The organism is Streptomyces sp. NBC_00510 (genome assembly GCA_036013505.1).
Classification (GTDB): Bacteria; Actinomycetota; Actinomycetes; order Streptomycetales; family Streptomycetaceae; genus Actinacidiphila.
Genome location: CP107851.1, coordinates 115,344 through 230,686, shown reverse-complemented (window position 1 = coordinate 230,686; position 115,343 = coordinate 115,344). Strand labels below are relative to the sequence as shown.

The window sequence follows — 115,343 nt, the reverse complement described above, 5'->3', positions numbered from 1 at the left end:
AGGTCGCCAGCACTTTTGGAACCTCACCGCTCCACTGGCTGTCCCTGACTCTGATTCTGACGCCATGACGGGTCGCGGTTGCTGCGTGCGAGGCTGCACGATGGCGGAGAGGAAGAGATTCCCGCGCCGAAAGGCGACGCGCGCCGTCCGGGGAGCAGGCAGGCTCAGGCTCTGACCCCCGTCGTCCGCCGACGGACCCCCCGATGCCCGGACTGGTGAGAGCGGGACGCTGCAGCCGGCGCCCCGTGTGCCGCTGCGCGCGGTCCCGGACGGTAGGCCTGTGCTGGAGGCCGGGCGGCAAGCGCGGTGCATGGGCATGCGCCCAGGTCTCGCGGACCCGGTCTTGGGTGGGGTCGCGGGACAGGGGCAGCGAGACGGGGGTATTCGCTGTGGTTACTGCGGTGGGGTGACGAAGGTGCCGCGTTGGGGCACGGTGAAGACCAGTCCGTCGGCTGCCAGGACGGCGATGGCGCGGCGCACGGTGGAGCGGGCGAGTCCGTACTCCTGTACCAGGCGTTGCTCGGAGGGGATGGCGCGGTTGGGTTCCCAGTCGCCGCGGGCGATGCGGGCCGTGAGGATCCCGGCCAGTTGCCGGTAGGGGGTTACCGGGCCGTCGGCGTCGATCTCATCGTCAGGACCAAACTCCATGGTCAAGACGGTAGAGATGTCCAGATGACGCGGCAGTTTGAGATATGTTGCGAGACGTATCGATACCAGAGTGCTACAGTTAATTGAACAAATGGTGGTGTCGCCGTGGCAGCCCGGCTGCGGGACCCGGAGAGGTGGAGGGGGCTGGTCATGGGGGAGTCCGGCTTCACCGAGCGCTGGCTGGACACCGGCTCGGGGCCCGGCGCTGTGGTCCGGGTCCGTGTGACCCGGGTGAACCAGGCGGTCCAGGCGGCATACCGGGCGTGGCTGGACCATGCCACCTCATGCCCCACCTGCCGGGATGGGGGCGCCCGCGGGTGCACGGTCGTGCGGCCGTTGTGGGACGCCTACCAAGCGGCTCGCCAGGCGGCCCCGTGAACCTCCTGCCCGGCTCAGCCGCCCGGGCTCCCTGCGCGCGGGCGGCTCGACCGCCGCCTTCGTGCTGGGCCACACTGAGGGCACGGCAAGCCGAGGAGGTGAAGGGGAGCGTGAGCGTTGCCGCCGCTGACCATTACGGGCCGTGGACCGTGGACGATGTCCTGGCCCTGCCCGAGGACCCGCGGAACCGGATCGAGCTGGTCGGGGGCGCGCTGATGATGAGCCCCGCGCCAGGCCTTGCGCATCAGTGGGCCTCCCACCGCCTTCACGTGCTGCTGGAACAGGCCGCTGAGACCGCGAAAGCGCCGGTGCTGGTCTTCGACGCCATCAACGTTCTCGTACCGGACGGCCTGATGATCCCGGACCTGGCCGTCGTGGACGAGGGCGTGGACCTGTCCGGTGTGACCGTGCATGCCCAGGACGTCATCGCCGTCGTGGAGATCGCCTCTCCCTCCACCCGCGTCGCGGACCGGAAGATGAAGCCCGCTCTGTATGCGGCAGCGGGTATCGAGCACTACTGGCGCCTGGAACTGGAGCCCGCTCCGCGGCTGTACCTCGGGCACCTTGAGCACGGCGCCTACGCCGACCGGCTGGTCCCAGCCGGCCAGACCACGGCGGTCACCGAGCCGTTCCCCCTGGACATCGACCCCGCCCACCTGGTGAAGCGGTAAGCAACCAGCACTGGCCGACCGTAGAGCAGCGCATGCCGCTATCGGCGCACGCGCACGCCAGGAACGCCCGAAACACGCCCGCGCGACAGCAGGGCCGGCACCCTCAAGGCCGGCCGGCGTTGCTGTGTCGCCGCCGTGTGGGCTTGCCGCGGTTGAGGGAGCCCGATCGGTGGGGCGGGTTCCCGGCGCGGCGGTTCAGCCGGTGGGGGTGTAGGGGTCGGTGAGGGTCATGGGGGTGGCGGAGATGTCCAGTGCCTGTTGCGGGAAGCGGTCGCCGGCGGTGTAGTAGCGGGCTCGGGTGCGGCCGACGGGGGTGAGGACCTGGGCGGTGACCAGGTCGCGCAGGTCGCGCTGGGCCTGTTGCAGGCTGAGGCCTTCGGCGCTTTCGTAGCGGGAGCGGCGTACTCGTCCCGCCATGGCGACGTGGTGGAGGGCGGTGATGGTGCGTTCGTCGAGGCCGGCGTGCTGGGCGAAGTCGGCGAGTTCCTCCCAGACCTTTCCGGCCCGGGTCAGCCGGCCCTGTACTGTCTGGGCCTGCTGGTGATAGGCGGTCAGGTTGAAGCGGATCCAGCCGGCGACGTCCTGGTCGGGCAGGTACTGGGGGCCGCGGCGGGCGAGTTCCCGGTAGTACTCCCAGGTATTGCCCGGCCGTCCGAGCCACGCCTCGATGGAGGAGAACTCCGGAGCCAAGACCCCTTCCCGCGCGATCAACAAGGTTTGCAGCGAGCGGGACATCCGGCCGTTGCCGTCGGCCCACGGGTGAATGGACACCAGATGCAGGTGCGCCATGGCGGCCCGGACCAGGGAGTGGGTGGCGTCATCGGTGCCCAGCCAGTCGACCAGTTCCTGCATGAGCGCGGGGACTGCTTCGGCGTCGGGGGCGGTGTAGGCGGCGATACTCGGGTCGCGGGCGTCGGTGACGTAGACGGGGCCGCGACGCCACTGTCCGGCAGGTTTGCGTGGGGTGTGGCGGTGCCCTTGGAGCATCCAGTGCAGGGCGTTGAGAAAGCTCTTGCTGTAGGTGAAGTCGGCCGAGTCGTGCAGCGTGTGGATGTAGGTCATCATCCGGTGCAGAGCGAGGGTCTCCTCCCGGTTCTCCTCGGAGACCTCCACGTCCCGCTCGCCCTCTATCAGGTCTTCCACGTCCACGGTGGCGACCTTGAAACCCTCGATGGAGTTGGACGCCGCCACAGCATCGGCGGTCAGAAACGTACGCAGGCGCTGGACCTGCCGGGACGGCATGGAACGCACCTGGTCACGCAGGGCCGAGCGCATCTCGTCGATGGAGGCGAGGACACGCTCGTCGTCACGGCTGAGGGAAGGCGTGGGGTACAGCATGAAAGGAAGATGCCGTGACGCAATTATCGCGTCAATGGATGGCTGCTCGGAGTGGTTGTGGGCGGCGTGGCGGGGTGTCTGTCGCCCCTGCAGTGCTCCCTACAGTTCCCCCTATGCGGTCCCCTACGGTGACCTCCCGTGCCCGGTGTTGCATTCGTGCAGGTCAGCGGGCCTGTGCGTGGGTGGCGGCGGTGCCGACAGCCCTTTACTCCCGCGCTTGTGTGTCAGTGGTGGGTGGTGGAGTGGTCGTGGTGGGGCTTGCGGTGGGGCCCGGGGTGCCCGCCCAGCCCCGGGGGGTGTGCGTGCGCGGCCCGCCGGCCGCGCCCCGCAGCCGGGGAGCCGGTGTGGCCCCCCAGGGGGGCCGGTTGGGATATGGAGCGGCGGCGGGGGAGGCGAGGTGTGGGGTGACGGGGAGCAGGCGGTGGCCGTATGGGTCGACGGCCCGGGTGCGGGGTCTGGTGCTGCTGGCGCTGGGGGTGGTGAAGGTCGCCACGGCCGGGCAGCTGCGGCAGCTGGTGCTGCCGGGGACGGCGGATGTGCAGACGGTCCGCAATGCATGCAAGGACCTGAAGGCGGCGGGGCTGGTGGAGTCGGTGGGCTCGGCCAACCGGCCCGGCCGGTCGGGCAGGCCGGTGGCGGAGCAGGTGTGGAACCTGACTACGGCGGGGCTGGCGGCGGCCGCCGGCGAACTCGGCCGCCCGCCGAAGGAGATGGGCGGCACGGCGCGGGAGGCGGCGAAGGCCGGTGCCGCGCACGCGCTGAAGGTGACCGACACCATCGACGCGTTCTGCCAGTCACCGCCGCAACCCACCCACCCCATCCCCCGCCGCAGCCCTCGCCGTGCTGACGAAGCCAGGCCCGTAAGCGCCGGGCCCGCCCCAACGGAAACCCCCGCCCAAAGCGCCGGGCCTGCCACCGGCACCCAGCCCGCCCCTGCAGTCCAGCCGGGGTCACGGCCGGTATCCGCCCGGCCTCGCGGCCTGGGCACCCTGCGCGGCTGGACGACGGAAGTGATCCTCCCGGTCACCGGAACCTTCACCACGCCCGGCAGGGGCAGCCTGCGGGCCGACGCGGTGCTGACGGCACCACAGGACCAGCTGCCGGTGCTGTTCGTGGAGGTCGACAACCACACCGAACCGGCAGCCGTGCTGGCGGACAAGATCGCCCGCTACCACCGCTTCTTCCAGCGCACCGTCAACGGCCACCGCGTAGGGGACGACGTCCCGCTGTGGTCGACACGATGGGACGACTCCGGCCGCGGCGGCTACCCGCCGCTGGCGATCGTCTTCACCAAACGCGTCAACCCCCAAGTCCTGCAGCGCCGCATCAGCGAAGTGGCCCGCCTCTCGGCCCCGTACTGGCAGGGCACCTGGCACACCGGCCCCTACACCGACGCTTCGGGCAAGCCAGACGGCTGGCGCACCTACGACTTCACGGTGCCCGTGGTCACCACCACCTTGGACCAGTTGGCCGCTGACGGCCCGCACGGCCCGGTGTGGTGGCGCTTCGGCCACAGCGTCCACGAGGCGCTGATCGCCGCCCTGGCCAACCCGGACGACCACCGCGCCTACAGCCGGCGCGACGAGCAGCGGCGCGCCGCCCGCCAGGCCGCCGAACAAGCCCGCCTCGCCGCCGAGGAGGCCCGCTGGAAACGAGAACAACGCCGCCGCCAGGCAGCAATGTGGCCCTGCCCGGCCTGCGGCACCGACGTCCATCCCGACGACTACAACGACGGGCAGAGCGACGGCCTGGCGCGCGGAGCCGAGTGCCCGTCCTGCCGCAGCCAGCGTGAGCGCCGTGACCGGGAGAGGGCCGAGGCGGAAGCGGAGTGGGAACGAGAGCGGCGTGGCAACGGACTGTTCGGTTGGCTTCGCGGTTGAACCCGCCGGACAGACCATGCGCTTTGCCCAACGCCAGGTTTCGGCCGCTTCCTTGCAGGCCTCCTGGCGGTGGAAGGCGCCCGGGTGATCCGCGAGCCCGGCCCGCCGCTCATCACAGGCGGGTTCCGGAGGCCTCCCGCCGCTGCGCTGAAGACGTAGGCGCTCATCGTGAAGCCGCACGGTCCACGAGCTCGGCCGCAAGCTCGTGGTCGGGCTTGGGGATGGTGCCGAAGTCCTCATCGGGCTGCGCCTCGAGGTGCTGGACGGGCTTGGTGAGCGAGTGCGACAGCGGCGGGGACGAGGCGGGCCGGCACGCCCGGTCATGACATCGACCGTGACGACCTGGGGCACTGTCGCCGTCCGGGACGGCCACGGGGCCCATAGTCATGCCTCAGGGTCCGATCGGCCGTCGCCTGCGACCGTGCGGCGTGCGCCGGGGGGTCCTGGCCCGGGTTTCGCAGCCGGCGTGGGCGATGTTCTTTGAGCTGCGGTCTTTCCGTATGCGGAGTGATGTGCACGTGATCCCTGGTGCGTGATCGTCCGGAATGCGCCGGTCACCCTTGTGTCAACGGCTTGACACAAGATCGGGCGGCGCTGCATCTTGTACTTACCGCTTGATACAAGCGGTGTTGGGCCAGGTTTCGCATGTCATTCAGGAGCTTGTTGTGCGTGTACTTGACGCGGTGCCGGCCGGTTCGGCAGCCGACCGCTACCTTCGCTGGGCAGGTCTGGTTGTTGGGGTAGTTGCCGCCCGGGTGGTCGGGCACGCAGTAGATGACGGGGAGGCCGGTGTCTTGTACGCGATCCCCGTTTTCGGGTTGTGTGCCGTTGCGGGAGTGCTGGTGGCGGACGTTCTCACTGCTCGTCCTCACGGCCCGGTCCGCACAGCGGGACTGGCACCTCGTCGGGTACGCGACTACGTGCCACCGTGGATGACTGTGCTGCTGGTCGCCGAGGCTGGCTTGCTTGTCGTCCTCCTGGTGGTGGCGGCCGTGCTCGCTTCACCGGCCGACGGGGGTCGCGCCGGCCGTTCCCTTGCCGTCACGTGTCCGGATGGGAGCACGGTGAGCACGGGTCCTTGGCCGGGTTTGTTCTACGGCTTGCCCATCCTTGCGTCGCTTGCCGTGTCGACGGCCGTTTGCCTGTGGTCGCTGACCAGGATCGCCCGCCGTCCCGGCGACGAGGCGACCCGTCGCAACCGCGCGTTGGCGATCGTCGCCGCGTGGGGTCTGCTGGTCTCGGTACCTCTGCTCGGCGCCGCGTCCACTGCCTCGGGCGCACTGCTTGGCATCACCTGTGACGGCACCGGCGGCCGGGTCGGGAACTGGGCGCTGTGGCCGACGGCCCTGATTGCCCTCGTCACCGTGCCGTGGTGCCTGTTCACGGTCATCTCACCCAAGGCCCGGGGGCACCGGTGAGCGGCCCCGTCATCCGGATCGACACCTCGAGCCATGTCCCGCCGTACGAGCAGATCCGCGCGCAACTCGCCGCCCTGATCACCTCGCTCCGTCTCCCGGAGGGTGAGCGTCTGCCGACGGTACGGCAGCTGGCGGCCGATCTGGGCCTGGCGCCTGGAACGGTGGCCAGGGCCTACCGTGAACTGGAAGCCGCGTCCCTGATCACCAGCCGCCGCGGGGCGGGGACACGGGTGGCATCGCTCCCCTTGTCCGCCACCGCTCCGGACCCGGCCGCACTGGCCGAACTGGCTCGGCGGTTCGTCACCGAGGCGGGGGAGCTCGGTGCAGACAAGGAGATCATGCTGGAGGCGGTACGTGAGGCACTGGAGCAGCGGCCGTAGTCGCTCAGCGCACGCGTCCGAGATGGATGACGCTGACGCGGATCTGCTGCTCGCTGATCTCGTACATCACGCGGTACGCGCCGATGTGGATGCGCAGCACGTCGGCTTGGCCGAACGCGCCGTCGGGGCGTGGGTCTACGGCGAGGTGGTCGACGGCGGCGAACACCTGGCGTACACCGTCGGGGTCGTCCTTGGCGAAGCGTTCTGCCTGGGCGAGGGCCTCGGGCTCCCAAATGACCTCGTAGCTCACGCCTTGCCCTCGCCGAAGATCCGCCGGTAGGCCTCCTCGTGCGAAACGCCGGCGTCCTCACCCCGGGCCTGGCGCGCCCGGTAAGAAGCCAGGGCCCGCAGTTCCTGCAGTTCCAGGGCGTCGGCAGGGCTGACGAGTATGGCGACGGTCTGGCCGTGGTCGGTGATGGCGACCGGTTCGCGGGTGGCGCTGACCTCGCGGGCGATGGCACCGAGGCGAGCCCGGGCTTCCACGATCGAGTACGTCGTCTCCGTCATGCACACCACCTTACATAAGTGTGCACGGGGCGGGAGGCCGTGCCGGGACGCAGGCGGGTGCTGCCCCGGGGTACCCGCGCAGGTGCAGGGGAATTGAGGGCCGGCGAAGTTCTCCCGCGTACGAGCGGAGGGGAGTATCCGCAAGCCCCGGGACCCCCGCGGTGCTGCGCTTGTCGGTGCTGCTTTCAGCCGCAGAAGGCACACGGGTACGTACCCGTACCCCTCATGCTGTGGTGCGCCACGACGAAAGGAGACCGCACGTGTCCGTTGTGAACGTCCGTATCCCTGCCGAAGCCCGGGACCGGCTGGCGCAGATCGCCGCCGCCGAGGGCCTGTCGCTGTGCGCCTACCTGACCCGCCTGGCCGAGACCCTCCTCACCCCCGCCGAGCGGGCCGAGCGCGCCGAAGCCGCCCGTGCCGACCTCAATGCCTGGAACGGCTACGCCCCCACCCCCACCGAGCAGGACGACCTGGACGCCGAACTCGACCGCCGCCTGACCCAGGCCACGACCACCCGGTGAACCAGACCGTGCACGTCATCCAGACGACACCGCCATGGTCGCCGCCGGCCACGGCAACCTCCTCGCCTCCCGCCTCATCCACCGCGCCCACGCCGAACCCGGCTGGCACCTGTACGCACCCGCCTGCGCCCTGGTCGAAGCCGACCGCGCCCGCCCGGGCACCGCCGAGCACATCGCAGCCCTGCCCGGCAGCACCGTCGTCGAGCTCGACCTGCCCACCGCCCTGGCCCTCGCCCAAGAGACCACCTGGGTCGCCGCCCACACCCGCCACGCCGCCCAGCCCACCCCGGAACGCCCCGACGGCGCGGTCATCGCCACCGCCGCGCCGGACCAGTGGGCCGATCAGCCCGTCAGGACCCTCGACCTCACCTGACCCCCAGGGTCCGAAACCGCACGCCTTGCAAACGTGCGGCGTGTCAAGCAGGACGGTCTCTGCGGCAGTCGATCCGTCGGCCGCGTACAGCTTCCACGAAGGCGTGGAGGAAGGAGGCCAACGTCGACCATGACCGTCGCCTGACTCCCGACGCCCATCCGTCGCAGCACCCGTTGGGACGCGGCAGACAGCAGGTCACACCGCATCCCAGTGCTAGAGATGCCAAGAGCACCGCAGGGACCGCGGCTGGCCATCGGCCGAGGTCGTGCTCTATTGGATGGTGCAGCGGTGTGGGTGTTCGGGGTTATCGGGGCAGGTGAAGATGTTGAGTTCGCCCCAACGGCCCACGGTGATCTGGGTGGGAGTGGCAGACCGGTGTACGGGTTGTACCTGGTCCTCTTCCAGGGGCCGCCAGTTGCGGCTGCCGCCGTCCCATTCGGAGCTGTCGATGGTCAGCAGCAGGTGCATCGGTGTCCTGCAGGTCAGGCAGTCCATGGGGTACGGGTCGGTCGCGTGCCATGAGGCGAAGCCCCCCACGCGCCAGCCGGGCGGGATGGACAGGTCGTACTGGTAGGCGAGCTGCTCTTGTGTGCCCTCGCCTGCCGATTGCTCGACCTCCTGTTCAAGGGCATCTTCCCAGGTGTCGATCCGGGCGAGCAGTTCCTCGGGCAGCAGGCCGGCATAGGGGTAGGTGTCCACCTGCTCCGGGTGGAGCACGCAGGGCTCGGGCACGAAGCCGTCGGCCCCGACAACCAGCGGCTGTGGCGGCGCGGTCAGTACCTTGCCGACCTCCCGTGACTGCCGCCAGCGCAGATGCACGTTGAGGTCGTACCGGCTTGGGCCGTGTGCGTTGAAGGGGCACCAGAACACCTGGAGTAGATCGCAGTTGCCCGGCCCCGCCGACAGGTCGGGGACATCCCGCCGGTACAGCTGCGCGAGGCCGATCATCGGCAGCGGGTCAGCCTCGGATGCCCCGGGGATCCGGTGTTCGCGGTGCAGTTCATGCAGGAGCTCCCGTTCTTCGTCTGTAGGGCCGGTGGCCTGTTCGCGGGTCCATGCAGAGGCCAGGATCTGCCGGTAGCGGTGGATGTCGGCTGGTCGTCGCCCCCGCCCGCGCCCGTGGGCCTCGTCGCACACCGGCCACGGCTCGTCCGCCGGCCACAGCATGGGACCGCCCACGGAACTGGCTGACAGACCGGGCGTGCCCGGCCGTGGATGAAGCCGGGTTGTCGTCCCCCGCAAAGCGCCCAGTTCCGGGAAGAGCGCCTCGACAACGACAGGGCGCGGCGGCGTGGTCCTCGTCATGGCCGCGACCTTAGACACCTGACAACCCCAGGCCTCGCGCACCCCTCGGCAGCGACCCCCTCGCACCAACGCTGGGAGCTGTCCTGCCGGCAGAAAACCGAACGGGCCTGGGCTGCGCCCCGGGCTCGGCCTCCCGTGGGCTGAGGCCGCAGGGCCAGGTGCACCTTCATGTATCCCCTGGGGATGCGCGTGGGTGTGCGGCCGGTGCTGGGCTGTCAGTGGTGGGGGCAAGGATGTTCGTGTCATGACAGACGATCAGGGAGGGGCAGGCGTGAAGAGCACGAGGAGGGCCACGGTGGCCGCGGTGCTGGCAGCCTTTGTGATGGCTGGGGCGGGCCCGGCGATGGCGGTGGCTGCTGGAGCGGCCGGCACGACCGGTGCCGGCGCTGTGGCGACGTCCGTGGCGGCTGGGGGTCTTCTTCCGCGTCCGGGTCCGGAGGGTCTGGTGTGGGTCGAGGAATGGCGGGGCGATGGGGGAGTGGTATCCGGGGGAGCGTGGGACACACTGCCGACGGTGCTCACGGTTGCTTGCGAGGGCGGGGGCAGTGTGGCGGTGACGATGAGCTGGCAGGGGGAGCAGGTAGCCGAGTTCTCGGTGGACTGTCCGGCAGGCGCCCCGGGGGTGGGTTCGGTGACGATGGATGCTGGTGTGGTGGGGTCGGGATCCTTCTCGGTGGGGGTTGACGCATCGGATGAGAACATTCGGTGGGCCCTGACGGTGACCCAGCCCGAATAGCCCGGCCGCCCTTTGTGTAGTGCTGCCCGGTGGCTGGTGAACGAGTAGGGGCGTGCAGGACCGGCTCGGCATACGCCGTTTCGATCTGCCGTTCGGACTGTTCGACCGCACAGGATTGCGTTCGGGCGTCTTGAGCCGTCCGGCGGGTGCATGCGCGGTGCCTGTCCTGGGCGACGTTGGTTCAGGCGGGATGCGGACCCGTGGTGATCTGCGCCAAGTCCGGCAGTTGTAGCCTGCGAGTCATGGCGCTTGGGACTGGGACGGTACACGGCTTCTACGCGCGTAAGTTGCTGGTAGAAGCCGGTGTGGATCCTGACGATCTGCGGCTGGACGCGTACGAGCAGGTGGACCGTGCAGTCGCGCTTGTGCTGAGCGGTTTCGACTCCGAGCGCTCCGAGCTGGTCGAGGGCGCGGTCACTCTCGCCTCGGACATTCTGCGGCGGTGGCGTGCGCCCCGGCCGGAGCTGGTGGCCGGCCTGGTGCGCTGCCTGGAATCCCGTCATTCTCATGCCAGAGGCGACGCGGCGATGGTGCTGGGGCGGCTGGTGTCGGCGGACTCCACGCAGGACATCACGTCGGCCGTTCCCGCCCTGATCGTAGCCGCCGATGATTCCTACGACCGGGTTGCCGGGCCGGCGGCATGGGCTCTTGCCCGTCTCGACCATCCGGCAGTTCTGGACTCGGTGCACCGGTGGCTGGCGTCAAGCAGCAGACTTCCGTTCTTCCAGGTGACGTCGCTCGGGCAGGTCCTGCAGCCGCTGGTCGGATGTGCCCCCGAGTTGCTCCCCGCAATCCGTCGCATGCTCGTCGACTCGGCCGACGAGGAGGGCTTGCGTCCGGTCCTCACGGCCCTGGCCGCTTGGGGCTCCGCCGCGAGCGAGGCGGTGCCAGAACTTGTGTCGACACTCGCCACCCGCAACGTCCGATGGGCCTGCGACGTGCTCGGCAGTATCGGCCCGGCGGCGGCGCCCGCGGCGAACACCCTCGAGGGCTTCGTCCGTGGCGTCACGCAACCACCGCGCCACGACGGCAGCACCCTGTTGCCGAACGGCATACGAAGATGGCACGGCGCACAGAACGCAGCGTGGGCTCATTGGCGGATCACCGGTGAATCAAAGGTCTTCCTGGCTTTCGCGCAGGACGCGGCATCCCAGGGCTTGGGGTATGCCGACCTTGGCCGCTTGGCGGAGTTGGGGCCCATAGCGGCGCGATGCATGACCGCGGTCCGGCCGTTGCTGGCGTCCCCCGGCCCGTGGACCCGTGTCCAGGCCGCCTACGCTTGGTGGCGGATCACCGGCGACACCGACGCCGCTGTCCCGGTACTGCTGGCGGCGCTGGAACCTCTCAGGTCGGGTGATGCCGACGAGCCCTGCCGCGCGGCGGTCCGATACATCGCCCACATCGGTGCCCCCGCCTCCGCCGCTGCACCTGTGCTGGAAGCCACGCTGTTGTCCGACCGGTGCTTCCCAGCCGACGTCTACCCTGCGGCACGTGCGGCGCTGGCGTCCTTCAGCGACGGCCTCCCCCTTCAATAGACCACCAATTCCCGAAAGCCACCGGCCGGACCCGACAGTAGGCCGTCGCGTGGGTCCCGGCAGTTGTCGCCGGCAGCGGTCGCTGAGTTCGTCTGTCTGCTCGCGCCCTGCGGCACCGGGCAGTCCGCTGCTGGTCGGTGATTGCCATGATGGGTGCCAGCAGGTTCTCAGGTGCCTCTGAAGGGGCGACTATGGCGTTCACCACCGAAGCCGATTTCGGAGCCGCCGAACGGGATGAGTGGTCCTATGCGCCGGCTGTCGGCGTCGGCCCGTTCCGGTTCGGGATGACCGTCGGCGAAGTGGTCGAGGCGGCTGAGGTCCTCGGCCAGACGAAGGTCAGCGATTGTGCACGGGACCACGCGGTCTTCTCGCCGACGTGGAAGGTCGAGGTCAACCGTCGGGGGGTGGCTCCGTCTCCACCTGCCGTCACCACTTAAGTGAGCCAAGCTGTGGGGCTGTTCTGCATCGGTGCCGACGCCGTGTACGGTCCCCAGGTCGCCTACGACGGTATCCCGCTGGTCGGGAGAGACCTGTCGGAGCTGGAGCGCGACGCAATCGCGTATGCCGAGGCAATGGACGCGCACGTTCGCTACACGCCGGAGGGCTACGCGGGACCGGATGTTCCCGGGGTCGTCTTGCGCGGTCAACTGGTCGGGCCGGTCCTGCGATCGCGTCCGTTGTTCATGGTGACGCGCGACGGCGCGAATACCGAATGGGATTCGATGCCCTCCGAGGAGTACCGCGTCGGTGGTCAGTCCACGGCCTGACGCGGTGTGACCCATGACGAGGGGCGGAGGGGATATGCGCGAGTACGCCGACCCACCAGTCGAGGCCGCGTTCGGGTCGCCCGTTACGTGACGCTCGTCGGCACCGCGAGGAGCGGGCCGGACCATTCGAAGACGGGCGGCTCCGACCCCTCGATGACGAGTCACCGACGCGGGGAATGAAGAGCGTCCCTGCGGAATTTTCACGAACCCTCATCAGCGGTGCCCCGCTGCGCACCGACATCGGCCGCTTCGGGCCCGGCGGGCGCAGCGTGTACGGCGCCCGCCCCGGGACCGCCGAGCACATCGCAGCCCTGCCCGGCATCACCGTCGTCGACCTCGACTTGCCCGCAGCCCCTGGCCCTCGCCCGCGAGCCGACCCGGGCCACCGCTCATCACCGCGACACGGCCTGGCCCACCCCGGAGCGCCGCGACCTCGCGGTCAGCGCCACGGCCGCCTCGGACCGGTGGAACGGCTGGCGCACGATCCCTTGCACTATTGCTTGCCCCCGGCCCCGGCCCCGGCAATGCCTGCGCCCAATCCGTCGCGCACGGCTGGTGGGGGGCCGTTTCCTGGTACGCCGGGCCCGCAGGGGCACCAGTGTGCGTGCTGTGCCGGGAAGGGGAAGCCGTCCACACCGCGCAGGAGTGGTTCGCCCGAACCGCCGTGCTCATCGAGGACCGCACCCGCAACGGGCGCCGCCGGATGTGGCGAGAAGACGCCGTGGCAGGCCTGCGGCCCCTCCTCGAGGAGTGAACCCACAAGGTTCGCCAAACCGGCCGCGGCTCAGTTGGCCCTGTTCTCGGGGCACTCATGGCCGCATACACGGAACACCGGCCGCATTGGCTCAAAAACGCCTTTCAGGCCCAACAGCACCCCACCCACACTTCGCTCATGTCCACGCCAAAGGCGTGGGCTCTTCGGGGAGGGGTGGACCGTGCGAGCAGCACACCGTGCGAAGTTGGCCGCGCTGACGGCAGGGGTACTGGCCGTGTCGGCAGGTCTGGCCGTGACCACCGCGGGACCGGCCTCAGCAAGCGCCCCCTGCGGCAAGGGGGGGCTGTACAAGGACGGCACCCGTGTGACGATGACGAGTGGCGTCAGCGCCAACATGCGCAGCGGCTCCAGCACGGGCTGCGCCGTCGCGGGATGGGCCGACAACCGTGACGGTCTCGAGTACTGGTGCTACACGAACAGCGAGAACGGGACCTGGACGTATCTGTCCAACATCCACGACAAGACGATCGGGTGGGTGAAGGACACCCTGCTGCCCAACGGCGGCTCGTACAAGTGGTGCGGTTTCTGACCCCCTAAGGGCCCCGGCACGTCCGGTGGAGCAGCCAACAGGTAACGCGTTCGGCAGCCTCATGACCGCCGCCCACTCCCAAGGGCCGGGGGTGGGCGGCGACGCTCTCAGGGTCGCACCCCGTTACCTTTCGCATGGCCCCGAAACGGGGCGCCTGGCCTCGGGGCACCGCTTGACCGCTGATGAGGGACGTCAAAGAGCAGCAGGCGGCCGAGAGGGCACTCTGCCCGCGGGACGCGAAAATGCATCGCATCGGCAGCCCGCGCACCACACTCGGCTGGCCCGACAGCCAGCTGCTGGGCTACCTCCACGATCGCCTCAAGGACCAGGAAGCCGACCCGTCGTTCGCTCCGCCGGCGTACGGCCGGCGAGAAGCCCTCAGCATCCCCCACCCCAGCCCCGCCGAGCCGCAGGCCGCGCAGGCGGAATGGGGCCAGCTCACCGTCATCATCAGGGCTGCCATCGCTGCATGCGAGGAACGCATCGCCAGGGGAGTACCGCGCTGACCATTGCCGCGCCGAGCAGCCTCGGGTCGTCCGCCGAAAGTCCGTGCCATGCACTGACGCATGGCACGGACCGTTCCTTCAGCACGGCGCCGAGGCGGCAGCGGGACTAGGCCGTGTCTGACAAAGATCATCTGGTGGGCTCGCTGAGCCAGAGGATGAGTGCGGCGAGCTGGAGGCCGCCGAATCAATGATCGACTATGGCTAGTCGCCCATGAACCACAGATAGCTGCCCGGCGTTGCCACACAGGCTTCGAGGAGCTTGGCGAGGTCGAGGAGAGCTGCCTTCTGCTGCTCGTCGCCGCAGTCCTTCGCCAGCTCGGCAACGTCTGCGCTGGCAACTTGAGCCTCTTGCTCGTTGAGCAGCGTGTCGCCGTACGGATCTACCCAGCCGAGCTTGCCCGAGCCATGACGATCAAGCCTGCCCAGCGCCCGCGCCAGCGCTTCACCATGGTGGTAAGACCCCCGCAGCAACGTGGCTCGGGAGGACCCTTTTCGGGCGGGCCGCCCCGAGTGAAGCTCAAGCTCGATCCCCATGACCTCTCCGTCAGCCTCGGACACCTCAGCTTTGTAGAGATCAATTTTTGTCAGATACGGCCGGGGTCGGAGCTGTCCATCTGCTGGCTGTAGAGGTGCTTCCTGCCCGTCAGAGCGGTCTGCAGTGGGGCCGCGCACTCGCCCCAGGCGGCTCTGCGTTCTCGATGTCGTCGTGGTCCGCTGGCGAGGCGTATGTGGCGGGCACCACCACTGGTCGGGACTCCGGCCCGCAGTGCGAGCGGGACCGGATTTGTCGTCGCCTGCACCCTGAGCTGCTCCAGGACCTTGTCGCCGTCCAGCGTGGACACTGCGACCACCGACCACCGACCGCCGTGCCTGACCCTGCGTCATGCCTGCGCGGTCTGCACCGGCAGATCCAAGGTAGGGGACCATGACCAGGATCCGGCCCTCCCGGAACAGATCCAGTGCCGCCTGCACAGCGGTGATCTTCTTCCCCGCCCCCCGTTCAGGACGCCAACGCGGCCCGCGCCCCTGCACAGCACGGCAGAGCGTGCAGGCAATCCCACCCACTGCCGGATACGCGCATTCGCCTCCACCTGGTGCTCCCGAAGCGCAAGCCCAGGCATTCTCGGGTTTCTCCTGCCGCGTTTCCTGCAGCCTGCCAGAGAGATCATGCCGCTGCGAGCGAGCAACCAGATCATCCCGCACCACGGCTACGCCCCGGGGTACCGGACTGACAAACCGGCACCACCCCAGAGCGGGGGCAGCCTGATGCCGGACGCCCCTCGTCATGTCCACGTATGCTCAGCCCGGCCTCGAATCATGAGGCAGGGGCAGGGGCAGGGGCAGGGGCAGGGGCAGGGAGAGAGCTCATGTGGGACGGGATCGAACTGTGGCTGCGCAAGGCCGGCGGCCCGCTACTCATGGGCCTGGTCATGGCAGGCTTCGCGCTGGCCCGTGAGCAGTGGTGGCTGCCATGGCGCGTGGCAGTTCTCCTCATGAGCCTCGGGTCACTGGTGGGGTGCGGGGTCGAGACGTGGAAACTGCTCCGCAGCCGGGTCCCTGCCAAGACGGCTCTGGATCGCCTGGAAACAGCCGGGAGCGGGGAAATCCCGTACCTGGGTTCGGATGCGCCCGCGATCCAGGATGCCCTCACCACCCCTCTTCCCCCGGGCCGATAACAGCCTGCCCTACCTGATGGGCGAGATGATGAGCCCGCTCGTCCTCACCGCGGCGGACATGGACGTACACCGTATGCCCCACCGCCGGTTCATGCTCAGCGGTGGAGTTGATGCACATCTGCACCCCCGTCCGCGCATACTCCACATCCAGCCCCAGCTCCGGCACAGCCGGCCAGCTCAGCCCCATCCACGCCAGCTGCCCGCGTGCTCCAGACGCGACAAGAGGAAGGAAGCGCCCCAGGACGTCCTCCCCGACGACCTCCTCCGCACTGAGCTCCCCAGGCAGCAGCCGCGCGACTGCCTCCGGATCCTTGGGCAGCTCACCCGCCAGCAAACGGGAGCCACCCAAAGAGCACAACGCGCCGGGAAAGAGCTCACGGGCTTTCAGAGCATCCGCAACATCCCCCAGTTCGGCGTCCACGAACACATGCCCGTCCCACTCCCCGCAACGCAGCAAAGCCGAAGCCACCGCCAGAGCCCGTCTCGCATCCAAGGTCCGGAAGACCGGATAGGCTACTGACACCCCCACAAAATTTCCCCTCGCTCCAAGACAGAAATAGAAGAGATCCCCCGAGGGGGCATCACCTGTTTTGTCACCGCCTGGAAAAGCTGTTCATGGGGGAGCGTTGTGACCAGTGGTTGTTCACTTTGATCGACTGCTCTGGTTCTGTTCCGAGGCTGGTTCCTTGGCTGGTGGTGCGGTGATGTGATTGTTCACTGCTGCTGTTCAGTTGGGCCTGTCGTGTCGTGGCTTCGGGGATGCTCAGATTGTTTGGCTGGTGTGCAGTTCTAGCGGTTCGTCCCTGTGATGGTCATAGTGCAGCCCCCAGCCGTTATCTGGCACAACGCGACGGTCTTGCTCTTGCCGGTCCTGAGCTGCGGACGAGGTGGTATCTGAACCGTTCCGGGTTCGATAGGGACTCGGTGCCAGGACGGGGTGGAGGGGGATGACGAGCGATACCAGCCCTACCACCAGGGCGGCATCGTGTGGAACCCGCCTCTCGTCCTCACCCCCGAGCAGGAGCGTGCGAAAGAAGAGAAGGAGCGGGAGCACCGGAGGAAGTTCCTGCGGAACAGGGCGGAGTCTCGAGTACGGGGAATGCTCCTTGGTCTGGCGGTGGGGGAGACGCTGGGGGCCGCTGGCAGCAAGCTGCCGGCCGGCGGGCCGTTGCGGGCCGGCGTGAGTACCCAGTTGGCTTGCTTCACTGCGGAGGGCACCATCCGTGCGATGGTCCGCGGCAAGCACAAGGGCATCTGCCATCCGGCGTCGGTGGTCTGGCACGCGTACTGCCGGTGGGCGGCCTTGCAGGGCATCGAGGCCGAGCGGATGCGGCGTCGCTGGGCTCCCTACGACACCGAAACGGCGTGGCCGGACGGCTGGCTGGCGCAGGTATCTGTGCTGGCGGAGCGGAGCGGCGCGGCTCCGCGCCGGCGACGGTGGCGGCGCTGTCGAAGGTCGAGCAGGGCACCGTGGAGCGACCGGCGACGGACAGCCGTGGCTACCATCTTCGGCCACGGGAGGGTCCCGGCCGTCCTTGCTCGAGCACGGCAGCAAAGTCGACCTTGTTCAGGGTGTCCTTTCGAAGCACCCGCGCCGGGCGGCATCGCCTGGTGTGTAGGTCTCGTCGCTGGCGTCGTGGCCACCGAGACGGAGCCCCGTCCGGTCAAAAGGTCAGCTCTCTCGCATGAGGGTGGCGAGGGCGGTGGACCAGTTGACGTGATCGAATTCTGTGCCGGGTGGGACCAGCCGGTATGTCTCTTCGAGCCATTTCTGCAACTGGACCAGGTTCATCTCGAAGAGGCTTGACATGTCGTGTACCTCGAGTCGCAGGAGTACCACCTGGCGGCCACGGACACGTGAGGGCCACAACCGTACATCCCCGATTCCGCTGGGTTCTCCCGTTCCTTGAAGGAGCACGTCACGCGAGATCGTCCAGCGGACGACGGAGTCTTCGGGTGTGTGCAGGGCCAGGGAAACAACGAGGGGATCGGCCTCGTCGTAGCAGAACTCGGCGTCGTGAGGGATGCGGAGTGAAGGGATGAGGATCCTGTCGGCGCGTAGGCGTAGCGGCCGGATGCGGCGTACGGGGCGCTTGCGTGTCGGGAAGTCTGGTTGCTGGTTGGGCACGGACCGGCCTCTTTCGAATGGTGGGAACTCCTCTACTGTGGCCCGGAGGACGCCGGCTGGGCATCGGTAACCCGACCAGGCGCATGGCTTATATGGGGAGCGGGACGGCGCGAGAGCACGGGGGAAATGACAGGGGTGACGCTTGTAGGCGTTGGCCTCTGTGCGCGTGCACGCGTCAGAGCCGGGCTTCGAGGTCTTCCTCGCGGCCGGCTGTGAGTCATGGGTCCGGTGCTCGGTTCTCACCTTTCCTATGAGGTCTGGTGTGTTCGCGTCCTTGGTTGCTGCCCGGTCCGGGCGTTGCGCGGTGTGTGGAGCTCGGCGGCTGTGACGGTGGTGGGAGGGAACGGTTTTACGTCGGTCGTGTTCCCCTGGGGCGGGAGTGGGAGGTGGGAGTGCTTCGCTCACGGCTCGTCGTTCGGTTGCGCGGTGGGGAATTGAGGTGGGCGGCGCGCAGTGAATCGCCGGGTCGGCGACCGGCGTCTGCCGGATCGCAGGTGGCTACCGCTGCGGTGGCTGGAGGGTGAGTTCGTGGCGGAGGATGCGGGCCAGTTCGGCGGGCTGGGAGAGGAACGGGCTGTGGCCGGAGTGCAGGCGGACGGTTCGCTGGGCGCGGGTGGCCATGGCTTCCTGGAGGGGTAGCGGGATGGCGAGGTCCTGCTCGCACAGGATGTAGGTGCTGGGGATGGTGCGCCAGGCGGTCTGGGTGAGGGGTTGGGTGACCGATGCCAGGGATTGGCGGCCGAGTTTGGCGGCTGCTTGTTGTGCCAGGTGTGGTTCGACGTCGTTGTACAACGCGTGCGTAGCCTGGGCCGCTTCGAAGTAGCCGTGGTCGGCGTGGCCCTGGGGTTCCTCGTGGACGTCCCAGAACGGCGGATAGACGCCGCCGACCAGGGACAGGACCGAGTCGCCGGCGTCCTGCATCAGGGCGCTGAGGTAGATGACGCGCTCGACGTTGCCGGCTGCCGCGGCGGCTTCGGTGACAGGGCATCCCCCGTAGGAGTGGCCGACCACCACGGTCGGTCCGCCGACGGCCGCGATGGCCTTGGCCACGGCTTCCGCATCGTCGTACAGGCCACCCAGGACTGCCGGGTCTTGCCCGCTGCTGGGCAGGGCGACGGTACGTACGTCGAGGTCGGGGAGCTGCTCGACCAGTGGCTGCCAGCACCAGGTGCCATGCCAGGCGCCGTGGACCAGGACGAGGGTGGGGAGTGTGCTCACGTGCTGGGTCTTTCTGAGGTGAAGTGGCAGGGCCCGGCCTCTTGCTGCTCGGGTGGTGTGAGGAGGTAGATGACGGGGGGTCAGGCTTCGAGGGCGTCGCGGAGCATGCCTCGGGTGGTGATGCCCAGCTTGGGGTAGATCTGGTAGAGGTGGGCGCCCACGGTGCGGTGGGAGAGGAACAGGCGCTCGGCTATCTGTTTGTTGGTCAGGCCCGAGGCCGCCAGCCGGGCTATCTCCAGTTCCTGGGGGGTGAGGGTATGCGGTGTGGTGGTGCCGGGTCGCCGTTTGGCTGTGCCTGCGGCGCGTAGTTCGGTCTCGGCGCGCTCCGTCCAGGGAGCGGCTCCCAGGTGCTGGAAGGCGGACAGTGCTGCTGCCAGCGGCCCCCTGGATTCGGTGGTGGCCCTGCTGCGTCGTAGTCGTTCGCCGTAGGCGAGCTGGACGCGGGCGTAGTCGAAGGTCCACCGCTGCGCGCCGGGTACGGCGAGGGCGTGGGCGAACTGGTCGAGGGCCTGGTTGTCGTCGGTAGCGGTCAGGGCGGTACAGGCGTGGGTGAGCAGGGCGTGCCGTGAGGAGAGTCCGGTGATGCCGGCTTCGCGCATGGCGTGGGCGTGGGCGGCGGCCTCCTGGTGCCGGTTGGTGCGTATGGCGGCTTCGACCAGGTCCATCGTCGCCCACAGTGCGTGGGGGGCGTGTGAGGCGAGGTGGCCGGCGGGGCTGATGGCGGTGGCGTGTTCGTAGGCGCCGGCGAAGTCTCCGCGTCCCAGGGCTGCCAGCCCTGCGGCGTGGTGGGCGTAGTGTGCGGCGCCCAATGCCTTGCGGCGTGTTGCCCAGTGGATGACTCTCTCGGCGGTCGCGTCCGCGGCGTCGGCGTCGCCGGTGGCGGCGGCGAGGAGGGCTTTGGCGTAGTGGAAGTACCAGGCGAAACCTGTGTAGCGGTGGGTCTCGCACAGCTGGATGCCCTCGTCGGCAAGGTGCGCGGCTTCGTCCCACATCCCGGTGAGGTAGTCGTCCAGGATGAGGTGGATCAGCCCGGCCATGTGCCGGCGGGCCGGCCCGCCGTCTCGCCCCATGCGGACCATGCGCCATTGTGCTTCTCGGAGGTCTGCGAGGCGGTCGACATACAGGGCCGCCGAGCCGATGCGCTGGAGCTGGGCCGGGTCGGTCGTCTCGGGTGGTTCGGCGACCAGTTCGTCGAGTTCCTTGATGGCCGCGGCCCCGGTGCGGGCCGGGTCGGAGAAGGTCTTGCCCAGCGCGGACAGCACTGGCGGGGCTGCGGGTGTGAGCTTGTCCAGCGCACGGTGGTAGGGCTGCCACGGTTCGGGCCGGGCAGCGAAGAAGCACACCAGGGCGAGGGTGTGCAGGGCGTCGATGAGTGCTTTGTTGTCGGCGTGGTAGCCGTGGGTTCCGGTTTCGATGGCGTCGACGAGCAGGGTGTGTGCGGCGTCGATGTTGCTGTTGCTGTTGCTGTTGAGGATGAGGACGGCGGCGGCCGCGGCGGCGTGCAGGGAGCTTTCGGGATCGGTGTGGGTGTGCCGTGCGTCGTCCAGGAGTTTTTGGGCGCTGGGCAGTGCCCCGGTGGCCTCGGCGCCGATGTAGGCGGCGGTGGCGAGGCGGCGGCTGCGTCCGGGGCCGGGCGGCGTGAGGTCCGCGGCTCGGATCAGGGTGCGCATGCCGCCGATGGCATCACCGCGGTGCAAGGTGATGCGGGCCGCGGTCTCCAGGAGGGCGGCCACGCTCTCGTCGGGTTCCAAGGTGGCCTCGCCCAGGTGCCAGGCCCGGCGTTCGGGCTGGTCCACCAGGACCTGGGCCAGCGCCGTGTGGACGGCCCGCCGCTGGCTGCTGGTGGCGTTGTTCACGACGGCGGAGCGGATGAGGGGATGGCGGAACCTCAGCCGTCGTGCACCCTCGTCGATGTGGACCAGGTGCTCGCGTTCGGCGGGTCCCAGGTCTTCCAGGTCGTAGCCGTCGTTGGTCTGCCGTGAGGCGGCCTGCAGGACGCCGAGATCCCCGACGCCTTCCAGCGCGGCGAGCAGCAGCAGGCGCTGGGAGGACTGGGGCAGGCTGGTGATGCGGGAGCCGAAGACGGTTTCCAGGCGATGGCTGAGCGGCAGTACGGCCGGGATGTTGCCGCTTGTTGGTCCTGGGGTGGCCGGCATGGCGGACGGCAGTTCCAGCAGGGCGAGCGGGTTGCCGCAGGCGACGGTCAGCAGGCGGTGGTGGGCGCTGGGGACCAGGTTTGGTGAGGTGCGGGCGACCAGATCGGCAGCTGACTTCTCGTCCAGCGGCTGCAGCCGGTACTCGGGCAGGACGCCGCAGCCGTTCGGGCTGTGTGATACGGATCGTGACGCGGCGAGAAAGCTCACACGGATGCCGGCCGCCCGGCGCGCTACGAAACCCAGGACGGCCGCACTGGCCTGGTCCAGCCAGGGCAGGTCGTCGATCACCAGCAGAAGTGGGTCTCCGGCCGCGACCGTCTGCAGCAGGAGCAGCACGGCGTTGGAGACCATCAGCGTTTGGGGCGGCGAGCCGCTTTCGAAGCCGAGTGCCACGCGCAGGGCCTTACGGAAGGGCACCTCCAGATCCTCGAGCTCACGCTGGAAGGGAAACAGGACCTGGTTGAGACCCGAGTAGCTGCAGCTCGCCTCGAACTCCACACCGGCGGCTCGCAGCACCCGGGTGCCCTCGGCGTGGGCACCCGCCGCGACGGCGTCCAGCACTGCTGTCTTCCCGACCCCGGCGTCCCCCGAGACCAGCAGTGCTCCGCCTTCGGCGCCCAGGCCCGCGAGCTCGCGGATCGTGTGCAGATCGCGGTCCCGACCGATCAGCGCACGGGCCGTATCGCGCTGGGAAGAGTCACTACCGATCACTGCTTGCTTCCGTTTCTTTTGCGAGCCGGGGGATGGGCATGGAGCAGAGCCGCACAGCGGCGTCTGGCGCAGGAGGCGACCTGCAGCGCCTGGACAAACAGGCATCGGCGAGGCTGGTCGACCGTGCCGGCCGAAGCCGTGTGCGGCCGGCGGGCGGTCGCCGGCTGGGCGGCGGCCAGGGGTAGGGCCTGTGTGCAGACTCCGGTCAGCCCCCGGCGAGGCAGCCGGGGCCGGTGATCGACGTGTCGAGGTTGTCGGCAATGTCGGGTGTCCGATGAGTGCTGTCCGCGGCCGGCGGGCCCGGCCGGCGGGGGAGCCTGCCGATGCTCGGCAGCCGAGGACTGCTGGGGCTGTGCACGCAGAGCCGTTCGCCGGCGCCGGCGTGGAAGACCGGCGGCGCGGCGGGCCCCCCGTCGCGGACGGGGTCAACGCGGCGAAGGTGGTCCGTGCCGGAGATCGAGGGCGCTGGGTCGTGGTCGTACAAGGTTCGTCCTCGGTCCCGAGTCGGCACGGTGCGGGTGGCGGCCGCGGCTGTGGAGAGCGAGACAGAAATGACGGAAACCCTTTGCGCTAGTTCAAAATGTTGTTTGCGCTAGGAGAATACATCCTTACGGGACATCCTGCCGCGCAGGACCAGGTGGCTCCGCCATCGAGGGTTACGGTTCCGACCTGCAGGTCGGCCGTCCTCATCGGTGATCAAGTCATGTCGACCGGGTCCGCGGTCATTACCGGCTCGGGCGTCGCGGCGCGCTGCCGCAGCGGCATGAAGGTCTGGGTCCTGCCTGGTGCCCGACGGGATCGGGGCGATTGTCCAGCTACTGGATTGCGGCGCCCGGCGCCTTTCCCCCGGACTTCCTGCCGGACATATCCGCATCACCGTCCTGCCGGCATGGCGGAGGAGGTTCCGGCCTTGGCCGACGCTGTTGCCGCGCGCACCGCTGAGGACAGCCTTGGGCGGCTTGGGTTGTACACATTCCGGCCGGTACCCCGGCTGCGCGATCCCGGAGGCCGGCCTGCGGCTTCCCCTGCTTGCCGTGGTGCTGGGTCTCACCGAGCGGGCAGTGCCGTGACTGGCCGAGGTGGTGTTCTGCAGGGCGGCGCCGTTTCGTGCTGTGGCACAGCGTGGCGGTGCCGCAGGCTCACCCGGGTCGTCAGATCTCGGTGCCAAATGCCTTTCGGAGGGTGGCCACGGCCTGGGCGACCGCCTCGCGGGCCGCCTGTGTCGCCGACAGCGCGTTGAGCATGACGAAGTCGTGGATGGTCGCCTCGTAGCGGGTCGCGGTCACGGGAACTCCGGCAGCGCGCAGCTTCTCGGCGTAGGCCTCGCCTTCGTCCCTCAGGACGTCGGCTTCCGCGGTGATGACCAGGGCCGGGGGCAGGCCGGCGAGCTCCTGCTCGGTGGCGCGCAGCGGGCTGGCCGTGATCTGTGCGCGTTGCCCTTCGTCGGTTGTGTACTGGTCCCAGAACCACTGCATGACATCGCGGCGCAGGAAGTAGCCCTCGGCGAACCGGTGGTAGGAGCGCGTGTCGAAGTCCGCGTCGGTGACGGGATAGAACAACACCTGATGGCGGAAGGAGACATCACCGCGTTCCTTGGCCAGCAACGTCAGGGCCGCGCTGAGGTTGCCGCCCGTCGAGTCGCCGGCCACGACCAGTCGTGTGGGGTCGATGCCGTGCTCACTCCCGTGGCGGGTCACCCATCGGGCGACCGCGTAGCACTCTTCCAGCGCCTGGGGGTAGCGGGCCTCGGGAGAAAGGCTGTACTCGGGGAAGACCACGGCAGCCCGTGCGCCGACGGCCAGTTCACGTACCAGGCGGTCGTGGGTGCGCGTGCCCCCGAAGACCCAGCCGCCGCCGTGGAGGTACAAGACGGCGGGCAGCGGCCCGTCGGCCTGACTCGGGCGCACAAGGCGCACCGCGACGCTTCCCTTCGGCCCGCCGGAAACCGCGACCCAGCTGTCCTCCACCTCGGGATCGCGGTGCTCCAAGGCCTGCGCCTGCACCTTCTCCAGCGTCCTGCGGCCTGCCGCCGGTCCCAGATCGAACGGGAACGGCGGGGCGGCAGTGGCTTCGACGAACTGGCGAGCAGCCGGCTCAAGTACCGGTTGCTGTGAGGGGAGGTAGTCAGGCATCACGTACTCCTGGTGGGGGGAGGGCAGATCCGTGCTCAGGTTGGGGGAAATCGGGGCCTCTGACCGGCCGCGTCCGCTGCCGGCTCCCGGGTCCGGGCTGCGCACAGATGCTGCCTGCGATCCAACCTCGAAAGCGTGCCTTGCGGCATCGGTAATGTGACTCTGACCCTCGATGCGGCCGTGCGCCGCCGGGGAAGCGGGCCGCCTCGGGTGCCGTTGCCGCACCTGGTGACGGCAGAGCCCCGGCAGTGCCGCCACGGCAACAAGGCAACGGCCCTCAGCGATGGCCGGGGCTCACCTGCTGAGCATTCGGCGACATGGGTCGACGGGCGGGGCAACAGGAAGCACAGGATTCACATGGCCCTCTCCACCACCAATAAGCAGCGCAGTACCGGAATTCCTGCCGATCGGACCCGCGAGGCGAGAGGACTCCAGTGGTGGCATCGCGCAACTTCACGCACCGGTTCCGCGACGCGGTGTGCAATTTTAAGTGTGCGCAATATAATGGCCTGCGTGGAAGTTGTGAGAAGTACAGTTTAGTGCGCAAGTATTATGCGGAGGGGAGTTGCGATGAGTGAGAACCAGCCCGCCGCCCAGCGGCCAACGGCGGAGGCCGATGAGGTCAGCCTGCTCCTCGACGACCAGATGTGTTTCGCCCTGTACGCGGCGCAGCGGGCCTTGACCAACCGCTATCGGCCTCTGCTGGAAGAGTTCGACCTGACCTATCCGCAGTATCTGGTGATGCTGGTGTTGTGGGAGCACGGTGCGCTGCCCATCAAGTCGCTGGGCAAGCTCCTGCAACTCGACTACGGCACCCTGACGCCACTGCTCAAGCGCCTGCAGGCTCACGGGCTGGTCCGGCGCGAGCGCCAGGCAAGCGACGAGCGTTCGGTGCAGATCAGCCTCACCGAACAGGGTGCCGAACTGCGGAAGCGTGCGTGGGTCGTTCCGGCCACGATCGGGCAGGTTGCAGGCCTGACCGCGACGGAGGCGGGGAACGTCAAGGCTCTCCTGGAGCGGCTGACGGCCAACGTCACCGCAAGCCAGTAACTTCCTGGGCGGGGTGTCCGTCGTCACGGACGCGATGGTGCAGTCAGTTGAGCAGCCCGCGCTGATGGGCGGCGGCAGTGAGCGTTTCAAGGAGAAGATCCCGCCCGTGGCGGAGCCTCGATCGCACAGTGCCTGGAAAGATGCCCAGGGTCTCCGCGACGTCGGCGGGAGTGAAGTCTTCAACGTCGGCCAGGTACACCACGATTCGTACCTCGGCCGGCAGGCGCTGCAGCGCAGCGGACACATCCTCCTCGGGTAGCAGGCCCAGCGCCTGTGTGACACGAGCCGCGTGTTCACCGGATACCGGAACCTGCTCACCGGAGACCTCTTGCAGGCCTTCTGCTGTGGGCTGGGGGGCACAATCCCCGGGCCGGTTCCGCTCGCCGAAAGCGTCGAGCGCGGTGTGGGTGAGGATCTGGAACAACCAGACTTTCAGGTTGACTCCCTCGGGGAGCATCTCGAAAGCTTCGAAGGCCTGCAGATACGTCTGCTGAACCAGGTCGTCGGGGTCGGCGTCACATGCCATCTGCGTTGCGGCTGCGTACAGCCGGCCGAGGAAGGGCATGGTCTGCCGCTCGAACCGCGCGAGCACGGTCTCCCCGCAGACCGTCCACTGGATCAGACCGCTGCCACCATCCATCTCGCCCATGTGCCTGATCGGGTGTACGGGCTCGGTGCGGGAGAGCGACCGGTTCATGTCTGTTCTCGAATGGAGACGGGCGCTGCGGCACGGCGATGCCGCCCTTGTCCGCTCAGCCACAGGTCTCGCAGACGTTCGGATGCCGCTTTCCCCCGATGCCGGCCTTTCGCGTAGTCCGTGATGACTGGCAGGCGTGAGGTGTCAACCGGCACCTCTATTACTGAAGACACGTGTTTCTCCAAACTGATGAGGAACCCCTTCTTGGCAGAAGGGGATGGGCGGTTGCTATCACCGTCGTGGTGGTCAGGCGCAGTGATCAGGTGCAGGGATGCACTGTCCGGCGTCCGCGGCGTTGGCGGGACTCCACGGCCCGGGGCCGCCCTGCATGGGGCGGCCGGGCTAATCGGTGTCGAGTCGCCCGGCCGCCCCGTGTGGCCCGCTTCCGCTTTCCGGCGTACCTCAATAATGGGCGCGGGCCGTAAGCCCGGTAATCCGGAACGTGACCTAGATTCCATAGCAGCGGTGGCGTTGTTCCTAGGTAACGTGACGCGGTACCGGCGCACCGGAGTCATGACAGTCATGTGACCCAAGACCTGCCGGCAGCGGTGCTCTCATTGCCAAACTGTCGCCCAGCAGGGCGAATCGGGGAGGCAAGAGTCTCACAACGGGTGAGCGAAACGATCTAGGAGGTGTCTACTGCAGGGGGACCAGTAAGGGGCAACGGTCGGCGGCGAACGCCGGAAGCGCTGGGCCCCATGTGCGGCCCTGGCGCCTCAGCCCCGGTGGGTCTCCAGCAGCCTCAGCCAGATCTCGCTGATCGTGGGGAAGGCGGGCACGGCATGCCAGAGCCGGTCGATCGGCACCTCGCCGGCGACAGCGACAGTGGCCGAGTGCACGAGTTCTGCCACGCCGGGCCCGGCGAACGTCACGCCGGCCACGGTGCCACGGTCGAGGTCGACGAGCATGCGGGCCTGACCCCGGTACCCCTCGGCGTACTGGTGGGCACCCGCCACGTGCGCCAGGTCGTAGTCGACCACCCTGATCCGGTGCCCGAAACCCACGGCGTCGTGAGTGGTCATACCGACGGAGGCGACCTCCGGATGCGTGAAGACCACCTGCGGAACGGCCATGTGGTCGGCGGTGGCCACATGCGCACCCCACAGGGTGTCGTCGACCACCTCGCCGCCCGCACGCGCCCCGATGACGGCCCCGGCGATGCGGGCCTGGTACTTGCCCTGGTGGGTCAGCAGGGCGCGGTGGTTGACGTCGCCGACGGCGTACAACCAGCCGTCGGCGACGCCGGTCACCCGGAAGGTGTCGTCCACCTTCAGCCAGTCGCCCGGGGTGAGACCTATCGTCTCCAGCCCCAGGTCCCAGGTGTTGGGGGCCCGGCCGGTGGCGAACAGGATCTCGTCCGCCACCAGGTGCCCGCCGTCGGCGAGGGCGATCTGGACCTCGCCGTTCTCACGCGCCAGGCGGGCCACGGAGGTCGTGAACCGGACGTCGACGCCGGCCTCACGCAGGCCGTCCGTCACCAGCCGGCCGGCGAAGGATTCCATCCGCTGCAGCAGCCCGTCCCCGGCAACCAGCAGGGTCACCTCAGAGCCGAGCGCCTGCCAGGCCGTGGCCATCTCGACGGCCACCACACCGCCGCCGACGATGGCCAGGCGTCCGGGGACCTTGCCGGCACTGGTCGCCTCACGGCTGGTCCACGCACGGACGGTGTCCAAGCCGGGAAGCGCGGGCACAGCCGCGTAGGTGCCGGTGGCCACGGCCACGGCATGCCGCGCCGAGAGCGTGACCGTGTCCCTGTCGGCAGTCTCGACGCGGACCGTTCGGGGGCCGTCGAGCCGGCCGTGGCCGCGGACCAGATCGACGCCGACCGACTCCAGCCAGCCGACCTGGTCCTCGTCCTTCCAGTAGGAGGCCATCTTGTCGCGGTGAGCCAGGACCGCCCCGGCGTCCAGCGGCCCGGCGACCGCCCGACCAAGCCCGGGCACCCGGCGCGCGTCAGCCTGCACCACCACCGGGCGCAGCAGCGCCTTGCTGGGGTCGCAGGCCCAGAACGAGCACTCGCCGCCCAGCAGTTCACGCTCCACGATCACGGCGCTCAGCCCGGCGGCACGAGCGCGTTCGGCCACGTTCTCGCCCACCGGCCCTGCGCCGATGACGATCACGTCGTAAGTGCGGGTGGTCTCGTTCATCACTGCTCCGTACCGGTGGTGGGGGGATCAAGTCAGGAATTGCAGGTGCGGATTGCTGCCAGCCTGCTCACGGGCGCCTGCAGTGGAAAGGCCAAGCGGGCGCCCGTCGCCGGACTTCCGTGCCGGCTGCCGGGGGTGCGTGTGGGGGGCGTGCCGGAGGTGGTGCAGCCAAAGCCGTGCCCCGCAGGCATCCGGTGCCTGCCCGGAGAGCCAGGGGCCGGGGCCGTGCACCGTTCCCGTCAGGCTGTGCGCGTGCTGCATCAAGCGGGACCGGCTGCTGACCGCATAGTCCGTCGCCGGGTGGCGGGTGGCGGGTGGTGGACGGGGGCGACGTCAGCGGCCAGGGAACCGCTTCTTCACTTCCTGGAGCACCCAACCGTTGCCGTCCGGGTCGCTGAAGGTGAGGTAGGAGCCGTAGGAGGCGCGCTCGGGGTGCATACCGGTGATGCGTCGCTGCCCTTCGCCGTCGTGGACGCACCTGCCGCCCCCGTGGCCGTGGTGGAGGAGACCACCTTCGTCGTGGAAGATCTCGCTGACGTCGATGCCGCGAGCCGCGAGCTCTGCGTGCGCCTCGTTGATGTCGGACACGATGAGGTACAGGCCCTGGAACGCGCCCGCAGGGATGTCGGTCATCCCCTTGCCGAAGATGATCGAGCACTCGGAGCCGGGCGGGGTCAGGTGCACCACCCGGAAGTCGTCCCTGGCCGTGTAGTCGACGTCGAGACGGAAGCCGGCCTTCTCGAAGAAGGCCTTGCCCGGCCGATGCCGGAGACGGGGAGCACGATCACTTCGAGCTTCAAGTCCATGGAGACGCCTTTCAGATAGTGAATTCTTGACTGGTGAAAGGGCAACACTCAGTGCGCCGCGGTTCATCTATGTGAGGGCGCCGCACAGCAGCGCGTACCGCCCGGGCGGCCACAACGGGCACATGCGATCGGGCAGGGAGTCAGCCGATTGCAGTCGGCTCCGACCCACACCGGGAAAGGTACCCGCCATTTAGCTTTGAGGCAAGTAACGCTTGCAAATTTAACGATTGCCAAAGGTATTTTCTTGATCGAAAAGCGCTTCGCCGGGCGGCCAATTCCCAGAGTTTCTGCAAGTCGCAGTGGTTACGTTCCTTTGCGGCGCAGCATTCCCCACGTCCTGATGTGACCGCGCATACTGATCCCTGGCGTCACTTGGGCCCCTTCTGTGGGGCCGATTCGGCGCCAGCGCCTACTACAGCTCAGTCGACAGGTGGCCTGTTACGCCCCCGCTGAAAGCCCGGATCGCGAACAGCACCTTGATGTGTCCGCCCGCCGGGCCGGCCTGGGGGGACGGGCTCAGCCGATCGCTGTAGCCGCCGGGTAGGCGGGTCCGCCGATTGGGCGCAGGTGGGCAGGGATGGAACGAAGGTGCTTTCCCTGTTCAGCGGTGACGTGCTCGCCCTCGTTGACGACAGGGGCAGGGTGATCGAGGAGGGGGACCTTCGGCTGAAGGTGGTCAACGTTCTCCACGGTCAAGCTCGGCACGAAGGTCACCCACGGCGCCGACAGCCCGGCCGCCGCATTGCGCGATGGTGTTCAAGCTCGTCGAGTCGGCTCAGGACCGCCGGCGGGCGGTCACTGGAGCCCCACCTCGCCGCCCTGGTCCGCTCCGGTGCAGGGTTCGAAGTGTCGCATGACAAGCCTCGAGCAGGTCAGACCGCCTTGCTGGCAACCGTGGCAGAGGCCGAGCCACTGGTCGGGCACTGGCGACGCCGATTCGACGCCTCCGCATCGGCCGGGATTCCCGTCCACGTGACGGTGCTCTTCCCGTTCCTCGACGTCGATCTCATCACCACTGCGGTCATCAGTGACCTCAAGGTCCTGATCGGCAAGCACAGCCCCTTCACGGTCCGCTTCGACGAGTGCCGCCGCTTCCCCGACGTGCTTTACCTTGCTCCGACGCCGCACCAGCCGCTTCGCCTGCTGACCGAGACCGTAGCCGCGCGATGGCCGGAGGCGCCGCCCTGCGGGGGACAGTTCACCGAGGTCATCCCGCACCTGACCGTCGCCTATGGGCAGCAGCCCCGCGTCTTCGACGAGGTGGAGGCGGAACTGGCCCAACGACTACCCGTCACGGCAACGATCTCGTCAGTGAGCTTGCTCGTCAGCGACGGCGAGAACTGGCGGCACCACGCCGATTTCCCGATGCTCGGGTGAGCGCGCAGCACCAGTGCCGACCCACAACTCTTGACAATTGCTCGCATTGCGGGCTCCTCAGCCGGGGCGGATGCCGCCGCGCCGCGGAGCGCGGCAGGCCGCCTCCGGGCTACTGCACTTCCCGTGACGCGTGTCGGATGAATTGCTCAACAGTCGACGGCAGAAGGCAGGCATGGTGCACAGCAGCTGACATTCCACACTAAGTGATGATCAGCTCTCGTCGGTTGTCAGGCGCAGCGAGATGCTGTTGATGCAGTAGCGCTGGTCGGTCGGAGTGGCAAAGCCCTCTCCCTCGAAGACGTGCCCGAGGTGCGAGCCGCAGCGAGCACAGCGGACCTCGGTCTGCACCATGCCGTAGGACCGATCTTCGGCCAGTTCGACTGCGTCGCTGTCCTTCGGGTCGTAGAAGGAGGGCCAGCCACAGCCGGAGTCGAACTTTTCTGCAGAGGTGAAGAGTTCAGCGCCGCAGGCGCGGCAGGAGTAGACGCCTTGGGTTTTGGTGTCGGTGTACTCGCCGGTGAAGGGCATCTCCGTGGCGGCGCGGCGCAGGACCTGGTACTCGGAAGGGGTCAGTTCGGCGCGCCACTGCTCGTCCGGCTTTTCGATGTCATACGGCACAGAAGTTGATCCTCACAGCAGAGTCGGGAAGAAGGAGAGGTGTGGGGTTCGCCGCAAGCCGAGGGGCTGGGCCGGGGAGAAATGTCCCTTCTGACACCTACGCGTCGTTCAACAGCCGGCAGATCTGGGGTGTTCCGGCCGTTCGGGACAGCAGCAGTGACCCCTGTCACCTGCATCCCGGGGTGCGGTCACCGACCGTGCCGACAGTCGGCTCGGTGCTGCAACGCGACTGAGGAGGCGCAGCGGCCCAGCGGCCCAGCGGCTCGCTTCTGAGCGACCCGGCCGTTTTGACGGCCAGTGACCCCGTGAACTGTGCGGCAGGGTGCTGGGGCACACGCTGCTGGAGTACTGGCGTTCACGATGTGGAGCCTCAAAGCCTCATGCGGTGCGCGCGCCGCTGTTCGGCGGTGGTCTGGGATGGCGGGGTGTTGGACAGGCATTTTCGCCGGCGAGAGCATCGGCGGCCTCGGACGCACTCTCGCTCAACATTTGGTCCTGGCCGGCGAGGACGTCAGCGACGTGCCCTCAGGGTCGAGGTCTCGGCCTCTGGCGGCGACCGCAAGACCGATCCCGTTGGCGCGCTCCACGTTACTAAAGTCACGCTGTTCCGAGCCGACTTGCGCAAGGCCATCTTGGGGACTGGTCCACGGTCCTGCGGCTGCCGACCGAGTGGCGCAACGACCTTGTGGACGCGGAGCGCACCCGCACCACCAACCGTCTGCGTGCAGTCCTACGGGTCCTGCTGCCTGGTGGCGCTTCCCCGGCTCTCGGCCGCTTCGGTGATGAAGGGGTCTGTCCGGTCACCGCGACGGACAATCGCGACGCGACATTGCGTGCGATCACTGCCGATCTGCGTCGACGGGGTCGGGGAGGTCAAGGACAACGAGGCGATGGCGATGGTGTCGTGGTTCTCCGCCCGGTCTGACTTTCAACGAGGCTGGAACTCTCCGGGGTTGTCATTCCGAAGATCCGTCGGCTCGTCGTGGAGGATCACAACCCGCACGGCCGGACGGGTATGCGCGGCCCGATGACACCTCTGCGTGTCAAGCCGCTTTGTCCTCATACGCATGGGGGACATCAGCCCTCTCACGCGGGTCGCGGGTCGAACGAGTGACGACCTTGCCTTGCTGCGCGTTGTGGACGAACTGCAGTAGTTGGGCGTAGGAGGCGCGGTCAGGTGACGTCGTGCGCAGCGAACCGGTCCCGCCATTCGCTGTCCTCGACGGCGGCGTCGCGTCACGGGGGGCGATGCGTGCGACTCGTTTCAACGTTCCGTGAGGTAGCCGGGGGCGGCGATCGAAGGGTCGAGGTCGTGGGCGGGTTCGGGCGTCCCGTAGGAGCGGGTCACCGGCAGCACGCCCGTCCAGTGGGGGAGCGTCAGGTCCTCGGGGTCGTCGCCGGGGCCGCCGGTGCGCACTTTGGCCGAGACCTCGTGTAGGTCGAGGGCGATGACGGCGGTGGCGGCCAGTTCCCTGGCGTTGGCGGGGCGGGAGTCGGCGGCGCGGCCGGGCACGATGTGGTCGACGAGGGCGTCCAGGGCCGCGGAGCGCTCGGCGGGGTCGGTGACCTGGCGGGCCACGCCGTGCACCACCACGGAGCGGTAGTTGATCGAGTGGTGGAAGGCGGACCGGGCCAGCACGAGTCCGTCCAGGTGCGTCACGGTCAGGCAGACCGGGAGCCCGGTGTCCTCGCTTGCGTCGCGCAGCGGACGGGAGCCGGTGGAGCCGTGCACGTAGAGCCGCTCGCCGACGCGGGCGTAGAGGGTCGGCAGCACGACCGGTGCCCCGTCGCGGACGAAGCCGAGGTGGCAGAGGTAGTCCGCGTCGAGGATCGCGTGCACCAGGTCGCGGTCGTACGAGGCGCGCTCGCGGCTGCGGGTCGGGACCGTGCGGTCAGTCGCAGCGTAGGCATCACCGGCGGAGGACGGGGGAGGTATAGCGCGGTCCTTTGCACTAGCGCATAATGGATATTGTGATAGGAGAGTACACGTTTACAGGTCGGGGCGCGATGGAGATCGCGGCGAGCGTCGAGCAGGCCATCGGACAGGGCACGCTCGCGCCGGGCACCGTACTCCCACCGCTGCGGGAGCTCGCCACCGAACTCGGCGTCAACCCCAACACCGTCGCCGCCGCCTACCGCCTGCTGCGCGACCGCGGCGTCATCGAGACCGCGGGCCGCCGCGGCAGCCGGGTGAGGCCCCGCCCCTCCATCACCACGCACGACGAGATCCGCCTGGAGGTGCCGCCCGGAGTGCGGGACCTGTCCACCGGCAACCCGGACACCGCGCTGCTCCCCCCACTCGGCGTGGCACTGGCCGAGGCAGCCGCCCGCAACGCCCGGCAACCCATGCTGTACGGCCAGGCCCCAGTCGATGACGAGCTCTGCCGTCTGGCCCGCGCCGCCTTCGACGCCGACGGCGTCCCCGACGGCCCGGTCGGCCTCAGCTCCGGATCGCTCGACGCCATGGAGCGCGCGCTCACCGCCCATCTGCGGCCGGGGGACGCGGTGGCGGTGGAGGACCCGGGCTGGGGCAGCGTCTTCGACCTCGTCCCCGCCCTCGGGCTGCGGCCGGTCCCGGTCGGCGTGGACGACGACGGCCCGCTGCCGCACGACGTGGACGCCGCCCTGCGGCAGGGCGCGCGGGCGCTGATCGTCACCGACCGCGGCCAGAACCCCACCGGCGCCACGATCTCGGCCGCCCGCGCCCAGGACCTGCGTGCCATCCTTACGGACCACCCGCAGGTCCTCGTCATCGACGACGACCACGTGCACGGCCTGACCGAACTGCCGCTCCACCCGCTCGCCGGCAGCACCCCGCACTGGATGCTCGTCCGCTCGACCGCCAAGGCATACGGCCCCGACCTGCGCCTGGCCGTCCTCACCGGCGACGCCCTCACCCTCGGCCGACTCCGCGGCCGCTACCGCCTGGGGCCCGGCTGGGTCAGCCATCTGCTCCAGCACGCCGTCGCCCACCTCTGGCGCACCGACGCCGTGAACGTCGCGGCGGTCTCCGCCGCCTACGCTGCGCGCCGCGACGGTCTCGTGCGGGCGCTGGCCGACCGCGGCATCACGGCCTACGGTCGCAGCAGCATGAACGTCTGGGTCCCGGTACCCGACGAGACCGGGGTGGTGACCCGACTGCTGCAGGCAGGCTGGGCGGTCGCACCTGGCGCGCGCTTCCGGCTCTCCTCGCCGCCCGGCATCCGCATCACCATCTCGCCCCTCACGGCGGACGAGGTCCCGGCACTGGCCGACGCAATCGCCGCCACGATCCGCCCGCACCGCACCGCGCGTTTCGGCTGACAAGCGACGCAAGGCGTTGGACCGGCGGCGTCCGGCGAGCACCCCCGAAGCACCTGATGCTGAAACGGCCACGTCATCCCCGCCGCCCACCGGGCGATAGCCGCTGCCAGGAAACTGCCCCGGCATCTACTGCCGGGACCAACTACCGGACACGCCGTGCACCCGGACCACCTCATGTGCGGCGACCTTCGGCATCCGCCCACGGCTTGCGGGCCCCGCAGGCCAGGCACCGGTGCCGAGAGCCTGCCTGAGCGTGGCGATCCCGGAACAGCAGGCGCACCATTGCTGCGCCCGGTAACGACGTCACGTCCCGGTTCGTCGCACACTTCACGCGCCGACAGGGGTGGTTGGCGCCTTCGCCATCCGGCTGACCGTACGGGTCAGACGGGGCGGTTCGTCTGAGGTATGTCGCTGGGCGCGACCATGTCGTCGGCAGTGGGGCGCCGGGACTCGGTGGAACGAGGCGTCGCCCGTATGAAGTCTTGGAATGTTCGTCAATCGCCGCAGCAGTGCTCACCGTGGAGCGGCAAGGCTGAAAGTGCTCAGTAAGTCGAATGACTGGCCGTGACACCAACGATGTACCGCGTCAGGTTACCGAGGAAGCACGACACCGCCCTTGCGGAATCTAGGTCACGTGCCAGATTACCGAGGCGGCATCTCGTGACCATCATGGAAGTGCGCCGGAAAGCAGGGTCTGGTCACACGGTCCCAGCGCCGGCCGGCGAGAGAGACGAGTCGCGGACACGTATGCGAACTCGGCGTCAAATCCCGCCTTCTCCTGCAAATAACGCAGACATCAAGGAGACACCATGTCCGTCACCCCCGATCAGCACGCAATCCGTCCGTTCACGTTCGAGTTCCCTGAGTCGGAGCTCGAGGCGCTGCGTGCACGCATTGAGGCGACGCGCTTCCCCGAGAAGGAGACCGTCGCGGACCATTCGCAGGGCGTGCCGCTGGAGACGATGCAGGAACTCGCGCGCTACTGGGCCACGGAGTACGACTGGCGCAAGGTCGAGGCGAAGCTGAAGGCCCTGCCGAACTTCATCACCGAGATCGACGGCCTGGACATCCACTTCATCCACGTCCGTTCCAAGCACGAGAACGCTCTGCCGCTGATCGTCACCCACGGATGGCCCGGCTCGATCATCGAGCAGCTGAAGATCATTGAACCGCTCACCAACCCGACGGCCCACGGCGGCGACGCCTCGGACGCTTTCCACCTGGTGATCCCGTCGATGCCCGGCTACGGATTCTCGGGCAAGCCGACCTCGGCCGGCTGGGACGCCGAGCACATTGCGCGTGCCTGGGGAGAGCTGATGAAGCGCCTGGGCTACACGAAGTACGTCGCGCAGGGCGGCGACTGGGGTGCGATCATCTCGGACCTCATGGGCGTGCAGGAGCCCGACGGACTGGTGGGCATCCACGTCAACCTGCCCGGCACGGTTCCGCCCGCTGTCGAGCAGGCGCTTGCGGTCGGCAACCCGCTGCCCCGCGACGTCGTTCTGGCGAACGATGAGGAGAAGCGCGCGGTCGAGCAGGTCGGCCACCTGTACCAGAACATCGCCCAGTTCCTCATGATGGCGTCGCGCCCGCAGTCGCTGGCCGCACTCGCGGATTCGCCCGTCGGCCTGGCGGCCTATCTGCTCGACCACGACGCGCCGAGCCTGGAGATGATCTCCCGGGCCTTCGCCGGACAGACCGAAGGCCTCACCCGAGACGACGTCCTGGACAACATCACGCTCTTCTGGCTGACGAACACGGGCATATCCGCAGCGCGTCTCTACGCGGAGAACAAGACCCCGTTCCTCGGCGCCAAGGGCGTCAAGCTCCCGGTCGCCGTCAGTGTCTTCCCCGACGAGGTCTACCAGGCCCCCAAGAGCTGGGCAGAGCAGGCGTACCCGAACCTCGTCCACTACAACAGGCTCGAAGAGGGCGGCCACTTCGCCGCCTGGGAGCAGCCTGAGCAGCTCGTGAACGAGGTCCGCGCGGGCTTCCGCTCCCTGCGGTAATTCGTCTCAACAAACGACTGCACGGACCCCCAACCCGCCGGGCGGCCGAGTGGCTCCTCTTCGAGCTACTTGGCCGCCCCGGGCCACGCGGCCACGCTACGCACCAGGTCCACGAGCACCCCGAACGCGAACGCCTGAACATCGGGTACCGGGCCGGTTCTCATACGGCCCCCTCAAACGGCGGGTCCCGCACCCCCCGGCTCCGGCCCCGCGCCCCGACAGCAGGGGACCGGAGCGCGGGACCCGTCCTTTTCGTGAACTCGGCGCTCTGGCGCAGATGCGACGCCCTGGAGAAGGTGGGCAGAGCCTGCCGCCTGCGGTACACCCGGACAAACCGATCGGTGTTGTCCTTGTGATGCCCGGACGGCTTCCGACAGTTCCCCGAAGCGCCCCGGCAAGCCGCCGCGTCTGCTGCCACGGGTGGCCGGAAACGCGTTTGGCGTGGTCATGGGCGCCGCGGACGGTGATGCCGGGGCGCGTGAGTTGCCGAGAAGCACGTATCCGGGCCGTTGCCTCGGGCCGACATCGGCCGGTATGTGCGTGTGTTCCCGAACATGGAAGAAGGACGAACAGGGATGACTGAATTCCAGCAAAAGGCATGGCTTGCGGGCGGCTGCTTCTGGGGCATGCAGGATCTGCTCCGGACGCTCCCCGGCGTCGTGAGTACTCGGGTGGGATACAGCGGCGGCGACATGCCCCATCCGACCTATTTCAACCATGGAAATCATGCAGAGTCGATCGAGATCACTTTCGACTCTGCCGTCACCGACTACCGCGCCATTCTGGAATACTTCTTCCAGATCCATGACCCGACGACGAAGAACCGGCAGGGAAACGACGTCGGCGCCAGTTACCGCTCGATCATCTTCCATCTCGACGGCGAGCAGCGGCGGATCGCTGAGGACACCATCGCGGACGTCGAGGCATCTGGCCTGTGGCCGGGAAACGTGGTGACCGAAGTCGTGCCGGCCGACACATTCTGGGAAGCCGAGCCGGAGCATCAGGATTACTTGAGACGCTATCCGGACGGCTACACCTGTCACTTTCCGCGCCCGAACTGGCGGCTGCCGAAACGGGCAGGCGCCTGAGGCGGCTTCTTCGGCCTCGATGAAAGCCTCGCCACCCGCGGCGCGTTGGAGGCGGGCGCCCCGCACCAGGGGCCACCTGGGCGGCGGGCATCGCACTCCTCCAGCTGACGTGGCCGGGTTCCTCCCCGGCACGTAGGCGAGCACAGGACGGGGTCGAACCCAGGCGCGAGGAGAAGTTCGACCTCAAAGTACGGCCCTGGACCACGCTGGTCATCCTCTTTGCAGCGCAGCGCAAGACCATCACCTCCGGGACGGTGCACAGATCGCGTTGCCCCTGCGCGGGTATGTCGCCTTCGTGCGGGCCGAAACCTTCGCCCTGAGCGAGGCCGTCGGACTCACCTACGACTGCACCGCGACGCTGGCCTTCATCATGGCCGGCAACAATTTCGAACCAGGCCGTTCAGCACCGGTGGACCGGGCGCAAGCCCGGAGGCCCGAGTGGCTCGTAATTTCCGCCCTTCACGCAACGGGTCGGAATCGAGCGTTCGCCAAGTTCCCTGCGGCGCACCGGGCAGTGTCTGACTGCATGACGGTTGCGTCGTGTCCACGTGAGGGTCCCCGCCGGAAAGTAGGCAGGGACCCTCATGGCGTTGCAAGGGCGCTGTTGCAACCGAGCTGCGCCCGCTGTCCTCGTTCGGTCTGGGTCCGCTGGCGGTGCGTTGGGGGAGTGGGCGGCCGCCAAGCTGTGTCGGCGGCTCACCGCCGAGCCTGAAAGCCCTTCGCCAAGGGGTCCGGTGCAGACACCGTCGTACTTGTCGCCTGGCCGTGCAACTGCCCTGGTTGCCCTACGGTTTCCGTCGTGCGGCCGGACCAGAGCAGGAGGGCTCAGGGGAGGCACGGAAAGCGGAACCCGCCCCGGAGCCTGCGCGCATCGTCCAGGTCCGGGGCCAGGCTGTGCAGTTCACGGCCGTCGGCCCAACACCACGCCCTCGCAACGCTCTGCTGCCTGGCAGCCGACGGACTCCCAAGCCGAAGCGCGGGCGCCCACAGACGTACGAATACGGTCTCGTCGGCTGTCAGAGGCGCCAGCAGTCATTGGGTCGCGGCCGAGGACCGCAGAATTTCTGCCCGTCCATAGCGCCGGGCGCCGGCGCAGGGGCCGGAAACACGGGGCAGTTCCGGCGCCGCCCCGATAAGTGATCCCCTTCGTGACCGCACGCGATGAAGCGGCAACTCCCTTGCCGGCCCGTCACCACGGTGGCGACCGCGGGATTCCGTCACATGACTGCTCTGAAGCCTACCGACGGGACCACGTCACGTTACCTAGGAAAAACATCACCGCCACTGCGGAATCTAGGTCATTTTCCAGATTACCGATGTGGCAACCCAGGCCCATCATGGAAGTGCGCCGGAAGGCAGAGCAGGCCTCGGCCCGCAGCGCCGGCAAGCGGGATTGACAACGTGCGGATACGTCTGCGAACTCGACGTCAAATCCCACCTCCTTCTGCAAATCACTTTAGACATCGTGGAGATCAACATGTCCGTCACCCCTGACCGGGATGCGATCCGTCCGTTCACGTTCGAGTTCCCGGAGGCGGAGCTCGAGGACCTGCGCGCGCGGATCACCGCGACGCGCTTCCCTGAGAAGGAGACCGTCGCCGACCAGTCCCAGGGCACCCCGCTGGCCACCCTTCAGGAGCTGGCGCGGTACTGGGCGTCGGAGTACGACTGGAGCAAGGCCGAGGCGAAGCTGAAGGCCCTGCCGCACTTCATCACCGAGATCGACGGCCTGGACATCCACTTCATCCACGTCCGCTCGAAGCACGAGAACGCCCTGCCGCTGATCATCACGCACGGATGGCCGGGCACGATCATCGAGCAGATGAAGCTCATCGAGCCGCTCACGAACCCGACCGCCCACGGCGGCGACGCCTCGGACGCCTTCCACCTGGTGATCCCCTCGATGCCCGGCTACGGCTTCTCCGGCAAGCCGACCTCGACCGGCTGGGACCCCGAGCGCATCGCCCAGGCCTGGGCCGAACTGATGAAGCGCCTGGGCTACACCAAGTACGTTGCGCAGGGCGGCGACTGGGGTGCGCTCATCACCGAAATGATGGGCGTGCAGGAGCCCGAGGGCCTCGTCGGTATCCACACCAATCTGGCGTGTGTGTTCCCGCCCGTCATCGAGCAGGCCGTGTCGGCCGGCAACCCCCTGCCGCCCGGCGTGGTTCTGGTGAACGACGAGGAGAAGCGTGCTGTCGAGCAGCTGGACTTCTTCTACAAGCACGTCTACTACGCCTACATGATGGCCTCCCGCCCGCAGACGCTGACCGGGCTGGCGGATTCTCCGGTCGGTCTGGCGGCCTTCCTGCTCGACCACGACGCGGCCAGTCTGGAGATGATCTCCCGGGCCTTCGACGGGGTGACCGAGGGCCTGTCCCGGGACGACGTCCTGGACAACATCACGCTCTACTGGCTGACGAACACCGCGATCTCCGCTTCCCGTCTCTACGCCGAGAACCGGATCTCCCCGTTCTTCGCGCCGAAGGGCGTCAGGCTCCCGGTCGCCGTGAGCGTCTTCCCCGACGAGCTTTTCCAGCCCCCGAAGACCTGGACCGAGCGGGCCTACCCGAACCTCGTCCACTACAACAGGCTCGACGAGGGCGGCCACTTCGCTGCCTGGGAGCAGCCGGCCCTGTTCGTGAACGAGCTCCGCGCGGGCTTCCGGTCCCTTCGCTAGCAGGCCGTGCCCTACTTGATGCACCGGCTCTAGCCCCCCGGGGCGGCTGAGGGACTCGGCCCCGAATCGCTCAGCCGCCCCAGGGCACGCGGACACACCGCGCGCCGCGTCCATCCTGCACGCCGACTACCAGCCCTCGCCGGCGAGGAGCCGACCGGGCTTGGGGGTGCCGTACTCGACCACACGGGCGAAGGCACTGTTTGTCGGCGCGCGATGCTCAGCGGGTGCCTCGGGAAACGCTCGACCCGAGCACATTCCACGTGCTCGCGGCCTGATGCTTCCCGTACGGGCACAAGGTGCGATCGTGGAGGAGGACGGCGCGGCCGACTCCGGCACGGTCGCCCGTATCGGCCCGTGCACGATCTGGTCGGCGAGCTGACGCTGCGACGACAGTGTGCGACTCCGGCACCGAAGAGCGCCCGCTGCCCTGCAGGCAGCCGGAGACCGCGACGAACCACCCGGGCCGAAGGCGGCCGCGGAGCTCCGCCCCTGGCCCGATCAGCCGCCGGAGGCTCTCCACTGAGATCCCGGCAGATCGCCGCCCATCATCCGCCCGGCCCACCGCGCTGCTCGCCCGGGCGGTTGAGAAGAGTGCGTAATGGATCTGACCTGACCCTCCTGGGTGGGGTGATGTATCACCCGAAATGAGTCGTCACCACTCGAGCGGGTGGCGAAGGGTGATTGGTGGCCGAGATTGAACACAAGGGCACGTCAACCCAATGTGGTCGTCTCGCGCCCTCCGGAGATTTGAGGCACCCGACCGCGGGCGACGGTGAGCCGCCGGCACCTGTGACACATGTCATCGATGAAAGCCGTTTTGGGGCATCCCACAGGACCAGTACTCGGATCTCCAGATCCATATCGAGACCGGACCGGGGGTGCAACCACAGAGGAATGAGTGAGATGAAGAGCAGCAATCCTGTCTTCTCGCGAGGGGTGTTCAACCGCGGCAACACCTGCGCGGGCTTCAACGAGCAAAAGCCGCACGCCGATGGCTCTGCCGCGGACAACCCCTACGCGCAGGGCACGGCCAGCCGGAGCGCGACCGTGCAGAGCGCGGACGCTGCGCCTGACGCCGGGCCCGCTGCTCTGCAGCAGGTCTGCGGCACTGCGATGACCATCGACGATGTCGTCGCCCGGACGGCAATGACACTTGGCATGGTTGTGCTCGCCGCCGTCCTTGCGTGGGTGCTGCTGCCTGTCGATGAGGCCAGCCTGGGCACGTCGTACGGCATCGCGATCGGAGCCGCCCTGCTGGCCTTTGGCCTGTCGCTCGCCCAAACATTGAAGGCCAAGCCGGTCCCGGCACTGATCCTGGCGTACGCAGCGTTCGAAGGCATCTTCCTCGGAGTCATCTCCAGCGTCACTTCCACCTACATCAGCCCCGCCGTAGTGATCCAGACCGTGCTCGGCACGATGGCGGTCCTCGCCGGCACGCTGATCGCATACAAGAGACGTTGGATTCGCGTCACCCGACGTTTCTACGGTTTCGCGATGGCAGCCGCGATGGGCTTCTTGCTGCTCACCGTCGCCAACCTACTGATTTCCGCCTTCGCCGGTGGTGACGGCCTGGGCCTTCGCAGCGGTGGCCTTGGCATCCTCTTCGGCGTCATCGGCATCATCCTCGGCGCGTGCTTTTTGGCCTTGGACTTCAAGCAGGTCGAGGACGGCATAGCCCACGGAGCCCCGCGCGAGGAGTCCTGGCTGGCGGCCTTCGGACTCACACTGACCCTGGTGTGGATCTACGTGGAGGCGTTGCAACTGTTCTCCATCCTGAACGGCGGCGACAAGTCGGCCTGAGAAGCCGCTGCTCCATCGATCACGGTGAGTATCAGAACGAGTGTGACTTCCCGGTCCGTCTTTCGATCGGGCGGGCAGCGGAAGGGATACTGCCACCGGCAGATGAACGACGCGATCCGCTACCGTCGCCGACAACGGCATCAAGTGGCGGGCCGTACCCGTCGACTGTCCATCCTGGGCGGTGTCTATGCGTTCTTCCGACGCCGTCGCTGGCGGGAAGAAAGTGATCAGCGAGTTCTGCGGCCTGCTGCGTGTGAGGGTTCGCCAGGACGAGGCCCGCGATGCGGATCCCGGCCGAGCTCTGGCCCTCAGCGGCCGGATGCGGCAGGTCAACAGCTCAACCAACACAACGAGCACATCCCCGGCGGCACTTGACGTCGTGGGTTACGACCCATTGGACGTGAGCTTTTCATGACCACACCGCAAGACTTGCTGATCGTCGTCCTGGACGTGAAAGTCGGGCCTCCGCTCGCATCAGGTGGGCTGTCGCTCGCGCTCGCGGGAGCCGAGTTGATCGACCTTCTCAAGGCCCCGACTATCCGGCTGGACGGGGATCGGATCGTGCCGGGCCATCTAGGGGAACCGGCTGATCCCCTCCTGACCGAGGCTGCCGCCTCATTCGTCATGGACGAGCCGTACGAGCTGGTAAGTGATTGGCTGTGGCGCAGAGGCAAGACCCTGACGGAGACATACGTGGTCGCACTGGAAGCACAGGGAACCATCGTGCGAGAGCGCGGCCGTCTCTTCCGGGAGGGGCACGGATCTCTGGTCAACTCACCGTTTCGCCACCGGGCGACCACGCGCTGGGCCCATGCCGAGCCCGTCCTCCTCGCTCTCGCTGAAAGCCTGGGTATCGACCACGACCAGGCTAAAGAATCAACCGAAATCACCGATTACGCGGTGCAGACAGTGCTGGCCTCCATCCGTACCGCGCTGGAGGAACTGGAGGCGGAGCAACAACGACGCGCCATCGAGCAGGCTGCCTTCGACAACCTCTGGCGCACGCTGGAATAACTCCCGCGAATGCGACGGGACTAGGATCATTGCCCACCACAGACCACGTACCTACCAACTGGTTGGCGCAAGAGCATGATCGTCCGCCCTTGTGCCGCTGCCTTGGGAACCCAGGCCCTGCCCCACACGGGGGCAGGGCCTGCGGACGTATCCGGCCTGCCTTCGGGCGTGCACGCGGCGGCCGGTGCCCAGGATTCCATCGCCGGCCCCCGGCGCAGCCACCGCCTCACGCCGTAGAGGTCAGCTCGGCTGTGGGGTGTCCGTCGGTGTGGTGACGATGGGTACGCGGGCACGCTGAGGCTTCGCGTACCAGGGCGTCGCGTTCGATGTCGTCGACCGCCAGGTGCCAGTGGGTCTTCACGGTCACCCGGTCGAGCAGGTACCGGCATCGCGCGGCTGCGGCCGGCGGCAGCCACTCTGCAACGTCTTTGTCCGACTTGGATCTGTTGCTGCGAGCGGTGACCCCACCAGCGCCCGCGGCTCGTCCAGGTCGTTGGCGTAGGCCTGGCGCTGCGCCGCGGTCCACTGTGAGGCGCCGACTGGCGGGGAGCGTCATTCCAAGCAAGCGATATTCGGAGGGCTTCGGCGTCAGCGAGCCGTAGGGTTGGCGCGCCAAGACAGCCTGGTAGCAGGGGAGAAGCGTGCGCTCTGAGGACCATGTGGGGTGGGAGCGGGACTTCCCGGTCCGGTATCTCCTGGTGCGGGAGGACACCGACGGTGAGGAGGAGGGCGTGCTGTGGGGGCGGTGCGCGGAGGTCGAGGGCCTGTTCATGGACCCGCCTCCGCTGCCGCGAGAGGTCCTGACACTGCGCGGCTGCCCGCGCGAGAGCCTGCTGGTCCAAGCCGTGACGGACAGCGCCGAACCGGTGCGGCTGCTGGGGGACGGAATGCTCTCGATCGAGCCTGTGGATCCCTCGAACGGCGGGCCGTCCCGCTACTGGGACCTGGAGGACACGGCTGTCCTGGCCCAGTGGCCCACGGCGGGCGATCCCGGGCGCGTGGACATCGTCGTGGGCACCGGCGTCAGAGAGGACGACTACTGGGGCGGCAAGCTGCTGCCTTCGAGCCCGCGGTTCGACCTGTGGTTCCCCTCGATCCGGGGGGACAGCCCATCGGGCGGTTGCCGTTCCATTGACGGCCTGCTCACCCCGCGCCCGCAGCGACCCACCCAGCCCGTGCACCTGATCGGCTGCGAACCCGCCGCACCGCTTCTGGCCCTGCTGTGTCGTCCCCTTCCGCAGGAGGGCGACCCGATCACGCTCTGGTGCCTCGACCACCACGGCCGGACGATGACCGGGTACCACCTCGACCTGGACACCGTCGAGGCACGCCCATCCGTCCTCGGCGGAGCCCTGATCGACGTCACCATCACCGACCCCGGTGACGACCGCCCCACCCTGGCCGCCCGCGCAGTCTGGGAGATCTGGTCCGACGGTGTTCCCACACGGCCCAACCAGTGGGCACAGTTCGACGCCGAGGGCCGGTCCGAGTGGCTGGACCTCACCCGCGTCGGCCCGTACGGGCTGCAGGGCCTCTCCGGCGGGACGTACCACCTGGACGGACAGCACGTCACCGACAGGGCCGGCTTGCTCCTGGCACTCGGCGAAGCCTTGCTCGGCCCTGGCGCCCACTACGGCAGAGACCTGGACTCGGTGCAGGACTACCTGTGCGGCGGGCCCTCCGTCGTCCCGCCGTTCACCCTCGTGTGGCACCACGCCGACATCGCCCGCCACGCCCTCGCCGGACACATCCTGCACCACCTCGGCGGCCCGTCCTACTTCGAGGAGACCGTGAACCTCCTGCGCGAGTACGGCGTCACCGTCGTGCTCCAGTGAGGGAGGCGACGGACAATCCCGGACCCCTTGAAGACGGCGCCTGACCTGGAGAAGGAACGGAGTGGGGCAACGGCCAGGCCATCAGGGCCCGGTCGTATCGTCTCCCGGTGCCCGGCTGGTGCTACGGGCTTCGAGGTAGGGGGTCCAGTCGGTGGCGGCGCGGCGGCGCCACTTCACCAGGGTGTTGGTGTGGAGGCCGAGCATGGGGGCGAGGACGGCTGGGGGCGTGTCCTGGGCGAGTTGGACGAGGCTCGCTCGTAAGCGATCGGGCTGTGATTACTGGCGTGTGGAGCAGACAGCCAACGGAGTACCCCTGGTGTATACCTACGTGATCGATCCAGCCGCCGGGCTCTACCGCGACGGCGATGTCTTCACCGACATCGTGAAGACCGCAGTTCCTTTCCCGCTCGAGATCAGCCTCAGCTCGATCTGATGTGGGCGGCACTGTCACTACCTGTGCCGGGTACGACACGTCCGGTGGGAGGCGAGGACGTCCGCAATCGCCAACCGGCGGCGACTGTGAAAATCGCTGTCCGATCACCGGAGCACGGTGATAGACATCCGGCGTGGCAAAGAATCTTGAGTTCCCTGACCTGTTGCAACTGATCGATGAACGGTCGACCGCCTTCCGCGCCGTGGTCGCCGCCGCGCCCGGTCTCGACGCGCAGGTGCCGACCTGCCCCGGGTGGACGCTGTTCGATCTGGTGAAGCACCTGGGTGGGGGAGACCGTTTCTGGGCTGCCATCGTCGACGCGGGGTCTGCCGACGCTCCCCCGGCCGAGGCCGTCGCCGCCCGCGCCGCGCTGGAAGTGCCGCAGGAGCGTGAGGCCCTGCTGGCCTGGCTGGACGCGTCGACGCAGCTTCTGCTGGGCGCCTTGCGCGCGGCGGGACCGGAGAGCGGTTGCTGGACGTGGTGGCCCGCGTCGCAATCACCGCAGACCGCCGGCGGCACTGCCCGACACCGGGTCCAGGAGACCGCGGTGCACACCTACGATGCCCAGCTCGCCGGGGGCGCCACGCAGCCGCTGCCGGTCGAGCTGGCGCTCGACGGTGTGGAGGAGTTCCTGTTCACCGTCTGCGCAACGCCGAGTGCCTGGCCCCACAAGCCCACGGCCTTCGACTTCCACGCCGCCGAGGGCCGCTCCTGGCGCCTCACCGTCGACGGCGACGGTGCACGCACCACCTGCATTCCCGCGCCCACCGCCGCGACCGGCGAAGACTCGGACGCAGCCGGCGCCTCCGTCCACGGTACGGCCAGTGAGCTGGTCCTCTACCTGTACGACCGGATCCAGGCCGACTCCTTGCACGTTGACGGAGACGCAGGGCTGCTCGACCTGCTCCGCGCCTGGGAGCCGGAGGAGAAGTAGAACGTAGCGGGGGCGGTTGGCCGCGCCTCGAGCCAGTAAGACACGACTCGGGGGAGTGCGGTTCGTCATCACACCGAGTTCTGGCGGATCAGTTCGATCCAGACTGAGGTTTGGTGTTCGGCGTTCGCCGCTGGATCGATGCGTCCTACCGCATCCACTACAAGCTCCACGAGCGAGTAGAGACGGTCGTGGTGGCGTACGTATTCCGCCTCTCCCGTCAGGAACTCAGGCTCCTCGATCTGCTGGAGGATCTGTAGGGCCGCATGCCACCGGCAGGCCGTCTCGACGTACTGTGCGACGGAGGAGCTGAAGAAGGAGACCGCGGGCTTGCGAAGCCCCAGGTTGTACGGCCGAAGAACCTCCGGCAGATCGTCAACGGTGATCGGCGCGGGGAGAAGACACAGCACCCGGCCCTCTCCGGGAACAACACCGGCCACGCAGCTACTCGGGTCGGTCCCCCAATGCCCCAGGTCGTAGAGTTGTTGTCCGTCCTTGACCAGGCGGCGCTCGTGCTTGCCTGCCCGGTTGGGCAGGAGAGTGGGGAACGTACCGGCATAGTGGGGTGTGAAGGTTTGCATCTGTGGCAAACCCCACTCGCGCAGGGCAACTCGGTCGCTCTCTGGTATGTCCCATCGATCGGCAACCTCAACAGGGATGCGAGGCTTGTCGGCTACCAGGCGCGACACGGGTTGTGACAACACCCGCCCGACGGCGTCCTGGACCAACGCCCACCTTCGTGCAACATTGCTCCCCACACGCGTCAGCATTCCGGTAATGCCGCGCGTCTTCAAGATCGTCAGGGAAGCTGCAGCCAGAGCCTTGAAGATCCTCTCCCTTCGCTCGGGGATGGGACAGACCTGCTCCCTGAATTTCCCCACTGTCGTGGGGCTGACCGGCGACGGAGCCCACCTGCGGTGTCGCCGTCAGTCGGCCGTCGGGTGGGTGCCGGAAGCTGTCGCCGGAGGCGGTCGCTGGGTTCGCCTGTCTGCTCGCGCCCGGCGGCGGCATCGGGCAGTTGGCTGCTGGTCGGTGATTGCCATGATGGGTGGCGGCAGGTTCTCAGGTGTCTGTGAAGGGGCGGCTATGGCGTTGGAGGCCGGAGCCGGTTTCGGAGACGCCGGACGGGATGAGTGGTCTTTACGTACCCCTACCCCTCATGCTGGGGTGCGCCATCACAAAAGGTGCCGAGGCCCGGGAACGGCTCGCGGAGATCACGGCGGCCGAGGGCTTGTCGCTGCGGGCCTACCTGGCCCGCCTGGCCGACACGCTGCTGACCCCCGCCGAGCGGGCCGAGCGCGCCGAGCAGGCCCTGGCCGTCCTGAATGCCTGGAACGGCTACGCCCCCACTCCTGCCGAGCAGTACGACCTGGACGCCGAACTCGACCGCCGCCTGACCCGGGCCACCGGCCGGTGAACCAGGTCGTGCACCTGGTCCTGGACGACACCGCGATGGTTGCCGCCGGCCGCGGCAACCTGCTGGCTTCCCGCCTGATCCACCGTGCCCACGCGGAGGCCGGCTGGCACCTGTAGGCGCACCCACCTGCGCACTCGTGGAAGCCGACCGCGCCCGCCCGCGCCCTGCCGCCCCAGCAAGATGACGGCCACACTGCAGCCTGAACACCCTCGGATGCTGAACACCGGAGACAACCGCTCCCAGGAGGCACCCACCATGCTGCAACCCCGCGATCAAGAACCACCGAGACCCGTCCGTCCGTGACTCGGCGGCGATACACGCCGAGCGGCTCCGCGCGAAGGGCGAAGCCCGGGCTGCCGAGCCTGCGCCCGAGCGGCCTGCAGACAGGACGACGGCCCAGATGTACGTGGAGCGCGCCCTGGCCGGCTATCAGGCGGACGAGGCACTGCGTGCGGAGGCGCGCCGGAACGGTGCGCGGGCCAGTGGGAGTGAGTCCCGGGCGACGAGTCCGAGGCCGAGGAGGACGACCTCGAGGAGTACGACGAGGAGGAGGTTGCGGAGGGCGGGGACGAGGAGGAGCCGTCGACGTCAACCGCGGAGCTGTATGCCCGGCGCGTGCCGGGGGACGTACAGCAGCGAGGCGCAGCGGCCCGCGTCGCGCACAAGAGTGTGCCCCTGTCCGGGGCCGCGTCGTCATCTATTGACAATTCACCGCCTGACGAAAAATGCCCGGCCACACCCCATGGCGGCCGGGCACAGCCATGCCCGAGACCAGGGCATTCGTCACAAATCAGCAACACGGCCCTCGATAGTCCGGACGATCAGGTCAAATGGGCCTCCACACGCCCTTGGGGGATCAATGCGCCACATCGGTACAACCATCGCCGCCTGCCTGCTTGCCGCCGCGCTCACCGCCTGCGGCATCGGTAGCAGCACCACGACAGAGGCATCCGCACCCAGCCCTTCAGCCGCCACCAGCGCGCCCACCAAGGCCGAGAAGCTGAACGCCTGGTTTGACGACGGAGGCCAGGATCATCTCGACACGATCAGCGACGACCTTGATGACGTAATCTCACACATGGGCGCCACGGACCTGGACGAGCTTGCCGAGTCGTGCGCAAAACTCACATCAGATGTCGAGACCATCCAGGGCGGTCAGCCCATGCCCGATGCGAAGGCGGCATCATCGTGGGGCCTCGCCTTGGAGCATCTCAATTCGGCAGCTACGCACTGCACGAACGGCGCCGTCTCGATGGATGTGGATGAGATCAACCAGATGACGGCGGAGCTGAAGATCGGCACGAATCACGTTGACGCGATGAACGAGCGACTGGACATGATCCGTAACGGCAACTGACTGCGCTGTAGCGATGCCCCCTGCCGGGTGATGTGCCGGCGAGGGGGCTTTCGTGCGTCCGGGCCCGAGAAGCCCGTCGACAGGCACGGCAGCATCGCCTCGCCTACTACCTGCCGGGGCCAGCAGATCGGAGACCCGACCGGGCGCATGACGACCGACGCCGCATCCGACGTCATTGAGACCGCAGCCGACACAGCCAACGTCGAAGGCTTGTGGCGCTCCCACTCCCTGCGTCGCGGGTTCGTCCCCGCCGCCCGGGCGGCGGGGAAGGACCTGGTGGACATCGGCCGGGCAGGCGGGGTCGAGGAGGAGGTCACGCGGGGCGACAGCGTCGTGGTTGATAGTCGTGATCGCCACCGTGATGTCAGTGGAGGACTCGGCTTGACCAGGGACAAGTCGCTGGCCTCCTCCGCCGGTTACTTGTGACGCGAGTGGCGAAAAGCCGGTATCAACGTCGTGCAGACGGCAGCTTGGGCGAAGGGCTCCAGCGCGTGTGATGCGCCGGAGCCTCTCGTGGAGAGCAGCACGAGTCAGGTCAGTAGGCGATCGATCCCTTGGTGCTCCACGCGAATTGCACTATGAATCTGGTGCCGTCCTTGACGTCGGTGGCTGCCAGACTCCAGGTTCCGACTGTGATGTCGCGGTAGGCATTGCAGTAGGAGCTGCCGCTCGTGGGGTAGAAGCAGGTGCGCACGGGCACGAAGTCGAACCCGCCGCCGGCTGCGATGGACGGCTTGACGTTGATGTCGTTGCAGTTGGACGTGGCGTAGGCGTATCCGGATGTGGGCCACACGTATTCGTTCCCGTTGTCGACGGGATTGAAGCTCTTGGCAGTACCCAGGCAGGTTGCTGCGCTGGCTGGCGTGGTGGTCATGGCAGTGAGTCCACCAGCCGCCAGAACCGCGGCGGCCAGGGTTGCAAGGATCCGACGTGCTGACATGCGCGTTCCCCTCTCGATTCGTCTCCGGCGCTCCCGTTCCCCGCCGGCACTTCGAAGACCAGGCGGCATTATGTCGTGGACACGATCGTTTGGCAGAGTCCAAATTCAGCCGCTGTCGACGGGTCGGCTCTCGGAAGTCGGCGCGACCTCCGGCGCTGCGCTTGCCGCAGGTGCAAGGCGCTCACCATGGGTTTCTCGTTCCTCCAGCTCGACTTTCGACGTTTTCGTCGATCGTCGTGTGGGTTGCTCGGGCGGGTGATGCAGCACCGACCTCGGGCCTCCCTGACCCGCTACGAAGCGTCATCTGTGTTCCCGTCGCTCGGCGGCATCTGGACCAGTGAAGATCCCTCCTCGACGGGCCTCCGCGAGGGGCACGACGTGGTCGATGTCCAGTCCGGACGGCCCGTCGACGTAGGACCAGATAGCGGACCGCGTCGACCATCTGCCGGTGGCAGTACGCCTCCGGCTGCCCGCCCCTGCCCTCCAGCCACCCCGGCACCGGCAGCAACTCCCGCACCACGGCCCACTCGGCGTCCGTCATATCCGATGGAACGCGTTGCGGACGATCGGCCGCGTTGGCGTACGCGTGCGCGAGGCAATCACACGACCGGGCATGCGAGTTGGACGCGGCGGTCAACGGCGCGGAAGACTGCGGCACCACGGCCTCCTGTTGCTCATGGACTTCGACACCCACGAGTTGTGCAGGAGGCCCTGCCTTCATGCCCGGCAAGCCGGAAGATCACCCGACCGAGATACAGCGGTCGAACCCACGCTCAACATGAGCGGTACGACATCGGCTTCTGAGACACGACAGCGGCGAAAGCGTACAGGCTAGCCCCGGTCAGCCGTCCGTTCGCGGTCACGTGTTCAATGAGCGTTGCACCCGGTACGTAGGCAGTGGCCAGGCGACTTCGTGGGGCGGGTGTGTCACGACCGCCTCCGGATCCCGCTCAGATGGAAAGACCCTGCTCAGGTGATGCTCCAGGCGATGCCGTCGGGCGCGTCGAGGGCGGTCTCGACGCTCTGACGGCTCAGCCATCCGCCGCCCGGCACCGAACAATCGGCCCGATGCAACACGCTACGGCCCGGCCCCTCGCCGTTCGGCTCAGGGGCGTTCTGCAACGCCGCCCCCGGTCCGCAAAAGTACTAACGGAATACATGCGTAAAATTCAGCAAAACCGTTAAGAACGGATCATTTGCCGCAGTACGGTGGGAATCTGCCGTCCAATGCAGGCTCCGCGACGGGTTCAGGAGGAAGCCCGCATGGCAGAGGAACTTGACGTAGCGTCGATGGCTCCCGGTGATCGAGCGAATGCGATCCGTGAACTCTCGGGGTTCGTCGTCAACGGCCGCGCAGAGGTGGACTTTCCGTCGGATCCGAATCGCCAGCGGGCTCACGCGACCACCAGCGCGCTCGGGTCGGTGAAAGTCTCGGAGATCGGCTGGAACGTGACCCGCATCCGGCGCACTGATGCTCCGGTGGACGGGGAGATGGTGCCGCAGATTCTCGTCTCTATCCGGGAAGCGGGGGTCTCCCAGTTCCATCAGGCGGGCAGGCACGGACTGATAAAAGCCGGGGATCTCATGGTGCTCGACAATGCGAAGCCCTATGAGGTTTTGTTCCACGGCCCAGTACGTGGAGTTCTAGTGAGCGTTCCCACGCACATCCTGGGGCTGCGGCCGTCCCTGCTCGATCAGATCACGGCTGGTCCACTCAGTTCGGAGCGACCGGCCGTGGGCGCCACGGCAGCGTTCTTCACCCGGCTGGCTCGTCTTCGGGGCGCTGCCGGTAAAGCCGATACCGCCCTGTTCGCGGAGCCCAGTGTCGACCTGATCAGGGCTGTGGTGACCATGGTCCTGTACGGGGACGACCTGGCCAGAACGCTCCTGAACAGCACACTTCTTGAGCGTGTTCAGGAATATGTGCGCCTCCATTTGGCAGACCTCGATCTGACTGCCGAGCGTATCGCAGCCGAGCACAACGTTTCCGTACGCTGGCTCTACCTGACCCTGTCCCGAGCGGGAATCACCCTTGGTGAATGGATTAGGACGCAGCGCCTCGAAGAGTGCAGGAGGGAACTGGCTTCGCCAGTGCATCAGTTCATGACGATCGAGGCCATCGCCCACCGGTGGGGGTTCGCCAGCGCACCCCACTTCAGTCGCGTCTTCAAGACGGCGTACGGGGTGAGCCCCCGCGACTTTCGGTTGGGTCAGAGTGGGCTCTCATCGGAAACGAAACATCTCCGGCAGAGCACTTTGGACGGACCACCCTGACCGTCCCGGGCCCACGTTGCTGGAAGGCGAACCGGAGCCGCCCCGTGCCCCGCTCGGAACGTTCGACTGTGAGCGGGGCAGACGACAGGGCCCCCGCCGGTTGCCGATCCGGCGGGGCCCTGTTCTGTGCGTTGCCGCAGGTCAGCCCTTGCGCTTATCCCGCTCGACGTCCTCTGCCGCTTTGTGGGCGATGCCGTCGAGGATGTCGTGCTCGCAGACCACGCCTCCCGGGCGCTCGTGCGCTCCATGATCCGCAGCAGTACCAGGGCCCTGGCGCCGATCACGTCGACCCGGCCCGGGTGCATCCCCGGGATCGCCGCACGCTGCAATCTCACCCGGGGCCGCCTTCACCTACCTCACCGCGTGGATGGTTCGCCCCCCTTGCCCGGGGCAGGTCACCAGCCGGTGATGCGGGGCCAGCGCGCTTGGATCACCGGGGCGGGCTCCCTGCCCTTGCTGCTGTCGACGACGTGGTAGCCGTGGTGCTGGGCGGCGGTGGCGCAGGCGTGGTTGGGCAGGATGCGCAGCCGGGTGCCGACCGGCAGGTCGGGCAAGTCGGTGCCGTCGCGGGCGGTGAGGGTGCCATGTTCCTGGCTCGCGGCCGTCATGACCAGGTTCGGGATGAGGTGGCCGGCCATGTCGGTGACCAGACCGTAGCCCTGGTCCTGGGCCTGGGCGGCGGTGCCGCGGTCGCGGGACATGGCCATCCAGCCGCCGTCGGTGACGATCCACCCGTACTCGGGGCGGTGGCCGATGACGGTGACGACCACCGACAGGGCGAGGTCCTGCACCTGGCAGACGTCGAGGCCGGCCATCACCAGATCGAAGAACATGTAGTTACCGGCCCGTAGTTCGGTGACCCCAGTGAGGTCCTCGGCCGCGTGCGCGGTGGGGGTGGAGCCGACGCTGACGCAGGCCACGGGTATACCGGCCGCACGGAGACGTTCGGCTGCGGCAACCGCGGTGTCATGTTCGTTCTGTGCGGCCAGGCGCTGTTCTTCGGCGCTGTAGGCGAAGTACGACTCGCCTGCGTGGGTGAGCACGCCGTCGAGGCAGGCCGCGTCGTGCAGGATGCGGCCGGTCTCGGTGAGGGCGGGGTCGTCGGGCTTGAGACCACCGCGGTGGCCGTCGCAGTCGATCTCGATCTGGGCCGGGATGGGCAGGCCGGCCTGGCCGGAGGCTTCCGCGACGAAGACGGCCTGCTCGATGCTGTCCAGCAGGACTCGCACGGTCACGCCGCGCCGCAGGAGAGCGATGACGCGGGGGAGCTTGTGGGGATCGATGCCGACGGCGTAGGTGATGTCGGTGTAGCCGCCGTCGGCGAACGCCTCGGCCTCGGCGAGAGTGGAGACGGTGATGGGACACGTGTCGCCGTCGTTCAGAAGCGCGGCGACGTCGAGGCTCTTGGCTGTCTTCATGTGCGGGCGCAGGGTGACCCCGAGCCGGCCGGCCCTGGCCCGCAGGCGTTCGATGTTGCGCAGGCTCTTGTGCACGTCGACAACGGCGAACGGGGTGTCCGGATCCATCAGGGTCTGTGCGGCGGGGGCGGGGGTGGTGGTCACAGGGAGATGTCCATCTTCTTCAGGAGGGCCAGAGCCAGGTAGAGGTCTTGCAGCCCGATCCCGGAACTGTCGAAGACTGTGATGTCACGGTGGTCGGTGCGTCCTTGGGCGCGCTGGGTGAGGACTTCGCCGAGGGGGATGAGGACGGTGTCCTCGGGTGCGTGCTGGCTTTCGCCCATGCGGCGTGCCTGTTCGGGCAGGTCGCAGAAGACCCGGGCGTGGGCGAACAGGGCGGGGGGCAGCTCCCGCTTTCCGGGGGCGTCGGCGCCCATGCAGGACAGGTGCGTGCCGGGGCGGACCCACTCGGCCTCGAACAGGGGAGGGTCTTCGGCCCGTGCGGTGGTGGCGGTGACGATCACGTCGGCGCTCGCGCAGGCTTCCTCGGCACCGGCCGCACGTGCTGTGTGTCCCTGCGCGGTGAGTGCGGCAGCCGCGGTCGCTGCGCGGGCCTTGTCGCGTCCCACGATCAGGATCTCGCCGATCGGCCGGACCCGGGCGACGGCCCGCGCCTCATAGGCAGCCTGATGGCCGGTGCCGAAGACCGCAAGGGTGGCGGCGCCGGTGGGGGCGAGCAGATCGACGGCGAGCGCGTCGGCCGCGGCGGTCCGGTAGGCGTTCGCGGCACCGAGTTCCAGGGCGGCGGCGATCCGGCCGATCCTCTGGTCGAGCAGCAGCAAAGTGGAGTGGTGACGTGGGAGCCCACGTCTCAGGTTGTCCGGCCAGTAGGTGCCGATCTTCACCCCGGCATGCGTCGCGGACGCGGACGGCTTGAGCGTGAACCGGTTGCGCGGATCGGAGCCGTGCACGGCCAGGGAAGGGAAGACCACGCCTTGCACCGTCGCGGCGAAGGCCGCGCGTGCCGCTTCCAGAGCCAGTTCCTCGTCCACGAGCGCAGCCGTCTGTTCCTCCGGGATGAACAGCAGGCCACGGCCTGTGTCCGACGGCGGGCCGGAACTGGGCGGAGAAGCAGGTGCGGTGTGTGCGGCCGGTCCGGTGTCGGTCATGTACTGCCCTTTACTTGGCGTAGTTGTAGACCGTGGCCCGGGACACGCCCAGCAGGTCCGCGATGGTCTGGGCGGCGTCGCGCCCCTCGAAGTAGCCCTCGCCCTGCAGCTGCCGCACGAGCGCCTTCTTGTCGTCCCGACTCAGCGACCGGGGGGTGGCACCGCGCTCCGCGGCCAGCGCCTCCACAGTTCGGCGCAGCTCGCGCACGTTGCGGTCCCGCAAATTCTCCAGCGGGTGCTCGCGGTGCTCGACATCGGTGGCCACGAGGTTCGACAACGCCAGCGTCACCGGCGACAGGACGGACACGTCAAGGTTCAGGCACAGGGCCGCGATGTACTGGCCCGCGGCGTTCTTGATGCCGATCGACGTGCTCTTCACCGGCCGACCGTCGGGAAACTGGTTGGGGTAGTTCTGGATCACGCTCGGGTACTGCGGATCCGCGATGCGCGCCAGGCCCAGCTCCGTGGCCGAATCCCCGACCTCCCGGCCGGAAAGGTTGTTCTCGATCACCCGAATCGCCTGCTGGGGGTCCCGCAGGTCGTGCAGCACCACCTCACACAGCCCGGGAAACATGCGGCCCAACGCCACAGCGATCTTCTCCGCCTCGCGGACAAGGTGCTCATCGCCCTCGACCGCAGCGACGGCCACGGGATGCTCCACGGCCTGCCTCCATCCTGGACTCAAATTCCATCTTTAGACAATGATGCTAAAGCATTCTCCGAGCCGCGCCAACGCCGCTGATGAGAGCGATCGCACCTGGGCATGCACGAGCAGACTGGGCTCCTTAGAGAGGCCGCAGGGGCCGGTGATACCCAAGCTCAGGGTGCGGCTCATAGTCGGGAACGGGCGCTTTGGTGCCGTACAGACCCCGTCCGTACCGATGAGTTTTGTGCGGACCCGCGGTCCATGCCCTGGATCCACCGACAGTGGTGGGCCCGTGCTGGGAACGTTCCAGCGCGGGAGAAAGCACATGGAGGCAGTGTTGGGCGTCGACGACTTCGAGCAGGAGCGCGCAATCCGGACGGGTGAACAGGGGACGCGGGTGAACGTTCACAGGGTGTTGGTGGCGGGGGCGAGCATCGCGGGACCCGCGCTGGCCCACTGGCTGCGCCGGCGGGGGGCCGAGGTGACCGTGGTGGAGCGGGCTTGCGAGCTGCGTCCCGGCGGGCAGGCGGTGGACGCGCGCGGGGTCGCCAGGGAGGTCATCGGGGGCATGGGGCTGGACGCGGTGGTCCGCGCGGCGTGCACCGATACCGCTGGCGCGCACACCGTGGACACGGACGGGCGGGTGCTGGAGACCTTCCGCGCGGATGACGACGGTGGCGACGGGTTCATCGCGGACATCGAGATCCTGCGCGGGGACCTGTCCCAGGTGCTCTACGACGACACCCGCGACGGCGTCGAGTACATCTTCGGCGACCGAATTGCCGAGCTCGCCCAGGACGCGGATGGGGTCGACGTGGTCTTCGCGGGCGGGGACCGGCGGCGCTTCGACCTGGTGGTCGGGGCCGACGGGCTGCACTCGGAGCTGCGGGCGATGGTCTTCGGGCCGCATGAGCGGTTCCTCCGCCACCTCGGGCACGTGCTGGCCTTCTACAGTGTGCCCAACGAGTTCGGGCTGGACCGCTGGCTGCTCGAGTACCAGGACCAGAAGTCCGGGCGTTCAGCCCTTCTGCGCCCCATCCAGGACGCCACCCGGGCGATGGCCATGTTCTACCTCGCCTCGGCTGACTTCGACGTCGACCACCGTGACGTCGCGGCCCAAAAGCGCCTGCTGCGTGAGCGGATGGCGGGCCTGGGCTGGCTGGCCCCGGACATCCTCGCGCACCTGGACGACACCCCGGACTTCTACCTCGACCAGGTCGCCCAGGTGGTGATGGACCGCTGGTCGAGCGGACGGGTGGGGCTTCTCGGGGACGCGGCGTTCAGCTCGTCGCCGATGTCCGGGCAGGGCACCGGGCTGGCACTGGTCGGCGCCTACCTGCTGGCCGGAGAGCTGGCCGCCGCCGAGTGGGACCCCGACACCGGGTTCACCCGCTACGAAGCCCGGATGCGCTCGTTCGTCGAGGCCAACCAGGAGATCGGCCGATTGAACGCCCGCAGCCGCGACGTCCCCGGGCCCGACGCCGAGCCGCGCCCCGATTTCGCCGGCGAATGGTTCACCGACCTGGTCGGGCGCGCGATCAACGGCATCGAGCTGCCCGACTACGCGGAGGCGCCGGACTCCGCAGCCCCGGCCGGATCGCCGATCACCTCGTCAGCCAAGCCGTAGGTGTCACATAACAGATCGGAACCCGAAGTGCTTCCCATTGTCACCGGCCGCAGTGAGTTTGCCGCGGTGATCATCAGAACCGACTTCAGCGACGAGACTGTCTGGCGAGCCGTGTGCGCGGAGTCGTTGAGGCCGTGGGGCGACGGTGACTACGAGCCCCATGTTCACATCGTCGACGATCCGGTCTGGGTTGATGCCACAGCCGATGACGTGATCGCCGCCGTATCAGCGGACGAGGATCTGAGCGTCATCTCCTCGCCGACCGCCTCACCATGCGGGAACACGAGCACGCACTGCTGGCCGTGGCGGTCCTGACCAGGGACGAGTGCGAGAGCGACGAGGACTTCGAGGCCTACAGCGGATCGGTCCGCACCATTCCCGCCGGAGATCAGCGGCCTGGCCGCCCGTGGGTGGCCGGGCCGCTGCGTTGCCGGGGACGGGCTCAGCTCGGTAGCGGAGGCACCAGGGGCTGCTCGGCCGCGCGCTGGCTTCTGTCCAGAAGCAGATGCAGCTCTGGGGGCCGGGAGCGCACCTCGCGGGCCGCGGGCGCGTGGCGGTTGCCGGCGGTTCCGAGCAGTAGAGCAGGGGCCCCGTCCTGCGCCCTGGAGCGTGGGACGGGGCCGTTGGGTGGCCTGCCGGGCGGCCAACTACTCGACTCAGCCCGGGTTTCCGCGCCCGCAGCTGGCCGGAACGGTAGGGCGCCCGGGCCCAGAATTCCGCCGCTAATTAGGATTCCGCCGTGATCCAGGACGGTGAATCAATGCGTGGGGGCCTGTCGAGGGTGCGTCGTGTGGGCGAGACCATCCTCAGGCCCTGGCGGGTGTGGACTCCTGCGGTGCGGGAACTGCTGCGCCACTTGGAGCAGGTGGGTTTCGCTGGTGCGCCGCGCGCCCTGGGTGACGGTCCTGTGGACGGTCACGAGGTGGTGTCGCTGCTGCGTGGCGAGGTCGGGCTGTACCCGTGGCCGCGGGCGCTTCTCGCGGACGAGGGCGTCAGTGCGCTCGGTCGATGGCTGCGCGACTACCACGAGGCTGTACGCGATTTCCGGCCCTCGTCGCAGGCTGTCTGGTGCGATCCGGATGCGCGCTGGCGTCCTGGCCTGATCATGCGCCACGGCGATCTCACCAGCTGGAACTCGGTGTGGGCGGACGACCGCCTGGTGGGGGTTATCGACTGGGACCTGGCCATCCCCGGTGAGGCGCTGGACGACCTCGCGCAGCTGGCCTGGTACAGCGTGCCCCTGCGACTTCCCGATCGTCAGCGCAGGGTCGGCTACGGCGCAGCCGGCGCGCCGTTGACGCGGCGGCTGCGGCTACTGTGCGACGCCTACGGCGCGGACCCAGCCGACGTGCTGGACGCGCTGGCGCGGTTGCAGCGCGAGGAGACCGAGCGGATAGCGCGCCTCGGCCTGCGCGGCTCGGACCCCTGGGCGGCATTCCTGCGGCAGAACTTCATCCCGGACATCGAGGAAGAGCGCGCGTGGGCGCTGGCCCGGCGCGAGGAACTCCTCGGCCACGCCTGAAACGACCTGGCCGGAGCGGCCGCGAGGACAGAGCCTGTCCGGCGACCACGGCCATGTCGAGCCGGCCGCAGTGTCAAGTCGCCTGTTCGGCAAGGCCGGATGCGGGAGGTCGCGCGGGCAGGATGCTGGCCGCGGGTCATTCGCGGCGCCGCGGAGCGTCGCAGCCCTGCCTTGTATCACCGCGTTCACCTCGAGCTGCCCGCAGTCCTGGCGCTGCCAACGTCACGCGGCAGGTCCGAGTTCTGTCCCGGGTGGGTGTGATGGTTGGAGGGCGGTTCGTCGGTGCGGGTATCCGGGTGGTTCGGGCGTGCGGGTGGTTCCGATGAGCTGGGTAGCGTGTTGCAGGGGGCGGTGTATCTTGCATTGCCGCAGTTCAGGGAGGGGATTCGTGCCGAAGAGGAAGATTGTTGACGAGGGGGAAGTCATCCGGTGGTTCGAGGATGGCTGGAGCTATCAGGACATGATTGATGAGTACCGGCGGAAGTACGGCATCGACACGGTGTCCTCGATGTGGGGGAATTTTCGGCACAGGCGGGGGCTTGATCGCAGGATCGCGCGTGATGACGAGCTGATTCCGTGGGCGGTGAAGAAGGAGCACTGGCAGCTGTATCCGGTGATCATGCTGCGGGTGGAGGCCCGTCGGCGGGCCGGCTTGGCACTCGACGAGGACAGAGCCAAGCGTTTGGAATCGTGGCGAGTCATGCTCGAGGAACAAGGCACGGTCGTCCACTACGACCCGGACACGGCGAACGGCTTTTCCTACATACCCCGCGAGCGGGGTGATTCAGACATCATCCGCAAGCCCCCGATGAAGACCACCCAGCGGCGTAACGCGGACGAGCGCCCTTAACGCTGCGACCACCACGGCGGCCGGGGGCGCCGGGATGTGGTAGGGGAAGGCCCCGGCGCCGGCGATGACACATCAGCCCGCGGGCACACGTACACCGCTGCCAAACTGCAGCGGGTGCGGACGAGGCGAACCGAGCCGCATGGCATGTTCCCGGGGGCCGCGTGTCAACGGCCTGCGCAGGCGGCATGGATTTTGGGGCCGGCTGTTGTCTGTTGCCGTGGGGATGTGACGTGCCGCGTTGCCTTTATTGGTCCGTGTACGGGGGGATGACGCGGACGACGGCGATGAGTTGCAGGCGGGGTAGGGGCAGGGCGTAGAACCATCCGTCTGCGAGGAGGGGGATGCGGCGCAGTCCGCCGGGGACGCCCTTGCGGGGGCCGTCGCCGATGTCGGTGACGTCGACGCCCACATCGGCCAGGACGACGAGTTCGCCGGCCAGGCGCTCGACCTCGGCCACGACCCGCGCGGGCAGGCCGTTGACGACATGCTCGGCGTCCGGGTCGTACTCCCAGCGCCAGCCGCTCAAGACTGACCGCTGCGGGGCAGCCCAGCCTCGGTGGCGGCCTTGTCGAGGATCCACCCGATCTCGGCGGCGACCGTCCTGGCCTCGTCCGGGTCCTCGACGACGGCGGCCCGGGCTTCGAGGTGCCGGAGCCGGGCGGCCTGTTCCGGATGGCGTTCAATGGCGACCTGCAGCGCCCACTGGCCGAGGAACCGCCGCACGGGGGCGGAGCTGACCTCACTCCGCGCCTGGGTCATGGCCGCGGCCCGCTCGGCATCGAAGGTGGGCACCGCCTCCGGCGCGATCCGGGCGAGAGCGGCTCGCAGCTCTTCGGCCGTAGAGGAAGGCTGCGGCACGCTCCGGCGCTCCGGGTGTTCGGATGCGGTGCTCATGCTGCGTCCTTTCCTTGACTGCTGAGGTTGCGACGGTGGGCTGCAGCCAAGGTGGAGACGTGCTGACGCGACCAGCCCACACGGGCGGCCACCGCGGCCGGTCCGCCGCGTTCATAACGGGCGGCGATCCTGCCCGCTGCCTCACTCAGTGCCGTTCGCGCCTGCTCCAGCGCCAGGGTGTACTCCTCGACGGCGCGGGCGAGACGGTCCAGCTCGTCCGTTTCCTCGAGATCCAGTATGACGCGGGTCACGCGCGGTGAGGTCACCATGGGACGATCCTGCCTGACCTATAACGCAAACGCAAGCGCGCTTGACATTTCCTGGAGGGCTGGATCCGCATGGCTTCGGACCGGCTACGCCTGGGCGGGCCTTGCTGATCGTTTCAGAATGAGGTGCGGAGTCGTCCCGGTCCACCAGGGAGACGTACGTGGCGAGCACGACCACGGGCCCGGTACCGGCCCACAGCGTCAGCTGGATGGGGTTCGTGGTGGTCCGCACCTCCAGCTGCTCCAGCAGCTCGTCACCCTCCAGCGAGCAGATGCCGACCATGGGCCCGCGGTGCCCGACTTGGCGCCAGGCCTGCGCGGTCTGCACGAGCAGGTCGAGGGTGGGCACCATGACCAGGATCCGGCAGTCCCGGAACAGATCCAGCGCAGCCCATGCGGCGGTGATGGTCTTCCCCGATCCGGTGGCGGACACCAGCGTGGCCCGCGCCCCGTCGTCGGGGACGGGGGAGCGTGCGGGGAACCCCGCCCACTGCCGGATCCGCGCGTTCGCTTCGACCTGGTGCTCGCGCAGCCGGACGCTCTTCACGCCTGCTCCTCCTCCTGGGCCGGTGGGACAGCCACCGCCGCCTGCGCCCTGTTCCTGCCCACACGCGTTGCTCGTGCAGGTGGCGAGAGCCAAGGCGTCCGGTGTGACACCGTACCGGCCAGTCTCCGGCCACGAGCCGGCCTGCGGCCCGTCCGCCACTCTCGGGTGTCGCGCGCGTTCCGGAAGCGGCACGGGAACGTACCCGGACCCCCTGTAGTGTCCTGCAGCACCGTGAACGGAAGACCCCGCGTGCCCGATGTGAACGTCCGGATCCCCGTTCGGCCGCCGACACGCCCGGGGCCGCTTCGAACGATTCCTGCTGCAGGCGCTTTTCCTCGGCGGCCTTGGCCTTCTTCGCGTCCTGGTAGGCCTGCAAAAGCTGAGCGGTCACTTCTTGCGAGCCGCGGCGCCCCCTCAGACCCATCGTGTCACCTGCTGGAAAGCCATGCCCGCCCCACAAGAGCAACAATCCTCGAACCGCACTGGTCGAGAGCCGTGGCGATGGAACGTTGCTGGTGGTCGGTTGTTCTCTGAGCGGGTGAAGCAGGCTGCATCTGGTGTTGCGATACCTCGCGCCGCCGTTGAACCGGCAAGGGGGCGTGCCCGCCGCATAGGCGACGATTCGGATCGGATGCAGACACGCAGCAGTTCGGTCTCCTTCGGTGCTTTCCCGTTGCGCGGAGGCTGGCCTCAAGCGCCGCTATCAACTCACCCCCTCCACGTTCGCGAGAGCCACGCCGGGCGAAGTCACCGATTAGGGGCTGTACGAGGTGAACGGGTCATTGTGGGCATGTCGCCGACGTCAGGCCCCGCGCGTGAGGCGGATCAGGGGGTCACGGTGACGAAGGTGTCGGCGATGCGGTCGACGTCGGTCGGGTGGGAGGCGATGGCGATGATGCGCCAGGTACCGGAGTCGTGACGCCGGACCTCGAAGTGCACTGCGAGGCGCTCGATCTCGGTGTTGTCGGCCCTGCGGCGCGACCAGATCACGTCGATCCCGGCGGAGTGCGAGCTGTAGGCGGTCACTCGGCTGTCGGGAACATCGGTGTGGGTGTATCCGGCGGCCCGCAGCGGCTCCTGCTGCGCAGCAAGGTAGACCAGTACCGAGTCCGGGTCGGGGCACCAGTCGTACAGGGCGCGGGCCGGGTCGGGGTCGTCCCTTGAGACGCTGAGCGGAGGGACCCAGAAGTTCAGAACGACCCGGGGATCGGCGGATGGGTCCGCAGCCACGGCGGTCCAGGCCGGGAGGTACTGGTTGAAGAACCAGTCACGGGCCTCCTCGGCCGCATGCGCCACGTTGTCCTTGTACTGCTCGAGGTCCACTTCGCTCCTTCGCCTTCCTCGCACTCCGGGCGCGAGCCTCGCCCGGGCCTGGGATTGCCCCCGACGCCATTCTGACAAAACGTCAGGTAATGGGAGCCCGACCCGCCGACCCACACCGGGAGCGGCTGCGGCACCGGCCGCAGGCGGCGCCAGGCGGTCACGCCCGAGCAGCCCACCACACCGGCGGGGACGGCCCGCCTGTCCACACCTTGCGCATTACATAGACAATGCCCGCCAGAGCAACACGGTCAGGCACCCGAAGCCGATCCGGGTTCCTTGGTGCCCGCTGCGCGTGGTCGGCTCCTGGCGTCGTACTCACCGCCGTCTCGTTACAAAGCGCACGACGACGGTGCCTGCCGACTTGTTGGGGTCTGCCACTGCGGGCCTGCTGGACGACTTCCGCACGGGTGTTTGGCAACCCAGTGTGGAAGAGCGCGATCTCGCCGATGGCCTGGCTCCTATCCGCTGGAGCGAAGAGTCTCTGCGAGCATCCCTGCGGGGCCTCCCACAGGCGGTCGCCGACGGCCGCCTGTGCACACTGTTCGTACTCGTCGTCCAGGTCATTGCCCCGGCACCGGGAGCCGCCAGCGACGGCACCCTGCTGCAGGTACGGGTCCTCATCGACGCCCTCACCCCGCCCCTGACGGGCTCTGGCGTGAGCTGGCCGTTCTCAGGGTGAAGAGCCCTTGGACGTTGGCCAGGTGAGCATGGCCCCGAACCGGACAGCCACGAGGAGAGCGTGGAAGGCGACACGACGGCCATCCCTGACCTGCTGCGCGCGGGGCTCCGGCACAGGCTCAGAGACTGACCTGCCGTGACCCCGCTGGTTCGGGCACGAAGAGGACGCGGTGACGTCGCCTGTTCGGGGCGTGCGGCGACCGCCGGGCGGATGGTGGTGGGTATTCCGTGCGCGGCCGCAGCAGGCCCGAGAGGGCTGCCGCGGCCGCGCACGGATCGCTGCTCTGGTCGCCGAGACGACCTCGTCGATGGCGGTTCGTACCGGACCGGTTGCCGGGCCCACGAGGGCGGGGTCCCGGCCGGCTCGATGGGATCGATGCGGCCGGGGCTCTGCGGCAGCCACGCCTCGCCCGCTGCGCGCTGGGTGTCCGACGCAGACGGGGCCGGCGTGTGGTGTGGCCGCGAGGGGGACTGTCGCTGTGGAGGCCCCCCGGCTGGCTGTCCGCGCTTCGGTCAGCGGCTGAAGCATTCGCCCGCGTAGGTCTCAAGGGCGGGCGCGACTGCGTGTTCCCCGTCATGCAGCCGGTCGAGGCGCACCAGGGTATAGGCCTGGTGGCCGTCGATGAGGTGCGTGCGATCCCGGCCGAGGTCGGCGCCGGGGAGGGGCAGGAGGGTCAGTTGGACGGTCTGCTTCGAGGTGCCGGGGCGGGTCTCGAAGACAACCGCGGCGATCTTGGACCATGGGACGTAGAACTCGGAGGTGGCGTACTCACGCATCCCGATGCCACCTGGCCCGATCCGCAGCCGAAGAGGCCGCCTCCAGCGTCGGAAGGAGTGGATCGTCATCCCCCAGGCAATCACGGTGCCCCAGCCCCAGAGGGCCCAGAACGTTCCGAAGTGACCGGCCGACGTGGCTGCCACTACACCGGCAGGCACAGTGAGTACGCAGGCGACGCCGAGCCGGGTCAAGAACCGCGCTCCGTTGGGCTCCCGCCCGAGGAACACGCACTCGCCACCGGGAACATTCCACGCCGCGTCGGCCACGACGGGGGGAGCGGGAGGCCGCACGGACAAGGGGACCGTCTCGAACCGTTCGCCCCCGTAGTACGCCAGTGCATCGGTGAGCTCGGAAATACCCTGATCGAGCTTGTCAGTGTCGAGCAGGGTGTACCGCAGCCGTCCGTCGCGGGTCGGATCGGGCTTGCGCGGCAACGTGACGCCCGCGACGGGACGGAGGGTGAGCAGCGGAGCGGGATAGCTGGTTCCGTCCTCGCCGTACACCGGTTCCGGGTAGCGGAGGGCGATAGCCTCGATCTGCGCCCAGCTCAATGCCCCGTCGTACGTCGTCACTCCGAAGTCGTCAACGACGAGCCGGAACGGCTTCCGCAGCCGGGCGAATTGCACCACTCCCAAGAGCACGCACAGAGCGCTGGCAAGCACAGGAAACGCAAGGTCCGTGAGGTGGTCGGGGCGCCCTTCCGCCACGAACCACGCCGCCATTGCCGCTAGCCCGACGCCGGCGACGCCCAGGAAACGCCGCCCGGTCTGCCGTATCCGTCTACCGGCAGTGAACTCCATTGCCGCATCCCCCCGTTAGTTGTGACCGACCCCCACGATGCGGTACGGCGTCACGCTTCGGCGCCTCCCAGACCGCACTGGTGCGCAGCGGTGACGCACTTGTTGCGTGGTGTGCCGTCGCGGTCAGCGCGGGATACGCCCCGAGATCCGCAGGCGTGGTTGCTCACCGCGTCGAACACGACGTTCTCCCTGCGATCCGGCCGCCCGGGTTCACTGGTGTCACCGGTGAGGAGCACGAATCTGCTCACCACCGCAGGTCGCCAGGACTTTCGGTACCTCACCGCTCCACGGGCTGCCCCTGCCGCTGAATCTGACGCTATGACGGGTCGCGGTTGCTGCTTTGCGAGGCTGCACGGTGACGGGCTTGCAGAGCTTCCCCGCCGAAGGGCGACTGGCGTGCTGTCCGGTGTGACCGTGCATGCCCAGGACGTCATCGCCGTCGTGGAGATCGCCTCTCCCTCCACCCGCGTCGCGGACCGGAAGGTGAAGCCCGCTCTGTATGCGGCAGCGGGGATCGAGCACTACTGGCGCCTGGAGCTGGAGCCTGCTCCGCGGCTGTACCTCGGGCACCTGGAGCACGGCGCCTACAGCGACCGGCTGGTCCCAGCCGGCCGGACCACGGCAGTGACGGAGCCGTTTCCCCTGGACATCGACCCCGCCGACCTGGTGAAGCGGTAGGCAGCCGGCACTGGCCGACCGTAGAGCGGCGCATGCCGCTATCGGTGCACGCGCACGCCAGGAACGCCCGGCACACGCCCGCGCGACAGCAGGGCCGGCACCCTCAAGGCCGGCCGGCGTTGCTGTGTCGCCGCCGTGTGGGCTTGCCGCGGTGAGCGAGCCCGGGGTGTCGTGTCCGGGCGGCGTGCCGGAGCTCTGTGGCCCCTGTAGCGCTCCCTACGGTGTCCCCTATGCGGTCCCCTACGGTGACCTCCCGTGCCCGGTGTTGCATTCGTGCAGGTCAGCGGGCCTGTGCGTGGGTGGCGGCGGTGCCGACAGCCCTTTACTCCCGTGCTTGTGTGTCAGTGGTGGGTGGTGGAGTGGTCGTGGTGGGGCTTGCGGTGGGGCCCGGGGTGCCCGCCCAGCCCCGGGGGGTGTGCGTGCGCGGGCCGTCGGCCGCGCCCCGCGGTCGGGGAGCCGGTGTGGCCCCCAGGGGGGCCGGTTGGGATGTGGAGCGGCGGCGGGGGAGGCGAGGTGTGGGGTGACGGGGAGCAGGCGGTGGCCGTATGGGTCGACGGCCCGGGTGCGGGGTCTGGTGCTGCTGGCGCTGGGGGTGGTGAAGGTCGCCACGGCCGGGCAGCTGCGGCAGCTGGTGTTGCCGGGGACGGCGGATGTGCAGACGGTCCGCAATGCGTGCAAGGACCTGAAGGCGGCGGGGCTGGTGGAGTCGGTGGGCTCGGCCAACCGGCCCGGCCGGTCGGGCAGGCCGGTGGCGGAGCAGGTGTGGAACCTGACTACGGCGGGGCTGGCGGCGGCCGCCGGCGAACTCGGCCGCCCGCCGAAGGAGATGGGCGGCACGGCGCGGGAGGCGGCGAAGGCCGGTGCCGGGCACGCGCTGAAGGTGACCGACACCATCGACGCGTTCTGCCAGTCACCACCACAACCCACCCACCCCATCCCCCGCCGCAGCCCTTGCCTCGCTGACGAAGCCAGGCCCGTAAGCGCCGGGCCCGCCCCAACGGAAACCCCCGCCCCCGCCCGAAGCGCCGGGCCTGCCACCGGCACCCAGCCCGCCCCTGCAGTCCAGCCGGGGTCACGGCGGGTATCCGCCCGGCCTCGCGGCCTGGGCACCCTGCGCGGCTGGACGACGGAAGTGATCCTCCCGGTCACCGGAACCTTCACCACGCCCGGCAGGGGCAGCCTGCGGGCCGACGCGGTGCTGACTGCACCACAGGACCAGCTGCCGGTGTTGTTCGTGGAGGTCGACAACCACACCGAACCGGCAGCTGTGCTGGCGGACAAGATCGCCCGCTACCACCGCTTCTTCCAGCGCACCATGACCGGCCACCGCGTAGGGGACGACGTCCCGCTGTGGTCGACACGATGGGAGGACTCCTGTCGTGGGGGCTACCCGCCGGTGGCGATCGTCTTCACCCGGCGGGTCAACCCCCAGGTGCCGCAGCGCCGCATCAGCGAAGTGGCCCGCCTTTCGGCCCGGTACTGGCAGGGCACCTGGCATACCGGCCCCTACACCGATGCTTGGGGCACGCCAGACGGCTGGCGCACCTACGACTTCACGGTGCCTGTCCTGGTCACCACCTTGGACCGGCTGGCTGCTGATGGCCCGCATGGGGCGGTGTGGCGGCGCTTCGGCCACAGCGTCCGCGAGGCGCTTACCGCCGCCCTGGACAATCCTGACGACTACCGCGCCTACCGGCAGCGGGAGGAGCAGCGGCATGCGGCCCGGCAGGCTGCCGAACGAGCCCGCGCCGCGGCCAGGGAGGCCCGCAAGCAGCGACGCATGGAAGAACAGCGCCGCCGCCGGGCAGAAATGTGGCCCTGTCCGGCCTGCGGCACCGACGTCCATCCGGACGACTACGACGGCGGGCAGGGCGACGGCCTGGCGCCCGGAGCCGAGTGCCCGCTCTGCCGCAGCGAGCGTGAACGCCTTGACCGGGAGAGGGCCGAGGCGGAAGCGGAGTGGGCACGCGAACGCCGTGGCAACGGACTGTTCGGCTGGCTGCGCAGCTGAACCCCGCCCAGGCGGTGTTCGTTGCCTACACGGGAAGTCCGAGTCAAGCCCTGGCGACCATCGTGAGGCGGCGGCCCGGCCGCTGCTCAGGCTTTGCGCATGAGGGTGTCGCGGTCGGGGCCGAGCAGGAAGGGCAGGAGTTCACGCATAACGCTGGCGAACGCCCGGACTCTGAGTTCGGTCAGACGGGCGTTGCGCGCGGTGTTGGGCAGATGGTTCAGTGGCCCGAGCCCGCATCTGACGTACAGGTTGCCCACGTACACGCGATCCCGCGCCGTGGAGGGTACGTCTGCTTTCTCCGCGAACGCAGACACCGCGACTTCGCAGTGCCACTGGTAGTGGCGGATCCCGAACCTCAGACCGTGACCGATGTACTTGATCCCGCCCTGATGTCGGCCGGCCCGGCGAAACCTGCCTTGAGCAGGAACCGGAAGGCTTCCGGCCCCACCCTGCGAACCACCCGCTCTCCGGTCTCCCGCTCGGCGCGCGGGGTGTGTGGCGTGGGCTTCGTGTCCTCGGGCGTGGGTTCGATGCCGGCCCGACCGACAGGCTACGCGGGTGTGGTCGCCGAATCCGTGACCTACGCCGGTGAGAGCGCGTCGACTTCTCTAGGCTGGATATCACGCACAGCGAACTTCCCGGACGAAGCGGTGAGGCTGGCCATCCGCAACCTCACCGACGGATCCGACGTTCTGTCCGAACGCGTCACCTTGGGGGCCGTCGAAACCATCCGCGACGCACGGGGGGAGACCCGAGTGGTGACGGCTCAACGGAAGCTCGCGGCGGCACGGTACGCGAGGATCGGAGGACGGGGGCGGCTTGGGAATGCTGGGGTAACGGACGAGGGTGGGGCACGGGTGAGGGCAGTGATGGCGGACGGGCCGGACGAGTTAGAGGGAGCGCCTGCAGGCGGTGGTCGGCCGCTGAAGGTCTTCGTTAGCTACTCGCGGCGTGACTTCCACTTCGCAGAGGCGGTGACCGCGGCGCTGTGGGCACGCGAACGGTTGGATCCCTGGCTCGATCTGCAGCGGCTGCGTCCAGGGATGGACTGGGAGGCCGCGTGGGACGACGCGCTGGAGACGGCCGATGCGCTCCTGCTGCTGGCCTCGCCCGCGGCGATTGCCTCCGAGTACGTTCGCCTGGAGTGGGGCAGGGCGCTGGAGCGCAGGATCCCGGTGTACGTCGGCCTGGTCGCGGGCACCGTTGTGCCGTCCGAGCTGGACGGTTTTCCCGTGCATGATCTGCGCGTTCGTTTCTGGCAGCGGATGCACATGCTCGGCGAAGAGATCGTCGGGACCGGGGAACGGCTTGAAAGCGGGTCGGGCGCTGAGCCGGGCGGCGAGGAGTCGAAGCCGGGTCGGCTGGTGCCGCAGCGACTGTCGCTGCCTCGGGTGCCCGCCTCGATAGCTGGGTTCGTGGTCTGTGCCGTGATCATGGGTGCCGCCCTTGTGTGGGCGAGTGTGCTCATGGTGAGGCTGGACGTCTCGGTTGGGCATCTTGCCGGGAGCCCTTTTGACGAGCCGACTCTGCGGCGGCAGAGCAACGCGCTGAACGGGCTTCGCCTGGGCCGCTGGCACAGTGTGCAGTACATCCTCCTCACGCTGACCGCGATGGTGGCCCCGTTCGGACCGGCGATGCTGGCTGTGGCGGTCGGCCTCGCGCGGCGGAGCTGCGGCTGGGTCTCGCTCGTGGTCGCGGTCGGTAGCGGCGGGGCTGTGTCGGCTGCGTGCGGTTTCAGCGTTAGGGCGATCCTGGCTCTGCCGGACATCGGCGATCCCACAGTGGCGAGGGAGGTCTGGCCCACTCCGGCGGCGGTGACCGAGGATGCGGCCGCCGTGGCCCGGGCCCTGGCCGTAGCCGTCGCGGCCGCGGTGGTCTGCCTGGGCTGCGCGTTGTGGTCCCGGTGGTTCTACCTGTGGCTGCCCGCCGGGATGGGCGTCGCCTACCAGCGTCGCCGTGCCACCGAGGTCCCGTATGTAGGCTCGGGACCGAGGCGGGGTGCCCTGCGTCCGAGTCGGAACCCGGGACTCCGGGCAGGGTGGCGGGAGATCTGGCAGTTGGCTGGTGAGACCCAGCTCGGGGCGGGGCAGCCGGGGGTGCCGCGGCGCGGCAGGGACCCGCGGTTTCTGTGGGAATGGCGACTGCTGTGCATGCGGAACGGGGTCGGGCAGAGGCGACCGGTTGGGAACGTCGTCCTGCAGGTGCAGTGCCTGGCGCAGGCCGACGAGTCCGTGGCCGAATTCCTGCGCACGGCCCTACAAATGGCGGGCGTTGGGGCAAGCTCTGACACGAGCACTGAGACTGTGGCACCGGCGGGCTGGACGCTTGTTCTCGTCAGCTCGCATGTGGACTGGGCGGATGTGACGGAGGCCATCAGGGAGCGGGCACCGCGTGCGATTTGCGTGCTGCTGGACCAGGTGGATATACCTGACGACAACGGGGCGCTGAGGCGCTATCAGTGGCTGGATTTCCGTGAACAGCGTCCGGAACATCTCTTCGCCCTGGTCGCCGCGGTGTGCCGACCCGACTCCGCGCCAGGCCTGGCGGACCCCGTGCCTGTCCCGGTCGTCGCCGACCGGTTCCGGGCCCCGCTTGAGTCGCGTGCGCTCGTTTCCATGTTCCGGGTGGCCGCGGCGTTCGCTCCGGGGTTCGCCCTTGCGCGACTGGTCTTCGCGCCGACGAGTCCGCAGAGCATAGCCCTGGCCGTCCTGGCCGTCGCTTCTGCGGCGGTACTTCTCCGGATGGCCGGCCGACTGGCCGCCCGGCGCCTGACGCCCCCCCAGCTCACCCGATCCCACACGCTTGCCTTGGCACTGGCAGTGCTCTGGTGCGCGACGGGCGCCTCGATCCTCTGGACCCCGGTGCTGCCCGCAGAAGGCGTCCAGATGTTCCTGCCCAAGGACCGGCCCGGTGCGGGGATCCTTGTCGTCGCCCTCGTGGCAGGGCTGTGCGGGTGCATCGTTGCCCTCGCCCTGCCACCGCTCCCGTTTCTCTACTCCGCTCGCCGCTCCTGGCTTCCCAGGGCCAAGGCGATGTGGCCCCGGCGACCGCTGCGTGCGGCACGTACTTCCTGGGATGGTTACACCCTGCTGCTGGCCTGGCTCCTCTTCGCATCCGGCATGTTCCTCTATATGAACTGCGTGCAGGTCAACATCGATTGGTAGGGCGGGACGCGACGTCGACCCGTCAGGCTTGCGGCGGTTGCGCTGCGATTGCCGGAACGGCACGGCCGAAGCTGAGCAGCGCTGGTCAAACGAAAAACACGGAACGATCGAGATTGGCCATGTCTGCTGGCGCTTGCTGCCCGGCCATGCACGGGTCACTGGGCTGGGGCCCGTTGGGGGTCGTGCGGGCAGCCGGGACATGGCTGGAGTCGATCACCGCCGATGGCCAGTTGATCTATCTGCTTGGGCGCCCGCAGTCGAGTCAGGTGGAGTCTTTCGCCTTACAGTTTGCTCATATAAACCGGTTGCAACTTGTACCCGAGAGGTTCAGATGCTCTACCGGAGCCCTGTGGACTTTTGCGCCGAGTACGCCAGATCGCGCAATAGCGAAAAAATCGGTGTATTCGACGTCGTGACCAGGCTGGACGAGGTGACCGTCGTCAGCGAGACCCCGGAGACGACGCGGATCGAGGCGGTGTGGTTCTCCTATGGCCACGATCCGGATTCCGGGTACTACGACGTTTTTGAGCGTACCGCCGTGGTCCTGGTCAAGCAGGACGCCGGGTGGCGTTTGCACTCCGAAGAATTTCTCGGCTATCAGTGACAGCTGATGGGCGTCTGCGACCCTCCACCACCGTGCGCGCCTATGTCACCGCCGTCACCGGCACGCTTGCCGACCGGGCCTCCGGGCTTGCTGAAGATCCGCTTGGTTGCCGGGTAGCTTTTGCGCTGCTGGTGGTGGCAACGGCGCGGGACCCCGGTTCGTGTCGCCCCGGGGTCCCGTAGTGGGGGAGTGTGCACAGTCGCTGAGTTCAACGATGGACTGCAGGCGGTGTTACACCCACTCAACGCCCGTTTCCTGTAGGGCGGTGCGCTGGTTAGGGGTGAGTTTGTCGCGTCTGGTTTTGGTGTTGGAGATCCACACGCCGAGTCGGACCGCCACCGGCTCTGCTTCGCCTTCGATCACGATTTCTTCGCTGTGGCCTCGTGGTACGGGCTGGCCCGTTCCCTCTCGTTCGGTCCATCGGGCGAGCGCGGTCAGGCCGCGTTGGAAGGCCTGCTGCGCCTTGGCCGACGGCTTCACACCAGCGTCGTGCCCGGCCGGGGGAGGGGTGGGCTGTTTGGCGGGTGTGATGCCGAGTGCGGTGAGTCGTTGCTGCTGCTCGGCGCTGAGCTCGGCCCAGTTCCTGGATTGCCGTACCAGCCAGGCCCCAAGATCATCGCCTTCGTACATCACGCCGGGCTGGATGCCGGCCACTGTGCCGTCGAGTTCGGTCGTGGCGAGGTCGGCCAGGATGGCGTGGTGGCGTTGCTAGTCCAGTGGCCAGGGGCAGTTCCAGAGAAGACAAAAAACAGGAAGAGGAGGGGCGCAGGGCGTGTAGAAGCTGGCGCGATGTCCCGCTGGCGTTCCTGGCCTTCGTGCTGTTGGGCGTAACTGTCCTGGACTTTATGGTAGCCCTCGTCCGCCTCGTATTCGGGTTCTCCACCGCCAAGCTGGCAGACGCTCTGATCAGGCTGGTCGTAGGAGGGCTGATTTCCTGCGCGCTGCTGTGGATATTCGGCCCACCTCAAATCAAGGAAGAGGACGGATAGGCCGCGGAACTAGCGACTGAGACTCGGTCGAGGAGGGAAGCGGTAGACGGGTTGCGCCATTGTGCCTTCCTGCCCCGGCCGGAGGCGTCATGCTGCTCGGGACAGGCTGAAGGGGGCGATGTGCGGGGAGCGAGCGCGCGGGCCGGGTCGGCGGCTGCGGCAGGAGCGGCGTTGGTTGCGGCCGGGACGGCTGTGGTCACGAACTACGTTACGGCGACAGTTCCGGCCTGGGCTCAGGATCCCCGGTTGGTGTGGCCCGTCTTTGGTGTTCTGGTCCTTGCCGCGGTCGGACTTCAGCTCTGGGCCCGAAGCCTGGATGCCAACGCAGGACGCGCGCATCCGCAGCAGCTTCCCTTGGAACGGGTGCTGGTCGGCAGGCTCGGGTCGCTCGCGCCCGTACACACTGGCCGGCCAGTTCGCGGCCGGGGGACCGAGCTGGCCGCGCTGCGGACGATGTTGCATCGTCCCGCCGGCCGGTTTGCGGTGCTGTGTGGCACGGGAGGCGTCGGCAAGACCACTCTGGCCGCCCTGCTGGCAGAGCACGCCAGTGCACAAGGCATGCCGGTGTTCTGGGTGTCGTGGCGCGATGAGCCGGACCTGGCTGAACAGATGACCCGGGTCGCGCTCGCCTGCGGGCTGCCTGAGGAACAACTGGAGGCCGTCCGTGCCGGTCGGGGGAGCTTGCCGGACGTGGTGTGGCAGCAGCTTGCCCGAGGACGTCCATGGCTGCTGGTCGTGGACAATGCCGACCAGCCCGCTGCGGTGGGTCCCGGAAGTGAGCCCCTGACCAACTATCGCGGCTGGATCCGCCCCGGCGGCAGCGGACTTCTGCTGGTCACCAGCCGCGACACTCACCCCGACACCTGGGGCAGCCGTGCCGTTCTACACCGCTTGGCCCCCCTCGACGCAGATGCCGGTGCTAGCACGCTGCTCGACGGCGCGCCCGACGCGGGCACCCTCGAGGACGCGCGGCTGTTGGCCGACAGGCTCGGCGGCCTCCCTCTTGCGCTCCACGCCGTCAGCCGCTACCTGGCCGCCGTCGCCAGCCGATACCGCACGTTCACCAATTACATGCAAGCCCTGGACCACGAACTTTCTGAGCTGCTCGGAGCCGAACACCCTGACGCGGCTGACCCGGACGTTGCCCGCACCCTCGTCCGCCACACCTGGGACCTCTCCCTGGACCAGCTCACGTTCAGCGGCAACACCCGTGCGCGCCACGTCCTGCGCCTGCTGTCGCTGTTCGGCCCCGCGCCGATTCCGTTGCCCGTCATCAGCCCGAGCCTGGTGACGGTGGCCACCGGCCAAGCGGCAACGGCGGCTGACATTGAAGCGGCGATCAACGGCCTGCACACCTACGGTCTCGTGGACACTCCCGACACCGGCCCGGACGGCTCGGCCATCGCGCAGGTGTCACTCCACCCCCTGATCCGGGAGATTTCCGCCCTCGCCCTGACGGACGAGTTCCTGGATCCGAGCCACTGGTATCAGGCCGTTACCGATCACATGGTCGCCGCTGTGCAACGCCTGAACAGCACGAGCCCTGCCGACTGGCCCATTGCCAGACTCCTGGCGCCCCACGTACTTGCCATCGCCGAACTCGAGGGATGCCGTGACAGCCTCGAACTCGCCAGCGCACAGCATTTGTTGGCGCAGCTTCTCAGCGCTGCCGGCGACATGTCCGGGGCCCTTCGTTTGAACCGCCAGGCAGCGGCCACGCGCACCCGAGTCCTGGGACCGGACCACCCAGACACGCTGCACAGCCGCAACAGGCTCGGCATCACGCTGCACGGTCTCAGGCAGAACGCGGACGCCGTCGAGCTGCACGAGCAGAACATCATCGATCGCGTACGTGTTCTCGGACCGGATCACCCAGACACCCTGAGCAGCCGCAGCAACCTCGCCAACGCGCTCGGCGGTCTAACCCGTCACACCGAAGCAGTCGACCTGCACCGGCAGAACCTCGCGGACCGAGCGCGCGTTCTGGGACCGGATCATTCCGACACCCTGGAGAGTCGCAGCGGCCTCGGCCGCGAACTTGTCTCCCTCGGCCGGTTCACCGAAGCACACGATCTGTTTGAGCGTAACCTCATCGCTCGGACCCGTGTGCTGGGGCCGGATCACCCCGACACACTGGAGGCCCGCAACGACCTTGCATCCGCACTGATGAGTCTCGACCGACAGGCGGAAGCGGCAAATCTGTTCGAGCGTAACCTGATCGACCGGACCCGTGTGCTTGGTCCAGATCATCCGGACACACTGGACACCCGGAGCAACCTCGCTCTGGTGATGGACGTCAGCGGCCGGTACGCAGAAGCAATCGAGCAGTTCCGGCAGTGCCTCGCCGACTACACACGGGTCCTGGGACCGGATCACGCCCACACCCTGAGCGCCCGCAACAACGTCGCCAATGCGCTGAACCACCTCGGACGGCATGCGGAAGCAATCGACTTTCACCGGCAGAACCTCATCGACTACACGCGGGTGCTGGGACCGGACCACCCGGACACTCGGAGTAGCCGCAACAACCTTGCCAACGCTCTCAACGATGGGGGCCGGCATGCGGAAGCAGCTGATTTGCACCGGCAGAATCTCGTCGATCACACACGGGAGCGGGGACCGGACCACCCCGGCACTCTGACCAGTCGCAACAACCTCGCTATGGCGCTGCACCGTCTCGGCCAGCACGCGGAAGCAGTCGAGCAGTTCCGGCGGGTCCTCGACGACCGCACACGCGTACTGGGACCGGACCACCCAAACACCTTGCGCAGCCGCACGAACCTGGCCGTCGCGGAGAGGCGGATGGCTCGGTCACGACGCTGGTACGTCAGACCATGGCGCCGCGTTGACGCCGGCTGAACCTACCCTGCTATCCGCGGCCAGCGTTCCCTGCGGCCGCGGCGACCGGCGTCGTGGAGGCAGGAGTCTCCCGAACTTGGCCGTCTCACTCGCAATAGCCTCTGATCATGAATCAGAGGGAGGGCGAGAACGCGCAGATTTTGGAAGCACGGGAGTTGCTCAGAGCGAGGAACCGTGCCGTGCCGTGTATGCCGCTCATGGAGGCGAACAGGGGCAGGGCCAAGCTCCCCATGCGCGGTCCCGGCCCGGCTGCTCGCTGCGCCGTGGGTGGTATCAGCGCATGCCGACCCTGGCACGGCCGGCACACTCGGGCTCGCCCGGCTGCCGGCATGTTGAAAGACTCCTGGCCATGACGTCGATTGATCACGACGTGCACCAGGCTTGGGACCGTATCGGTACCTGGTTCCAGGAACTTCCCCAGAAGGCCCCTGTGAGAGCGGCTGCAGACGAGAGCCACCTTCGCGCGACCGAGGCAGACCTTGGGGTGAGTTTTCCCGCCGACCTGGTCGCGTGGTGGACCCTGCCGCGCGTCAGTGCCGACTACTGGATCCCGGAAGCGTTTGCTCCTGTGAGCCTGGAAGAAGCTCTGGAGACGAGAGAGGTCTGGTTGCTTGTCGCGGAACAGGAAGGGACCGCCCTGGACGCGAACGGCGAACCGGAACCACGTTTCCTGCCCTGGTTTCTGCCGATCGCGATGAGCCCTGGCGGTGACGGTCTCATCGTCGACTTGCGGCCCGGTGATTCGTACGGCGCAGTCTTCCTGTGGGACCACGAGACCTGGATCCTCGGAGTGGAGCTGTGGAGTTCGGTGGCTGCCATGCTCCAAGACGTCGCAGCCGCCTTCCAGTCAGGGACGCCGGCCCTGCTCCGCCACGCTTCCCTCGGCGGCACCACACAGCCGCGTGTCCCCGTCGTGGACGACGCTGGCGATCTGCTCTGGGAGCCGGCAGAACACCGATAGTGCACGTCCCTGCCGCATCCAGGCCGATGTTCCGGTTGAGCGCTTCCGCCTGCGCCTGGCCCGACTGCCGGGACCTGCCGCATAGGGCGTTACGCCCATTCCACCCCGAGTTCGGCGAGCGCGGTGCGCTGCTGGAGGCTGAGCCGGTTGCGTCGGGTCTTGTGGTTACTCAGGAACACACCCAGGCGAACCGGCACCTCCTGCGCCGGTTCACCCTCCGCGGCCTGGACCGTGATCGGTTCTGTGTGGGCTCTGGGCACGCGGTGGTGGCCTTCGCGGGCGATGTATTGGGCGAGGGCTGCCAGGCCGCGTTGGAAGCCCTCCGAGGTTTTCCCAGCCCGCGGGGCTGCCCCTTCGACGGGCACCGGGGCGGGCTGTTCGGCGGGAGTCAGGCCCAGCTTCGACAGCCGCCGCTGCTGCTCCTCGGACAGCTGGGCCCAGCTCCCGGACTGCCGTGCGATCCATGCCCCGAGATCGTCGCCTTCGTACACGACGCCGGGTGCGATGCCGGCGATCGTGCCGTCGGGTTCGGTTGTGGCGAGGTCGGCCAGGATGGCGTGGTGGCGTTGCCAGTCCAGTGGCCAGGGGCAGTTCCAGTCGGGGTCGACGGCGGCGAGTTGTGCTGCGCGGGTTGCGGCGCGTTCGGGGTTCTTGCCGAGGCCGCCTTTGCGGCGGAGGTTGGCCAGGTGTTGTCCGATGGGTACGGGGTGGGTTTCGCCGTCGGGGCCGTCGCTCCAGACGGCGTCCTGCCTGGGGGCGAGGTGCCCGTGGGTGCGGTGGAAGGCGCGGAACGCGGCGAGTTTGGTTTCCCAGGCCTGGTCGCCGGGCTCCCACACCATGCCGGCTTCGGGCTCATCCAGCAGCCTCCTGCGGCGTTCCTCCAGTTCCCCTGCCCGCAACGCCCTTCGCTGCTGGTTGACCCACCGCCCCAGCGGGAACCGCACCACGCCCAGATCAACCTCAGTGTCATAGGGCACCGCGTGCAGGCCGGTGATGCCGTTCTCGGTCCGCCATGTGCGCAGCGCCTGGTAGCCCTCGAGCCAGACCAGGGACTCGGGCCGGTAGACGCGCGTGCGCAGAAACGCAGCGATGGTGGCAGGGTCCCTGGGCGAGGAGAAGTGCAACAGTGCCGACTCCACCGCGCCCTGCGCCTGGTTCCTGTCGCCGGACCCGTCCTCTGCCGCGCCGCCGGTGGTGCCGATGATGCGGCCGTCGGCGTCCCGCTGCACGTGGACCGTGCGCGGTCCGCGGCTCAGCGCCCGGTTGGCGAGCTGTTCGACGAGGTGCTCCGAGTGTGAGCGCAGGCCTTGGAGGACGGCAACCAGGGGCCGGTATGAGGCTGAGGCGATCATGTTGTCGGGTTCCTCCCCAGGCTGCAGGAAGACGGGCACGATGATCCGCGCCACTTTTGCCCGGCCGTCGGGGTTGGGGCGCAGGGCGCGGCCGATGTTCTGCACGATCTCGACCTGCGAGCCGCGGGTGTCGGCGAAGCAGACGGCCTCCACGCCCCGTGTCCCGGTGATGTCGACGCCTTCCCCCAGGACCCGGACGCTGGCGAGGAACGCCCGGTGCATGCGGCGTCCGTGGGCGTCGATGCCGTGCGCGAACTGCTGCAGCACCTCGCGTCGCTCGGCGACCAGGTGGTCGCCGCACAGCCACTGCGCCCACACGCGGTCCGGGGCCGGGTGCCGGTGAGGATCGAGGTCGTAGAAGCCGGCGTCGATCGACGACGCCGGCAGCGCGCCGGCTTCGGCCAGGGCGTGCTCGGACGGCTCGCTCGCGTACAGCTCCGCTGCGGTCTCCGGGAGCTTGGCGGCGAATGCGGCGGCCTCTTCCACGCGCTGGTGGAACGTCATGACCGTGCGCAGGTTGTGTGCGGCGGCGTGTTCGAGCAGCGCGGTCTGCAGGAGGGCCAGGCGCCGGCCGCGTACCTGTTGTTCCGAGGCGTCGAGGGTGAGGTCGGGGTCCTGGATTTCCAGGACGTCGATCTCGAAGCCGGCGAGGATGCCGCGTTCGATGGCCTCGGACAGGCCGAGCTCGTAGATCCACTGGCCGTAGGTACCGGCCGGGTCGTCGCTCATGGAGGCGATCTCGAGCTCGCTGCCGTCCTTACCGACCGGCGGCCGGGGCGCGGCAAGGATCCGCGGGGTCGCGGTCATATACAGCCGGTAGGCGACGGGGATGCGGGTGTTGTCGTGGATCGCCGCCCACGCCCGCCCCAGGTCCCCGGCCGTGCCATGCGCCTCGTCCACGACCGCCAGGTCGAAGCCGCCCATCCGCTGCCCATACAACCGCGCCCCGCCGGCGAGCGCGGCTTCCAGCGGCCCCCGCACGCGTCCCAGGCCCGCCGGGTCGTCGATGTCGTCGCGGTCCACCAGCGAGGCGTACGTGGCCAGCACGATCACCGGCCCGGATCCCGCCCACAGCGCCAGCCGCACCGGATTCGTCGTCGCCCGGACCCCGAGCTGCTCCAGGACCTCGTCGCCCTCCAGCGAGCACACCGCCACCATCGGCGCGAGGTGCCCGACCTGGCGCCACGCCTGGGCGGTCTGCACCAGCAGGTCCAGGGTGGGCACCATGACCAGGATCCGGCCCTGCCGGAACAGGTCCAGCGCAGCCTGCGCGGCGGTGATCGTCTTTCCCGACCCCGTGGCCGACACCAGCGTGGCCCGCGCCCCCTCGGCGGGCACGGGGGAGCGTGTGGGGAATCCCGCCCACTGCCGGATCCGCGCGTTCGCCTCGACCTGATGCTCGCGCAGCCGGACGCTCTTCACGCCTGCTCCTCCTCTTGCGACGCTGGGACAGCCACCGCCGCCGGCACCTTGTTCCTGCCCGCACGCACTGCTCATGTACGTGGGTGAGCCAAGGCGTCCGGGTGTGACACCGTACCGGCCCGTTGCCGGCCGCGGGCCGGCCTGCGGCTCGTCCGCCGGTCTCGGGTGTCGCGCGCGTCCCAGAAGCGGACACGGGAACGCAACCGAACCCCCCTGTAGGGTCCTGCAGCACCGTGAACGGAGACCCCGCGTGCCCGATGTGAACGTCCGGATCCCTGCCGAGACCCGGGACCGGCTGGCGGAGATCGCCGCCGCCGAAGGCCTGTCGCTGCGCGCCTATCTGGCCCGCCTGGCCGACAGCCTCCCGACCCCTGCCGAGCGCGCCGTGCGCGCCGAGCAGGCCTGCGCCATCTTGAACGAGTGGAACGGCTACGCCCCCACTCCAGCCGAGCAAGACGGCCTGGATGCCGAACTCGACCGCCGCCTGCCCCGGGCCACGACCAGCCCGTGAGCCAGGGCGTGGACGTCGTCTGGGATGACACTGTCCTGGGTGCCGCAGGCCGCGGCAACCTCCTCGGCGCGTGCCTCATCCGCCGCGCCCCCGCCGAAGCGGGCCGGCACCTGCACGTACCGGCCTGCGCCCTGGTCGCCGCCAGCCGCGGCGGACCCGGGCGCTGCCCGACGTGACGGCCTGCGCGACCTTGACCTGTCGCGCGCTGCGGGGTCCGGCCTCGCCCGCTGTCGTCCCGAGGCCATAATGGGGGCATGGCAGCCAGCTCGCAGCCCCCGGTGCCGGGGACCGCAGACCCGTCCGGCGTGTACGCCGAGGACCTGGCGCTGTACCGGGAGAAGTTCCGGCGGCGTCTGCCGGCCTCGTTGGACGAGCTGCGCGGGCCTGCCCGCGGGGTCGTGGATCTGCCGCTGCATGTCGCCTGGTCGGGGATGACCTCGTACGACCTGGAAAAGCCCCGCCAGCGCATAGGCCTGTACCGCACTGTCCTGCACGAAGGACTGCACGACGACCTGCCCCTCTACCTCAACCGGGATCTCCTCGTGCAGATGTGGCCCGTCCTGCGTGGCCTGGTCGGACGCACGGTGCGCGCCGTGTGGGAGGAGACGTTCCCCCAGCTCGCCGACCGCGCCCGGGCCGCCGCGTGACGGACATGCCGGAGCTGCACGCGCGGCTCCTGGCCGACGTCATCGCCCTCGGCTCCCCCTACCCGCTCGTCCTCACCGGCGGCTACGCCGTCCGCGCCCACCGCCTGGTCAACCGCCCCAGCCAGGACCTCGACGTCGCCACGCAGAACCCGGCACCCATGACCGACATCGCCACCACACTCCGCACCGGCCTGGAAGCACGCGGCTGGCACGTGCAGTCACTGGAGATCGCCCCGCTGTCCGCCCGCTTCACCGTGTCCGACCCCGCCACGAGGCAGGAGTGCGAGGTCGACATCCTCAAAGAGATCTTCTGGCGACCCATCACCCACAGTCCCTACGGGCCCGTCCTTGCCGAGGAAGACGTGATCGGAACCAAAGTGCGCGCCCTCGGCGACCGGGGCGCCCCTCGGGACCTGATCGACGTGTTCGCTGCCTCCCGGCGCTGGTCCACCACCGACCTGGAAGAGTTCGGCCGCCGACACGCCCGGGGCCGCTTCGAACGAGAAGACCTCCAGGCCAACCTCGCCGGCGCCGAGTGGACCGACGACGAAGCCTTCGCCGCCTACGGCCTCGACGACACCACGATTGCCGCGCTGCGCTCCTGGGCTGTGCAGTGGGCCGACGACCTGGCGGCTCGGCTTCTCGAGGAGTCCGGCCATCCCGACGCCGACTGAGGGCTGTCGTGAGTGACGGCCGCACGCTTGGTGGACAAAACTCCGACGTGCCAATCCGGTGACGGGAAAGATCGGGGGGCTGCCATGTCTCGGGGGAGCGGTGAGTCGTGGGCGGGGCCCAAGGGGGGCCGGGGGGCCCCGCAGTTGCGCGCACCGGCGGTGATGGTGACGCAGGCGCGCACGGTTCACTGAACTCGATCCGTGGCGTGGCTGAGGGAAGGCGCGGCGTCGCCAGGGCTGGCCTCCACTCCAACGGCGGTGGCGTGGCCCTGCCCGGGGCAGGGGTGAGGAAGCCGGTTGCTGGACTGCACAGGTTCTGGTCGTGCGGCAGGCTGGGGTGATGGAGGGTGCGCGGTTTGTGGTGCACGGCTTGTCGCCGCACGGCGGCTGGCTGGTGACGATGCACCGCGAGGACCGGATGGAGGACGACTACGTCGGCACGGCGTGTTCCGAGCACGACCCGCTGCTCATCCTGCGCTCGGCTGGCTTGCCGGAGCCGGACCTGGTGGTGGACGACCCGCGCTGGGTCGAATGGCGAGGCACAGCCGCACACCGGTGGAGAAGTGACTGACAGACCCTGGCGTGCCGGCTGCCCGGGGACCGCGCGGCGGGAAGCTGATACAGGGCAATCCCTGCGCCTCCCGCTCCGCGGTCCTCACCCGACCTGAGCCCGCAACGTGCCAAAGCCGCGCGGTCACCTGATCCCGTACGGCGCCACATCCAGGACGTCACGCGCAGCACGCCGGAAACGCCGCTCCGCAGCAGCTTGCCCGTGGCGGGTCAGTAGCTGCGATGGCAAGGGCGAAGGCCTTTGCAGTGACGATGGCGCCTTCGTGAGGCTGGTCGATGTCCTGCTCGAAGACGATCAACTCCTCGTTGCCTGTGACCGGAAAAGTGCAAGGGGGGGCGGAACCTTGGTGATGCCTTCAAGGAGATCGGTCGCGGTCGCGGCGGGCGGTCATCGAGATCCACCAGATCGCGGTGCAGGGGGCGTTCCACCCGGCCGCTGGCGATACGGCCGCCGCCTTCACCCAGCTGCGCCTCGTCGAGAACGCCGCGCTGCAGGAGGCGCACCGACCGTCGGTCCGGACCTTGACCGCGTAAGTTGCCGAGCGCCGTCCGGGCCTGCCGGGTCTTGGTGACTATGCCCGTCGAACCGGCACCCCGGTGGCCCTCACGTTGACCTGTTCAGCGGCGGCGTAGCCGGGCCAGGAGGCTTCGCCAGAGACGCCACCGGCGCGGCCGACTTTGCCGGACGGCGATGGCTCGGAGTTCGGGCGCCGAGCCGGCAGTGGTCGGAGGATGCTCGCCGGCTGCCTGGGGACCCGGTTCCGTGGCGGCTGCGGTGGCGGTAGCTATCGGGAGGTGGAGTTGTTGTGGTCTGACGGGGCGGCTGCTGGCCTGGAGGGCGTAGCGTTCGCGGGCCTTGCTGCGCCGGTAGGCCTCGCGGCCGGTTTGGGCTGATTCCAGCTCTGCCATCGCAGTGGTCGCTGCGCCAAGCAGGGTGGGTGCGACCACCGCGCGCAGGGGCAACGGAAGCAGGCCCCACCAGACAGCGCCGTCGGCGGGCCTGGGGTGGCTGATCTTCCAGTCTTGCTGCCAGGACGCTGCCGGTCCGCTCCAGTTCTCGCCCGTGCGCGGTTGATGGGTGACGGGGTGCCCGCCGAACGGCAGGAGTAGCGTGCCATGGTCGCGCCATGCCACGGCGAGGTGGGACTGGGCGAGTCGTCGCTGGCCGGGGGTGGGGGTGATCTTGTCGATGTGGTGGTCTTGCCGCCGGGTGCGGACGTGGATCTGGCCGGCCGTGCGGTAATGGGCGGGGGCATGACGGTTGAACAGGACCCACTGCCGGACATCAGGGTCCCGGACGGCAAGGATCCGGCTGGCCTGGTGGCCGGCGAGTTCGCCGTGGGGGAGGTGGATCACGCTGATCCCGGACGGGGCGTGCACCCGTAGTGACAGTACGGGTATCGCGCCCGGTTCCGCGGCGGTGACGGCCAGCTGGATCCGTACCGTGGGCACGGAGGCGGTCAGCTCGTGGGCGAGCGATTGTGCGTCGGCGACAGCAGAGCGCACGCGGGCCAGGTGCTCGGGTCGCGCCGGGCAGCGATCGGGCTCCAGGCGCGTGTGGCGGAAGCGGGCGGTGAAGTCGGCGTGGTCGCGGGGGCCGCACAGCTCCAGCGTCCGCCCGCAGGACAGGCAGCTGTAGCGGCCGGCAGCGCGACCGCGCGGCAGAGCACCGGCGCTGTCCGGGGTGCGGTGAAGGTCGATGAGCAGACTCGTGGCGGTGTCGATGCCGATGTCCCCGTGGCGGGTGCGCATGCGGCGGCGGGCCGAGGAGCCGTGGACAGGGTGTCGGGTGGTGGAGGAACGGCGGTTTGTGGAGGCGGTGGTACGCATCAGTCGGCTCCCGGAAAGCGGTGGGGTTGAGCGGTACCCCTTGAGCTTGCGGCGGCCGGGAATTGTCCACACCGCCCGCGGAGGGTTCGCGCAGGTCGACTCTGGACATTGCTGGGTATGTCCAGGACAAATGAATGCGCTGATGGGGGAGTGGATGGCAGGTGGGGGCAAGCGGGGCCGCAAGCCGGCGCCGATCCGGGCGGAGACACCCCAGGCCCGCGTGTTAGCCGAGTTCCTTCGCGAGCTGCGCGAGCAGTCGGGCAAGACCTACGACGACCTTGCCAAGGAGCTCAACTGGTCCCGCTCGAGCATCGGCAACCATCTGTCGGGCACGGTCCCGCCGATGGACGTGGTCTTGAAACTGGTCCAGGCCACCGCCCCACCGGGCCAGCTCGAGACGACCAAGACGCGGGCCATGCGGCTGTGGGAGCGGGCGACCCACCCGCCGAGTGCAGACGTGGCAGTACGGCGGCCACCGCTGGGCGCTGCACCCGCGGCACGGTATGTCGCCGAGAGCCGCGGCCGCCTGGCCCAGGCCGACGCCAACAGCCACCGTCTGGCGCAGGACCTGGCCACAGCCCAGGAACTCGTGGTCCTGCTGTCCGCACTCAACACCCAGCTGCGCCTGCAGATCGAACAGCTCGCCGCCGCCTCGCCGGACAGCACGAATGCCGATCAGGCCCAGGAGAACCTCGCCCGCGCCATCGAGCAGCTCCAGCAGACCGAACACGACCTCGTCGAGGCCCGACAAGCCCGAGACGAGGCGGAGGCACTCGCTGCCGCCGCACGCCGGCGCTGCCTTGAACTGGAGGAAGAACTCGCCCTGCTCCGTCTGGTCGACCCCACGGACCAGCAGGCCGCAGAGGAACCGGAGCCCCTCGGACCGGACCTGGACCAGGAGGCCTTTCTGGCTGACCCTGCCCAGGCTCTGCGTACTGCCCGCACTCTGCTCGACCACGGCCACGCGCTGCGCAGCGACGCGGCGGCGCACATGGGCCTGGCGGCCTCCACCGCGGCCACCGACATCACGGTGCGGCGCAGCGAGCGCTGGTACACCGCCACGACGCTGCTGGGCCGCACCCTCGGCTGCCTGATAGCCGCCGGAGGTGCCTCGCTCCATGTGGTGGCCCTCACCGTGCACACGCCCGGCTGGATCCTGATCACCGACCCGATCGCCCTGGCCGGACTTGTCCTGGTTGCCGAGCCCTGGCACCTGATTGCTGCCCTGTGGCCGTGGGTCCGCGCGACGGCACGCAACGAACCCCTGCCGCGACCGCTGTCGGTCACTTATGCCACCCTTGCGCCCCGTGTACTGCGCTGCCTGACCGCCGCGCTGGCTACTGCCGGGGCAGCAGCCACGGTGCAGGCCGGCCTGTCCTGGGGTCCATGGTGGTGGCTGCTCACCGTGCCGTGGATGATCTTGTTCTTCGTTGTGACCGTTGCCGGCTACGACCCCGCTCTGCAGCGCACCACCCGCGCAGCCTTTACCGACCTTTCCGCGGACCTGCGAGCACCGAGCCAGTCCCCGGACCAATCCACCGGGCTTCCCAAGAAGCGGCCCTGGCTCATGGTGACGGACCCGCAATGGATCGACCGCCGCGCCGACGACCTCGAGACCGTCCTGTCTGGCAGATGGCGCGACGCCCCCGTGTGGATGTGGATCTGCCTGATACCCCTGGTCATACCTGGCCTGTACGCCATCGCGGCAGGCCTGGTCAAAGTCACCGGAACGCTCCATGCCGATCACCACATGTACCTAGCGATACGCACCATCAACGAACCGGTCACGCGCTTCCTGCAGGCTCACACCGCTGACCTGCCCCTGACCCCCTCGGCCGCGCATGTCCTGTGGCTCGGCTTCGGCATTGTGGCGCTGGTGATGTCCACCGTGCTTCACGCTTTCGCGGCCCGGCTGACATGGTTGCTGTGGGGGCTGAGTACGGTCGCGATGGCATGGGCGGGGACCGGAGAATCCGGACGGGACACCGCAGCGGGCCTGGCCGCCATCCTCTGGGGACTCGTTTCGATCATCGCGCTGAACGGCCTGGGACAGCGACCACGGATCACCACAATCAACCTCATCGGCGACGTCCAGGCGGCCATGCAACCAGGCAAGGACACCGCGGAGGAAGCACCTTCACCGGACGAGGTCACCGAGGGCGACACCGCCGCTCCAGCGTAGGTTCGGGACCCTGCATCCTTGATCGGCCCGGTTGCCGAACCAGGGCGTTCACGCAGGCGCTGCTGCGCCTGCGCCGGGTGAGGTGGTCGATGGATGCTCCTGCTGGGAGTGGCAGCACAGGCCTTCAGCGGACGGGCGCCGTGCTCGGGGTTCCGCCCGGCGCTGCCCCGACCTCACACGACGAGCTTCCTGCCTACACCCGCAGATGGGGGCGCCGACGCGCCCCAGTACCGGCTGAATGGGGTAGGCGTGCAGGACGCCACGGGGCGCGTGGCGTCCTTTGCACTACAGCGCGCGCCCCTCCACGCGTCGCCATCCGGCGCTTGGGGCCGGAAAAGGAGGGGGGAGCCTTGCGCGCCGGTCGCAGCGTGCTCCCCCGTCCGCTGTGGCCGGCCCACTCGCGTGTGCACTGGATTTTCGTAACCTGGCCGGGCCCTGTCACGGGCCGGCAGTGAGACTTCGGTACCGCCGCCATGTTGCAGGCAGCTTCCGCCGGTTGGGGTGGCAGGGTCACGGTGCCTGGTCCTGGGGGTCGTTCCAGCCGGGGTGCGGGTTTCGCGGGTCGGCCAGGACCTGGGGGAGGAGCTCTGCGGTGGTGTAGGCGACCTGTGGGTCGGCGAGGAAGGCGGCAGGCTCGATGGCGGAGGTGACGATGAGCGGGATCACGGTCCAGTCGATGTCTTTGGTGTCCGCCCCGCAGAGTTGGGCGGCTGCGGTGGTGTGGGTCCGGATGGTGGCGGCTTTGGTGAGCAGGGTGCGCTGGTAACCGCGGAACTTCTGGATGTGCTGGCGGACGTTGTGGGGAGCGACGGCGCCTTCGGGGTTCTTCGCTTCGAGGACCCAGAGCCTGGCCGTGGTGGGGTCGGCGACGAGGAGGTCGATCTCGCCCGTCAGGTCGGGGATACCGTGCTGGGCAGCGGTCTTCTCCAGCAGGCGGCTGCGGTGAGGGAGTCCGAGGTTGTGAGCGACGGCTTCGATGTCGGATTCGAGTTGCTTGTCGAGGCGCTGGCCATGGCGGCTGAGGGCGTTCTTTACGGGCTGGGGCAGGTCGGGGTGGGGGAGCCGGCCTTCGTCGAGGTAGGTGCCGAACAGGTCCTGGGTGTTGGTGAGGAGCCAGGGCAGGAGCAGCAGCTTGCCGTTGTGGTCAATGAGGGGATGGGTGGTGAGCCGGGTACGGCGTTCGACCTCGGTGTAGGCGTGTGCGTGGGCGGGGGCAGCGTTGGCCGGGTGGAGGCGCAGCCGGACGACCGCGGCTTCGATATCGGCGTCGGGCAGCCCAGACCACCTGGCGGCCTCGGCCGCCAGGGCCTCGGGGGTGACGCTGGCGATGCCGTCAGAGCCGGTGGGCCAGTCGGCGGCGGTGGCCAGCACCGCGTGCAATGCAGCAAAGCCGAATCCCCAGTGCTGATGAAGGAGCTGGTCGGCCTGGGCCAACGGACTGCCAGGAGGCAAGCGCGGCGGCGCAAACGGGACCGGAGTACGCGCAGACGCGCCGAGCAGGGCCGCCGGGTCGGCGGACGAGTCGTTCGCATCGGGCTCGGCGGTGCGGGAACGGGCGAGGAAGCGCTTGTGCCGGGCATGCTGGTAGGCGTCGACGTCGAACCCGAGGTGGGTCGGCCCGGTCCCCTCGTAGGCGGGTTGCTCCTTGTCCTGGGATTGCTCAGTGAGGGTGAACGCGCCGCTCGGGTCGATCGCCAGATGCAGGTCGTGCAGACCCCTGGAGGCGGCGACGGCGGTGGTGCCGCAGTGCAGGACCAGCTCGGCCAGGGCGACCAGGTCTGCGACTGCCACCATGTCCGCCGTCCAGTCACCGGCGGGCGGGTGGACGATCGCGTGTTGAAGGAGGAGCTGCAGGGCCGAGGTGGCGGTGGCGGCTTCCACCTGGCGTCGGCCTGCTTCCTGTTCCCAGTTCGCAGCCCAGGGCGCGGCAAGATTCACCATCGCCTCGTGCATTCCGCGGGTGCGTTCTGCCCAGGCCGCGTTCAGGTACCGTGCCAGCTCGGTGACCAGTCGCGGTTCGTGGGCTTGGATCTGCTGGCCGAGTTCGGCCTCCAGGGCGTGCAGTAGTTTCTCGCCGGGTCCGCCCCTGGCGTAGGCGTCCGGTCCGTGCCAGGTCCCGGCCGGCACGCCGGCGTCGCGGACGGCGGCGGCCGCGGTGCGCCGGGCGCGGGCGTGCAGGTGGTCGGAGCGCGGCAGGGTGTAGCGGGGAGCGACAGCGGGCCAGTAGGTGGCGGTGGTCGTCAAGCGCAGCACCGGGTGCGCGGCGTCCCAGGCGGCCGCGAACTCCTCGAGGCTGGTGCCTGGTCCGGCATCGCGGCCGTGGCGGATCCGGTCGGTCAGCTGGTGCAGCAGCTGGCCGAGGACCTGATGCCCGGCGTGCCCGTCGCCGGTGAAGGTGGTCAACAGTCGCGCGTCGAGTTCGATGCCGATCCTCGCGGTGGCGGGGTCGGTGGCAACCCGGACCGGCAGCTGCTTGGCCGGCGCGTTTGCAGGGTCCCGATCCTCGCCGTCGCCGTCGGCCTCCTCGGGCTCTGGAAAGGGGGCCTGGAGGGAACCCGAAGTCTCGGTCAATGTGATGACGACCGGAGCACCGTCGGGCAGCGCCATGTGGCCGGCCAGAACCGGGGAAGCAGCCAAGGTGGTGCGAATACTGTCCGCCAGGCCAGCCATGTCCTCCAGGCCCAGGACAGTGCCGGGGTCACAGGATGGGCTCGCCACGACCGCCAGCGGCGGGACCGTACTGACCCGCACCACCAGCCCAGCGGTGTCATTGCTGCCCGGGTACACCACATCAGCGTGCTGTCCGGGAACGCCGGGGTCGGGGTCGGCCATCCGGGCGGAACGCCAGTGCACCCCGCCGGGCAGCCCGGCAGCGGCCAGCACGTCGTCGAACCGCGCCCAGGCGGACGCGTACCTCCACGACGGATCGAACCCTGCCGGAGGAACGACGACGACCTCCTGCCGGTCCGGTCCGGGCATCAGCAGCGTGCCCGTGCTCCGCCAGGCATCCCAGGCGTCCAACGGATCGCGGTGGAAGATCCCGGCAACGCCGGGATGACTGGTCAGCTCCGCGACGAACCACGCCAGTAGTGCCGGGTTGCCCTCGGCGCCGGCGAGGACGTCGGCGAGCTCTTCGACATGCAGGTAGACGGTGTCCGTGACGAGTTCGGGGCCAAGGGCGAGGGGACCGCCGTAGACGACCAACCGACCGCGCCTGGTCTCCGGTGGGGGCAGCGCGGCGCGGGCCTTTTCGATCCTGCTGGACAGGCCCCGGCCCAGGGCACTGGCAACCGCTATGTCGTAGCGCAGGTCCGGCGCGGACATCAGTTCCACGTTCCTGAGCCGGGTAGGAGCCTCGGTCAGGCCGAGCAGTTGCGCGGTGCGATGCACCGTCAGCTCCTGAAGCCGCTCCTCGGCGGCGTCCTGGTCAGGGACGTCGGCGATCAGGCGGGCAGCTGCCGCGGCAAAGGTGTCCAGGGCGACAGAGACCGGGACCATGCGCCGGCGGCCGTGAGCCCGGACGGCCAGGACCGGGCCCAGCAGCCGTCCGGCCGGGTGGTACCGCAGTGGCAGTCCGGCCAGGTCCGCGGTCATCCACTCCAGCGCCCGCCGGGCCCGCTCCGGCTCTCGGCACCGGCCAGCCAGTACCGCCGGGTCCAGGCCGACGAGCGTACGGGCGGCCTCCACCTCGCCGGGGGCGATCCCGCACGCGATGTCATCCGGGGCGCGGTCCGTGTATTCCTTTGGCCAGGACGGCGCGAGCGCGGTGACGGCATGGTCGGTGTAGTGCAGCACCAGCTCGAGCACGTCGGTCAAGGCGAACCCGTGCACCGCGATCAACTGGTCATCAACTGCAAGTGCGGTCAGCTGCGCCCCGCGCAGAAAAGGAAGGGGATGATCGAGCTCTCCGGGATGGACCAGCAACCGTTGCCCTGCGATCTCGAAACGCACCAGCGCACGCGGATCGTTCGGTTCGGCCTCGGTTGTCGTGCCGCGCCCGGGCGCGGCACCCATCAGGGCCTGCATCATTGCCGGCAGGTCGCTGGCGCCGGCCTCAGTTCCGGCGTGCGGGGCCGTGCGCAGGACGCGGGTCCACCCCAACAACAGATGATCATGGAAGCGTGAGCAGCCCGGGGAGGCTAGTGCAGCCTCCAACACCTCCAGCAGCGACTTGGTCGAGTAACGGGCGAACACCCGGTCGATCAACTTCCACTGCACTTTTCGCAGCTGCGCGGAAGTGGGCTGCTGCACCGTCGCCATCGAAATACCCCCAGCCCTCGTGATCGTCTTACTGATGCTGACAGCTTCTGCCGCCGCGCCGCGACGGATTTGACAGCCCGCCCGGCCTGGCGCGCCCGGGGCCCCACAAACGCGCCGCCCGGCGACGCGAGCCGGGGCTGTGGCTGCATTTCCTGCTGTCAGCAGCGGGGCGGAGACCATGGCGGGGTTTGCCTGCCGTGTGCATGTGTGGTGCGCGATGATCGCAATCCTCGATGGACAGATCAGGGCAGCAGCCAGTCGACAAGGACAGCAAGATCCTGGGGCAGGCTCGTGCAGAGCTCTGCGTAGAAGTGAATGCGGCCTACGAGCACGGTAGTTCGATCCCGGCGATTGCTGCGGTCCGGGGATCCACCATCCTGCTCGTAGACGACGTCTTCACTAGCGGCTCACAGCTCCAGCATGTTGCGCTCTGACTCCGAGCGACTGGAGCCGCCGACGTCCGCGGACTCGTCCTCGCCCGCGTTCCCTGGGGCGCGTAAACACCGACGCTCGGTCCCGCAGCCGGTCGCCGGACTCCACAACTGAAGGAAATTCGCTGTCCGGTTAGGAAGGGGCTGTGTCCGGGGCGGGGGAGCGTCGCGTTCTGTTGCTGCGAGGCTTGGCATGTGGGGATGGTGTGGGGAGGCTGCAATCGAGAACCACGGCGTCGACTAGGTAGCCGTTGTTGCGCTCCTGCTCGGCTTGCGTATGGAGCTCCTCGCGGATGCTGGCTGCGGTGTGTGACTGTGGAGCTTTGTGACGCTTTCGCAGCATGGGTTGGTGCCAGTGGTCGTGGCCGAAGTGTGCGACGAGGAAGATTCCGGCCCAGTTCGGGTGGCCTTCGAGGTAGCCGCGGGCGAGCTGGCTGGACAGGCTGTTCTTGATTTCCGGGTTCCAGCAGCCCTTGACCTCGATCACCACGGCAAGAGCGTCGGTATCCGGCTGGTTTGGGTCGAAGGCCTGGATGAGGATGTCGAGGACTTTGCCCTCTATATCGCTAGGCTGAATCTCGACTTCCCGGTTGATCACCTGGTAGTCGACCTTGAGGCGGTTCTCCAGGAAATTCCGCACAAAGTCGCTCAGTGATTCCTCCCAGATCGGCCAGCGGAGCGTGGCGTGACGTCGGATCTGGTTCCACAGCAGCGGGGCCCAGCCGCGTGAATCGCCGATCTGCCTGTCGAGTTCCGCAAGGCACTGCAAGACCAGCCGCTGGAGATCCTCACGGTTGTGAATCAGCCGGGCGCCCTTGTGAGTGGTGAGTTCGTCGAATTCCTTCCAGCTCATGGGAGCGCCCAGGGCCGCGACGGCTCGTGCGTGCTCGGCGGCCATGCTCCGCAGCCCGGGATGATCGGGGTGCGCGGAGCTGAGGCGGCGGAGCTCGGTGACCGCGTCCGGAGTGACGCGTCTGGCGATGAGTTCGGGAAGTAGGTTGTTCAGTGCAGCGCGGGCGACGCCGGGGTGACGACTGACGGGGAAGCGTTGCCCGGGCATCGGATACGTGACGTGCCCCTCAGCGTGGAGGAGGTCGTACAGGCGGCCGGCTTCGGCCGGTTCCAGGACGTAGTAGGCCTTCGGCCAGTGCATGCTGCGGGGGAGGTTGAACATGAGCAGGCGATGGGGCATCGGGTCCGCTGACTCGGCCCAGGCTGCCGTGATCGCGGAAGAGGAGGTTATCGCTGTCCACAGGGCCGGCCAATCGTCCTGGTCCCCGTACAGCAGCAGGAGATCGGCCGTCGTAGCCCAAGTCTGCAGCTGAGGGGCAGCCATGCCCCGCGGATCCTGGCCGGCAATCGCGCGGAGATGGGCAAGCGCGTCTGGCTCCGAGGACCGGGCGAAGGCCTCGAGTACGGGTCGTCTGGTTCCCAGAGAGCGGGCGAAGGACGAGTCCCATGCCAACAAGGCAGCCGTCAGTGGTGCATCCCCCAAGAGCAGAAGCCGATAGACCGTGTGGAGAAGTGCCTGCGCGTCACGCAACTGCCCCAGGGCCGGTGCCACTACTGCGCGAAAGCTCTCGCCCGCCCGGCTGACGCACTGTCGCAGAAGCTGAAACCGCAGCTCGTCGTCGTCACCGTTTAACCGCGTCGATACAGTCAACGCGAGGGCAAGGCCAGCCCACTGCTCCGAAGCAAGTTCCGGTGGGTCCTGCGTGAACGTCAGAGCCTGCAGGACCGGAACATCTGTGAGGTAGACACCCGATGGGCCCACGCCCAGGGCGGTGAAGGGTTCCGCGTCGACCAGCACCCGGTCGGCCACACGCTGGAGTGCAGCCCGCATCGGCTCGTCCAGCCCATCGTAGGCCGAGGTCTCGGCCAGGTTCAGGCGCCATTCCCAGGGCGCGCCGTGCTCCGTTGGAGGGTGGAGCAGACGGACCAACCTGTCCCAGTGGCGGAGGAGGTTCTCAGAGGAGAGCTCGGAGGCGGCGGCTTGGATGGCTGCCCTGAGATGCTCCGGGTCGGGCGTCGGCTCGCTCTCGTGGACTGGCTTCTGCACGGCGGCGGGAGTGAACCAGGGCCGCGTGCGTTCGGCGAGCACCTCGTCGCTTTGACGTATCGCGGCCAGGTCCGCGAGGTCCTCCGGCGGCGGCATGGGTAGGCGCAGCGGATACCCCAGCCGGTCGTCTAGGACCTTGGGGAGTTCTGCGGCTGCTTGGCGCGCCCAGTACAGGCTGTCCGAGGACGGGAAGAGCGGGATAGGTCCGTAGAACAGCTCGGGGACGTCGTCATCGTCGACGGCGGCGAGGACCTGTGCTGCCAGCCGACGGCGCCACTTCGGGGCGTCGTTCAAGGCAACGAAAGGGTTGATCGCCAGAGGCTCGTCAAACGACTGAGGCCGGGAAACAGCCTTGGCGAAGATCGTCACCAGCCGCGGGTCGAGTGGCTCCGAGTCCGACCCTGGCGCCGTGTCCTTCAGCGTCGCATCAGCATCAGGCAGCGGCACAAAGTGCTGCAGTGCCCAGCGGAGCAACAGATGCATCGCACTGATGACCTGTCCGTGACGTTCCCCGCTGAGCTGGGTGGTCAGCCAGTCGAGGACGCTGTCCAGATCGCCCGGGCCCAGGGCATCGGTGATCCGTGCTGCCGAAATACCGCCCCACGAATTCCTCGCCAGCGCATCAAGCATCACGCTGGTGGTCATGTGCGCGGGCCACAGCCGCAGCACAGCGGCCGCGGCTACCTCCGGTTGGCCTGACGCGGCCAGGCCAACCAGCCGATCCTGGATGTCCTTCTCCAGCTGATCTGGCAGGAGGCTGAGAGCTTCCGCCCGCCACCCGGGAGAAATGTTGTCATCTTCTGCCAGGTCTAGAACCGTAGGGCCCGAAACCCGGCCGGGGCAAGCCTTCGCCAAGGCAAAGCCCGCCTGCAGCCGCCGGTAATCCGGCCGTGTTGCTGGCTGCCGTGGATCGGGCGGGGACAGGAGGTCCACGAGCTGTTCGGTCAGACCTTCATGGTCCAGGCGGCTGAGGACTGTCGGGGGCTGCTGCGGCAGGATGTCGGTGTCGCGGCGCATCGTCTCCGCGACCAACGAAGCCACGACCTGCGCACGTCGGCTGACAGGCAGGTCGTGCACGAGCAGTGCGAGCGGATCATGCCGTAGGAGTTGGTCAAAGACCACCTCGCGTTTCAGAGCAACCCAGCCGGCAACCTCGCGGTGCACAGCCGGGACATGCCTCGCGTCCTGGTCACCCACCAGAAGCAGTGACAGCAGAACATCATCGGCAACGCGCCGACGCAGCAGGAACTCCGCCGCGAGGAACTCGCGGACATCCCGCTGCTGGAAAGCCCATCGCCCGGGCACAGCCCCGTCGGGACGCAGCAGAGCGGTATCCGTCAGCCAACGCAGCACGTCCTCCGTGCACCCACCGGCCACCCCTTCAAACTCGGGTGCAGAACCAGACGTGAGCCGGAAGAGTTCCACCCCTCCGGAGGAAGCAATGCGACCACGCGCGTCGTCAAGCACATGGGCGGAGGAACAAAACTGCAGCGCTCCCGCCAACCGCTCGGCGGAACGTACCGACTGCATCCTGCCTGCCCGCCGCTGCCGTCCATAGTTCAGTTCATCGCACAGCGCCTCGCATTGCCGCCTATAGGCATCAGCCGCAGTGTCGGGCAACGCCGCACCCGACTTCTCAGCCTCCAGGAGAGATTGAAGGGTTTGCGGCACACTGGCCAGTCCGACCAGCGCACGACGTTCGATTGCGGTCAAGAACGCATGGGCATCCCGCACACCGGCTGCCTGCGCGGCCGTCTCCACATCATGGCGCGTCAACGGGGCCAGGACACGGATGTGCACAGCTTCATCCCCGAATACCTGCCGCAGTAGGCGCAACAGGCGGTCGTTCTGGGCCACCAGCCCTGGGCGACTCGCCACGCGAAGACGCAGGGCAGCACGAGCGGGATCCTCCAACTTGTCCAGCCAGGCACCGAGCGCCACCATCACGTCCCGCCCAGCCTCCTCATCGAAGGAGTCCAGCAGCACATGCCAAGGCGCCGCCTCAGTCGGCGGCAACGCCTTTCCCAGATGCATCTCGGGGGCTTGGGCGACATGCGGGGCCCCCAGATCAATCAGATGTGTCGCGGTGCCGAGGCGATTCTTTTCGTCGCTCAGGGCGGCGCTCTTGCCCATACCGCCCGGACCGAGCAGCACGATCACCTGGAGAGCTTCGAGGTCGCCGAGAGATGCGAGCGCGGGCTCCTCGGAATTGCGCTGCCGCGGAGCCATCGGGTCGAGCCAACCCGTGGCCCCAAGCCGCGGAGGGAACTCCGGCGAGTAGATGCGCCGTACCCAGGGATACTGCAGTCCGTTCGTCTCCTGAGCCATGCCCGCACGGTAATGCATCAGCCGTCCGACCAGACCGTCGACCGGGGTTTGTACAAGCTAGTAGTGCTTGGTCAGGTCGGCTGAGTTGTTGCGTGTCTTGTTGGGCTGGTCTGGCGTTGGGAAGGTGTGACTCCGGACGAAGTTGCTGTGGTGCGTGGTGGGTTGGAGGCGTTTGCGGCGGAGGTGTTCGAGCCGTTCGCGCGCAAGGATCAGCGCCGGTGGGGGCAGGTGTATCTGCGTGGTCTGATGACTGACGTGCGACGCAAGTCGGTCGAGCCGATGGCCGCCGGGCTGGGAGAGGACGGCAACCGGCAGGCGCTGGCCCACTTCATCACCACCAGCCCTTGGGATCCGGCTCATATCCGGGCTCGTCTGGCGTGGAAGATGGAATCGGTGATCCGGCCCACTGTGCTGGTCTTTGACGACACTGGTTTCCTGAAGGACGGAAACGCCTCGGCGTGTGTGTCGCGGCAGTACACCGGTACCGCCGGGAAGGTCACCAACTGCCAGGTGGGTGTCTCGCTCCATCTGGCCCGTGACCATGCCTCGGCGGCCGTGAACTGGCGGCTGTTCCTGCCCCCGTCCTGGGATCCGTCCTCGCCGAAGGCGGACCCGGACAAGGTTGCACGCCGTGCGGCCTGCGGCATCCCCGAGGACGTCGGCCATGTCGAGAAGTGGCAGCTGGCGCTGGACATGGCCGATGAGACCCGCTCGTGGGGGATCGATGTGCCGCTGGCGATCGCGGACGCCGGATACGGCGATGCCGCGGCTTTTCGGCTTGGCCTGAACGCGCGGGGCATGCACTACGTGGTGGGAATCTCCAGCACGCTGTCGGCCCAGCCGGGCGATGCGGCACCGGTCACCGAGGCGTACTGCGGGACCGGTCGGCCACCGGGGCTGAAATACCCCAAGCCTGCCCGTTCGGTGAAGGAACTGGTCATCGAGGCAGGCCGGACGGCGGCACGGCCGGTGCAGTGGCGTGAGGGATCGCGGCCCGGCACCGGCCGTTCAGGCGTCAAGCGGATCTACTCAAGGTTCGTTGTCTTGCGGATCCGGCCCGCCGGACGTGAGATCCGGCAGGCCACCGAGGGTGTCGAGCTGCCGGCGTGCTGGCTGCTGGCCGAGTGGCCCGCGGGTGAAAAGGAACCGGTCCAGTTCTGGCTGTCCGACCTGCCCGAGGACACCGCGTTGACCACCCTGGTCCGTCTCGCCAAGCTCCGCTGGCGCATCGAGCACGACTACCGGGAGATGAAGCAGGCCCTGGGCCTGGCGCACTTCGAGGGCCGGACCTGGAACGGCTGGCACCACCACGTCACCCTCGTCTCCGTCGCCCATGCGTTCTGCACCCTGCAGCGACTGGGGCGGGCCCCAAAAGACGCGGCGTCGGCCTAAGCCTCTACCAGGTCGTCCGTGACCTGCAGATCCTCCTCGCTACCTGGACCGGCGCCTGCCCCACTTGCCACCGCGACATACCCACCTCAATACCGACCTGACCAAGCACTACTAGTGCCGCATCAGGCAAGGTTCGCCCTGTTCGGATGGCTGAGTTGTCGCCTGGTGACGTCGCTCTCTTCGGCTGGGGCAGCCTGCTGGAGTCTTGATGGGATGCATGGTGACCTCTCCGGATGGCAGTGTCCTTGTCGCTGCGATAGCGAGGGTCGCGAAGACCTTCGACGGCATGACGGCCCAAGCGGACGAGGCCGGCTGTGGCCGGTGCTTCGATGAGGGGGAGGTCGAGCTGCTGCGGACTTCCGGCGTCCCGCTCCCGGCGGACCTCGTCCGCCGGGTCGCGCAGAAAGATCCTTTCCACTGGGGCGATCAGCCCGCGATCATCCGTCGGGTTCTGCCGCAGCTCGTCGTCTTGCTCGCCGAGGGCGAGGCCGAGTGCGATTCCATGGCCCGTGGACTGGCCGCGGCAGGCTGGTCGCGGTGGCCCCGCGAGCAGGCTGGGGCAGTGACCGGATTCCTGGACGCATGGTGGACGCAGACCCTGAGAACGAAGTCGCCGCCCACTTCGGCGTGTGCGGTGTTCGAGAGCTGCGTGACCGCGAGTTCCTCGGTCGCCCCGTGGCTCGCCCGCTGGGAGGCGGAGACGGGACCGGCCGCCCGCCGTCACCTGGCTGACAGTCTCGACTGGTGGCGGGAGGAGTTGACGTCCGACGACTCGCCTTTCTGGTGGTGGTGGGGCACCGCGGCGGAAGAGAGGGCCGCCTGGCACGAAGTGAAGCGGTGGCTGACCGGTCAGGCCCGGGCAACGTGATGCCAGAAGGGCTGGTGCCTGAGCGCAGCCGTGAACGCCAACACGGCTTGATTCAGGCGATGTTCGCCCTAGTCACGACCTTGCGAAGGCGCTGGTCAGAGGAGTGCCCGTTCCGCCAGATGATGTAGCGGCGGATCGGATAACGTGCGGCACGGCTCGGCCAGCCACGTCCTCGCCGACCGTACGCGGACCTGGCTCGCCAGCACCCAAGACGCCGCTTGGCTGGGATCGCAACGGTGTGTGGGCGTCGTTCTGCGGGAGTCCGTGTGACTTGGAGTTGCCCCGGAGGGCGGGGTCGGCGCAGCTGCCCGCCTGACCCTGCGAGAGGTCACATCACGTGGACCGGGCGGGCCCGAGCCGGGCACGTCCCATCGGGGTGGCTTGCGGCTTCATCCACTCGGGCGAAGCCGCGTCACTCCCACACCTCGGGACCGCCCCCACGCCACTCCACCACCGCCGGATCGGTCAACTCGATCTGGTCACAGTCGACCCCTGAGCGGCGGAGGATGTCGAGGAGGTCAGCCATACGATGCGCGGCTCCGGCGTAGCAGCCACGGACAGTCACATTTCGATGGCTGTCGATCGGCGGGTACACGATGACCTCGGGCGGCTCGCTCGAAAGCATGCTGCCAGGTTGCCTTTCTCGTCTGCACGCTGCATCGCGTAGGGCGACGGGGGCGCCGGCCCAGCGGGACGGAACTCGTTCCGTGGAGGCGGGTCGCACTATCCAAGCTGTATCGCTCCGAGGTCAGGATGGACGAGAAGACCCGTATGCACCGCCCCGGAGAAAAGGTCCCGGTCAGCGGCATCTATGAGTGCACGTGCGGTAAAGGCCACCGCTTCACCAGCACGGATGTGCAGGGCCACACATTCCCACCGGTCCCGAAAGCCTGCTCCGGGAATGGAACCTGCTGACTCCCGCCCACGCGGAGCGGAGTCCCTTAAAAGCGCATGAGGTCCGTCCGCCTCGCGCTGGCGGCGGCTCCCCGGCGGCCCCGAGGGCGGTAGCTCGACCGCATTTCGATATTCGCTCGCATGTTCGATTTTGGGGTGGCCCCCGACCCGCACGATGTCAGCCGCTCGATCGGGTTACTCCCCGTCGTAGGCGCCTTCCGCTGATCGGGCTTGTTGTCGGCCTGGTGGGGCAGGGGCGAAGAGGGAGGTGCGTTCGCATGCCCAACGATGACGCGGTCGCGCTCATCGATGAGGGCGGGCGAGTGCTCGAATGGGGCCGTCAGGCCGAGGAGCGCGGTCCTTCGGACCGGGAGGTGCGGCACGGGTTGGAGCGCCCATGTATTTCATTGGCGCAACGCCCTACCGGCCATCAAGCGCCCGATCCTTGCGGTTGATGTGGCTACGAAAGCATTGCTCTTGACCTTTGCCGGCGTCAATAGCAGTGACCAATAGTTGCCGTAGACATCAAGGGCCTGTCGGATAAAGCGCTCAGGGTGGAGCCGGCAGGCCAGGTGTTCGTCGACGTTGTCCAAGCGCACCAGCAGCGGGTAGCCGCAGCCTGAGCGGTATGGCTCGGCGCCCGCCCTCGGTGCGGCGAGCCTGCCGATGGTGCGGAGGGGGCGGGAAGGCTGACGTGTCCCGACGTCGAACACCGAGCGTTCGCCCCAGGACGAGCCGCAAGAGGATACCTCCCACTGGCTGCCCGCCCAGCCCGGTGGCCCAGCAGCCCGGCACCCACGACGACGGTGCCATGACTGCTCCACCGTTCTCCGGTGCTCGGCTTCTCCTAGCTGGAGGGGGTTGACAGATCCGGAAGCACTCCTTCAGTCTGGGCCGCACCCCATTCGTCACTCCACAATGACAAATGCTTCCGGCGGCTTACCGCTGATGACTGAGAAGACCCGGAGGGAACCTGTGAGCTTCATGACGGGCAGACGCGCACATGTCGTGACCGGAGCCGCGACAGCGCTGCTCCTCGCCGGATTGGCCGCATGCGGCAGCTCGACCAGCATTGCTTCGAGCGGCGGAAAGGTCGAAGGCAAGCTTCGTGTCGTTACCAACTGGACCGGCAGTGAGGGGGATGCCTTCGCCGCCGTCATCAAGGGATTCGAGGCCAAGTACCCCTCGGTCAAGGTCCAGGTCGAACCTCTTCCCTTCGACCAGGGCCAGGCCCTATTGACCCAGCAGTTCGCCCAGGGATCCCCGCCGGACGTTGCCGTGGCCCTGCCCGGACTGGTCCGGTCGTTCTCCCAGCAAGGACTGCTGATGAACCTCGACTCGACCTGGGACAAGTGGGTCGCGGATGGGGAGTACGCGCCGTCGCTGCGGGACATCGCCCAAGGATCTGACGGGCATACCGACGCCGTCCTGTTCAAGGGCAACGTCAACGCCCTGATCTGGTACGACCCGAAGCAACTGGCCAAGCTCAAGCTGTCGGTGCCGAAGACGTGGCCGGAGTTCACCGCAGTCCTCGACAAGGCGAAGGCTGCGGGCGTGGCGCCCTTCGCGGTCGGAGGCAAGGACCAGTGGCCCCTCACGCAGTGGACCGACTCGGTGATCCTCCGCGTGGCGGGCGCAACCGCGTTCAACGACCTCGCCCGAGGCAAGATCGGCTGGGACGACCCGCGGATCGTCAAGTCCTTCAAGGTGTTCGGTGACCTGATCGGCTCCTACTTCCCGGACGACGCCCTGTCGAGCTCGTTCTCCGACGCCACCTGCGCGAGGGTCGCGGGCAAGTACCTCTTCGAGAACCAGGGCGCCTTCATCAACCTGGTCGACCCGCAGGAGTGCGGCAAGAAGCTCCAGCCGGGGAAGGATCTGTCCTTCTTCCTCATGCCCCCGTACGGGAACACGCCCGCGCCGCAGTTCGTGAGCGGTGACCTCTTCGTGGGAGCCAAGGACTCCAAGAATCCGGCCGCCGCCCGGGCACTGCTGGAGTACCTCGGCTCGGCCCCGGCGCAGTCGATCTGGGCCAAGCTCGGCGGATTCGTCGCGCCCAACGCCAAGGTCCCGGCAAGCGCGTACCCCGACGTCAATGACAGGAACGCCGCTGCGCTGTGGCCTAAGTCCGCCTCGGACCAGGCCGGCTACGACCTCGACGACTGGATCGGCGGGGAGATCCAGGTCAAGTACCGGCAGGCGCTGGCCCAGTTCGTCCGCGACCGCGACGTGACCAGCTTCATCGCCACGATGAAGCAGGTCGACACCCGGTCCGGGCACTGAGAGACGCCGATGAGCACCACCGTCAAGCAATCGACGCGGGTGCGCCGCACCCCGTCCGCCGAGCGCGGCGGACGGGGGCGGCGCCCCGGGAGCCCGAGGAAGGGCAGCCGAGCGGGCTACGGGTTCGTGACGCCGCTGATGGCCGTCTTCGCGATGTTCTATCTGTGGCCCGTCATTCAGAGCGTGCTGAGCAGCTTCTTCACCTGGGGTCTGCTGCGGCCATGGAAACCGCTGGACACCTCCACCTGGAACTTCGCCGGGCTGGACAACTATCGCCAGGCGCTGACCGACCGGGAGTTCTGGGACGCCGCGCTCAACTCGCTGCTCTGGCTGATCACCTTTCCGCTGTTGGTCACGGCAGTGTCCCTGCTGATCGCGATCACCATCTGGCACGCGCGGCGCTGGTCCGCGCTGTTCCGTACCGTCTTCGTGCTTCCGATGACCATCTCACTGGCCGCGGCGGGCGTGATCTGGACCTTCATCTACAACCCCGACCGGCACATCGGAGTGCTCAACGCGGTCCTGCACACGCTGCACCTGGACGGGCAGCTGAACTGGGGACCCCTGCACCTGCGCACCGGCCAGTGGCTCTCCGACATCGGCACCCTGAACCTGGGCTTCACGCAGATCCACCTAGTCAACTTCGCCGTCATCATCGCCGCGGTCTGGGCGTTCGCCGGCTATGGAGTGGTGACGTTCACCGCAGGGCTCTCGTCGCTACCCAGTGAGCTCCTCGACTCCGCCAAGGTGGACGGCGCCGGGACGGTGCAGATGGTGCGCCACGTGATCGTGCCTCACCTGCGGGCGCCCATGCGGATCGTCTTCGTGGTGAGCGTGATCTTCGCTCTGCGGACGTTCGACATCGTCTATGTGACGACCCAGGGCGGCCCCGGCACGGACTCGACGGTCCTTGGTCTGCTTCCGTGGCAGGAGGCGTTCGCCTACCTCACCACCCCCCAGGCTGGGCAGGCGGCCGCGGTCGCCGTGCTGATGTCCGCCGCGCTGGTGGTCCTCGGGTTCCCCTATCTGAAATCGATGCTGCCGCGGAAGGAGTCCCGATGAGAAGGGGACGACTGACCACCACGGTGCTGTACGGGTCCCTGACCGTCGGCAGCCTGGTGTGGCTGGTCCCGGTGGTGACTGCGCTGATGATCTCGGTCGTACCGATCAGCCAGACGCGCGACGGCTGGTGGCGTGCCGGCTTTTCCGACCTGACGTTCGGCAATTACCAGCGCGCCTGGGAGCAAGGACTGTCCCAGTACGTGGTGAGCAGCTTCGTCATCACGCTGGGCTCGGTGGCATTGTCGCTGGTCCTCGGATCGATGGCGTCGTACGCGTTCGCCAGGATGGACTTCCGCCTCAAGCGCTTGGCGTACTTCCTGCTGCTGACCACCATGATCGTGCCGCTCCAGATCATCCTCGTGCCGCTGCTGCCCTGGCTGCGGGCGCTCGGGCTCGCCGGAGGCGGAGCGCAGTATCTGGGGATCATCCTGGTGCACACCGCGTTCGGCGCGGGCTGGGCGGTCTTCATGATGTCCAGTTTCTTCGCCGACGTCCCCGAGGAGCTGCTGGAGGCCAGCCGCCTGGACGGCGCGTCGCACATGGAGCAGCTCCGGCACGTGGTGCTACCACTGGCCAAGCCGGGCCTGGTGTCCTTCGCGATCATCGATTTCGTGTTCGTCTGGAATGACCTGCTGCTCGGCCTCACCCTGCTCGACCGTGACCATCAGCCGCTCACGGTGGGCCTGGCAAACCTGCAGTCCCCCCACCTGGCCCAGCAGAACCTGGTCTCCGCCGGTTCGATCATCGCGATTCTGCCGCCACTGCTGGTCTTCACTGTTCTGAATCGGTACTACGTGCGCGGACTGTTCGCGGGAGGAGTCAAAGGATGAGTGCACTCGACGTCGTCGCCCTGCAGCTGGCGGCCAAGCCGGGAGACGTCACCGGCAATGTGGAGCGACTCCTGGAAGCACTTCGCGCGCACGCTCCCGGCGCCGGTCTGGTGGTGACGCCCGAGCTGGTCACCACCGGATACGACCTCACGATGATCGACGAGCGGGGTCGCGAGCTTGCCGAACCGCTGGACGGTCCCACCGTGACCGCTGTGGCGGAGGTCGCCGCGCAACTCGGCACCACGGTCGTGCTGGGCTTGCTGGAGCGGGACGGCGACGTCCTGTACGACACCGCGGCCATGGTGCTCCCGGACGGCACGGTGCACCCCTTCCGCAAGACCCACCTCTACCCCAATGAGCTGCCCAGGTTTGCGGCGGGTGAGGGGCTGGTCACCGTCGACACCCCCGCCGGCCGGATTGGCCCGCTCATCTGCTTCGAGCACGCGTTTCCCGAGCTCGCCACGACACTGGCCCTGGCCGGGACGCAGATCCTGGTCATCCCGTCGGCGGTACCCATCGGCTACGAGTATCTGCTGACCCTGCGGACCAGGGCACGCGCTCAGGACAACCAGATCTTCGTGGTCGCCTGCAACCTCACCGGCAGCGGTTTCAGTGGACGATCCTTGATCGTCGACCCCGCTGGAGCCGTTCTGGCCGAGGCCGGTCCGGAGGAAAGCGTGCTGCGGGTGAGTATCGACCTGTCCGCGATCGATCGTGAACGGCAGCAGGAGCCGGCGCTGGGCATGCGGCTGGCCGACCTGTACCAGGCCGATGCGGTGCACCGGCTGGGAACCTCGCCGGTGGTGGGCCGATGATTAAGGTCACCAAGGCCCACGAGGAGACCACCGTGGCCGCAGAGCTGCGCAAACCGCTCGATGTGGGTAATGGGCTTGTTGCCGCGTCCTTCGGCGGCGACGGGTCGTGGCTGTCGGTAGGCGCGCCGCACCCGGTTCACGGCTTCGTGGAGCTGTCCGGCGCACAGCCCTTCGACGAGGAATGGCGTGGGGATGCCCCCGCGGTCCGGCGTTACCGCGGCCGGTTGACCGAGGACAGCTCCGCATTCCTGCGTCTGGAGCTGCCCGCTGAAAGCGTGTCGGAACGGCGTGCCGGCGTGGACGCCGCCGGCAGGCTCGTCTGGCAGCGGCGCGGAAATGGCTGGTCCTGCTCGGCGACCGCGTGGGCGCTGCCGGACCGGCAGGAATTCGTGCAGCAGTACCGCCTGCGGGTCGAGGCCCCCGGCGTGCACGCTGTGCTGCGGTTCGGCGGACGGCTCGACCGGTGTGCACTTGCGGAGATCACCGAGGTCAATCCGCCCGCCCCCCTTGAGGTGCACACCACAGCGGTCGCGCAGGGCGCCGAACTCGAGCTTCGCGCGCCCCGTCTTTCGTGCTCCGCCCGGATATCCGTGCAGGCACCGACTGGTGATTGGACATCAGCCGAGTCAGGCGCCCTCCTGGAGATCCGGTCGAGCGGGGACGAGCCGGAAGACCTGGAGATCACGGTCTCGGTCTCCCTGGACTCGCCCGCCTGGCCAGGCGGGCGGCGCCCCGCGGTCACGGCACCGCGGATTACGCGAGGCGAGAGCCCCGGCGCGCTGGAGCGGATAGCGAACGGCGCCGTACGGTACATCCTCGGCTGCACCGCTCTGGACGTCGGCCACGACGAGCGCACCATCCTCACCGACCACCGACTGCTGCCCCTGAGCTGGACCCGCGACGCGTACTACCAGGCCCTGCTCCTGCTGCACGCCGCCCCGCGGACCCAGGACGTCACGGACGTCGTCGGCGCGCATCTGCGCTGGTTGTGGGGCCGAGGGAGGACCCCCGGACATCCGTGGATGCGCAGCCATCTGCCGGACGGCCGGCCCAAGGACCTCGCGGTCCAAGCCGACCAGCAGCTCTATCCGCTCCTGGAACTCGCCGACTACCGCAGGGTCACCGGTGGCTGGCCCGCACCCCCCGGGGACGACCGGCACACTGATACAGCGAGGCAATGGGGGAAACTGGTCGCCGAGGTCTGGCACGACCTGCCCAGGCAGGGACCGGACGGGCTGTTGGCCGGCAGCGAGAACCCGGCGGACGACCCGAGCGAACTCCCCTTCTCTCTATCCTCCCAGATCCTGTTCTGGCATACGGCCGCACAACTCGCGCCCTGGTCGGCTGAGCTGGGACTCGAGGCTCTCCAACTGGCCCCGGTGGCTGATGAGGTGCACGCCGCCATCCACCGGAATTTCACTTGTGACGGCCCGTTCGGGAAGCAGTGGGCCTACGAGAGCGATGGCGCCGGGCAGTACCGGCTCTACCACGACGCCAACGACCTACCGACCGCGTTCGCACCGCAGTGGGGCTTCTGCTCCCCGAGCGATGACCACTGGGTCGCCACCATGCGCTTTGCACTCTCCGAACACAATCCCGGCTACGTCAGCGGACAGTACGGAGGACTCGGATCAGCGCACACACCCGGCACGTGGACGCTGGGTGACGCTCAGGAACTGGTCTTCGCCCACGCGACCGGGGACGAGGCGCGCGCCACCGCGGTGCTGGACCGGCTGGACCTGGTAGCCGAGGTGGACGGCCTGCTGCCCGAGACCTACCGTGAGGACACCGGCGGCTGGCTCGCCCGCCACTGGTTCGCCTGGCCCGCAGCGGTGATGGGTCTGCTGCACCTTGATATAAACAATCCGAAGTGAACCTGCACGGACTCGCAAGCCGAGACCTTCTCCGCGGCCGGATCCGATGCACGGATCCGAGCCTGCAGATGGCGCACGAGCGCCGCACCTGGTCGATGAGGGCACTGCGAGGGCCGGGCAGGGGAGAAGACCCTGACAGGAGGAGACGTTAATGTGCCCGGCGATCGATCCGAGTCAGGGGCTGCCGGTATACGTCCAGCTCAAAACGCTGCTCCTGCAGGGGATCATCGACGGAGTGTACGGTCCCGAGGGCCGCCTGCCCACGGAACAGGAGCTGTGTTCCCTATACAACATCAGCCGGACCCCGGTCAACCGGGCTCTGTCGGAGCTGGCCGAAGAAGGGGTGGTGCTACGCCGCCGCCGGCACGGCTCCTTCGTGAACCCTGACTGGGTGCCGCCGCACGGCTCTCGCCGCGAGGTCCGCGTCATAGTTCCGGAGGGTAGCTGGGAAGCCCTCCTGCGGGAGGCCGCACCGCCGGACATCACGCTGGACGTCGTCCAGGTAGGTCTGTCCGATCTGCGCCAGGCGCTGGTGCGAACCGTTGCTGAAGGCCAAGGCCCCGATCTGGCGGTCCTGGACTCGGTGTGGGTGCACGAGTTCGCATCCTCCGGCTTCCTGACCACTTTGGAGGAGCTCGATGCGGAGTGGGTCCGCAACGAGTACGACCAGGACTTCGTCGAGCCGTTCCGGTCGGCGAACCGGTTCGATGGCCAGCTCGTCGCGGTGCAGGCCGAGGCCGACGTCGCCGGGCTGTGGTACCGGCGGGACGATCTTGTTGCCGTCGGACACGAACCACCGCAGACCTGGGATGAGCTTGCCGCGCTCGGCCGGGCACTGGCCGAGCGCGGCCATGCCGTCCCGTTGACGCTGCCGGGCGGCTCCCGCGCGGGGGAGACAGCGACGTACTGCCTGCTGTCCCTGCTCGCCTCGAACGGGGCCACCGTCCTCGGCCACGACGTCGTCACCTTGGACACGGCGGCGACCACCGAATGCCTGACGTTCCTACGGCAGCTTCTGGACGAGGGCATCATCCCCGCCGAGGTGGTCACCTATGAGCGTCATCACCCGATTCAGCAGCTCGCGCACGGCAAGGCCTGTCTGGCCTTCGGAGGCAGCTACGACGCCCCGGCCCTCGGTTCGGCGTCCGGGCTGACCACGGAAGAGGTACTCGACCACTTCGGGTTCATCGCCATGCCCGCCGGGCCACGCGGCAACTCGGCCGCCCTCGCCGGAGGTATGGTCTATGGAATCTTCAGGCAGGCATCATCTCCGCAGTTGGCCAGGCGGGTGCTCCGCGCCGTCACGTCTGTCGAAGCCATGGAGCGAATGTCCCAGTCGACTTGGCAGATCGCCCCACGACGTACCGCGCTCGACCAAGCCGCCGGTGAGTCGCAGTTCCTCAAAGTAACGGGGGCCATACTCGAGCACGCCGTTGTGCGTCCGTCCACACCCCCTTACGCTCGCGTCTCCGCACAGCTCCACGCGATGCTCGAGGCTGTCCTCGCCGGACGGCTGCGCCCCAGTGACGCGAGTACCCGCGCCGCCGAGATGATCGGCGCGATCACTGGCCTGCCTCTCGTCTGACCGCCGTTGCCGGGGGACTGTACAAAGAACGGCTCTGTCTCACATTCGGTGGTGACGGAGAGTTGTGAGGGTCGTTGATTTTCATGTGATGGATGTCAACGAGCTTGTGCAGATGGTGTTTTCGGGTCTGCCTCCGCTGGTCATGGAGGATGTGGCCGACGAGGGTGAGCGGATTGTGGTGCGGGCCCGGACGCCGTTGGACACCGCGGTCTGCCAGGTGTGCGGGGCCTCGTCGGGTCGGGTGCACGGCTATTACTGGCGGACGGTCGCCGACGTTCCGGTCGACGGGCGACGGGTGGTGGTCCGTGTGCGGGTTCGGCGTCTGGTGTGCCCCACGCGAGGCTGCCGCCACACCTTTCGTGAACAGGTGCCCGGGGTGCTGGAGCGACCAGCGACGCACGGCCCGTCTGACCAGGCAGGTCAAGGCCGTGGTCAAAGAGTCAGCGGGCCGAGCGGGATCACGTTTGCTGGCGATACTCGCGGTGGGCCTGTCCCGTCACACCGCCCTGCGCACCCTGCTGCGTATCCCGTTGCCCACCGGGCGGACGCCTCGTGTGATCGGCGTCGAGGATTTCGCCCTGCGCCGGCGTCATCGCAATGCCACCGTGGTGATCGACGCCGAGACGCATGAGCGGATCGACGTTCTGCCTGACCGCACGGCCAGCACGCTGGAAGCGTGGCTGCGCGAGCACCCGGACGTCGAAGTCGTGTGTCGCGACGGCTCCGCGACGTATGCCGAGGCCATCCGCCGCGCCCTGCCCGACGCGGTGCAGGTCGCCGACAGGTGGCATCTGTGGCACAACCTGTTGCGAGGCCGCCCCCAGCGAGGTGAAGGCGCACAGCAGCTGCTGGGCCACCGTACTGGACGCACCCATCTATGACGGGCCACGGGCCCGAACCACCCTGGAACGCTGGCACCAGATTCATGACCTGCTCGACCAGGGAGTGGGCCTGCTCGAATGCGCCCGCCGTCTACAGCTGGCCCTGAACACCATCAAACGCTACGCACGAGCCGACCGGCCCGAGCGGATGCTCCGCGTCCCTAAATACCGCGCCGGCCTCGTCGAACCCTACCGCGAGCACCTGCGAAAACGCCGAGCCGAGGACCCCGCCGTCCCCGTCAAGCACCTCTTCGAAGAGATCAAGGCCCTCGGCTACGAGGGCTGCCTCAACCTGCTTTACAAGTACATCAACCAAGGCCGGGCGGACGCCGATCGCAGCCACATCTCCCCGCGTCGGCTCGCACGGATGCTCCTCACCAGGCCCGACAACCTCAAGACCGACCATCAGGACCTCCTGACACGGCTCACCGCAGCCTGCCCCGAGATGACCCAACTGGTCGCCCACATCGCGGAATTCGCCCAGCTCCTGACACCTCGTGAAGGAAACGCGGACGGGCTCTCGCGCTGGATCGTCCAGGTCCGCGCAACCGATCTGCCCCATCTGCACTCCTTCGCCCGGGGTCTGGTGCGAGACCGGGACGCGGCGATCGCCGCGCTCACGCTTCCGTACAGCAACGGCCCCACCGAGGGCATCAACACGAAAACCAAGCGGATCGCACGACAGATGCACGGAACGCGCACGGGCGAGAGGACCGTTCGAGAAGCCGGATACCGATCCAGCAGAAATCGTCGACATCGAAGAACTGGAAATGATTGAGGCTCTGCAGGAGACGTCCAGTCCCGGCCTGCTCGATATCCTGCGTGGCAGCAGTCCGGCAGCCTGCGCAACGCTGCCGTGCGCGACCACATAGTGCACGTCATGCGAGTGCAGCCCAACGCACCAACCCGGCACGCTGGACTGCTGGACAGTGCACTCAAGCCACACGCAAACGCCCTGCCACAGAGGCACCAGACCTCCTCTAGCTGACGGTGGCACGTCGATGACAGTGACGCATTCGTCCTTCCGGGACTGGTCGGCGAGTCGCAGCCAGCGCCTCCGTAGTTGATGAGCCAAACGCAGCCTCTCGCGGACAGCCGCACGTTCTTCGAAGCGGCGGAGGGCGTGTCGCCACGGTTTAGGAGGGTGACGGTGTAGGCGCCCAGGGCGTGGAGCATCCAGCCCGACGCCTACGACCCGAAGCCCGACGTCGACTTCACCCCGCTCCACGATCAGGACTTCACCACCGTCGGCTTCGAATAAGCCGCCTGACCGCCGGCAGCGTATGAGCGTGAGAGGTACAGCCGACCCGTTGAGCCCTGCACGGAACGGCCACTCGGCCCCCTATTCACCCCAGGCGTCGGCGTCGTTCTTACCCTGACCGTACCGGGCGAGGGCTTCGTTCAGTGCGGCCCGCTGCTGGTCCGTCATCGGCCCGAAAGCGCAGATAGGGACCATTCCGGCACGGGCAAGGGGACGTATTAGGTACGGCCACCCTGCCGGACGGGGATGAGTCGAGCGCTCAGCGCCCCCCATGAATTTCACGTGGAGTCCGGTGCTGCATCCGTGCACCCCCCCGCTGCCGAGGACTTCCTCGACGATGAACGTCTGCACATGGCTCCATCGGTACTCATGTTTGCCGAAGCCGCCGGTAGTCCTGATGCCCGGCCGCCCAATCTCCAGGGACCAAGAGGACTTGCCAAGGGGGCACATCATCACGACGACAAGGAGGAGCATTCCGAGTGCAAACACTCCGATGCCGCCGAATATCATGAACATGACCATCCATCCGCCGGGATGTCCGGGCTCGGACGTAAATATCTCGTCTGGCCCCACCAGCGCCAGCAAGAGGAAGACACCCACCAGCGCCACAGCCAACGTGATCGCTAACGCATTGACCCGGACACGCAGCGGCCGAGTATCGGCATAGGCGGACAGCGGCTCCTTTCCCGTCCACGAGATGCTGAACGGACCGTCCGGCCCGGGTGAGTGCTGTATGCCGCTCATCGAGCGTGTGAGCGGCGGTGCCGGGGATTCCATGGGCACGGGCGGATCAGATGCTCTAAGGCGGGCCGAGGGTACTACCTGCCTGGCATTCACGGTCTTGCCGGACGCGTTCTTGGCCACGGGACATTTGTCGGCGGTATCCGTGCCGCGCTGGTTGGGGCGCGGGAGGCCATGGGCGAGCAGCCTCTGCCTCAGGCGGGGATACACATCCGCGAAGGTGAGCACAGGCGGACCGCCCGCGACCCCCGCGCCAATCAGATCGAGTAGTTCCCCGGTGAAGGGCGTACAGGTGTCGTCTTGCCCTGCGTCTGCGGCGAGGTCGGCCGCTGTAAGGGTGTAAGTGCCTTGCACATCAGTGATATTGGCCAAGTGCTGTTGATCCCCACCGAGGACCTTGATAATGCGACCGGAGTAGCAGCAGTCGAGCACAACGGCTTTGACCCGGGCGGGGCTTTCGTGTAGAACGCTTCGGATCTTCTCGTACTCCAGTCCGGTGATGTCCGGTTCGTCGGCGACGGTGTCGCTCACGGCGAGTACGAGATCCCCTTTCGTGGTGAGGGTGCCGTGTCCCACGAAGTACACCAGCAGCACACCGGTGGTGTTCAGAGCATGGTGGCGCAGATCGCGCATCACACGACGGCAATCGTCCGGATTTAGGATGGGAAAGACTTGGTCGACGGACCAGCCGCCCAACTCCTGGTCGACGAGCATCTGGTGCACGCCCCGCAGGCTCTTCTCGGCGGCAGGCACGAACGGGAAAGCCGGATCCTGGTAGGTGGAGACACCGATGAGCACGGCACGGGAGCCGGGCCGCTCGATTCGATCAGTTCCCGGCGTCATCGTTGCTGTCCAGCACTCGGGTGATCAGAGCCGTGGGATCGCTGACGCGCCGGGCATCGACCTCGACCGTGCGGCCATTGGCGGTGACGGTCACCTTGACGTCTGAACGCCGGGTGCGGAGCCACGCGACCAGTGATTGGGCCAACGCCACGCCGACACCGCCGGAACCCACAGCGACGCTGACCACATCAAGCCCGCTGCCCAGCTCCCCTTCTGCAATGTCCTTGCGCACGAGCTGGACTGCGCCCTGCAACTCGCGCTCCGCGCGGAGCCAACCGGCAAGCGCGGCCAACTCCCCGACCTCGTCGGCACCCTTGATGGCAATCACTGCGTCCATGACCTTCATCATTTCAGGCTGATCGTCAGCAGGCAGGAAGTTGGCGGACAGGGGCCACTTGTATCGGTTCTCCCCGCCGCCGCAGTAAATACCGTGTGCCGCCCTGCCCGCACTCTGCCTCACACAGATCACCAGCTGGGACGCCGTCTGCGGGCCGGCGGCCGGTTCAGCATCAGAGCCCGGTGACAGCCACCGGCGATCTGGTGAGAAGTGGCGTGTCGACCTGAGTAGCCGCCGTACTTGGGCCCGCAGACGCATCGCGGGGCTATAGCTCTTCCGAAGGGAGCTATGCCGCCGGTGTGGGCGTGGCTCGGTAGCGCTCCAACAGCGCTTCCATGCCGTTCAAGCCGGCGTCCAGACCGAGCTGGCGCAGCCAGTCGTCCACCTGTTCCTGGCGCTCGGCGGCGAGGCGCAGGTCCAGGGCGGGGTTGGCGCGCCGACATTCGGGACCTGTCGCAGCCCTTCCTCGTGTAGCAGGTGGGCCACCTGCCGGTCCGCGGCAAGGTGGAGTTCACGGGGCTGCGCTACCAGGGCGGTGTCGATGTCAGTGATACGGGCGAGTTCCGTGACGACATCACGGCTGACGGCGGTCTCCAGGATACCGTCGAACAACGCCGCCAGGTCTGGTACTGGGTACCGGTAGTCCTCCGGCACGCGCTCAAGGGTTTCGGCGTAGCGCCGGACCCGGGAGATGACGTCGATGGTGACGTTCGCAATCGGAGCTGTGGGGGTGGAGCCGTAGACCTCGGGGAGCTTGACCGTCACAACGGCCTCGACGGGGTGCTCCACGGGGGTACTGCTTACGGCCTGCCACACCAACCGTGCCGTTCGAGACCTGTTGTGTCCGTACCGGCGGAAGCCGATGCTGTCGGTGACCGCCCTGTGCATGAGGTTGAGCAGAGCACTGGGCAAGACCGAGGCGGTCAAGGCCTGAGCGAGCGCAGCGACGGATCGCTCCGAGAGTGGGCGCCAGATGCCGGCCTCCCCCGCCGGTCGACCGGGAGGTCGGCTGGCGGTATCTGCAGGCCGTGTACGTGGAGCACTACTCACCGGAAGCCTTGCGCCGCCTGGTGGTCTCCGAGTACGAGCTGCTGTTCGTCGGGGACCCGGAAGTGATCGTCAGGCAGCTGAGCGGTTATCTCGACGAGCACTTGCACCAGCGCCTCACCGGCTCCCAGATCCGCAGCCACCTTCTGACCGTGCCGGGAGTGCGCCCACGGCTTCTGGCCGGTGACCCCGGAACGATTACGGCTTTCCTTGGGCTCACTGGATGGGGGATTGGGGGGGTGGTAGTTCGGTGGTGCGTTCCCGGTCGAGGGATTCGACGCCGTCGATTGCTTGCAGGGCGGGTATCCGGTTCTCTGTGATGGTGCCGGAGAGGGTGCCGAGGATTGGTTGTTGGCTGGTGATGGTCAGTCCGGCCTGCCTCAAGGCTATGACCACGTCTGCGAACCGGTCGGGGTCGACCGCGAGGATGACCCCGACCGGCGCGGACTGGGACGACTTGTTCACGGGGCCTGGAGGAGGCCCGCGCCGATGTCCCTGACGGGTTGCGTCAGCGGGAAGGCGCCGGATTTGAGGCTGGCCACGAGGTCGGCCGCGGAAGCGTTGGGGTTCGCCTGGGCGAGGAGTGCGAGGACACCCGCGACGTGCGGCGTGGCCATGCTGGTGCCGCCCATGGACTGGTACTCGCCTCCGGGAGCAGCCGAGCGCACCTGCCAGCCGGGCGCGGCGATGTTGATCTCGCCCCCCTGGCCGTTGATGGCACCGTTGGAGAAGAACGCCGGTGTGAGGCCCTTGTCGAGGGCGGCCACCGCGAGGATGGAGGGGCAGTTGGCGGGCCGGCTGACAGGCTCGATGGTCGGGGGCCGACGGCTGTCGTTGCCTGCGGCTGCGACGATGACCGTCCCGCGTTCGAGTGCGCGCTGGGCCAGTTTCTCGTATGTCTGCGGGAAGAGCTCACCGGGTTGGACTCGTGCGCCGAGCGACATGGAGATCACTCGCGCGCCGTGGGCGACGGCCCAGGCCATGCCGGCCAGGATCTGGCCGTCGGTGCCGCTGCCTGCGTTGCTGAGGACCTTCGCTGCGAGGATCCGGGCTTCGCAGGCCACGCCGTAGCGGGGTCCTTGCTGGGGGTTGGCCGGGCCGGCGGCGGTGCCGATGCAGTGTGTTCCGTGGCCGTGGCCGTCCTCGACGATTTCGCCGGGCACGAACGAGGCTGTCGCCTCGATGCGTCCGGCCAGGTCCGGGTGGTCGGTGTCCACGCCAGTGTCCAGGACAGCGATCTTCACATCGCGTCCGGTCAGGCTGGACAGGTTGGCCCGGATTGCCTGCAGGCCCCAGGTCCACTGCTGCTCGTCCCAGGCCGGGCCCTGGACGGCGGCGACTTCGGCCCTGGTGTGGCGGGCGACCACGTCTTCGTCGCTGCGGTAGGCGGGGAAGAATTCGGTCGGTGCCTGCTGCGGGGCGGTGATCGGCAAGGCGTAGACCATGCGTTCCGGCTCCGCCGCGATGATCGAGGGCTCCGCCTCGGCCGTGGTCACCAGTGCGTGGCGCTGCTCGGGCCGTACCTCGACGACGGCGGCGCCGAGTTCCTCGAAGAGTACCGAGACGTCGGGGCGCTCGAGGAGTTCGGAGACATTCCCGGTCTCCGTTCCTCGAACGCGTTCGACAGGCGCGATGTCGGCGGCCGATCGCAGTGCGTTCAGTCCGTTTTCCTGGTTGCTCGGGTCGAGCAGGACCACGTAGCGGCCGGTGTACTCAGCGCCTTGACCTATACCGGGGCCGTTGGGCCGATGGGGCTGTTCGCCGAAGGCACGCCTGTCCATGGGGCCGTTCGCCATTGGTTCTTCCCGCTTTCTGTGTGCTTCCCCCCGGCTGGATGGGGGCACGCCGATTCACGGGTCGTCAGGCGCCAAGGGTGGGTGGCGGGGAGCGGTTCAGCCGCGTGTCGACGCGTGATGCCGTGACCTGCAAGGCTGTCGGTTGCCAGGCAGTCGGCGTTGCCCCCGCTACACCGTCGCACCGGGTAGCAAGGCCCGCAACTCAGCGTCGCCACCCCCGGCGGGAGAACGACGCCCCCCCACGGCTCGGTGCCTTTCGCAGGGGCCTTTCCTGGCTGACGGCCTCATCTGCCGGGGCGCCCCAAGTAAAGCCAGGCGGTGATCGTATGGGGAGGTCGCAGGGGACGATCCGGGTACGGGGCCAGGGGGTCTGTTCGCGCGGGTCAAGGTCACCAGGGCGCCGGCAGTACGGGCGATGGCCGGGGAACGAGCCGTATTCCGGGCTGCTTGCCGGGGCACCCGGGTGCTCCCGGCCCGGCCAAGGGTGGTGTTGTGTGCCGACAGCACCACCGTGGCGGCGGCCGGGCCCGCGGGCACGGGACCTCGCGACCCGTGCCATGCCCCTCGTCGGACGAGGCTGTGCCGGCGCTGTCGCGGCGGTGCACCAACAGGTGCTCACGCAAGGCGAACGGCGGGGCAGGGCGTCGGCAGTCGGTTCTGGTCACGGACGGTCCGGCGCCGGCGGCGCCGGTTGGAGCCACTGTCCGATACGAATGCGTGGTGGGCGCTTGCCCGGGCCGCCGTTCGGCGTTACCCGGCGTACTGCCATCGACGCGGCCTGGGGTCATGCGTCTGCGTCCGCAGGAGCAGCCGGTTAACGCGGCCGGATGGTGCCGATCGAGAGGTCGTGGTGCCCGGCGGCGAGACCGGCGAGCGCCTCGTCCTCTTCCGCGTACCGGTCGGGGCCGAGCGTCGGGTCGCCCGCTGTACGGGGCAGCGGCCGTCCGTGCTCCCGCCAAGGAATGGCAACCCGTGGCGTGCACGGGCGGCCGGTTGCCCTGCGGATCTCCAGGACACCAGGCCCGGCGAGTCTGCGGGGCCCTATACGACGATGTCGTCGAACGATTCCAGCTGTGTCCAGCGCTTGGCGGCGCGGGCCCCGGCAGGCAGGCGGTCGGCGGCCGGCAGGGGGCCCAGGTCCAGTCCGGTGATGTCTGCGACGTCGGCGACCGGTACCTGGAAGGTGCGGAAGGCGCCCAGCGGTGGGGGATCGCCGGCTCTGGCCGCTTCGTCCAGGGCCCGGGCGGCAGCGTCTTTGCTGAGGTCGGGGCTTTGGTCCAGGACGTACGCGGTGGACGCCAAGTCGCCGTCCTGCAGGAAACCGGCGACCTTCCAGAAGCGAAGAGGGACCTGGATGCCCCGGTACGGCGGATCGGAGTCCTCAAGGACTGCTCCGGTGAACACCGTCAGCTTGCGGTCGAACTGCCCGGCGTGATCGAGGAGGAAGTTTTCCAGCCCCTGCCACAGTTCCTTGCCCTGGTTGAAGATGTCCATCTGCGGAGCAGCGTTGGTGTAGTGGAACGTGTCACCGTTGGCCACGGTTGCTTCCGGCGCCTGACCCCATACCGGATCGAGCCTGCGCACCAGGTGTCCTTTGTCCAGCGGGTTGTCCTTGTACACCGCATGCCCGGCCTGCTGGCTCTCGGGAAGGCGGGGGTCGAAACGCCAGTTGTCGTTGCGGTCCACGTCCATCAGCTCGCCGCCGTTGATCGCAACAGCCGTGGCCGTTGCCAGGCGCCGGTCCGGACGGAACACCACGCTGAAGTGCGTGTAGGGCAGGATCACCGTTTCGATGCCCGGATCGGTCGGCCGGGGCAGCGGCACAGCCGGCCCGAGGAAGCGCTCGTCGTAGCCCTTGCGGTGGGCCAGCGATTCACGGCTCGCCGTTGCGGTATCCGGTGACGGATCGGGGGGAGTGGCCATGACTGGCTACCTACCGTGCCGCCCGTGTCTGCACGCCCGCATGCATCCCAACATCACCCAAATAGATCTACATAGAACACTGGGCATCTAATCGGGCGATTAGGATCATGCCGGGAGTGGGGAGGGAGCGGGAGCCGGCCCTTTCCATCGGCCGGGCTTTCGGCCCCATGACCGGCTCTCGGTACCCGCGGGCGACCCACGGGGCGCTGTCACTCGTACGGAAGGAGCCAGTCCATGGCTCAGAGCATGTCCATCCACATCGGACTCAACAACGTCGACCCTGACAAGTACAACGGCTGGGACGGCAAGCTCATCGCCTGCGAGAACGACGCTCGCGACATGGAACAGCTCGCCAAACAAGCCGGGTTCAAGGACCGGACCATGCTCCTGACCGCCGAGGCGACCGTCGGCAACGTGAACACCGAACTACGCAGGGCAGCCAAGGTCCTGTCGCCGGGTGACATCCTGCTGTTCACCTACTCGGGCCATGGCGGGCAAGTCCCCGACATCAACGGGCCCGAGGACGAGCCGGACCGGCTCGATGAGACGATGTGCTTCTTCGACCGCGAGTACATCGACGACGAGCTGTACAAGGAACTGGAGGCTTTCGCCGAGGGCGTTCGCATCCTGGCCTTCCTGGACTGCTGTCACAGTGGAACGGGGCTGCGGGTCCGGCAACTGCTCACGCCAGAAGCCATGGAAGAGCAGTTCCAGACGACCGACCCCAACCAGATCGAGACGACATCCAGGCTCATGCCCCTGGACAAGCAGGATGAGCTTTACCGGCGTGACCAGGGCTTCTACGACGCCATCCAGCG

94 protein-coding genes and 8 pseudogenes (1 of these 102 only partly in view) are annotated in these 115,343 nt (G+C 68.4%); 55 read left to right on the top strand and 47 right to left on the bottom strand.

All coding sequences use genetic code 11. The features are described 5' to 3' along the window. Positions 1 to 393: 393 nt before the first annotated feature. Entirely contained in the window at positions 394 to 648 is a 255-nt protein-coding gene (locus OG937_01000) for a winged helix-turn-helix domain-containing protein (GenBank protein ID WUD70400.1), read from the bottom strand. Between the two features lie 488 nt (positions 649 to 1,136). Here OG937_01000 and OG937_00995 point away from each other — a divergent pair, with 488 nt between their 5' ends. Beyond that, positions 1,137 to 1,697 carry a Uma2 family endonuclease gene (locus tag OG937_00995; protein WUD70399.1) on the top strand — a complete coding sequence of 187 codons (561 nt, stop codon included), beginning with the start codon at positions 1,137 to 1,139 and terminating at the stop codon, positions 1,695 to 1,697. 195 nt (positions 1,698 to 1,892) lie between these two features. Here OG937_00995 and OG937_00990 read toward each other — a convergent pair whose 3' ends face one another. Next, positions 1,893 to 3,035: a Fic family protein gene (locus OG937_00990; protein ID WUD70398.1), complete on the bottom strand. Its 1,143-nt coding sequence runs from the start codon at positions 3,033 to 3,035 to the stop codon at positions 1,893 to 1,895. A 404-nt stretch (positions 3,036 to 3,439) separates the two neighbouring features. Between OG937_00990 and OG937_00985 the strand changes: the two genes are divergently transcribed. Continuing rightward, the gene (locus OG937_00985) at positions 3,440 to 4,915 is read left to right on the top strand and encodes a replication-relaxation family protein (GenBank protein ID WUD70397.1); all 1,476 of its coding nucleotides are present in this window, start codon (positions 3,440 to 3,442) and stop codon (positions 4,913 to 4,915) included. Positions 4,916 to 5,078: 163 nt separating this feature from the next. Here the strand turns inward: OG937_00985 and OG937_00980 are convergent, their stop codons facing one another. Next, positions 5,079 to 5,303 carry a hypothetical protein gene (locus OG937_00980; protein ID WUD70396.1) on the bottom strand — a complete coding sequence of 75 codons (225 nt, stop codon included), beginning with the start codon at positions 5,301 to 5,303 and terminating at the stop codon, positions 5,079 to 5,081. A gap of 550 nt (positions 5,304 to 5,853) precedes the next feature. On the opposite strand from OG937_00980, the gene OG937_00975 reads away from it, so the two are divergent. Together OG937_00975 and OG937_00970 are read left to right on the top strand one after the other, a co-directional pair. Next, the gene (locus OG937_00975; GenBank protein WUD70395.1) at positions 5,854 to 6,333 is read left to right on the top strand and encodes a hypothetical protein; all 480 of its coding nucleotides are present in this window, start codon (positions 5,854 to 5,856) and stop codon (positions 6,331 to 6,333) included. Continuing rightward, positions 6,330 to 6,713 (top strand): GntR family transcriptional regulator, encoded by a 384-nt coding sequence (locus OG937_00970; protein WUD70394.1) that lies wholly within the window; start codon positions 6,330 to 6,332, stop codon positions 6,711 to 6,713. The genes OG937_00975 and OG937_00970 overlap by 4 nt, the downstream gene beginning before the upstream one ends. A gap of 4 nt (positions 6,714 to 6,717) precedes the next feature. Here OG937_00970 and OG937_00965 read toward each other — a convergent pair whose 3' ends face one another. Together OG937_00965 and OG937_00960 are read right to left on the bottom strand one after the other, a co-directional pair. Beyond that, positions 6,718 to 6,963: a type II toxin-antitoxin system RelE/ParE family toxin gene (locus tag OG937_00965; GenBank protein ID WUD70393.1), complete on the bottom strand. Its 246-nt coding sequence runs from the start codon at positions 6,961 to 6,963 to the stop codon at positions 6,718 to 6,720. After that, a complete protein-coding gene (locus OG937_00960) occupies positions 6,960 to 7,220 on the bottom strand; it encodes a type II toxin-antitoxin system Phd/YefM family antitoxin (GenBank protein ID WUD70392.1) in 261 nt (86 codons plus the stop codon). Before OG937_00960 ends, OG937_00965 begins: the two co-directional genes overlap by 4 nt. Positions 7,221 to 7,480: 260 nt before the next feature. Here OG937_00960 and OG937_00955 point away from each other — a divergent pair, with 260 nt between their 5' ends. Together OG937_00955 and OG937_00950 are read left to right on the top strand one after the other, a co-directional pair. Then, on the top strand, positions 7,481 to 7,741 hold the full coding sequence (locus OG937_00955) for a hypothetical protein (protein WUD70391.1): 261 nt from the start codon (positions 7,481 to 7,483) through the stop codon (positions 7,739 to 7,741). Between the two features lie 34 nt (positions 7,742 to 7,775). Beyond that, a complete protein-coding gene (locus OG937_00950) occupies positions 7,776 to 8,114 on the top strand; it encodes a hypothetical protein (GenBank protein ID WUD70390.1) in 339 nt (112 codons plus the stop codon). A 270-nt stretch (positions 8,115 to 8,384) separates the two neighbouring features. Here the strand turns inward: OG937_00950 and OG937_00945 are convergent, their stop codons facing one another. After that, entirely contained in the window at positions 8,385 to 9,419 is a 1,035-nt protein-coding gene (locus OG937_00945; protein ID WUD70389.1) for a hypothetical protein, read from the bottom strand. Between the two features lie 978 nt (positions 9,420 to 10,397). On the opposite strand from OG937_00945, the gene OG937_00940 reads away from it, so the two are divergent. The 6 genes from OG937_00940 to OG937_00915 all read left to right on the top strand — a co-directional run bounded on the left by OG937_00940 (position 10,398) and on the right by OG937_00915 (position 14,267). Continuing rightward, the gene (locus OG937_00940) at positions 10,398 to 11,690 is read left to right on the top strand and encodes a hypothetical protein (GenBank protein WUD70388.1); all 1,293 of its coding nucleotides are present in this window, start codon (positions 10,398 to 10,400) and stop codon (positions 11,688 to 11,690) included. Positions 11,691 to 11,881: 191 nt separating this feature from the next. Then, complete coding sequence (locus OG937_00935) at positions 11,882 to 12,127, top strand: hypothetical protein (GenBank protein ID WUD70387.1); 246 nt, start codon at positions 11,882 to 11,884, stop codon at positions 12,125 to 12,127. Between the two features lie 12 nt (positions 12,128 to 12,139). Continuing rightward, a complete protein-coding gene (locus OG937_00930) occupies positions 12,140 to 12,457 on the top strand; it encodes a hypothetical protein (protein WUD70386.1) in 318 nt (105 codons plus the stop codon). 604 nt (positions 12,458 to 13,061) lie between these two features. Further along, on the top strand, positions 13,062 to 13,211 hold the full coding sequence (locus OG937_00925; GenBank protein ID WUD70385.1) for a hypothetical protein: 150 nt from the start codon (positions 13,062 to 13,064) through the stop codon (positions 13,209 to 13,211). A 325-nt stretch (positions 13,212 to 13,536) separates the two neighbouring features. After that, positions 13,537 to 13,761, top strand: coding sequence for a hypothetical protein (locus tag OG937_00920; GenBank protein ID WUD70384.1), 225 nt, complete (start codon positions 13,537 to 13,539; stop codon positions 13,759 to 13,761). Between the two features lie 182 nt (positions 13,762 to 13,943). After that, positions 13,944 to 14,267: a hypothetical protein gene (locus OG937_00915; protein WUD70383.1), complete on the top strand. Its 324-nt coding sequence runs from the start codon at positions 13,944 to 13,946 to the stop codon at positions 14,265 to 14,267. Positions 14,268 to 14,468: 201 nt separating this feature from the next. On the opposite strand, the gene OG937_00910 is transcribed toward OG937_00915, so the two are convergent. Further along, entirely contained in the window at positions 14,469 to 14,801 is a 333-nt protein-coding gene (locus OG937_00910) for a hypothetical protein (protein WUD70382.1), read from the bottom strand. 50 nt (positions 14,802 to 14,851) lie between these two features. Beyond that, entirely contained in the window at positions 14,852 to 15,109 is a 258-nt protein-coding gene (locus tag OG937_00905) for a hypothetical protein (protein ID WUD70381.1), read from the bottom strand. A 525-nt stretch (positions 15,110 to 15,634) separates the two neighbouring features. On the opposite strand from OG937_00905, the gene OG937_00900 reads away from it, so the two are divergent. After that, entirely contained in the window at positions 15,635 to 15,943 is a 309-nt protein-coding gene (locus OG937_00900) for a hypothetical protein (protein ID WUD70380.1), read from the top strand. On the opposite strand, the gene OG937_00895 is transcribed toward OG937_00900, so the two are convergent. From OG937_00895 to OG937_00875, 5 genes are all read right to left on the bottom strand, one after another. Continuing rightward, positions 15,915 to 16,364, bottom strand: a complete 450-nt coding sequence (locus tag OG937_00895; protein ID WUD70379.1) for a hypothetical protein — start codon at positions 16,362 to 16,364, stop codon at positions 15,915 to 15,917. The two genes, OG937_00900 and OG937_00895, sit on opposite strands and share 29 nt — an antisense overlap. A gap of 1,251 nt (positions 16,365 to 17,615) precedes the next feature. Beyond that, complete coding sequence (locus OG937_00890) at positions 17,616 to 18,071, bottom strand: SsgA family sporulation/cell division regulator (GenBank protein ID WUD70378.1); 456 nt, start codon at positions 18,069 to 18,071, stop codon at positions 17,616 to 17,618. Between the two features lie 498 nt (positions 18,072 to 18,569). After that, entirely contained in the window at positions 18,570 to 19,289 is a 720-nt protein-coding gene (locus tag OG937_00885; protein ID WUD70377.1) for an alpha/beta hydrolase, read from the bottom strand. Between the two features lie 80 nt (positions 19,290 to 19,369). After that, complete coding sequence (locus tag OG937_00880; protein ID WUD70376.1) at positions 19,370 to 22,156, bottom strand: AAA family ATPase; 2,787 nt, start codon at positions 22,154 to 22,156, stop codon at positions 19,370 to 19,372. A gap of 1,151 nt (positions 22,157 to 23,307) precedes the next feature. Further along, positions 23,308 to 24,288: an alpha/beta hydrolase gene (locus OG937_00875; protein WUD70375.1), complete on the bottom strand. Its 981-nt coding sequence runs from the start codon at positions 24,286 to 24,288 to the stop codon at positions 23,308 to 23,310. Positions 24,289 to 24,858: 570 nt separating this feature from the next. Here OG937_00875 and OG937_00870 point away from each other — a divergent pair. Beyond that, on the top strand, positions 24,859 to 25,338 hold the full coding sequence (locus tag OG937_00870) for a MarR family transcriptional regulator (protein WUD70374.1): 480 nt from the start codon (positions 24,859 to 24,861) through the stop codon (positions 25,336 to 25,338). Positions 25,339 to 25,381: 43 nt separating this feature from the next. Here the strand turns inward: OG937_00870 and OG937_00865 are convergent, their stop codons facing one another. The 3 genes and pseudogenes from OG937_00865 to OG937_00855 form a co-directional block, all read right to left on the bottom strand. Continuing rightward, positions 25,382 to 25,987 (bottom strand): sigma-70 family RNA polymerase sigma factor, encoded by a 606-nt coding sequence (locus tag OG937_00865; GenBank protein WUD70373.1) that lies wholly within the window; start codon positions 25,985 to 25,987, stop codon positions 25,382 to 25,384. A 764-nt stretch (positions 25,988 to 26,751) separates the two neighbouring features. After that, on the bottom strand, positions 26,752 to 28,182 hold the full coding sequence (locus OG937_00860; GenBank protein WUD70372.1) for an NAD(P)/FAD-dependent oxidoreductase: 1,431 nt from the start codon (positions 28,180 to 28,182) through the stop codon (positions 26,752 to 26,754). Positions 28,183 to 28,515: 333 nt separating this feature from the next. Then, positions 28,516 to 28,988: pseudogene (locus OG937_00855) on the bottom strand (glyoxalase). Between the two features lie 588 nt (positions 28,989 to 29,576). Here OG937_00855 and OG937_00850 point away from each other — a divergent pair. After that, positions 29,577 to 30,365, top strand: a complete 789-nt coding sequence (locus OG937_00850) for a 2'-5' RNA ligase family protein (GenBank protein ID WUD70371.1) — start codon at positions 29,577 to 29,579, stop codon at positions 30,363 to 30,365. Positions 30,366 to 30,575: 210 nt separating this feature from the next. On the opposite strand, the gene msrB is transcribed toward OG937_00850, so the two are convergent. Both msrB and OG937_00840 read right to left on the bottom strand, forming a co-directional pair. Then, positions 30,576 to 30,983 carry a peptide-methionine (R)-S-oxide reductase MsrB gene (msrB, locus tag OG937_00845; protein ID WUD70370.1) on the bottom strand — a complete coding sequence of 136 codons (408 nt, stop codon included), beginning with the start codon at positions 30,981 to 30,983 and terminating at the stop codon, positions 30,576 to 30,578. Between the two features lie 1,264 nt (positions 30,984 to 32,247). After that, the gene (locus OG937_00840; GenBank protein ID WUD78591.1) at positions 32,248 to 32,919 is read right to left on the bottom strand and encodes a pyridoxamine 5'-phosphate oxidase family protein; all 672 of its coding nucleotides are present in this window, start codon (positions 32,917 to 32,919) and stop codon (positions 32,248 to 32,250) included. A 35-nt stretch (positions 32,920 to 32,954) separates the two neighbouring features. On the opposite strand from OG937_00840, the gene OG937_00835 reads away from it, so the two are divergent. From OG937_00835 to OG937_00805, 7 genes and pseudogenes are all read left to right on the top strand, one after another. Further along, positions 32,955 to 34,286: an aminotransferase class I/II-fold pyridoxal phosphate-dependent enzyme gene (locus tag OG937_00835; GenBank protein ID WUD78590.1), complete on the top strand. Its 1,332-nt coding sequence runs from the start codon at positions 32,955 to 32,957 to the stop codon at positions 34,284 to 34,286. 809 nt (positions 34,287 to 35,095) lie between these two features. Further along, complete coding sequence (locus tag OG937_00830; GenBank protein WUD70369.1) at positions 35,096 to 36,295, top strand: epoxide hydrolase; 1,200 nt, start codon at positions 35,096 to 35,098, stop codon at positions 36,293 to 36,295. A gap of 575 nt (positions 36,296 to 36,870) precedes the next feature. Beyond that, positions 36,871 to 37,383, top strand: a complete 513-nt coding sequence (msrA, locus tag OG937_00825; protein ID WUD70368.1) for a peptide-methionine (S)-S-oxide reductase MsrA — start codon at positions 36,871 to 36,873, stop codon at positions 37,381 to 37,383. 203 nt (positions 37,384 to 37,586) lie between these two features. After that, positions 37,587 to 37,774, top strand: a pseudogene (locus OG937_00820) (arsenical-resistance protein). A 1,086-nt stretch (positions 37,775 to 38,860) separates the two neighbouring features. Continuing rightward, positions 38,861 to 40,063 (top strand): epoxide hydrolase, encoded by a 1,203-nt coding sequence (locus tag OG937_00815; GenBank protein ID WUD70367.1) that lies wholly within the window; start codon positions 38,861 to 38,863, stop codon positions 40,061 to 40,063. A gap of 903 nt (positions 40,064 to 40,966) precedes the next feature. Further along, positions 40,967 to 41,863, top strand: coding sequence for a Bax inhibitor-1/YccA family protein (locus OG937_00810; protein WUD70366.1), 897 nt, complete (start codon positions 40,967 to 40,969; stop codon positions 41,861 to 41,863). Between the two features lie 411 nt (positions 41,864 to 42,274). Then, positions 42,275 to 42,877: a GPP34 family phosphoprotein gene (locus OG937_00805; GenBank protein WUD70365.1), complete on the top strand. Its 603-nt coding sequence runs from the start codon at positions 42,275 to 42,277 to the stop codon at positions 42,875 to 42,877. A 226-nt stretch (positions 42,878 to 43,103) separates the two neighbouring features. Here OG937_00805 and OG937_00800 read toward each other — a convergent pair. Further along, positions 43,104 to 43,414: pseudogene (locus OG937_00800) on the bottom strand (hypothetical protein). Positions 43,415 to 43,518: 104 nt separating this feature from the next. On the opposite strand from OG937_00800, the gene OG937_00795 reads away from it, so the two are divergent. Next, a complete protein-coding gene (locus OG937_00795; GenBank protein WUD70364.1) occupies positions 43,519 to 44,712 on the top strand; it encodes a barstar family protein in 1,194 nt (397 codons plus the stop codon). 81 nt (positions 44,713 to 44,793) lie between these two features. Here OG937_00795 and OG937_00790 read toward each other — a convergent pair whose 3' ends face one another. Further along, positions 44,794 to 44,916 (bottom strand): hypothetical protein, encoded by a 123-nt coding sequence (locus tag OG937_00790; GenBank protein WUD70363.1) that lies wholly within the window; start codon positions 44,914 to 44,916, stop codon positions 44,794 to 44,796. Positions 44,917 to 45,278: 362 nt separating this feature from the next. On the opposite strand from OG937_00790, the gene OG937_00785 reads away from it, so the two are divergent. Next, positions 45,279 to 46,079: a maleylpyruvate isomerase family mycothiol-dependent enzyme gene (locus OG937_00785; protein WUD70362.1), complete on the top strand. Its 801-nt coding sequence runs from the start codon at positions 45,279 to 45,281 to the stop codon at positions 46,077 to 46,079. Positions 46,080 to 46,147: 68 nt separating this feature from the next. On the opposite strand, the gene OG937_00780 is transcribed toward OG937_00785, so the two are convergent. After that, positions 46,148 to 46,870, bottom strand: a complete 723-nt coding sequence (locus OG937_00780; GenBank protein ID WUD70361.1) for an SUKH-4 family immunity protein — start codon at positions 46,868 to 46,870, stop codon at positions 46,148 to 46,150. 365 nt (positions 46,871 to 47,235) lie between these two features. Between OG937_00780 and OG937_00775 the strand changes: the two genes are divergently transcribed. The 3 genes from OG937_00775 to OG937_00765 all read left to right on the top strand — a co-directional run bounded on the left by OG937_00775 (position 47,236) and on the right by OG937_00765 (position 49,276). Further along, a complete protein-coding gene (locus OG937_00775; GenBank protein ID WUD70360.1) occupies positions 47,236 to 47,493 on the top strand; it encodes a hypothetical protein in 258 nt (85 codons plus the stop codon). A gap of 859 nt (positions 47,494 to 48,352) precedes the next feature. Then, positions 48,353 to 48,850 carry a hypothetical protein gene (locus tag OG937_00770; protein ID WUD70359.1) on the top strand — a complete coding sequence of 166 codons (498 nt, stop codon included), beginning with the start codon at positions 48,353 to 48,355 and terminating at the stop codon, positions 48,848 to 48,850. A gap of 147 nt (positions 48,851 to 48,997) precedes the next feature. Beyond that, entirely contained in the window at positions 48,998 to 49,276 is a 279-nt protein-coding gene (locus OG937_00765) for a hypothetical protein (GenBank protein WUD70358.1), read from the top strand. Positions 49,277 to 49,385: 109 nt separating this feature from the next. Here the strand turns inward: OG937_00765 and OG937_00760 are convergent, their stop codons facing one another. Further along, positions 49,386 to 49,790: a hypothetical protein gene (locus OG937_00760; GenBank protein ID WUD70357.1), complete on the bottom strand. Its 405-nt coding sequence runs from the start codon at positions 49,788 to 49,790 to the stop codon at positions 49,386 to 49,388. Positions 49,791 to 51,053: 1,263 nt separating this feature from the next. Here OG937_00760 and OG937_00755 point away from each other — a divergent pair. Next, the gene (locus OG937_00755) at positions 51,054 to 52,064 is read left to right on the top strand and encodes a helix-turn-helix domain-containing protein (protein ID WUD70356.1); all 1,011 of its coding nucleotides are present in this window, start codon (positions 51,054 to 51,056) and stop codon (positions 52,062 to 52,064) included. 141 nt (positions 52,065 to 52,205) lie between these two features. Here the strand turns inward: OG937_00755 and OG937_00750 are convergent. The 4 genes and pseudogenes from OG937_00750 to OG937_00735 all read right to left on the bottom strand — a co-directional run bounded on the left by OG937_00750 (position 52,206) and on the right by OG937_00735 (position 55,291). After that, positions 52,206 to 52,390: pseudogene (locus tag OG937_00750) on the bottom strand (exopolyphosphatase). 69 nt (positions 52,391 to 52,459) lie between these two features. Beyond that, positions 52,460 to 53,590, bottom strand: a complete 1,131-nt coding sequence (locus tag OG937_00745; GenBank protein WUD78589.1) for a DSD1 family PLP-dependent enzyme — start codon at positions 53,588 to 53,590, stop codon at positions 52,460 to 52,462. A 32-nt stretch (positions 53,591 to 53,622) separates the two neighbouring features. Next, positions 53,623 to 54,630: an ornithine cyclodeaminase family protein gene (locus OG937_00740; GenBank protein WUD70355.1), complete on the bottom strand. Its 1,008-nt coding sequence runs from the start codon at positions 54,628 to 54,630 to the stop codon at positions 53,623 to 53,625. 10 nt (positions 54,631 to 54,640) lie between these two features. Then, the gene (locus OG937_00735) at positions 54,641 to 55,291 is read right to left on the bottom strand and encodes a PAS domain-containing protein (GenBank protein WUD70354.1); all 651 of its coding nucleotides are present in this window, start codon (positions 55,289 to 55,291) and stop codon (positions 54,641 to 54,643) included. 310 nt (positions 55,292 to 55,601) lie between these two features. On the opposite strand from OG937_00735, the gene OG937_00730 reads away from it, so the two are divergent. From OG937_00730 to OG937_00715, 4 genes are all read left to right on the top strand, one after another. Then, positions 55,602 to 56,903: an FAD-dependent monooxygenase gene (locus tag OG937_00730; GenBank protein WUD70353.1), complete on the top strand. Its 1,302-nt coding sequence runs from the start codon at positions 55,602 to 55,604 to the stop codon at positions 56,901 to 56,903. A gap of 27 nt (positions 56,904 to 56,930) precedes the next feature. Beyond that, a complete protein-coding gene (locus OG937_00725; GenBank protein ID WUD70352.1) occupies positions 56,931 to 57,218 on the top strand; it encodes a hypothetical protein in 288 nt (95 codons plus the stop codon). A gap of 475 nt (positions 57,219 to 57,693) precedes the next feature. Then, complete coding sequence (locus tag OG937_00720) at positions 57,694 to 58,425, top strand: aminoglycoside phosphotransferase family protein (GenBank protein WUD70351.1); 732 nt, start codon at positions 57,694 to 57,696, stop codon at positions 58,423 to 58,425. A 388-nt stretch (positions 58,426 to 58,813) separates the two neighbouring features. Next, a complete protein-coding gene (locus OG937_00715) occupies positions 58,814 to 59,275 on the top strand; it encodes a hypothetical protein (protein WUD70350.1) in 462 nt (153 codons plus the stop codon). Positions 59,276 to 59,519: 244 nt separating this feature from the next. On the opposite strand, the gene OG937_00710 is transcribed toward OG937_00715, so the two are convergent. From OG937_00710 to OG937_00680, 7 genes and pseudogenes are all read right to left on the bottom strand, one after another. Next, entirely contained in the window at positions 59,520 to 59,801 is a 282-nt protein-coding gene (locus tag OG937_00710) for a hypothetical protein (protein WUD70349.1), read from the bottom strand. Further along, the gene (locus OG937_00705) at positions 59,798 to 60,169 is read right to left on the bottom strand and encodes a hypothetical protein (protein WUD70348.1); all 372 of its coding nucleotides are present in this window, start codon (positions 60,167 to 60,169) and stop codon (positions 59,798 to 59,800) included. The genes OG937_00710 and OG937_00705 overlap by 4 nt, the downstream gene beginning before the upstream one ends. Further along, a complete protein-coding gene (locus OG937_00700; GenBank protein ID WUD70347.1) occupies positions 60,166 to 60,438 on the bottom strand; it encodes a hypothetical protein in 273 nt (90 codons plus the stop codon). Before OG937_00700 ends, OG937_00705 begins: the two co-directional genes overlap by 4 nt. A 130-nt stretch (positions 60,439 to 60,568) precedes the next feature. Further along, positions 60,569 to 60,982: pseudogene (locus OG937_00695) on the bottom strand (DEAD/DEAH box helicase family protein). Positions 60,983 to 61,807: 825 nt separating this feature from the next. Then, positions 61,808 to 62,305 (bottom strand): hypothetical protein, encoded by a 498-nt coding sequence (locus OG937_00690; GenBank protein ID WUD70346.1) that lies wholly within the window; start codon positions 62,303 to 62,305, stop codon positions 61,808 to 61,810. A 137-nt stretch (positions 62,306 to 62,442) separates the two neighbouring features. After that, positions 62,443 to 62,582: pseudogene (locus OG937_00685) on the bottom strand (IS5/IS1182 family transposase). Between the two features lie 914 nt (positions 62,583 to 63,496). After that, the gene (locus tag OG937_00680; protein WUD70345.1) at positions 63,497 to 64,561 is read right to left on the bottom strand and encodes a hypothetical protein; all 1,065 of its coding nucleotides are present in this window, start codon (positions 64,559 to 64,561) and stop codon (positions 63,497 to 63,499) included. A gap of 408 nt (positions 64,562 to 64,969) precedes the next feature. Here OG937_00680 and OG937_00675 point away from each other — a divergent pair, with 408 nt between their 5' ends. Both OG937_00675 and OG937_00670 read left to right on the top strand, forming a co-directional pair. Further along, complete coding sequence (locus OG937_00675; GenBank protein WUD70344.1) at positions 64,970 to 65,239, top strand: Uma2 family endonuclease; 270 nt, start codon at positions 64,970 to 64,972, stop codon at positions 65,237 to 65,239. Positions 65,240 to 65,759: 520 nt separating this feature from the next. Further along, a complete protein-coding gene (locus OG937_00670; GenBank protein ID WUD70343.1) occupies positions 65,760 to 67,250 on the top strand; it encodes a replication-relaxation family protein in 1,491 nt (496 codons plus the stop codon). An 86-nt stretch (positions 67,251 to 67,336) separates the two neighbouring features. Here the strand turns inward: OG937_00670 and OG937_00665 are convergent, their stop codons facing one another. Next, positions 67,337 to 67,507, bottom strand: coding sequence for a hypothetical protein (locus tag OG937_00665; GenBank protein WUD70342.1), 171 nt, complete (start codon positions 67,505 to 67,507; stop codon positions 67,337 to 67,339). A 105-nt stretch (positions 67,508 to 67,612) separates the two neighbouring features. Between OG937_00665 and OG937_00660 the strand changes: the two genes are divergently transcribed. Continuing rightward, positions 67,613 to 70,414: a toll/interleukin-1 receptor domain-containing protein gene (locus OG937_00660; protein ID WUD70341.1), complete on the top strand. Its 2,802-nt coding sequence runs from the start codon at positions 67,613 to 67,615 to the stop codon at positions 70,412 to 70,414. A gap of 412 nt (positions 70,415 to 70,826) precedes the next feature. Beyond that, a complete protein-coding gene (locus OG937_00655; GenBank protein WUD70340.1) occupies positions 70,827 to 71,018 on the top strand; it encodes a hypothetical protein in 192 nt (63 codons plus the stop codon). Between the two features lie 231 nt (positions 71,019 to 71,249). Here the strand turns inward: OG937_00655 and OG937_00650 are convergent. Next, a pseudogene (locus OG937_00650) lies at positions 71,250 to 71,753 on the bottom strand (helicase associated domain-containing protein). On the opposite strand from OG937_00650, the gene OG937_00645 reads away from it, so the two are divergent. The 3 genes from OG937_00645 to OG937_00635 all read left to right on the top strand — a co-directional run bounded on the left by OG937_00645 (position 71,735) and on the right by OG937_00635 (position 75,827). Continuing rightward, the gene (locus tag OG937_00645; protein ID WUD70339.1) at positions 71,735 to 72,007 is read left to right on the top strand and encodes a hypothetical protein; all 273 of its coding nucleotides are present in this window, start codon (positions 71,735 to 71,737) and stop codon (positions 72,005 to 72,007) included. The pseudogene OG937_00650 and the gene OG937_00645 overlap by 19 nt on opposite strands. 249 nt (positions 72,008 to 72,256) lie before the next feature. Further along, entirely contained in the window at positions 72,257 to 74,866 is a 2,610-nt protein-coding gene (locus OG937_00640) for a tetratricopeptide repeat protein (protein ID WUD78588.1), read from the top strand. Between the two features lie 349 nt (positions 74,867 to 75,215). Then, entirely contained in the window at positions 75,216 to 75,827 is a 612-nt protein-coding gene (locus tag OG937_00635; GenBank protein ID WUD70338.1) for an SMI1/KNR4 family protein, read from the top strand. Between the two features lie 89 nt (positions 75,828 to 75,916). On the opposite strand, the gene OG937_00630 is transcribed toward OG937_00635, so the two are convergent. Continuing rightward, positions 75,917 to 78,601, bottom strand: a complete 2,685-nt coding sequence (locus OG937_00630) for a Helicase associated domain protein (protein ID WUD70337.1) — start codon at positions 78,599 to 78,601, stop codon at positions 75,917 to 75,919. A gap of 250 nt (positions 78,602 to 78,851) precedes the next feature. Between OG937_00630 and OG937_00625 the strand changes: the two genes are divergently transcribed. From OG937_00625 to OG937_00605, 5 genes are all read left to right on the top strand, one after another. Continuing rightward, complete coding sequence (locus tag OG937_00625; GenBank protein ID WUD70336.1) at positions 78,852 to 79,112, top strand: Arc family DNA-binding protein; 261 nt, start codon at positions 78,852 to 78,854, stop codon at positions 79,110 to 79,112. Further along, positions 79,109 to 79,288, top strand: a complete 180-nt coding sequence (locus OG937_00620; GenBank protein WUD70335.1) for a hypothetical protein — start codon at positions 79,109 to 79,111, stop codon at positions 79,286 to 79,288. The genes OG937_00625 and OG937_00620 overlap by 4 nt, the downstream gene beginning before the upstream one ends. 78 nt (positions 79,289 to 79,366) lie before the next feature. After that, positions 79,367 to 79,759, top strand: a complete 393-nt coding sequence (locus tag OG937_00615; protein WUD70334.1) for a hypothetical protein — start codon at positions 79,367 to 79,369, stop codon at positions 79,757 to 79,759. Positions 79,760 to 79,764: 5 nt separating this feature from the next. Next, positions 79,765 to 80,433: a nucleotidyl transferase AbiEii/AbiGii toxin family protein gene (locus OG937_00610; protein ID WUD70333.1), complete on the top strand. Its 669-nt coding sequence runs from the start codon at positions 79,765 to 79,767 to the stop codon at positions 80,431 to 80,433. A gap of 340 nt (positions 80,434 to 80,773) precedes the next feature. After that, positions 80,774 to 81,004, top strand: coding sequence for a hypothetical protein (locus OG937_00605; GenBank protein WUD70332.1), 231 nt, complete (start codon positions 80,774 to 80,776; stop codon positions 81,002 to 81,004). Positions 81,005 to 81,621: 617 nt separating this feature from the next. On the opposite strand, the gene OG937_00600 is transcribed toward OG937_00605, so the two are convergent. Beyond that, entirely contained in the window at positions 81,622 to 82,833 is a 1,212-nt protein-coding gene (locus tag OG937_00600) for a hypothetical protein (protein WUD70331.1), read from the bottom strand. A 130-nt stretch (positions 82,834 to 82,963) separates the two neighbouring features. On the opposite strand from OG937_00600, the gene OG937_00595 reads away from it, so the two are divergent. Then, positions 82,964 to 85,015: a helix-turn-helix domain-containing protein gene (locus OG937_00595; GenBank protein WUD70330.1), complete on the top strand. Its 2,052-nt coding sequence runs from the start codon at positions 82,964 to 82,966 to the stop codon at positions 85,013 to 85,015. A 510-nt stretch (positions 85,016 to 85,525) separates the two neighbouring features. Here OG937_00595 and OG937_00590 read toward each other — a convergent pair. Together OG937_00590 and OG937_00585 are read right to left on the bottom strand one after the other, a co-directional pair. Further along, complete coding sequence (locus tag OG937_00590; GenBank protein ID WUD70329.1) at positions 85,526 to 89,275, bottom strand: hypothetical protein; 3,750 nt, start codon at positions 89,273 to 89,275, stop codon at positions 85,526 to 85,528. Positions 89,276 to 89,839: 564 nt separating this feature from the next. Further along, positions 89,840 to 94,093: a hypothetical protein gene (locus OG937_00585; GenBank protein WUD70328.1), complete on the bottom strand. Its 4,254-nt coding sequence runs from the start codon at positions 94,091 to 94,093 to the stop codon at positions 89,840 to 89,842. 126 nt (positions 94,094 to 94,219) lie between these two features. Between OG937_00585 and OG937_00580 the strand changes: the two genes are divergently transcribed. Together OG937_00580 and OG937_00575 are read left to right on the top strand one after the other, a co-directional pair. After that, positions 94,220 to 95,485: an IS701 family transposase gene (locus OG937_00580; protein ID WUD70327.1), complete on the top strand. Its 1,266-nt coding sequence runs from the start codon at positions 94,220 to 94,222 to the stop codon at positions 95,483 to 95,485. Positions 95,486 to 95,702: 217 nt separating this feature from the next. Then, on the top strand, positions 95,703 to 96,353 hold the full coding sequence (locus OG937_00575) for a hypothetical protein (GenBank protein WUD70326.1): 651 nt from the start codon (positions 95,703 to 95,705) through the stop codon (positions 96,351 to 96,353). A 412-nt stretch (positions 96,354 to 96,765) separates the two neighbouring features. On the opposite strand, the gene OG937_00570 is transcribed toward OG937_00575, so the two are convergent. Beyond that, positions 96,766 to 96,978: a hypothetical protein gene (locus tag OG937_00570; GenBank protein ID WUD70325.1), complete on the bottom strand. Its 213-nt coding sequence runs from the start codon at positions 96,976 to 96,978 to the stop codon at positions 96,766 to 96,768. Positions 96,979 to 98,231: 1,253 nt separating this feature from the next. On the opposite strand from OG937_00570, the gene OG937_00565 reads away from it, so the two are divergent. The 7 genes and pseudogenes from OG937_00565 (at position 98,232) to OG937_00535 (ending at position 107,355) form a co-directional block, all read left to right on the top strand. After that, a complete protein-coding gene (locus OG937_00565; protein WUD70324.1) occupies positions 98,232 to 99,530 on the top strand; it encodes an extracellular solute-binding protein in 1,299 nt (432 codons plus the stop codon). Positions 99,531 to 99,539: 9 nt separating this feature from the next. After that, positions 99,540 to 100,592, top strand: coding sequence for a sugar ABC transporter permease (locus tag OG937_00560; GenBank protein WUD70323.1), 1,053 nt, complete (start codon positions 99,540 to 99,542; stop codon positions 100,590 to 100,592). Next, on the top strand, positions 100,589 to 101,422 hold the full coding sequence (locus OG937_00555; GenBank protein ID WUD70322.1) for a carbohydrate ABC transporter permease: 834 nt from the start codon (positions 100,589 to 100,591) through the stop codon (positions 101,420 to 101,422). Before OG937_00560 ends, OG937_00555 begins: the two co-directional genes overlap by 4 nt. Beyond that, positions 101,419 to 102,237 carry a carbon-nitrogen hydrolase family protein gene (locus OG937_00550; GenBank protein ID WUD70321.1) on the top strand — a complete coding sequence of 273 codons (819 nt, stop codon included), beginning with the start codon at positions 101,419 to 101,421 and terminating at the stop codon, positions 102,235 to 102,237. The genes OG937_00555 and OG937_00550 overlap by 4 nt, the downstream gene beginning before the upstream one ends. Next, positions 102,234 to 104,111, top strand: coding sequence for a glycoside hydrolase family 125 protein (locus OG937_00545; protein ID WUD70320.1), 1,878 nt, complete (start codon positions 102,234 to 102,236; stop codon positions 104,109 to 104,111). The genes OG937_00550 and OG937_00545 overlap by 4 nt, the downstream gene beginning before the upstream one ends. Before the next feature lie 151 nt (positions 104,112 to 104,262). Then, positions 104,263 to 105,696: an extracellular solute-binding protein gene (locus OG937_00540; protein WUD70319.1), complete on the top strand. Its 1,434-nt coding sequence runs from the start codon at positions 104,263 to 104,265 to the stop codon at positions 105,694 to 105,696. An 88-nt stretch (positions 105,697 to 105,784) separates the two neighbouring features. Continuing rightward, positions 105,785 to 107,355, top strand: a pseudogene (locus tag OG937_00535) (ISL3 family transposase). Positions 107,356 to 107,919: 564 nt separating this feature from the next. On the opposite strand, the gene OG937_00530 reads toward OG937_00535, so the two are convergent. The 7 genes from OG937_00530 to OG937_00500 all read right to left on the bottom strand — a co-directional run bounded on the left by OG937_00530 (position 107,920) and on the right by OG937_00500 (position 114,525). Then, complete coding sequence (locus tag OG937_00530; GenBank protein WUD70318.1) at positions 107,920 to 109,422, bottom strand: caspase family protein; 1,503 nt, start codon at positions 109,420 to 109,422, stop codon at positions 107,920 to 107,922. Beyond that, positions 109,406 to 109,759 carry a hypothetical protein gene (locus OG937_00525; protein WUD70317.1) on the bottom strand — a complete coding sequence of 118 codons (354 nt, stop codon included), beginning with the start codon at positions 109,757 to 109,759 and terminating at the stop codon, positions 109,406 to 109,408. Before OG937_00525 ends, OG937_00530 begins: the two co-directional genes overlap by 17 nt. A 342-nt stretch (positions 109,760 to 110,101) precedes the next feature. Next, positions 110,102 to 110,548, bottom strand: coding sequence for a hypothetical protein (locus OG937_00520; protein ID WUD70316.1), 447 nt, complete (start codon positions 110,546 to 110,548; stop codon positions 110,102 to 110,104). Positions 110,549 to 110,805: 257 nt separating this feature from the next. Beyond that, a complete protein-coding gene (locus OG937_00515; protein WUD70315.1) occupies positions 110,806 to 110,949 on the bottom strand; it encodes a hypothetical protein in 144 nt (47 codons plus the stop codon). A gap of 73 nt (positions 110,950 to 111,022) precedes the next feature. Continuing rightward, on the bottom strand, positions 111,023 to 111,271 hold the full coding sequence (locus tag OG937_00510) for a hypothetical protein (protein ID WUD70314.1): 249 nt from the start codon (positions 111,269 to 111,271) through the stop codon (positions 111,023 to 111,025). Further along, positions 111,268 to 112,587, bottom strand: a complete 1,320-nt coding sequence (locus tag OG937_00505; GenBank protein WUD70313.1) for a S8 family serine peptidase — start codon at positions 112,585 to 112,587, stop codon at positions 111,268 to 111,270. The genes OG937_00510 and OG937_00505 overlap by 4 nt, the downstream gene beginning before the upstream one ends. A 1,056-nt stretch (positions 112,588 to 113,643) precedes the next feature. Beyond that, positions 113,644 to 114,525, bottom strand: a complete 882-nt coding sequence (locus OG937_00500) for a DNA/RNA non-specific endonuclease (GenBank protein ID WUD70312.1) — start codon at positions 114,523 to 114,525, stop codon at positions 113,644 to 113,646. Between the two features lie 234 nt (positions 114,526 to 114,759). Between OG937_00500 and OG937_00495 the strand changes: the two genes are divergently transcribed. Next, on the top strand, positions 114,760 to 115,343 hold the 5' portion of the coding sequence (locus OG937_00495) for a caspase family protein (protein ID WUD70311.1). 271 nt of this gene lie beyond the right edge of the window; 584 of the gene's 855 nt are visible here — the first part of the coding sequence; its start codon is at positions 114,760 to 114,762; its stop codon lies beyond the right edge, outside the window.

Bases quoted from the DNA above. Each gene is read 5' to 3' on its own strand.
- OG937_00705 (WUD70348.1), bottom strand. From the start codon at position 60,169: ATGAGCACCGCATCCGAACACCCGGAGCGCCGGAGCGTGCCGCAGCCT.
- OG937_00560 (WUD70323.1), top strand. From the start codon at position 99,540: ATGAGCACCACCGTCAAGCAATCGACGCGGGTGCGCCGCACCCCGTCC.
- OG937_00530 (WUD70318.1), bottom strand. From the start codon at position 109,422: ATGACGCCGGGAACTGATCGAATCGAGCGGCCCGGCTCCCGTGCCGTG.
- OG937_00875 (WUD70375.1), bottom strand. From the start codon at position 24,288: ATGCCTGACTACCTCCCCTCACAGCAACCGGTACTTGAGCCGGCTGCT.
- OG937_00575 (WUD70326.1), top strand. From the start codon at position 95,703: ATGGTGACCTCTCCGGATGGCAGTGTCCTTGTCGCTGCGATAGCGAGG.
- OG937_00585 (WUD70328.1), bottom strand. From the start codon at position 94,093: ATGGCTCAGGAGACGAACGGACTGCAGTATCCCTGGGTACGGCGCATC.
- OG937_00570 (WUD70325.1), bottom strand. From the start codon at position 96,978: ATGCTTTCGAGCGAGCCGCCCGAGGTCATCGTGTACCCGCCGATCGAC.
- msrA (WUD70368.1), top strand. From the start codon at position 36,871: ATGACTGAATTCCAGCAAAAGGCATGGCTTGCGGGCGGCTGCTTCTGG.
- OG937_00595 (WUD70330.1), top strand. From the start codon at position 82,964: ATGAATGCGCTGATGGGGGAGTGGATGGCAGGTGGGGGCAAGCGGGGC.
- OG937_00860 (WUD70372.1), bottom strand. From the start codon at position 28,182: ATGAACGAGACCACCCGCACTTACGACGTGATCGTCATCGGCGCAGGG.
- OG937_00810 (WUD70366.1), top strand. From the start codon at position 40,967: ATGAAGAGCAGCAATCCTGTCTTCTCGCGAGGGGTGTTCAACCGCGGC.
- OG937_00555 (WUD70322.1), top strand. From the start codon at position 100,589: ATGAGAAGGGGACGACTGACCACCACGGTGCTGTACGGGTCCCTGACC.
- OG937_00755 (WUD70356.1), top strand. From the start codon at position 51,054: ATGGCAGAGGAACTTGACGTAGCGTCGATGGCTCCCGGTGATCGAGCG.
- OG937_00545 (WUD70320.1), top strand. From the start codon at position 102,234: ATGATTAAGGTCACCAAGGCCCACGAGGAGACCACCGTGGCCGCAGAG.
- OG937_00680 (WUD70345.1), bottom strand. From the start codon at position 64,561: ATGGAGTTCACTGCCGGTAGACGGATACGGCAGACCGGGCGGCGTTTC.
- OG937_00540 (WUD70319.1), top strand. From the start codon at position 104,263: ATGTGCCCGGCGATCGATCCGAGTCAGGGGCTGCCGGTATACGTCCAG.
- OG937_00865 (WUD70373.1), bottom strand. From the start codon at position 25,987: ATGGGCGAGATGGATGGTGGCAGCGGTCTGATCCAGTGGACGGTCTGC.
- OG937_00525 (WUD70317.1), bottom strand. From the start codon at position 109,759: ATGGACGCAGTGATTGCCATCAAGGGTGCCGACGAGGTCGGGGAGTTG.
- OG937_00915 (WUD70383.1), top strand. From the start codon at position 13,944: ATGAGGGACGTCAAAGAGCAGCAGGCGGCCGAGAGGGCACTCTGCCCG.
- OG937_00990 (WUD70398.1), bottom strand. From the start codon at position 3,035: ATGCTGTACCCCACGCCTTCCCTCAGCCGTGACGACGAGCGTGTCCTC.
- OG937_00740 (WUD70355.1), bottom strand. From the start codon at position 54,630: ATGACCGACACCGGACCGGCCGCACACACCGCACCTGCTTCTCCGCCC.
- OG937_00760 (WUD70357.1), bottom strand. From the start codon at position 49,790: ATGTCAGCACGTCGGATCCTTGCAACCCTGGCCGCCGCGGTTCTGGCG.
- OG937_00790 (WUD70363.1), bottom strand. From the start codon at position 44,916: ATGCTCGGCCTCCACACCAACACCCTGGTGAAGTGGCGCCGCCGCGCC.
- OG937_00950 (WUD70390.1), top strand. From the start codon at position 7,776: ATGGTCGCCGCCGGCCACGGCAACCTCCTCGCCTCCCGCCTCATCCAC.
- OG937_00730 (WUD70353.1), top strand. From the start codon at position 55,602: ATGGAGGCAGTGTTGGGCGTCGACGACTTCGAGCAGGAGCGCGCAATC.
- OG937_00980 (WUD70396.1), bottom strand. From the start codon at position 5,303: ATGACTATGGGCCCCGTGGCCGTCCCGGACGGCGACAGTGCCCCAGGT.
- OG937_00910 (WUD70382.1), bottom strand. From the start codon at position 14,801: ATGGGGATCGAGCTTGAGCTTCACTCGGGGCGGCCCGCCCGAAAAGGG.
- OG937_01000 (WUD70400.1), bottom strand. From the start codon at position 648: ATGGAGTTTGGTCCTGACGATGAGATCGACGCCGACGGCCCGGTAACC.
- OG937_00605 (WUD70332.1), top strand. From the start codon at position 80,774: ATGGAGGGTGCGCGGTTTGTGGTGCACGGCTTGTCGCCGCACGGCGGC.
- OG937_00500 (WUD70312.1), bottom strand. From the start codon at position 114,525: ATGGCCACTCCCCCCGATCCGTCACCGGATACCGCAACGGCGAGCCGT.
- OG937_00945 (WUD70389.1), bottom strand. From the start codon at position 9,419: ATGACGAGGACCACGCCGCCGCGCCCTGTCGTTGTCGAGGCGCTCTTC.
- OG937_00745 (WUD78589.1), bottom strand. From the start codon at position 53,590: ATGGATCCGGACACCCCGTTCGCCGTTGTCGACGTGCACAAGAGCCTG.
- OG937_00830 (WUD70369.1), top strand. From the start codon at position 35,096: ATGTCCGTCACCCCCGATCAGCACGCAATCCGTCCGTTCACGTTCGAG.
- OG937_00600 (WUD70331.1), bottom strand. From the start codon at position 82,833: ATGCGTACCACCGCCTCCACAAACCGCCGTTCCTCCACCACCCGACAC.
- OG937_00770 (WUD70359.1), top strand. From the start codon at position 48,353: ATGCGCCACATCGGTACAACCATCGCCGCCTGCCTGCTTGCCGCCGCG.
- OG937_00870 (WUD70374.1), top strand. From the start codon at position 24,859: ATGAGTGAGAACCAGCCCGCCGCCCAGCGGCCAACGGCGGAGGCCGAT.
- OG937_00565 (WUD70324.1), top strand. From the start codon at position 98,232: ATGACGGGCAGACGCGCACATGTCGTGACCGGAGCCGCGACAGCGCTG.
- OG937_00615 (WUD70334.1), top strand. From the start codon at position 79,367: ATGGCAGCCAGCTCGCAGCCCCCGGTGCCGGGGACCGCAGACCCGTCC.
- OG937_00900 (WUD70380.1), top strand. From the start codon at position 15,635: ATGTGGGACGGGATCGAACTGTGGCTGCGCAAGGCCGGCGGCCCGCTA.
- OG937_00550 (WUD70321.1), top strand. From the start codon at position 101,419: ATGAGTGCACTCGACGTCGTCGCCCTGCAGCTGGCGGCCAAGCCGGGA.
- OG937_00815 (WUD70367.1), top strand. From the start codon at position 38,861: ATGTCCGTCACCCCTGACCGGGATGCGATCCGTCCGTTCACGTTCGAG.
- OG937_00765 (WUD70358.1), top strand. From the start codon at position 48,998: ATGACGACCGACGCCGCATCCGACGTCATTGAGACCGCAGCCGACACA.
- OG937_00960 (WUD70392.1), bottom strand. From the start codon at position 7,220: ATGACGGAGACGACGTACTCGATCGTGGAAGCCCGGGCTCGCCTCGGT.
- OG937_00935 (WUD70387.1), top strand. From the start codon at position 11,882: ATGGCGTTCACCACCGAAGCCGATTTCGGAGCCGCCGAACGGGATGAG.
- OG937_00505 (WUD70313.1), bottom strand. From the start codon at position 112,587: ATGGACAGGCGTGCCTTCGGCGAACAGCCCCATCGGCCCAACGGCCCC.
- OG937_00775 (WUD70360.1), top strand. From the start codon at position 47,236: ATGCTGGGGTGCGCCATCACAAAAGGTGCCGAGGCCCGGGAACGGCTC.
- OG937_00610 (WUD70333.1), top strand. From the start codon at position 79,765: ATGCCGGAGCTGCACGCGCGGCTCCTGGCCGACGTCATCGCCCTCGGC.
- OG937_00590 (WUD70329.1), bottom strand. From the start codon at position 89,275: ATGGCGACGGTGCAGCAGCCCACTTCCGCGCAGCTGCGAAAAGTGCAG.
- OG937_00635 (WUD70338.1), top strand. From the start codon at position 75,216: ATGACGTCGATTGATCACGACGTGCACCAGGCTTGGGACCGTATCGGT.
- OG937_00805 (WUD70365.1), top strand. From the start codon at position 42,275: ATGACCACACCGCAAGACTTGCTGATCGTCGTCCTGGACGTGAAAGTC.
- OG937_00940 (WUD70388.1), top strand. From the start codon at position 10,398: ATGGCGCTTGGGACTGGGACGGTACACGGCTTCTACGCGCGTAAGTTG.
- OG937_00700 (WUD70347.1), bottom strand. From the start codon at position 60,438: ATGGTGACCTCACCGCGCGTGACCCGCGTCATACTGGATCTCGAGGAA.